Genomic DNA, 115,343 nt, shown 5'->3' on the forward strand with positions numbered 1-115,343 from the left:
TTTTTCCACTACTGAAGTTTCTGCCCATTTCTTAGGGTCTAATTGATTAAAAGCTTCTTGTGCTGTCATTTTAAGTAATTTTTTTTTAAATCATTATTAATTAATGATATTCATTCGGTTTTTATGTTAATTTTTTTTTACCTAATAGCTTTCCATATTCTTTCCATATTTTGGTCTATCATATGTTCTGTAACTTCAACATTATCTTTAAGCTGTACCTGAACCAACGCAATAACTGCATTATAAATAAATCGGATTAACAATACAATATTAATAGGTTTAAATGATCCGTTCTCAAGTCCCTCAGCCATAAGGTCTACAGACTGCTGATAATATGTTCTTCCCAATTCTGTAATTTCTTTTGATATATATGGTGAATAATTAAGAGTATTCACAACAAAAAAATGAGTAGGATTGTTTACATAATAATGATGTACTTTTCTACCTAAGATAAAAAAACGATCCTTGTAAGAGGCTTTCATCTCTGCGTCAGAAAGATCGATCGCTTTACCGAATGATTCTTGAATATGCAAAAATAGCCCTTCAACTAATTCATCCTTACTTTTAAAATGTAAATACATTGTTCCCACGGCAACTCCAGACTCTTTTGAAAGTTGGGCCATTGATGTCTGTTGCAGACCCTGTTCTGAAAATAACCGTAACGTTGTCTTTACAATTTGAGTTTTTTATTGTAACTATTACTCTATTGATATTTAACCTTATAGTTTATTCATATTTTTTACACATGAATTAGATGGAGTTCCTACTTTTGTTAGAACCTTATTCTTATATTCTTTAATTTTAATGCTATGAAAAAATATAGTTTAAAGTTTAAGAACCTTGTTTCATTGCAACAAACAGCCGCCTTCCATTATTCCTACATTGAGTTCATCACCTGTCTTCCAAATTCAGCATAATGCACAAGGTCAATTTATCAAATCACGCAGATAAGCCCCTTCCTGATTTTCGGGGTTGCAGTGAGCATACAATTTTATTTTCCTTCCTTAGGTGAAGCAAACTCTGCATTATATTGATAAAATCATAGAAAGATCTGGTCATTTCTTCAGTAAAAACCAACTTCGATGCCATGAAGGTTGTCGGCATTGGAAACAGTTGTAAGGAATTGGTAATAAATAATATTTTTTTCATTTGTATGTGTGTGTTGTATAATGGAAATTTTCTTAACTATCTTATTGAAAAATGTCAAATAAGGTTTATACAATATTACAGATATATTAATTTCACTAACAACAATTTGTATTAACAAATATGGAATTCATGTATAAAGTTCAATAGATTTATTTTTTTGTTTAAGTGACGTATTTTACAAATGAATAATAGTGATAATCAGGTCATTGGCATTATTTATAAGTGATCAAATTTGGAAATAATTAATTATAAATATCAGAAAACATGCACCCAAGATTATAAACATATATATTTGCATCGAAAATAATGAAAAAAATTTAAGATACTTTTAAGTTTCCACTCACAAAAAATATTAAAATTAAATAAAATTCTAGAACTTTTAATTTTTCTTCCTCAAAGAAATCTTTAAATAATCATCCTCTAAAACTAGAAAAACACAACAATGAAAAAACTATTATTATTTTCATTTTGTCTGATTTTTTTTGCCTGCAAACAGCAAACCTCAGAAGTAAAAAAAAAAGAAATCGACAAGATGATCATCCTGGCCACAAAACTTTCTTCACCAGCCAACCCGGCAATGGATTTGGATAAGGGAATAGCCCTTTATACAGAAGCTGAAAAAAGATCAGAAGCCATAGGATATAAAGAGGGATTGATGTCCAGTTGTAAATATCTGATGAAAAAGCTTATTGATGGCAATGGAGATAATGAAAAATCCCTTACCTACGGAGAAAAAACAGAAAAACTGGCTCAGGAACTTAATGATGATGAGGCTCTTGCAGAGGTTCATGAATTTAGGGGTTCAGCTTACCGGAATTTAGGGCTGAATAGCGAAGCTTATAATGAATTTCAAATAGCGCTTTCCTATTACAAAAAAAATAATCAGCATCTCAGATCATCAAGTACTTATTTAAAGTTAGCAAGCTATGCCGAGGCTACCAAAGCCCCGCAGGATACACTTCTGTCTTATTTCAAGAAGAGTTTATACGAAATAGAACGGCTACCTGATAATGATAAAAATATTCTTAGTATGGATGAAAAATATTATATGCTTTCTTTTATCCATATCCAGATAGGTATGTTTTATACCGGCATTTATAAACCACAGCAGCCTGAATTGGCAGAAAAATACCTTCTGGAAGCTTTACATATTCTGGAAACTAAAAAAATTAAAACATTATCTAGCAAAATAATTCTCCTAAATGCATTAGGAAGCTTTTATGAGTATACACAACAGCCCCAAAAAGCAATCCCCTATTCCACTGAGGTACTGAAGCTGGAAAAGAAAAGTAAGCATGTCAATGAAAGGCTAACTGCCTATATGGTACTGGCCAACTCCTATGATGCCCTTAAGAGTAAAGATTCTACTTTACGATATACTCAGTTATATTCCGACCTTTCCGACAGTATTTCGGTCATCCAAAAAAAAATAACAGATAACACTCTCAAAGATATCAGTACACAAAAGGACATTTCTTACAATAACAGCATTTTCAAAATTCTTACCAGCTCCATACTAGCAATTTTTGTGGTCATTTTTATCGGGGTATTATATCTGAGGCAAAAAAACAGAAAAATCAGGAAGAATTATGAAAAGCTGGTTGAAAAGCTCAATGTAAATACATCAAATACTGAGAACACTACTAAAGTAGAGAAAAAAGCACCTACATTTACGCCTATTTCAGACGAAACTCTGGCTTCTATACTTTCCAAACTGAATAAGTTTGAAAGTTCTGACAAATACTTAAAAAAAAATATAAACCTCAGCTCCCTCGCCCATTCATTGAATACCAATCAGAGATACCTTACCGAAATCATCAAAATCCAAAAAGGGAAATCATTCAGTAATTATATTAACGGATTGAAAATCGAATATATAACTCAAAAACTATATAATGAGCCTCAGTATCTAGAATATAAAATAAGTTATCTTGCAGAAGAATGCGGTTTTGCATCCCATCAGGTATTTATAATGGTATTCAAGAAAGAAACCGGGGTCACTCCTTCCTATTTTATAGAAAATCTAAAAAAGAACAAACAAACTCAATTATAAAATTCAGAAAGACTTCAGACAGAAATATTCATAAAACTTAAATCCTTACTTATAATAAGTTTTGAAGTTAAAATAAAAAGCAGAGCCGAAATTTTCGGCTCTGCTTTTTATCAATGTCTTATATTTTGTGTTTTAGATCTTGTTTGTGTTTATTTTGAATGATAAAATGAAGAACCTTAAGTCATCTGAGCCTATTGATTCATATTAAACATCTTCTTCCACTTCGTTACTGAATTTCTGCTCAGCATAAAGTAATCTGCCAATTCTGTATTATTTAAATTATTTTTAATTTGATAATCTAAAATTTCCCGGATTTCAGATATGTCATAAGAACGATGCTTTTGATTGAAGGTATTTTTTTTCTTGCTTTCTTTTCCAAATAATAGTTCATTTAATTTTATAATATCGAATGTTGATAATTTTTCTTTTCGTAAAATCTTTTCACATGATTTTTTTATGAGGAAATTTTTTGGTGATGATATCAGTGAAAATCATTTTGTAATCAGGACTTGTTTCTTTCATGTTGTATAAATTTTGTTGTATCCTTCAGACGAGTTAGGATCTATTTATAGAGGGATGTTTTAGAAATTCTATATTCGTTATAATCCGTTACTTAGTTTTTTTTCCTGTTTTTACTAATTCTAATATAAAATCAATGACATGTGTACAGATTTTTTATAAAAACAGACAGGAAGCAGTTATTTTGTTTTCGCTTTTAGCATTAATAGATGGGAGTATTAGTAGAGAATAACACACTGAGAATATAATCTGAAAATAATACCCAAGAGTCTCGACTACTTCATAAGAGCATCTGCAAACACAGCTTTTATCTCTTCATCTTGACATTTAAAAAATTTAGATGCCTTCCACCCGTTCTTCCTATTTTTTCTATTGGTCATCCTATGTGAATCTCTTTTCAGGTCTATCATTTAAAATATTTTTCAGTCTTTTAGTGTTTAAAAACAGTATAGGATCTCGTAACAGTTATTCTACAAAAACAGGTATTGATACTTTGGATCTATAACCGGATTTTACCATTATTTCTAAAAGTTCTTTTTTACTTTCTCCAACAATCCTGTTATATTTTTTCCATGGCATAAAGCTTCGGCCAAAGCAGAGTATTTCCTATCAAAACTACCTGGCCGAAGATGGCATCAATTAAAATCTATGGTTTCCAAAATGTTCATACTTTTCCATTATAGGCAGCCAATTGCCTCTTTACAGTATCATAAACCATCATTCCTTCAACAAAATTAGCAGGTAATATTCCTAGAGGATTTCCTAAAGCATCTAATGATGTTCAGGGTATGTTATTAATTTAGGATCAGTAAACTGTATCTCCAAATGAGTGGATTCTATAGGACTATTAGTTTTTTCATTACTTTTAATAATACTGAAACTTAGAGTATCACCTTTATTCAACTGTATTTGGAAAAAATATTTTCCAGTAGATAACAGATTTTGGGATTTAAGTTCAAAAATTTCTTTATCATTGATATTTACAATATACCTGTCTTTTGTTTTGTTATCCTCTGCTACAGATGTAAGGCTGATTTTGTAAACACCTTCTTTTCCTATAACTACCTCATTATCCTTCAGGGAAATTTCTTCTGTATTGATATTGCCCATGCTCATATCTGAAAGTATCATTTTCTTCTTTACCCCTTCACCATCATAACCTACTCCATCAAAAGAATAAATGGGATTTTTATCAACAATTTCGGCTTTTGCTACATTCTGTGCATGAGTAAAATTAAAAAGACTGATTAAAAGAGATAAGGTCATAAGCTTTGGATATAGATTTGTATATTTCATTATTCTATTTTTTTTATTATTTTTCAAAATCTACAGGCTATGGTTTCCAAAACGTCCATACTTTTCCATTATAGACAGCCAATTGCCTCTTTACAGTATCATAAACCATCATTCCTGCATCCGGATTTATAATATTCAGGTGGGGACTTGCTACTCTGGGTAATATCATAGCTTTGTCATCATCAGCCAGCACCAAAATTCCTTTTGTAGTGTCCGTTCCACCAGCTGAAGGGCTTATACAGATTTTGGCACCAGGAAACTCTTCCTTATCATTGCCTTGAATATCCAAACCTGCACTTCCTGTGGTATCCACGGTCAGATCAAACCATATATTGGTGTCTTTTAAATATTTCAATTTAAAATCTGTAGCATCATAAATAATGGTTCCATTTTCAGTAATTCCGGATTTATCGGTAACATATGGAAGAATAATCCCTTTATTTTCGTTCTCTCCAAATTCAAGGGATACTGAAGTATTGGTAACATTACTCTTACTGATGGCAATCTGAGCCTTCAGTCCGGTAAGCAAACATAAGAGTATTGATATATATACTATTTTTTTCATAATTAATATTTTTCATTGTTAAACTTAGGTAATAAGCAGCAGGCGATACACCTGCTGCCTTTTCATTTTATTTTTAGTCAGGACAAGTTTGTGTACTTATACAATGCCATCCGAATGTAACTCCATCATCTTTAGAAGTATACATTTTCAGACATTTATTGGTTATATCATACACCATCATTCCTTCAACAAAATTAGCAGGTAATATTCCTATAGGATTTCCTAAAACATCAAAAGCTAGTCTGTTTGGCACAAAGCCCTTAGTTTTAGCTTCTATTACCAGCCATGCTCCTTTACGTACTGCCGGCCAGTTATCAGCCTGAGCCTGCGCTCTATTTAATGAAGTAATTCCTACTTTACTGATCAAGGCAGGTTTCTCTGGAGTTGCAATAGCTCCAGGTCTATAGCAATAACCAATACATGGTTCTGTACCCCAATCCACATAATAGTCTTCTACCTCTCCATCAGGAGCAGCAAGATAACTTCTCTCATCGACTGATGTTGCCGGATTATCACTAAAGTTACTTGTTGTAAGACGCAAACGAACAAAACTTCTTGTAATAACCATCCCGCATACAATTGTTGAGTTATCTACCCAGGAAAGCGTAATTGTTTGTTGTGATGTAGATGATGTTACAGACTGGGTGACAGCTTCTGCCGATTCAAAAACTCCATTATGGTTCCAGTCGATAAATCCATACAAATAGGCTGTATTTCCTGTATCATTGGTCACTGGTATATCCAAACTATAAGTAGTTCCCATTGTTTTCACTGGTAATGTTCCTGTAAAAGCATCTTCATCATCTATTCCACCATCGCCATCATTATCATCACCCAGTGCATCATTACCACTTCCTGTAATAGTAAATTGAGGACCATCGTCACTATCTGCAGCAAAATTTCCAAGTTTCAGTGGATTGTTTGCCTGACTATATTTAATTTCATGACTTGCTTTATCCCCAAGGTTATAGTTATTATCAAGATCTCCGTAATCAAAAGCCGTGTTACCACATACCGGACCTACAGATGGAGGACCTGTAAAGTTATATTCTACCGGACTGTTTGTACAGCCGCTACAACCATCACTCCCCTCAATGGTATGTCCCACATAACCATATCTATCATTCCTGTCTTTAACAGATATTGAAATATGTCCACCTGTCTCTACATAAATCATCTTACCTGGAACAATCTGTGATCCATTATCCTTTGTTGCGGCTGTTAAAGTATAAGCTGATGTAGGATTAACAACTCCTTTTTTACTTCCGTCATTATCACCACTACTATAAATTCGGTTTTTATCGGTAATTACGCTAAATAATGCTCCGTAAGAGTCATGATTATTAGCAGATATCCAAATTACCTTACCAATAGATTTAGTAACATCTGTCTGGTCACCAATTGCTTCGGGCTCTTCATTCATAATATTAACAGGACGCCATGTCGTTGCATTATTTGTATGCCCCAGTCCCAGCTGACCGACAGCATTATTTCCCATTACAAATGCATTTCCTTCGGAATCTCTCAAATAATAAGCAGCCGAAATGTCATTATTAATATCCTGCTGCTTTACAGGAAGAACAATTCCTGATGGTGCAGTCATTCTGGTTGCAAAATTTTTGTTGGCAGCAGGAAGACCATCTCCTAAAAACACATTGCTACCCCATGTATAAAAGTTATTCCCATCTGTAGCAAGGGCTGCCCCTCCTGCAGTTCTGATATCCTTCATACCTGTAAGCGGCGTATTTGCATCCGTCATTACCTGATGCCATCCAGGTGTCATTATATTACCATCTCCCTGCACAGCATGTCCCACCGTGTTAGAATATACCCAAACTTCTCCCAGTTTTGTTAGTAGCATAAGAGAGCCTATTGCGCTGTTACGTCCTGCATCAAACATTTTTATATTTGCTGCTCCCACTCCTGAGGGTAATGCTACTTGTGTCATGGCTCCATTGAAGTTAGAAAATACCATCCCTGGTGCCCCCCATACATATAACCCCGCAGAAGAAAGCAACATATATTGATGAGCTCCATAAGTGACCCCTCCATAGCTATTCGAATTTTGATAAGAAGCTCCCGTTACCATCAGGGGAACACCAGCAAAGTTAAATCCGTTACTGCCGGATTCTACTTTAATAGGAATTGGCTGATTAACTCCACTACCATTGGCTGAGTTTCCGAACACTACGAAACTTCCGTTTGCAAGCTTAGCAATGGTAGCATGAAATAATGCCTGTATAGGATCTATTAATCCCAAACGATTATCTTCATTGGTACATGGTTCTTCTACAGCCGGCGGAGCTACAGGCAAAACATAGTCTTCCACTTCTCCTGTTAAAGGAACTGAATAAGCTCCTGTGCTGGTACCATCCCCTATAGATCGTTCATCTACACTGGTCGTTGCTGTGTTATCCGAAAGCGCTCCATTCGTAAGACGAACCCTCATATACGTAGTGTTACCCGTTGCTGTATAATTAGCAAGTGGCCATGTTAATTTAGTAATATAATTACCTGAATTAGCAGGTATTGCTACAAAGGTATATTCATCAGATGAGAAACTACCATTACCGTTCATATCTATCCAGGCATGGAGTGTGGCTGATGTGGTAAGTGTATTCTTCAGGTTAATCAAGGTACTATATTCTGCACCTGAATAAAGAGTAGGCAAAGGTAATGCAATACCATCTTCATCCAGCCCGTCTCCATTTGTACCATTATTATCTGCACCAGCAGATACACTATGTACATTTGTTTCAATATCTACTGTATTTCCAATCATCAGGTCAGCTGAACTTAAATGGCGCGCAGGTACAGAAGCCCCGATGAAATTTTCCTCATAATAAACCGGGACATCCCCAAAATCAGCTTGATTTGTCACCTGTATTGTGTGGTCTTCCACTTCACCATTATAGATAACAGGCACCGCTGCATATTCTCCTGTATTGAGACCATCTGCAAGAGCACGTTCATCAACAAGCGAGCCAGATGCACCTGTAGTAAAATCTGTAAGTATTCCTTCGGATAGCCTAAGCCTCATATAAAGCTTGCTTGGGCTTCCTGAAATTGCAGATTGTGCATTTGTCCAATTAAGATTTACAAAACCGTTATTGGTTCCATTAGGCACTGCTATAATTGCAGCTGCTTCTCCAGCTTCAAAGCTTCCACTGTTATTAAAATCAATCCAGCCATATAGGTTTCCAGATACTCCTGTATTATTGGTAACCTGTACACGTACTGAGTAGCCATAGCCTCCATTTCCATATATTGGAGATAGCTCAACCCCATCTTCATCATCTTTTCCTGTATTGTCATCTCCTAGGGCAGTCCCCGCCTGTATTTGTTTATTTACTTCATAATCCGCCGGGTTATTTCCTATATATAATCCACTACTCACAGCTTGCCTTGCAGGAGCCAGGACCCTAGCTCTACCAGTATCATATGTATTGGAAACATCACCATAGTCATATGCAGTGGCAACCGCCAGCCTGTAGTCTTCTATTTCTCCTCCATAAGGAGTACCATATATACCCGTATTAATACCATCTCCCACAGAACGTTCATCCAATGTAACACTGCCATTATCTCCCATTATAGTACTTTCTGATATACGAAGACGCATATATAAGCCATTGGTTCCTGCTGGAATGGTATTGGATACTGCACTGCTCCATGACAACTTTGCAGTCTGCTGTACTGAAGAATTAGGTACTACCACTGAAGCAAGCTCAGAGAGTTCAAAGTAGCCATTATTATTAAAATCAACCCATCCATAAAGCGTTGTAGGAGAGTTTGTATTATTGAATACATTTACAGTGGAATAATATGCTGTTCCCTTATAAACCGGCATAAGTGTTGTAATACCATCTTCATCAGAACCATCCCCATTATTTCCATTGTTATCTGCATTTGGAGCTACAGAACTTGCTGTGGATTCAATATCTACGGTTTCGCCCAATCTTAATACTGAGGAAATAGCCTGTCTAGGGAATATATTGACCCCACTCTGATTTCTGCTGTAACCATCCGGAGCATCTCCGTAATCAAAGATATTGCTTACCACATTAAACCTGTAATCTTCTACTTCACCAGATCCGTTATTCGATCCAAAACTACGGGTATCAATAAGTGCTGCATTTGCATTATTTGTATTATTACTTACAACATCTGAAAGTCTAAATCTCACATAAGTTTTCCCTGCTGCTAGAACTCCTGTGGAAGCAGTGGTATTACTCCATGTTAAGGTGAAATTGCTAATGGTTCCCGGTGTAGCAAAAACATTTGTGGTAGCTACTTCATTACCATTAAATATACCATCTCCATTAAAGTCAATCCAACCGTATAGATACTTTGTACCACTAATTGCAGTACTTACGGGGATACTTATTGTAAACGGGGTTCCACTTGTAACAGTACCAGGCACAGATAATGCATCTTCATCTGCACCATCTCCGTTCGTACCATTATTATCTGCTCCGTTAGCGACAGCAGCATTGATCAATTCATAATCTACTGATGCTCCTAAATAGAGGTCAGGATTAGGACTATTTGTCTGGAATGCCGGATTACCATTTTCATAGGATACCGGAATATCTCCATAATCCCTAACTACAGTCAACTGGTAATCCTCCACCTCACCAAGGGCTACCATTCCATAGGCTCCCGTTTGCAATCCATCCCCAATAGCACGTTCATCAACATTTGTACTGCTTATATTGTCTCCTATTGCCACTCCTCCTTCTGCCTGTATAAGCCTTACCCGCATATATATCTTTTCTGTATTGGCAGCAATAGCTGCAGTTTGTACAGCAGTAAAAGGAACCTGTACCATATAAGCCCCGGGAATAGCCGTATAAGAATATACCTCTCCAGCTTCAAATCTTCTGTTATTATTGAAATCTATCCAGGTAAGCAATGTTGCATCTGCTCCTGTATAATTCTTCACCTCTATAGAATAAATATTTTCCGCTCCAGGTTTCATATATAATGCACTGCTTATCCCATCCTCATCAGTACCATCACCATTTGCATTATTATTATCACTACCCATGGAAACTGAAGAGGGTGCCGTCTCATGATCATAGAAACTTCCTAAATATAAATTTGAAGTACTGAAATTTCTTGCAGGCTTAAAGTTAGCAGGCTTATTTGTACCATCTTTATCCATTTCGTAGCTTTCAGGGGCATCTCCGAAATCATACTGAGAAGCTCCTACTGAAAACCTGTAATCTTCTACTTCACCAAGAGCCGGAGACGCATAAATACCCGTATTTCCTCCATCTCCTATGGATCGTTCATCTACACCTGTAGTAGAAATATTATCTGATCCTGCAGTTTGAGTAAGTCTTATTCTAACATATAAATTCGTTACACCTGCAGAAATCTGACTGGTTTGTGAGCTTCTGAACCAAAAGTTCATCAAATTTTCACCAACACCTACTGCCTGGTAACCATTAGTGGTGGCTGTAGAGGTAGGATATGCCGCTTCATTTGCCTCAAATCTGCCATTATTATTAAAATCTATCCAGGCAATAATATTAGACGCTGTATTGGCACGAACTGAAGTAAAGAAATTATAAGGAGCTCCTCTAACAATTGTAGATACATCAAAACCATCTTCATCGGCTCCATCCCCGTTTGCATTATTGTTATCAGCACCTGCTGATACACTTTGCGCATTCAGTTCATTATCTACAGTTTTGCCTATCAGATATGACGAACTGGCAATCTGTCTTGCCGGGTAAGGAACATTCGAATTATTCAATTCATATCCAGCTGGCGCATCCCCAAAATCAAATAAATCTACAGACAACTGATAGTCTTCCACTTCTCCATAGAGAGCTAAAGGATTATTAGCAGCATCTGCTGTCGTAACAGCTCCGTTACCAATACTTCTTTCGTCTACTTTTGTCGTTGTTGTTGCATCAATTAAATTTAAATGAGACAAACGAAGTCTAAGATATATTTTTGAAGTCCCATTGGCAATGATTGCCGTCTGTGCAGCCGACCAGCTGAGTACCATAGAATTTAATCCTATTCCCGATGCAGAGGTACTGGTCATTTCATTTGCCTGAAAACGACCATCTCCATTTAAATCCAGCCAACCATATAAATAACTGGTTCCGGGTAACGTACTTGGTATATTTACAGGAACATTAAGAGTATAAACAATTCCACGGCTTACACTTCCCTTTTCAGTAATACCATCTTCATCAATCTGCCCGATTGCATTATCTCCCGCCATATTATTCTCACTTGGTGAAACCACAGATCCTGGTACAAATTCTATATCAATAAGCGAACCTATACTATATCCCGGCAGTTGAGTATGAAGTGCAGGTAAAGGTGTGTCAGAATTATTAAGTTCAAAACTAGCAGGTACATCTCCATAGTCAAAATTAACAGTCACTCCTATCTGATAATCCTCCACTTCACCAAAGGCAACAGTAGGTTCATTTGCAGCAACCGTATTTGATGATGCGCCGTTACCTATGCTTCTTTCATCAATAAGTGCTGCGTTAACTCCTGAGTTATAATCAATTAAGGATCGGTCTGAAAGCCTTACCCTTACATAAAGCTTAGCAGCTCCGGGGGCAATGGTCAGGGTTTTTGTTGTGGACCAGGAAAGCTTTTGGATAGTAGCACCAGTAGTCGTAATTGTAGGAACTACATCCGATATCTCTCCTACCTGGAACTTCCCATCATTATTAAAATCAATCCATCCATATAAATATTTTGTAGTAGTTGTAGGATTATTAACCGAAACATCTAAGGTATATCCTATTCCCTTGGTAATAGTCATAAGGCCTGAAAGTCCGTCTTCATCTACTCCATCTCCATTAGTTCCATTATTATCAGCACCTGTAGCAGCACTGCCTGGAGAACTTTCTGTATCCAGAAGAGTTCCCATAGTAAATCCTGAAAGCGGAGCATGCAAAGCCGGTAAAGGATTTCCATCCTTGTCATTCTCAAAGCTAGAAGGTACATCCCCATAATCGAATGTATTGGTTACTTGTATCTGATAGTCTTCCACCTCTCCTCCGGCTATTATACCGTTGTCCGCTGCATTACCTGTGGAAACAGCACCGTTTCCAATGCTTCTCTCATCAATAACAGCACCCCCACTCGCCGCTGTCGTAAAATCCTGCAATATTCTGTCGGAAATCCTAAGCCTCATATAAAGCTTAGTGGCTCCTGCTGCAATGGCAGAGGTCTGTGTCGGAAGCCAGGTAAGAACCTGGGTACTGTTTCCTGTAGCACTGAAAGCAACCGTTGCAAATTCTCCGGCTTCAAATTTTCCATTATTGTTGAAGTCGATCCATCCGTATACATATTTTGTTCCAGAGGGATTGCTAACCGGTACGTTTAAAGTATAAGGTATTCCTTTCCTGATCTGGTTGGATGCAATATTGATGGCATCCTCATCGACACCATCTCCGTTGGCTCCATTGTTATCTGCTCCGAAGGAAACACTGCTAGGAGTAAGCTCAGAATCTGGAAGCACACTTCCTAATAAAAAATTGGGAACAGGGGAATGTGCGGCAGGTGCATACACTCCGTCCTTGGTGAAATCATAAGAGGAAGGAACATCACCATAATCATAAATAGCTGAAGTAACACTTGCCCATCTTGTACCTACTGTGATCCCATCTACTTCAAGGGTGGGTGCATTGGCTGCTGTTCCCTGTACTAGCGTAATATATGAAACTGAGGTCATATCCGTGGCGGTCCCGGTGTGAGAGATATCCGCTGTGGAAGGTTCATTTCCTGATGGGGGATCTACATATAGTTTAACCATATCATTGGCTGCTCCTGCAATCTGTTCGTACTTCAGAACTACCCTGATATTAGTATTAAAAGGTCTTACAGTTGATTCATAAGCTACAGTTCCCGAGGATCTCATCACTCCAAAACTGAACCCTGTACCATTTGACCGGATATATAACCGGGCAATATCATTCAGGGAGATGAAGTAATCTCCTGTAGCCTGTGCAGCAGATACATTCACCACAGCACTGGCATATACCGCCGGTGTTGCCGCATTGATTGTTGTTGCTGTAAAGTTTCGATAAACATCCTCTCCATTTTTTGTCAGTGTTACCTTATTCCCAAAATCATTGGCAATAGTACCTGCCCTCGAGAGGTTTCCGTTAGACACAGCTATGGCAGGTGTTCCTGCTGCAAGCTGTAACCAATTGGCATTTGTAAGCAATGTACCGGAAACATAATTGAAACTCTCTGTCAGCAGATTCTGAGACTTTACAGCAGTCAAACTACTGAAAGCCATCAAAATAATCCATGCCGACCGAGAAGTATATTTTCGGACATCATAATAGGTTGATTTTAATTTCATAGAAAATAAATATTAAATAATTTTTTAGTCTGAATTTCAAATAAAGACCAACAAAGAATCAACTCACTAATAATGAGTGTTTTACAAGTTGAAATTTGATTCTGTTATTTTGAAGTTTAGACCTGCGCTTTTCAATCATTATATAACCCAAATCAGAAATGTCTATAATATTGATTAATAGACTTCCGTCGTTGCGATATGTGTTTTTCAGGCACTTATTCTTTGTAGGCCTGTAGTTGATTTTAGGGACTTTGTGTATGAATGATACCTGTCCGGATGTTGTCGAGAAATTATAGTAGGTATGTTTTCATCTTTTTGTGTTTTGTATTTTTTAATATGTCTAAAAATTTCTAAAAGGTTTCTTAGAATTCTCAGTAGCCGTGATAGGCGAAAACTATGATTATATCAATATATCCAAAACTACATTGAATTCTATAGGAATAATTAGGGGTATTCGAAACAATAATTTTTGGCAAAGGTACATTGAACCCTATCAAAATCATAAATATATACTGAATGATTTCGGAAATAACAAAATACTCATTTTATCACAACTAACTGATTACATTGTAATTATGCTATTAATTTCTTTCACTCCTATTACATCAATTCAGCTTTTATATAATTGTTTTTTTAATACTTGATTCTAAAAAAAACAGTTTAGTAGAATTGATTTACAAATGAAATCAATGGTTGCAAAAAAACATATTTATTCAATGATCGGACTTCAAAAAAGGGAAAAAATGTTGAAAGCCCTTCAAAATATCAATCAACATTTTCCAGATTCTACCCTATTTCCTTTTTCAATTTTATATGATTGGGGTTTTCTTGTGTTAAAATGGCATCGTAAAAAGTATTAAATGGATTAATACAATTTAAGATATTCCGAATTTCTTACTCTATTTAATGTTTTTTCTATTTAAAATTTCCTCATCAATATTGACATTTCAAGAAATATTAATATTAAATTTCAATTTTATGTGAAATAAAACACAATTATAACACAATACGATTGTATATTAGTGTGAAAACAAAACCAATAATCATCACAATATGAATACTGAAAATTTTAGTACCCTTGAACTGCTTCGAAAACAATTCAGGTATCCGTTCCCTATCTTAAAAAACCCTAATGCCGAGCAATTACAACAGCTCACTGAAAATCAGTGGATCGATGGAGAATATCTCTGGCTGTATGAACAGAACCCCGATCTTCGAAAAAAGTACAAAAAAACCAAAACAGCACATATTGCGGCGCAATGGTTTCCAACAGCATCCCCCGAAAGATTCAAACCCATCTGCAGACTGATGCTGTGGACCCTATACAATGATGATCTGTATGAAGAAAGTGAACCTGAAGATATAGGATATGTACACGCCCAATCTATTGCCATACTAAAGGGCGAGATCAATGCTGAGGACTCAGGAATACCTTTAGGCCCTATGTTGGCTTCATTAAGAGCCGAACTGTTGGAGTTTATTCCGCAGGAATCAGTGGCCCGCTTCACCCAAATGATCAGCAGGTATTTTACAGGATTAGAAACCGAATTAAGATACAAGAAAAATAAAGCTTATCCCAGTGTGAGCGAATGCATTGCTTTACGTGAAAATTCTATTTGTTTGTATCCTTTTCTACAGCTTACAGAATTAGAAACAGGAATTGTACTTCCACAAGAGATCCACGAGCATCCCGTGATCATTCGTTTACAAACACTGGCATGCCACCTAGTTACTTTTTTCAATGAAGTACAATCTGTATTGAAAGATGAAGCAACCGACAGTATCTATTACAATATTGTAAAGGTGATTCAGCATGAACGCCAGATGTCCCTAAAGGAGGCCTGTCTTGAGGATTTGCGTCTTCACAACGAAGACCTGAAAGAATTTGTAGAATTACAAACCTCTCTCCCTGATTTTGGAATATGGCAGGATGCAGTGGTCAACTGGGTTCATTATATGAGCATGGTACTTAGTGGATGGAAAAATGTATCTACAAAGCAGGACCGCTACAATGCCATGGAATTTCCAGAAGCAAGCGAGCTAAAGGAAAAGTTGAACCAAGTTCGATAAGACTTTAAGCAAAAATATTTTTTAATCTAAAATACACAATAATGAAACAATTGGACATACCAGTTTTACAATATTCCTGGGCTTATAAAGTTGCACCTTTTGCAGAATCATTCTATAACGAACAGAATGATTGGATTGATACAGACTACCAGTTTATATCTGAAACAACGAGAACTAAATACAAAAGAAATAATCTGGTACAGGCGGCCTCATATATGTTTCCCGCCACCAAAACCATAGAACAGATGCGACCTATTGCAAGATTTATGGTCTGGCTAACCTTATATGAGGATTATTATGAGCTTTGTCCTGTAAAAGAATTAGCTTCTGTCAGAGATGATATTATGAATGTGATGCTGGGCGAAGATCCCAGACCAGGTGATATCGGATTATTGAGACAAGTTGCATTAAGCAGAGATGAGTTCCGTCCTTATGTTAACAACAATTGGTTTCAACGTTGGGCAGATTCTTTCCATGACTATACTACTTATGGAATTATGGAGGAAACTCCCTATAAATTAAAGCAGGAGTTTCCAACATTAAGCCATCTGCTCCTAATGAGTGAATATTCAATCTCTATCTATCCTTATGCTGACCCCGTTGAACCGTCTATGGGCTTTATTGCACCGGATTCTGTTTCAAAACACCCTGTTACTAAGCGGTTGAAGACACTGATGTCCCGTATTATGGTTATCCAGAATAGCTTTGCATCTATAGAGAATAAATTGGCAATGAGACCGGATGTGCTCAATATAATACTTGTCTTAAAAAATCAATATAAAATTTCATTGGAGGAAGCCTGTATGGAAGCTATGCAGATGCATGATGACTATGTAAGGGAATTTGTAGAACTAAAAACTAGCCTCCCTGAATTTGGTGCTATTCAAAAGGATGTAGAAAACTTTGTACATCATATGACATTGATGATCTCAGGGTTGGGAGCCTGGTACCATTCGGGAAAATCACCTCATTACGAAGTTCCGGGAGCATATCCCAGACCGGAATATACTCAGCAGGGATAACTCCAGAAAAACAAATCAACAATACCAGAATAATATACCGGCACTGAATTGAATAAAATTCGAACCTGAGTTGATAGGATACTCAACAAGAATAAATTTTTAATTAAAATAAATATGAAACAATCAGATGTTCCTGTTTTACAATATCCATGGGACTATAAAATTGCTCCTTTTGCAGAATCATTTTATGAGGAGCAGAATGACTGGATTGATAAAGACTACCTGTTTATGTCCGAAGCCACAAGAACCAAATACAAAAAGCATGGCTTGGTACAGGCTGCATCGTATATGTTTCCTGCCACCAAAACAATGGAACAGATGAGACCTATTGCAAGGTTTATGGTTTGGCTAACGCTATATGATGACTATTATGAAGTTTGTCCTGTAAAAGAATTAGCTCCCATCAGAGATCATATTATGGATATAATGCTGGGAGAAAACCCGAGACCTGAAGACATCGGGTTACTGAGACAGGTTGCATTGAGCAGGGATGAGTTCCGTACTTATGTTAATGATAATTGGCTTCAACGTTGGGCAGCGTCTTTCTATGATTACACTACTTATGGAATTATGGAGGAAACTCCTTATAAATTAAAACAGGAATTTCCGACACTAAACAATCTTCTACTCATCCGTGAATATTCAATCTCTATGTATCCTTATGGTGACCCTGTTGAACCATCTATGGGTTTTATTGCGCCGGGCGCTGTTTCAAGACATCCTGTTATCAAAAGGCTGAAGATGCTGATGTGCCGTATCATGGCTATCCAGAATGATTTTGCATCCATAGAAAAAGAATTGGCAGTGGACACTGAAGTACTCAACATCATACTCGTCATGAAATACCAATACAAAATCTCATTGGAAGAAGCCTGTATTGAGGCTATGCGTATGCATGATGATTATATCAGAGAATTTGTAGAGTTACAGGCCAATCTCCCTGAATTTGGCTCTATTCAAAAGGATGTAGAAAATTTTGTACATCATATGACATTGATGATCTCAGGACTGGGTGCCTGGTATCATAAAGGCAGCTCAACCCGCTATAAAGTACCGGGAGAATATCCGAGACCCGAATATGGGCATCAAGTAATATAATCAAACAATAAGTCCAAAACTTAAAACCGAAAACTTGATAATGCAAAACATCATTCACATCCCGAAGCCTGCTTATCCCTGGCCTACAGTATACAGTCCGATCAGTGAAACTTTTTATAAAGAAGAAAACACCTGGTATGACACGGATTATGGTTTCATGAGCCCGGAATCTATAAAAAGATACAAAAAGCAAAGACTTGTTCAGGTAGGGGCTTTTATGTCCCCTACCACTTCCGACAGGGATATTTTTCGCCCCATTGGTAGATTTGCAGTCTATGTAACTACTTTCGATGATTATGTTGAACTTATGCCGCTGGAAGAGTTAAAAGTTTTCAGAGACCGGATTTTTGAAGTAATGACCGGGGAAGATCCCCAACCTGAAGAAAAAGGGATACTCCGCCAGATGGCAGCAGCAAGAAAGGAATTTATGGACAACGGAATGCCACAGTTCTGGATCGACCGGATTGCCACCAATTTTCATCGTTTCATTACGTATGGTATCATGGAAGAAACTCCTTTTAAATTCAACAAAACCGATCCATCACTTGCCCGCTATCTGATGATCCGTGCCTATTCTATAGGTATGGTAACCTATGGTGACCTGATAGAGCCGGCTACCGGCTTTGCACTCCCAGTCGACATTTATAATCATCCGGTTATTCAGCGCTTGGTAATGCTTCTTGCCACTATTATTGCCATTCAGAATGATTACGCGTCGATAAGAAAGGAAATGACTATAGAATCGGAAAGATTCAATATCATATTTATCTTACAAAATGAGCAGAACGTATCATTTGAAGAAGCTTGCATTGAGGGGCTGAGAATACATGATGAATTTGTAAAGGAAATGGAATCTTTATCTATATGCCTACCCGATTTCAGCCCTTATCAGAAAGAAGTGGAAAATTATGTCTATCACATGAAACTTATGGTAACTGGTTGCAATGCCTGGTACTATGAAGGAGGGACACAAAGGTACTTCCCGGATGGCTTTGCAGTAACCCCTGACGGGCAAAACCCAATACTTTTGGATTTTGAGGTAAAACATATCTCCAGGGAGTAGAAATGCTATAAAATGTCTTGGGACAAATAATGACAACTAAGTTTTTAATAATGTAATATAATAACTATGAAAGGAGAATTGATACTTCCACAATGCCGTTATCCGTGGCCAACTATTCCCAGCCCAATTGCCAATGCTTTTGATGATGAAGAAAAAGCATGGTACGATAATGACTATATCTTTATTTCTGAAGAGGGAATAAAAAGATGTAAACCTCAGTTTCTATCGAGGGTCGCTACTTATATGAACCCAACATGCGACAGCATGGACCGCATGCGTCCCTGTGCCAGATTAATGATCTATATTACAATATTTGATGATTTTTTTGGAATGACCCCTGCAAATGAATTGAAAATAATGGCAGACCGTGTATATGAAGTGATGATGGGTCAAGATCCACACGAAGATGAAATTGGCATTTTGCGCCAAATGGCGGCGGCAAGAAAGGAATGGCTGGCTAATGGCATGCCACAGTACTGGATAGACCGTGTCTCCATTAACTTTTATGAATTTATCATGTATGGTATGATGGAAGAAATCCCCTTCAAACAAGCTGAAAATAGAACCTATCCCTTACTTGCCCACTATCTTAGTTTCCGAAAATACTCTATAGGAATGTGGCCTTACGGAGATCTGATAGATCCTTCAGTTAATTATGCATTACCTGTTCATATTTACAATCATCCTATTATACAGCGTTGCAGAGAACTATTATCTCTGATTATTGTGATCCAGAATGACTTTGCTTCTCTGAAAAAAGAAATTGAAATAGATCATGAATGTTTAAATATTATTTTTATTCTAAGACATCAATACAAAATTTCTTATCAGGAAGCCTGTACAGAGGCTATGAAACTACATGACGCATATGCTCAGGAGCTTGATGATTTGCATCAATCTCTTCCAGACTTTGGCTCTTTTCAAGAAGAAGCATATAATCATGTTTATCATATTAAATTGCAAATAAGTGGCTGCGCTGACTGGTATTATAATTCAGGTACAAGCAGATACGAGCATAAGGCATTTATTGTACCTCAATATGGTAGAGAAGGTGATGATATTATTATTCCACACAGTATTTTTATAAAGGAATAGCAAAAAAAGTGATTCTCTTATACAATCTGTTACAATGATAAACTATCTTCTTTCCAACAAAAATTCACTTTACGAAAGAAGGACTATATGTGGATAGAAAACGGGAGAAGATCTCATATAGTAAGAGAAAAAAGAATAGATAATTGTTTTGACATTTTAATAAAATTTATCCATCAAACTTATGAAAACTGAGAAAACACACTATCTGCAATAATTAAATTTTTAATAATATAATACAATAGCCATGAGAGAAGAATTAATTGTTCCTAAATGCCATTACCCCTGGCCTACAGTGAATAGCCCTATTGCCAATGCTTTTGATGATGAAGAAAAAGACTGGTATGATAATGATTATACTTTTATTTCCGAAGAAGGGATAAGAAGATGTAAACCTCAGTTTCTATCGAGAGTTGCCACCTACATGAATCCTACCTGTGACAGCATAGAATGTATGCGTCCCTGTGCCAGAATGATGATCTATATCACCCTTTTTGATGACTATTTCGGGATGACTCCTGCAAAAGAACTGGAAGTCATTGCAGATCGGGTGTATGAAGTAATGATGGGTGAAGATCCACGCGAAGATGAAATCGGCATTTTGCGCCAAATGGCAGCGGCAAGAAAGGAATGGCTGGCTAATGGCATGCCACAGTTCTGGATAGAGCGTATTTCCATCAATTTTTATGAATTCATCATGTATGGTATAGCAGAAGAGATACCTTTTAAGCAAGCTGAAAACAGAACATATCCTTTGCTTGCCCACTATCTTAGTTTCCGAAGATATTCAATCGGGATGATGCCCTATGGTGATCTGACAGATCCGGCCATTAATTACGCATTACCCGTTCATGTTTATAATCATCCCATTATACAGCGTTGCAGAGAACTTCTATGCCTGCTTATTGCAGTTCAGAATGACTTTGCTTCTCTGAAAAAAGAAATTGAAATAGATCATGAATGTCTTAATATTATTTTCGTTCTAAGAAATCAATATAAACTTTCTTACCAGGAAGCCTGTACAGAAGCAATGAGAATACATAATGCCCATGCCCAGGAACTAGACCACTTGCATAATAATCTTCCTGATTTTGGTGAATTTCAAGAAGCAGCATACGATCATGTTTATCATATTAAACTGCATGTTAGTGGCTGTGCTAACTGGTATTATAATTCCGGAACCAGCCGATATGAACATAAAGCATTTATTATTCCACAATATGGTAAAGAGGATGATGATGCAATTATTCCACACAACATTTTTGTAAAGGAATAATAAGACACTTCAATTGGTTATACAGTACAGGATTCAGGAAACTGCAGGATCTATTGTAAGTAACAAGGATCTGTAGGCTTTATTCAACATAAATGATTATACACAATGATAACCCGTTTGACAAATTTATTTTAAAAAAAACTATTCATCAAACCTATGAAAACAGAGAGAAAATTAACAATTAATCCAAAGGATTTTTTCCCTCCAGGATACTATCCCTGGGCCGATGGTTTTTCGTCCCCTACAGAGCTTATGAAAAAAGCTGCTGATGACTGGTATAATCATGCCTACAGTTTTTTGTCTACGGAAGCAAAGGAAAAATACAAAGAACAATTTCTTCATGTAGCCGCTTCAAGAATGACTTCTGAAGCCGCTTCAATTCCGGACGAACATATCATACCTTGTAACCGGTGGATGATCTGGATGACGGTCTTTGATGACGTCTACGGTCTTTGTTCTCTAGAAAAGCTGGAAAAAATAAGCATCCAAATAAATTCGATATTTCAGGGAAGAACTCCTGAAGCTCACGAAGACGGACTGTTTCATGAGGCTGCTATAATGCGGAATGAATTCATGTCTTTTCTTCCTGAAGAATGGATGCTTCAATTTATAGAGAATATGAATACTTACGTGAAGTATGGCCTTATAGAGGAATGCCAGTATTCAAGACTCGGAAAAATACCTCCTCCTTATTTGTTTTAATTTCATTCGCACGATATCTATCTAGTACGAAGTGTGTATCATTCACAGACTAGCTTTATTTAGAAAAGTTTGAGAATCAAACAGCTTAACGCTTTGTGTAAAAGCAAAACTGAAGAAATATTCTAGTACACTATATAATTATACCATATACTTACACATTATTTTTATTCTTGCAAGAGATTAAGAAAGATACAAATAAAAAGGTGCCATCAGTGATCAATAGTACCTTTTTTATTTTCTGCCTTGTAACAAATATCCATTTTGTTACCGATATATATTATACTTTGCTATATTTTTATTGTTACCCTATAGTGAGCATATTATACCCCACTTCCCGAAATATCAACCTGCCCTATTGCTTCATCATATATCATATAATAGAATGATGGAATATTTTTCATATTTATTAATATTTTTTATTGAGTTTTAAAGCTTTCGGCAATCCATCCAGATAGCCCAGAACACCATTGGCATCAGCTTACAGCGATGAAAGGTTGATCCTTAACGGTTGATTTTGTACTGTCAGGTTTTGTAAAAATAGCGTTAACCATTTGATGCTTCGGAAGCTCCCGTACTCTTTCGATCCCATTGACATCAAGAATTTCAGTAGGAACACCCGTGTTGATTCCTACCTGACCAAAAGCCATTGTAGATAGGAACTAAACTAATCTTTTTCATGATTTTAACTATAAATTAATAAATATTTTTTCATCATTGGCCCTCCCTTATTGGGGATCTCTATTTTTTATTATGCATACAGACAACTTTATATTATTTTAAAATGACTTACAATATTAACAACAAACTTTTGCAGACAAAAAAAATACTTCTTACTTATACTCATTATCATACTCGAATATACTCAAAGCACATAACCTAATTATCCCTAAATTAAATCATCATTCAGATTCATTTAAAATTAATATACCCATACATTTTTAAATATCTAACCCCATATCAAAATGAATATCAGTAAGAGAAAGGCAAAGCTCAAAGGGACAAATAATCATATGTACAGGTATATGACTTGAGACAAAGAAAATGATAATGGTCAATAAAAAATACAAAAGATCCCTGCATGACTTTACCTGCAGATAGAATCCCTTGCCTTGATTATATAATTGATGGATAATATCTGTACATTCTGTCCAAATTCCAGCAGTAAAAACAGTAATTTTTTATTTAAAAGAATAATAAAAATGTAAAGAAATTCAATCTATATAAGTTTTATTTAAATCACTTGACACAATTTTATAAATGAAGTCATTTAAACTTTTTATTTTTATAGAATTTTTTCGGAGCAATTACCATAAAGGCTAAATAATTGAAAGATTTCCAGCTAGGCATCGTAGTATCTCTATCTGCAAGGTGCTACATTAGGAAAATCGATAGTAGGTTCCGCCCAACTCCAAGTATGAATATCTGTTATTTAGTGATTGAAAGAAATTGTTTTTAAAGGAACCTTCCTTAGATTGTTTTTCTTTAAACAATTCATATCACTAATTATGGTAGAAACTGCAGTCACCTGTTGGCTAACATCCATTCTCTCCATGAAATCAATCTGTTTTAAGATATCTTTTCCAAATCAGAAGTATAAAGTAAATTTGACTACTGTATTACTAAAGCAGAGATAAGCGAAGCATTAGTTTTAATATTAGCATTTATAGAAAAATAGTTTTTTTGATCATTAGGATACAAGAAATATTATCATTATCGGGTAGTTAATATTTTCTTTGACAAACCTATACACATAAAAGATTTACTGTCATTTATTAAAAAATAAGTGTTATATATTCAGAAAAAAAACACCATTAAAAAAAAGACAACCTACACCTATACATACTTCAATATACTTACAGAAATACATAGTAAAGTATATCATTTTTACAACAATACAACAATACAAAAATTCAACACTTATACATTACACAAAGTAAAATATCAACATATTTCAAAAAACCAAATCAATATTATGACATTAATAAGATATAATTATTATATGCACCACTCCTACACCGTGCTGTCTTATGATTCAAAAATTCTAGAGTAAGCACCAAAGAAATATTACTTTTTTTTCAGAAATTATAACACAATACTCATATCATTATAACAGTAAATTTATAATTTCGCAGAGATCTTACAACAGGTAGTCAACTTTAGATAATGAATAAATTAAAATTTAATTCCAAATAACAATCCCTCTTAAAAACACAAACAAATGACAAAATTTAGCGAACTTATTTTCCAATACTTCCCGATAGATACATCAAGAGATATAGTAATCTTTTCTAGATAAAAAAATCAAAATCAGATTAATCATTTACATACTCTGACTTTAAAATTAAGGTCAGAAGTGATAATATATACTCTATGAATATATCAAGGAATATCATTAAAAATTTATTGTTATATAATAATGAAAACCAGATTCTCTATGGTCTTAACAGCCTATCAGGAAAAGAAATAGCCGAAAAAATAATAACCGTTGCCACCAGCCTAAAATCTACAGGAAAATTTGATTGTGGAGATAGGGTGATTCTGATTATGAATGATTCACCTGAATTTATTTATTCATTCATATCTTTAATATCCATCGGATGCATTCCCGTTCCTCTTAACCCTTTAATTCAGAATTCGGAATTAGAATATATCTTACTGGACTCTAAGGCAACAGGTGCTATTATAGATAATCACCAATATCTTAGGCTTTATCATACTATACATAGCTCATGCCACATTATAAATGATTGCATCATAGTAAATAATCCTTCAGTAAAAGAATATGGCTCAATAAATTATTTGCAGAAATTTTTATCTCCTCAAAATTTCCCTGCCGTTTCTTTGGAATTGGAATTTGAATATGCAGAAAATAATCCGGTTGCTTTCTGGCAATATACTTCCGGAACTACCGGTAATCCAAAGGCAGTACAGCACAGACACCATACTATGCTTACAAATACAGAGCTATTTGCACAAAAGACATTGGAAATTGCTAAAGAAGACATCATACTATCCGTTTCCAAAATGTTTTTCGGTTACGGATTAGGAAACAGTCTGTTTTTTCCGTTGCTCACAGGAGCTTCTGTGGTAATTGATGAAAAATGGTTCACAGTTGATCATCTGAAAAAAAACATAAGACTTTACAAACCCACTATTTTATTTGGGACCCCAAAAGTATATTCGGAAATTCTTCATCAGCATGAGAACTTTTCAAAAAATGAATTCAATAGCATAAGATTATTTATATCCGCAGGTTCTTCCCTTCCGGAATCTATCATCAGAGAATGGAAAGCAGTATTTGATAAAACGATTATTAACGGAATCGGCTCTACAGAAATAGGACATATTTTCATGTGCAACCACCAATTAAGAGAACAAAGTAAAAATTCATCACTAGGTCTTCCCGTTCCCGGCTACCATATAAAAATAAGCAGGATCGACACGCCCGATGAAACAATAGAAAGCTATGGAGAGATAGGTGAACTGTGCATTTATCCTCCAAAAAGCACACTCAGTTCATATTGGGAAAAAGAAGAAATCAATAAAATAAAATATAAAGAAGGTTGGTATTTTTCAGGTGATCTGTGTTCTCAAAATAAAGATGGCTCCTACATCTATCACGGTAGAAAAGACGATCTGTTTAAGGTAAATGGACGCTGGGTAAATCCTATTGAAATAGAAAATTATGTGTTACAGAACTTCAGGCAGGTAGATGAATGTGCCATCAGCTATTATCTGGATGATGATGGTCTTGCCAAGCCAGTATTATATCTGGTAGAAAAAAACAGAACAGCCAATGATGTCCTTTCTGAAGAAATTCAAAAAAAACTGTCAGAAGACTTCCCCTCCTATAAACGTCCTTCCAGAATTTATTTCATAAAAGAATTAACAAGAAATAGCAATGGAAAAGTAATCAGAAAAAGACTGGAAAACAATTTAACATAACACAAATTATTAATATTAAAATATGCAGATAATAGATGCAATAAGCGAAGTTCCCGGAATGAATATCATTGGTATTCGTGGTAAAATGCAGAACGGCTTTCAATGCCAGATTTATGAAACCGAAAAAGAAAAATCCTTGTCCACCTGGGCTTCAGAATTAAGCAGGCAGCTATTGGATAAAAATGCTGCTTCGCAAGATGAGCTGGGCATAATTATCAATGCTTCTATTTCGCTATATGATACTACTGCTCTGAGAAATACTTCAGCTCCCGGCGTAGGACATGAAGTACAAAAGCATTTGAATGCAAAAAATGCATTCGTTTTCGAAATGTTTCATAATGACTTGGGAAATATGATTAAAATCGCATCTGATTTTTTATCAAACTCTGAGCATAAGTATGCATTGATCATTCAATCAAATAAATTCTCGGATTTCCTTAAGGATGATAAAAACGGATTCTGTATTCCTGACGGTGTAAATGCATTGCTCCTTAAATCAAGCAGTAACAAAATAGAATTGGAAAATATCCATATTCTTTCCTCAGAAATATCAAAAGCAGGTTTAAGCTTCAACGCAGGAAATGAAGAAGCCCTGAAAAAAGAGAATATTTTCAGACTGAACTGGAATTACAGTTCATCCTTTGTAAAAGCCATCAACTCTGAATTGAAAAATATATTCTTAAAACTAAAAGAACAACAGACCCCGGTGATCACAGAAAAATGGTTTTCAGAACACCTCTCATCCCATGAAACTGAAAATACACTAGCCATGAATACTATTCCGTGGTATTTACAAGAAAACAAACAACTTAAAGAACACCCCCTCACCATAGTATCATACAATCCGTTTCTTGCCCAATATTCGGTTCTAAAAATTACAAATGATGAAATATAACTCCTCCATAAAAAGTATAGCCATAGGACTTCCAGAGACATATTACACCAATGATATGCCTCCGTTTTCCGAAATTCCCAATCTTCCAAAAAACTGGTGGAGAAACTGGGGAATGGAAGGAAGATATATGGTAAACAAAGAAAAAGGAGAATCCTGCTCTCAACTTGCCAGAAAAGCATCTTTGGGAGCCATAGAAAAAGCAGGTCTTTCCACACAGGACATAGATCTTATCATAGGAACCACATGCACCATTACAGGTTGGTCTGATAAAGAAGAAGACAGAATTTTCCCGGGGATTTCAGAATATTTAAAAACAGAGCTGAACTGTAAACACTCAGCGATGACTATGGAAGTCAACCAGGCATGCATATCTTTCCTGGTAGCCCTGCAAATAGCTTCTGATTACATAAAAACAGGAATGTACAAAAACGTTCTGATTTGTTCCGCAGAAACATTTACGCAAATTGCAGACTTCTCCTTACCCTCTTCTACCCTTTTTGGAGATGGTGCGGCAGCAATAGTCATAGGAAGATCAGAAAAAGAAGGAAAATTGGTTTCTTCCCACTATAAAAGCATTCCCACCTATAATGACATTGCAACATTACAATGGAAAACCCCGACAAATAAGCCCGGGAAAGAATTTATCCGTCCTTACTTTACATTAGGAGAAGATGCCCCCACTCAAATGCAGACATTTGTACCTCAAAATGTTCCTGAAGTTGTCTTTAAGGCTTTAGAAAAGGCAGACGCATCCCTTGAGGATATACATCATTTTGTCTTTCATCAGCCATCAAAAATGCTTATCAGAATGTGGGCAATGGGAATAGGAATAAAGAAAGAAAAATATACAACCACCGTAGAAAAATACAGTTGCCTGAGCTCTGCCTCAATCCCCATGACCCTCTACTTTGCATTAAAAAACGGAAAAATAAAGCCCAATAATACAATTGTACTTGCCGGCGCAGGAATCGGATGGGGTTTTGGAGCACAGGTATGGAATACAGAAAATATTAACTATTAAAAATTACAATAGAATGGAAAACCAAGGATTATTCAACAAAGTGTATGCTATTTTAGCAGATATTGCAGAATGCAATATTAATATTATTAAACCTGATACAGACCTGTTAAATGAAATAGGAGTTACTTCTCTTATGGGGTTGGAAGTTTTGGTTGAGCTGGAAAGAGAATTCGACATCAGCTTAGATGAAGGAATCCTGATCAAAATGAAGACGCCGAAAGATATCGTAGACGTTCTGGAAGAAGAATTAGCCGTTTAAGAATACAAAACACAGTCTTTGGGTTTTACCAGCGTGTTGGGCCCAAAGATTTTAATAGATTTTGACTTTTCACCAATATTAATAAAGCCTATTAATGTTGGTTCATAACAGACATCCGTAATTAAAAATACTCACTTTAAAAAAAGTGAAGGTTATTTCTTTTGGAAAAAATAAAACAAAATAATCTAATAATGATTGAAAATTTAGAAGTCGATGAATTAGTAATAGGAGCAGGACTTTGTGGCCTTATGTACGGTATTTCTGCGGTTACCGAAGGAAGCTCGGTTGCCATCAGCGAAGCACATCATAAAGTAGGAGGTTATGCTACAAATTTTTATCGGAACAAAAGAAAATTTGTTTTTGACTGCAGCCAACATAAAGTAAGCGGACTCAAAGAAAATATTGGAAACCTATGGAATACCCTTAAAAGACTCGAACTACAGTCATTACTGGACGAATTCGAATTGCATGAAGAAATTGGAACAGTAGTGTATAAAAACCAATTCATCAAACTTCCCTCTGAGCCAGAAGACATAAAAAAAACACTCATTACCCATTTCCCGGACGAATCGGCAGGAATAGAAAAACTATTTCAGGATATAGAATCTCACGGATATCAGCATTATATGTTTTTTAGAAAACTGATGAATGAATATACCATCAACAGAGATATTTTGAGAGAAAGCAGGGGCTTATCAAAAATTACAGCCCGTGATTACTTTCAATCCATTTTTAAAGGACAGGACATTGTAGAAGTACTCAGCCCCATTGCTATTTATTCAGGTTCCATTTCCAATGAAGTCAATGCCTTTTATTTTCTCCATTGCCTTTATGCCATGTTCTATGGCGGTCCTGCATTTATGAAAGGAACCGGACAGCGTATCTCGGATCTGCTGTTAAAAGAATTTGTAGACCGCGGCGGAATTCTTCTGAAGAAAAACCAGGTGCATGAGATGGAAGATATGGGCGACCATATGCTGGTAACCACCCGAAAAAATATAGTAAAGACCAAAAGAGTCATCGCGACCTGCCCTCCCGAAGATGTAGTAAGAATGCTGAAAAAAGATGAAAAGTCTCATGAATTTAAAGAAATTCTCGAAAACTTCACCGTTGGATGGGGACATTTTTGTGTATTTGCTGTACTTTCTGTTCCACCCGATGAATTGGGAATTAACTCACCAGAATACCTTTTGGTGTCCGACACGGGTGATGACTTTACAGAAGAAGATTTTGAGAACGACCGGTATTATGACCTTTTTACCCTGAGTGTCAGCAACTATCACCGGGTAGACCCGGAAGGCGGCTATATTCTCCAGTTTATAGTTCTGGATCATGGAGACCGCTGGTTCCACCTGTCCGAAGAAGAATATAATCAGAGAAAAGATAAAATTCAGGAAAAACTGATCAAAAGAGTTCTTAAAACCTTTCCTCAGATAGAAGACAAGCTGATCTATACAGAATCTTCAACTCCGAAGACCAATTACAAATTTACATTGGCTACCAAAGGTTCGGCTTTCGCCTACAAAATGCTTCCAAAAACTAATTTAGGACTATTGAGCAACTTCCCAAATGACAAAGTAAAACTGGTAAGCACATGGTCCGGAGGTCCCGGCTATGAAACCGCAATGTGTTTCGGATTTACGCAAGGAAAACTATTAAATATGAAAAAAACACAAAATATATGAGCAATCTAAAGAAAAAAACACTAAGCCCGAAGTTTACCCTCTTATTAGAAAAACTGAATAAAGCTTCTGAAAAAAAACAGATGAGCCTCCTTTTGGATCATCCTTGGGATGAACCTGTAGAAAGTGCTTGGCTGAAAAAAAGAGAAAATATTGCGATCTACGGAACACCTTATTATGACCTTGCTACAGAAGAAGAAAGAAGACTTTTATCCGTCTATGAAACAGGTTCTTGGTGGTATACTTTCATCGTATTCGAAAACCTCGTGTCAGAATACTATATGAAAATCGTCAATCATGGCTCACTTAAAAAATTTCCCGAAGTCGTAAAATACATACACCATTTCTGCAAAGAAGAAATAGTGCATGCAATGGTCTTCAAAAAGGCAATGGCCCATTTTCAGATTACCCCCTTCCCCAGCCCTTTAAACCTTAGAGAAATATACAGCCACAATGCCGCAATGTCCGAATTTCCCCTAAAGGCTATCTACCTTACCATTCTTATTGAATGGCTGGCAGAAAACAATGCAATGGAAGACTGCAACAGCAAGGAAATTTCCCCCTTATCAAGAGCAGTAGCCGTAGAACATCATAAAGAAGAAGCAAGACATATAGAATGGGGCAAAAATATGATCCGTGAGTTTATAGATATGGTTCCTGAATTTTTGAAAGAAGCACAGGAAAGTACAGCTCCAATGCTCAGAAGCATGCTTGATATGTCGGTCTGCAGTATTGTGGTGTATTCCCGTGTCGGCTTTCAGAATCCAGCATTCAGAGATTATAAAAAACTGATTCCTGCCGTGTTGGAAAGTGAAAACCGTCAGAAAATCAATTCCAGAATTATGGCTCCCTTGATGAGATACTTCCTGGAACTTGGAATCTGCGATCCTAATGATGATGAAAACATGAAAGTATGGAGAGACAACAGATTTGAAAAAGATGTGGAAGATGCTGTAGAATATTTCAGAAAAAAATCTGCCGTAACAGAGGATATAGATAATGTAATGAACAAAAACTACGACTAATGAATACTGTCATATCCGGATTTGGTCATGCTCTTCCCTCTGTAACCATAGACAACAAAACAATTGTTGAATGGATGAATACCACGGAAGAATTCATAGAAACCCGTACAGGCGTGCTCACCAGACAACATATTTCTGAAAATGAAAGCACAGGCGTATTAATGGTAGAAGCCTGCAAAAAAGCAATTGAAAAAGCCAATCTCTTACCAGAAGATATCGATATGCTGATTGTAAATACATTGAGTCCTGATTACCATGATCCATCTCAGGCCTGCTTGATTCAGCCACTGCTTTCTCTGAAAAATACAATTCCCGTATTTGATATCCGGGCACAGTGCAGCGGGCTTATTTATGGAATGGACATCGCAAAGCAATTTATAGCAACCGGAACTCATCAGAACATATTAGTCTGCTGCGGAGAGGCTTTATCAAAAAGAATGGACTATTCTGATGACGGTAGAAACCTCTCCATATTACTTGGTGACGGCGCCGGAGCTGTTGTGCTAAGTGCTTCAGAGGATCAGAACAAAGGAATCCTGAATGCTGCAATACACGCTGATGGAAATTATTTTGAACTGCTTTGGACAGAAAGTCCGGGTACATCAGGCAAAACCTTCAGCGGAGATGAAAGCAAATGTTCCTATTTCCGGATGAACGGCAAAGCCATGTTTAAACATGCAGTAGAGAAATTCACAGAAGTAACGGTACAGACATTGAAAAAGCACAATCTTTCCATGGAAGATATAGATGTTATTATTCCCCATCAGCCCAATATGAGAATTTTGGATGCAGTGATAAATAATCTGGGAATTCCAAGAAATAAGGTACAGATCAATGTACATAAATATGGAAATATTGCTTCCGGTTCTTTGCCCATCACACTGAGTGAATATATGGAGAATACTCCTCCGGAAGAAAGAGAAGGAAAGCTGGGACTTATAGTGGGATATGGCTCCGGAGCAACATGGGGAAGTGTTTTATATAAATTCTAATCCATAATACCATGTGGATCAATAAAACAGGAAATATAAACAACTCTTTAGCCATCTTGGGAACAATCTCCAACCCGGTTTATCTGGTAAAAGAAGATCAGGAATACATACTGGTAGAAGGAGGATTAACCCGGGATGCCAAAACTCTGCTGGCACAATTGAAAGAACATGTTTCTGATCTGTCATTAGTCAGACACTGGTTTATTACACACTCCCATTATGACCATTGCGGAGCTATAGAATCTCTTTATCCTTATCTGAAGCATGTAAAACTATATGCCTCGGAACATGCGGTGAAAAACTTCCGTAATGAAAAATATGTAAAAAGGATTCGTCAGCTGAATGCCCTGATCTCAGATAAAGAGATTAAAAAATTTCCGGCGGACTTACAACAGATTCCTTTCATCATTCTGAAAGATAAAGAACAAATAGAAACGGAATCTGGAATCTGGGAAGTAATCTATACTCCGGGCCATAGTCCATGTTCTGTGAGTATTCATTATAAAGAAAAAGACATTTTGTTTGTATCGGATTCTTTAGGGGAAATTATCAATACAAAAAAATGGTTTCCGTTGGCTTTTGATCATGTAAGACAATTTATAGACAGCATCAATAGATTGGGAGATTTGTGTGCCGAGACCGTTGCTTTAGGACACAATGGTATCCTTACAAGTGTGGAGGCCCTATCTGCCCCAGCCTGCAGCCTTCTTGGGTGTAACAAATTGATAGAGTTTGTGGCCCTACGTAAAGATTATTTATCAGAAGAAGAATTGGTGGATCACGTCTGCAAAAAATATAAAGTAATGGATCATTCCTTCATTCCGGATAAAGTATACAGAAAAAGTATAGAACTATTAATCTCTCATTTAAAAACAGAATCATTCGTATGAATCAAAATCCAAAATATACAGAATATGACGCTTGCATTGTAGGAGCAGGAATTGCCGGTATTTTCCTGGCCTGGCTGCTTGGTTTACAAGGCAAAAAAATCCTGATTTTAGAAAAAAACGCTAAAGTCAATATGAATGGTGCCGATATTTTGAAGCCTTCCGGAATCAATGTCCTTGAAAAACACGGACTGCTACAGGAACTTATGAATAAGGAATGCAGAGTGAGAGATCAGCTCAGTGTTTTTCATAATGGCATTCAGGTCGATCACATCAATTATAAGGCAGAAAACGAAAGAGGATATTTCATGGTTTGTCCATACAGCGTTTTACTGGAAACGATTTATGATAAAATTCAGGCCATCAAAACCATAGAACTTTTGGTCAATCAATCCGTTTCAAAAATTAATGAAGTGGAAAACGGGGTCTATGTAACCCTTAATTCAGGAGAAGAGATTTTCAGCAATATCCTTATCGGAGCGGACGGAACCAAATCCATTGTAAGAGAATATGCGAAAATAAAAGCCCATTTCGACTATTACGATCATGTGATGTATTTCAACAAATACCCTATTACATCAAGTGTAGAAGAGCTCAACCGATTGTATGTAGACAAAAACGGAGGGCTCGCCTATTTCTACCCGATCAACAATACAGAAGCCCGATGTGTTTTAGGGTTTAATATGGAAGAAGGGAAAAACCTGAAAGAAACCGGAAACAAAGAAACTTTGATCAACCGACTGAAAACATTTGTTACCCAAAGTGATGACATGTTAAACCAGATCAATTCACTGGACAATTTCCTCACTTTTCCCTTGTGCAGAATGCATTCTGAACAATACTTTAAAGGAAGGATACTCCTTTTGGGAAATGCGGCACATTCCATCCATCCCATTACGGGACAGGGAATGAACCTGGCTATTGAAGATACAGGAGAACTGTTCATCTGGCTTTCAAAATATTTTGACGGTGAAATTTCTTTGGAAGAAGCACTGGCAGGCTATCAGGAGCAGCGTTTTGAACTTAACCGTAAAGTTCTTGCTTATGGTCATCGTCTGGCAGGCAGTTTCGGAAGCGCAGAAGACTTTATGAACAGCCTTAATTCCAAAATACAGACCAGCAGCAGAGACCTTTCCATACTCAATAAGATTTAAAAATAATTATGCAAATAGATTTATCAGATAAACATTTTTTAGTAACAGGAGGCGGAAGAGGAATCGGAAGAGCCATTGTTCAGCAGCTGCTTTCATCGGGAGCATCTGTATCATTTACCTATAATCATGGGAAAGAAATAGCAGAAGCTTTTTTGGACAAACTTTCAGCTGAGTTTCCGGGTAAGGCTATGCTTTATCAGGCTGACATAAAAGATGAAGAACAATCAAATTCTTTAATCGCCGAAATTGAAAAATCTGCATTAGGTCCGCTATACGGATTAGTAAACAATGCAGGAATCACAATGGACGCCCCTTTTTTCAGCATGACCACCGATATGTGGACCAGCGTACTGGAAACCAACCTGAATGGGACCTATTACCTAACAAAAGCAGTGATAAGATCTTTCATCCGAAAGAAAAATTCAAAAATCATCAACATATCATCTGTTTCAGGAGTAAGAGGAGCAGTGGGACAGGCCAATTACGGAGCAACTAAAGCAGCCGTTATCTCTTTAACCAAAACACTGGCTCTGGAATTTGCAAAATTCAACTTACAGGTAAATGCTGTTGCCCCGGGATTTATTGATACCGAAATGGTAGCCAAAATGAATGAACAGGACAAAAAGAAAATAGATCAGATGATCCCCATGAAAAGGATGGGAAAAACGGAAGAAGTTGCTGAGCTGGTAACCTTTCTGTGCTCGGACAAAAGCAGCTATATCACCGGGCAGACATTCATCATCGATGGAGGATTAACTTTATAAAAAACACAAAACATATGAAAAGAATCGTAATTACAGGGATGGGTGTAGTAAGCCCTTTAGCCTGTGAAAAAGGAGCCTTTTGGGAAAAAATCCTGAATGGAGAATCAGGAGTCGGAGACCTTACAAAACTGGACCCCTCCAACTATAAAGGAGTTACCCGCGCTGCTGAAGTAGACTTGGAAAAAGATTATAAGAATACTGAATTACTGGAGCATTTTAAGCCTTATGGTAAAGCCGTTACTTATGCCGCCGCCGCGATAGATATGGGTCTGAAAGATGCCAGTTTTGAAAAATTCACTAAAAAAAATAATTACGGAGTTATTCTGGGTACTACAAACGGCAACCAGGATATTGTAGAAAGAATTGTAGATCAGTGGAATCTGGAAATGAAACATGAAGACCTTTCCTCTGAAGCTGCAAAAACACTTACTTATTTCAGACCGGTTGAACTAAGTGCCAGTATAGCAAAATATTACAATCTCGGCGGAACCAATATGGTAATTCCTACAGCCTGTGCAGCAGGAAATTATGCTATTGGCACCGCATACTCTATGATTCGCGAAGGCAGATCTTCCTTGATTATTGCAGGAGGAGCTGACCCTTTTACACGGTCCTGCTACACCGTTTTTTACAGATTGGGAGCCATGTCAAAAGACAACTGCAAACCTTTTGATCAGAACAGGAATGGAATGATTGTAGGAGAAGGAGCAGCTGTTTTAGTATTGGAAGAACTGGAACATGCATTAGCAAGAGGAGCTAAAATATATGGCGAAATCAAAGGATACGGCTTAGCCTGTGATGCCTATGATCCTACAGCCCCTGATCCGGAAGGTTCCGGTGCTACCCTGTCTATGAACAATGCAATAAAATCAAGCAATATTGATAAAGAGAGCATCACTTATGTGAGCGCCCACGGAACAGGAACAAAAGCCAATGATTCCCATGAGGTAAATGCGATGCGCAATGTTTTCAGAGAAGAAATAGATTCTTTATACGTTAATGGAATCAAATCCATGTTAGGACACTGCATGGGAGCAGCCAGTGCATTGGAAGCAGTAACTGCTACTCTTTCCCTACATCATCAAAAAGTTCCCAGAAATCGCAATACAGAAAAAATTGATGAAGCCTTCAATACTCATTTTCATATCCAGCCATCCTCAGAAATCGAAAATAAAGTAGATCATGTTCTTAGTAATTCTTTCGCTTTTGGCGGAAATATATGCAGCGTAATATTCAGTAAATATGATAGCAAATAACACTTCAAATCACGATATAGTAATTTCCGTAATAGGCTTCAATAGTCCATACGGAACGGAGATTGACAATTATTTCTTCCGAAAAGAATCGGAAACGAAAGCTTTAATCATTGAAGATCATGATCCCCAGAAGTTTCTAAAACCAAAAGGACAGAGATTTCTTAACAAAGCAACCCTGCTGTACTGTAATGCTGCATTTCATGCCATACATAACAGGGGTTTAAGTTCGAAAATCAATGAAACTCCTGAAAGAATCGGGCTTTACGACGGCACTGAACTTTCCAACCTTGAAGACTGTTTTATCTTTGATTTAACTGCAAAAAATCAAGGTCCGGACCGTGTAAGCCCCATGAAAGCTCCAAGCACCATTGCCAATGCAGCTGCCAGCCAGATGGCCATTCAGGCAGGAATAAAAGGTCCCAATTTCAGTGTATGTGCAGGGATGGCAGGAAGTCTTCAGGCTCTGGATATTGCTTCCCTCCATCTAAAACAGGGAATCACAGATTACGGAGTCATTGCCTCTACAGAAGTCCGAAATGAATATCAGGAGTCTATCCGCAGGGGAAATGAAGGCCTGCACAGACCAGCCTCCACCGAACTGGGAATTGCCATGGTTTTAGAACGCAGAGAAACTTTATCTGAAGCAGGCAGAAAACCTTTAGTCGCAATAAAAAAAATACATTCTGAGACCCATACTGAGAATCTGCCAATAGAAGCATTTCTGTATCAGAATATTTCAGATATGGCAGCCCTGTTCAGTTTTGATACCATTATTTTTTCCGGAGGCACTTCGGTGATTGATGAAACTATTTTTGAAGAAGTGTTAAGAAAAAATGGGCTGAACACATCTGTCATTTATCCTGAAACTCTTTTTGGAGATAATGACAACGCCGGAGGAATGCTGGGAATAGCCTATGCTGTTTCGGTATTCGAAGGAAAAGGCATTCACAAAACAGATCAGGAAAACATTCTGGTTCTTTCAGCAGACAAGGCAGGAGCCGTAATCCTCACCATAATAGAAAAAGCAAAATAAATGGAAGCATTGTTAGAATCCTATCAGATCACTCAAATTTTAAAATACAGACATCCGTTTCTTCTGATAGATAAAGTGACGGGCTATATTCCCGGAAAAGAACTTACCGCTGTAAAAGCGGTCTCTATGGGTGAGCCCTATTTCGCAGGTCATTTCCCCGATTTCCCCATTATGCCGGGAGTCCTTATTACGGAAGCATTAGCACAGGCTTCATCACTCATGCTGGCTTTAGATGATCTGGAATGGGAGAAAGGGAAACCTTTTCCTCCGACAGAAAGACCCATAATAGGAGTTTTAGGTAATGTGCAGATAAATTTCCTGAAGTCGGTATTACCGGGATGCCTGTTGCAGCTGGAGGTAAGTATAGACTGGAGAAAAGGACCTGCCTGCTCTATTCATGTAAAAGCATCGGCAGAAGGTTCTGTCTGTGCAAAAGGGAAAGTAACCGTAATGTCTATAGATAAAAGTAAATTATCTGTTTAGATGGAAGGCAAAACCCTATTGTTCTGTATTCCATATGCGGGCGGCTCATCTTCCTCTATGTCTAATGTATCCAATGTACTGAATACGGAAGATGTAGAGGTACACCATGTAGAACTGCCGGGAAGGGGAATGAGAAGTACGGAACCCTTTCATTCAACATTAGAAGAAACTATAGAAGATATTTCGGATAAAATCAGAAGCAGGCTGCTAAGTAAAGACCAGCCTTTTATATTGTGGGGACATAGTATGGGAGCTGTTTTGGCCCTTCTTGTCTTATTTAATCTACAGGAAGATTATACGCCGAAAGGATTGATCGTTTCAGGGATGCGGGCTCCTCTGTTTCAGCCTGCAGAACTGCCGATGCCGAGAGAAAAGCGGAATGCCCTGCTCCTTGATATTCTTCCAACGAAATATGAAAGAAGCAAAAATGCCCCGATTTTTCAGAGAGTACAGCAGAAACGGATAGAGATTATGGAAAAAGATACAGCGCTTTTGGAAGAAAATCCTGTTGAAGACTGGCCGTCCATTATCATCGAAACTCCTTTGGCAGTAATCATGGCAGAAAATGATGAGCTGTATAATAATAAAGACTGCTATAAAGATTGGAACCTTCATACGTCCAATATTACAAGCTATTTTCCTGTAGAGGGAGGACATTTTTTTATGTTCCAGTATCCTAAGCAGACCTCTGCCCTGTTAAGTAAAATAATAAATGATTTAATACACTAAATCCATGAAAGAAACTAAGATCTCTTCTTTCCATATAAGTTCAGATTACCCCGAAAACTTTGATATGAAGAGTTTTTATAACTCCCTGAGGCAGAAAGCCACAAGTTCTATTTGGTTTGAAGTTTCTGAAGCCGTAAACAATGACAACAACAGGCTGGTTTTTATTGCGGCAGAATCTATTGCCTCATTACAGTCAAATAATGTGAATGAGCTTCAATACAGATCAGGTGAAAAGACAGAAACAATAGAAACTGACGAGCATAATTTTTGGGATAAAACAACTGAATGGCAAAAAAAACACACCCCTGAAAATATTTCTCATCCGTATAACGGTCTTTTAGGTTTCAGCAGCTATGATTCTATACAGCTTATAGAAAATATTTCTCTGAAAAAATACGCTGAGGAAAGAGAAAACAGCCAGTTACCACTCTTTAAATTTTCTCTGTACCGATATATTTATGTTTTCAATATCACCCTCTCACAGGTTATCTGCATCAATAACTATTATGATGGAGAAAGCGATGAGATCACGGAAATGAAAGAACAGCTGAAAGACACCTTAAATACCGGATTAAAAGGATTTTCAGTATCCAACACAGAAGAAAAAGACTGTACGGAGGAAGAATTTTTAGAAAAAGTGAATAAAGCAAAACATCACTGCCAGATAGGAAATGTATTCCAGCTGGTAGTTTCCCGAAGATTTTCCAGAAACTATGCAGGCGATCCGTGGACATTTTTTGTGGAGCTGAAAAACAACAGTGCCCAGTATTATTTCTTTCTGGAAGAAGAAAACTATACGATAGCAGGGGCATCACCGGAGACCCATTTCAGTTCGTCACATGATTTGGCAATAATAAAACCCATCGCAGGAACCTACAAAAAAACAATGCATGAAGAAAAAGATGCATTGCTGGAAAAAGAGCTGCTAGCAGACCCTAAAGAAAATGCGGAACACAATATGCTGATTGATTTGGCAAGGAACGATCTCAGCAGATATGCAAATGATGTACAGATCAGTAAACTGAAGACCATAGAACATTATAATAATGTTATCCATATGGTAAGCCAGGTGCAGGGAAAACTAAATACAGAGCTTAATACGATCCGCCTGGTCAAAGAGTTTCTACCCGCAGGAACATTAAGCGGAGCGCCTAAATACAAGGCGGTACAGCTTATTGATGATATAGAAAGCAGCGGTCGTTCATACTATGGAGGATTACTTGGTTGGATAGGATTTAATAATGATATCAATACCTGTATTCTTATAAGAAGTGCCTTATTCGAAAACGGAGTGATGACTTACCGCGCCGGAGCCGGCGTTGTCATATCGTCCGACCCTCAAAAAGAGCTGGAAGAAGTAAACAATAAGATCACCTTAATTCTGAACACGTTAAAAGAATTTACATCATATACCTTATGAAAAAAATACTGCTTGTAGACAATTATGATTCATTTACCTACAACCTCAAACAGCTCATTTCCGAATGTGGTGACTATAAGATTGATGTTTACAGGAATGATGCCTTCCAGCTGGAACTAGCACAGGATTATGATGCTGTTATCCTCTCTCCCGGTCCCGGAATACCGCAGGATGCTGGGCTATGCATTCCTTTGATTGAGACTTATAAGCATTCAAAAAAAATATTGGGTATCTGTTTAGGGCATCAGGCCATAGGAGTCGCTTTTGGAGCTCACCTTATCAATACTTCTCAAGTTTATCACGGAGTCAGTTCCATAATTTCACTTAACAAAAATGAAAAAATCTATATAGAATTGCCTGATCATATAGAAGTCGCAAGATATCACAGCTGGGTGGTGGAAAACCGTAATCTGCCTCAAAACCTGGTCATAACATCTACTGATGATCAGGACACAATCATGTCTCTGAGACATGAAAAATATGATATTACTGGACTGCAATATCATCCTGAGAGTTTTCTTACACCAAAGGGAAAAAATATTATGCAAAACTGGCTTAAATCTTAAAAATCAAGGAAAATATTATATGAATATAACCGGATATATTTTACTGATTATTATTCTGTCAATATCGTTTCTGCACATCTATTGGGCATTGGGAGGAACATGGGGTAAGGATTTGGCAGTTCCCACAACAGAAAACGAAATTCCGCTTTTTGAACCAGGTGCTTTCGTTTGTCTTATTACAGGCTTTTGTTTTTTGCTGCCAGCATCTGCAATTGTCTTTCCCAGTAGATTTTCGCTGCCTATTTTATGGATAAACACTTTCCTGTTTTTTATAAGAGCAGTAGGAGATTTTAGATACATTGGTTTTTTTAAGAAAATAAAAAATACTCCATTTTCCCAAAGAGATACGCTTATCTACACTCCATTATGCGTACTTATAAGCTTTTTGACATTATTACTGATTAACACATTTTAAATACTTTTATATGAGAAACAATAAATTATTCCTTATGCCCTTCATAATGCTGGGCATAGTGTCATGTCAAAACGATGCTCTCTATGAACCCATTTCCGAAGCAGATCCTAAAGTTTCAGCTTTATCCGGCTACAAAAGGTCCAGTGCTTTAACAGCTACGTTTGGTGATAACATTGATCTGAATAATCTGGCAAACTATTCGGATCAGGAGATTCCTTCGTATATAATTCAAGACAATGCTCCCTTTATAAATCCGATAACGGATGCAGGAGCTACCTTGGGAAGGGTTTTATTTTATGATAAGAATCTTTCCTCGAACAATACCGTGTCATGTGCCAGTTGCCATAAGCAGGAGCTGGCATTCGGAGACAACAGTATTGCAAGCCAAGGGGTGAACGGACAGACAGGAAGGCATTCAATGAGATTGGTCAATACAAGATTTTCTTTTGAATCCCGTTTTTTCTGGGATGAAAGAGCTTCCTCTTTAGAAACCCAGACCACAATGCCGGTTAAAGATCATATAGAAATGGGATTTAGCGGCAGTAATGGTGACCTTTCAGTGAATGATCTCATTACCAGACTTAAAGGTCTGCCTTACTATCAGGAATTATTTACCAAAGCATATGGGAGTTCTGATATTACTGAACGTAAAATGCAGAACGCGTTGGCTCAGTTTATAAGAAGTATTACCTCCTTTGATTCTAAATATGATCAGGGCAGAGCGAATTCTTTTTCAGATTTTTCTTCATTCTCGAATTTTACAGCAGAAGAAAACTTAGGCAAAAAGCTCTTCCTTGAGACCCCTGTGCTGAGTTTACTGGTCGGGGGTGATCGTATAGCTGGTGGGCTTGGATGCGCCGGATGCCATGGAGCTCCTGAATTCAGTATAGCTCCTATTTCCAGTAATAACGGAGTCATCAATATGATCAACAGTAACGGGATTGATATTAACGTTACCAAATCTCCTTCGTTACGGGATCTTGTAAACAGCAATGGGGCATCCAACGGACCGATGATGCATTCGGGGCTTATTACCACTTTAGAGGGCGTTGTAGATCATTATAATAAAGTGCCAAAAAGCAGCAAGAATCCTAAGCTGGATATACGTTTGGCACTGGCTGATAACCTAAGAGTCACGGAAAAAGAAAAAAAAGCACTTATAGCGTTTCTTAAAACCCTTTCCGGAAAAAATATATATACGGATAAAAAATGGTCAAATCCTTTTATTAATCAATAGTACATTTCAAATTTACGGTTAATGAAAACAAAGCCGTCTCACAACTGAGGCGGTTTTCTTGTTAAAAAGTAAATAATTTTTATATATTTTGATCTGTTTTTTTATATTTATCTAGTAATCAATTATATGTATGACTTTTAAGCATTATAATCAAAATCAGCTGGTTTTATTTCCGCATACTTTTGACGATCTGATTCCTATGGATCATCATCTTGTGCGGATTGTAAATGACGCTTTAGACAAGATCAACATCAGCACTTTATTAGATGCATACCGCAAAGAAGGTAATCAACCAGAAAGTGAAAGGAAGTAAAATCGCTGATAAGAAAGAGGGAGCTAAAGCTAAAGCCAAGCTGGAACAGTCACAAGTATCTTTTGGAATGTACTTTTCCAAGTAAGTGTTGTATTGCAAATTGCCATGTAATTGCCAGATTTTGTCCTTTCACCTGCACAGACTTATCAAAAGCAGTAGCTATGAAATATTTTCAACAGATAAATAGGGGTAGAAGCAGCTATTTTTATAATATATGGAAGCGTCTTGTTTTCAGTAATCGATAAAGCTGATGGCACGGTTAATTTATGTTTATTTTTGTGTCAAAATATTATATGAGTGAAAACATTTCCAAAAGAAAAAATTTTAAAAGATGACAAGTTAATATTTGCAAAGTGGAAGACGAATATCGTTTCCACCAAACAACTTATACTGATGCAGGAAAACGCATTTGTTATTGTTACAAAAGGCAAAAAGATTCTATTCTATGATGAAAAAATACTGGAGGTAAACAATAATCAGATTTTACTCCTAAAAAAGGGTGTATATACAATGACCGAATATCTTGCAGAAGATGGTTTCTTTGAAGCAATTGTCATCTATTTTAATAAGGCGTTGATCAAGCAGGCAAATTTACTGGAGTTGAACAGTATCCACCAAGCCCACCGGCTACTCCCAGACATGCTAATACTTGATAAAAGCAGGATTATGGACAGTTTTGTAACCCAATATTTTAGTTATATCAAAGAAAACGAAAATACCCGTGCCCTTCTTGAATTGAAAGTAGTGGAACTTATTTACCTCATTATAAAAAGGCATCCAAATTCTAAGGATTTTTTTAATTCTATCGGACAGCAAAGCAGTGATTTGTTGGATTTGATGGAGAAAGTCTATAAGGAAAATTATACCATCGACCAGCTTGCCCGGTTGTCAAATCGCAGTTTATCTGTTTTTAAGCGTGAGTTTAACAGTATTTTCGGTTCTTCCCCTGCCAGATGGATACGGACCCGTAGATTATCGGATGCCCGTGTATTGTTGCCCCACACAGATAAAAGTATTTCTGAAATCGCATTTGCATGTGGTTTTAACACACTTTCACAATTTGATAAGTCCTTTAGAAAACACTTTCACAAAACCCCTTCATCTATGCGAACCGAGACGACGGGCCAAATCGACAAAACATAGAGCCTTTACGGCAATAGTTTTTCTTTGCTTCCCAATAACTTTGCTGGACAATAAATTATACCGCTTCAACTTCCTCAAACCGTAATATGTTTCAAGAAATGGAGTATAACAAATTAGTCTTATGTACAAGTATAGAACGGAAAAAGTAAATTACCTGAGTGAGCAAGTGAAAATCACCGCATTGCAGTACATTCCAGAAAAAGACGGAAAATGTCCTGCAATTATAATGGCACATGGCTTTGGGCTTACCAAAGAAGCGTACATTGACAAGTTTGCAGAGAAATTTGCAGAAAAAGGTTTTGTCGTCATTCTTTTTGATTACCAGAATTTGGGCGAAAGTGATGGCTATCCACGACAGGAGATCAATCCATTTTCTCAGATTGATGATTACAAAAACAGCATTACATATGCCTGCACACTAGATAAAGTTGATAAGAATAAAATAGGGATCTGGGGAACAAGCTTCTCCGGTGGGCACGTCATAGTGACTGGGGCAACAGATAAACGAGTCAAGTGTATCGTATCACAGGTCCCAACGATTAGTGGCTTCCGTTCAGCACAGAGAAGAATGTCCATCGAAAATGAACCAGCTTATTGGGATATTGTTGCACAAGATAGGCTTAATCGTCTTCGGGGTGAAGAACCTATGATGAGAAAACTTGTAGGCGAAAAGAACGAAAATCCACTTTATCCGACAAGTGATGCCTTAGAGTATTATATGGGAGCGTTTCCATTGTCTTCAACTTTCCGCAACGAAGTAACGCTTCGGGCTACTGAATATAGTCGCATGTATGAACCAAGTATTTACCTGTCTCGCATCAGCTCTCCTATCCTTTTTATCGTTGCGCTACGTGATATTGTCACACCTACAGACCTTTGCTTAGATGCCTATGAGAAAGCCTTACAGCCCAAAGAATTGGTCACCATTCCCGACGGACACTTTTCCCCTTATATCCAGCACTTTGATATCGCTTCAAAATCGGCAGTCGATTGGTTCCTAAAATTCCTTTAGGATTTTTAGGTCAGTAATATACTTCTATAGAATATGGGGCTGTTAAATGTTCTGAGTGTCATCATAACTGATCCGCCACCTAAAAGCGGGATCAATGGATTTATAGTTGAAAATCTTTTCATGGTATAAAATTATCGCTAAGTAACAATGCATAAAGATTCCTTTAATGTGGTTGATTCATGACCCAATTGTCCTTCCAACAATAAAAAAAATTAATAAACAGTGGTTTAAAATCAACTCTCAGCTTTATTGTCAATTTTTTTATTAAGTACATTTAAAATTCGATCAATATCTGCAAGAAACTGGTTCAAAGATAATACTGTCAAGTTCACATTACAGGATTTTTATAAAATTTTATAAATGTATCTTAGATCGTATTTATTTTGTTGGGCGTCACCTGAGGTAAGGCTTTTCACTACAATCTTTTGCAATAATTAAGAAGTCAAATAACAGAATTTTGAAAATACTTAAAATTCTAAATTAAAATCCTTTGTCAAATCTCTTTAATAGAGTAACTTTACTTTAGTTATTATCAGTTTGTTTGAGAATGGTGGTCAAATGCCCCCTGTAATTGTTAGTCACTTGTATATCAAGCAGGTTCATTTTCTGCATCGGAAAGTAAAAAATATAAACAATACATACTCAAACAAACAAAATTCCTGATTATAAAGTACTTACATGGTATTCATATTATAAGCAATTTTATCACTTTTGACTACTTTTAAAATTATTTGTCCCTCTATTGTCCCCTAGACCCAATATTTTTTGCAAATTTAAAAATTGGGGAAATTACTTCGCTTAAGGTATCTTATTGCACCTTAATGCTACTTAATGTATCTTATTGCATCCAAAATCATGTTTTTGACTTCTCCATAGAAAATCCATAATATGTATCTTAAATCTTTGAAAATGGATAAGTTCAACACCGTTTTCTCTTCTCAAAATTCTTGACAATTTCAAGTGCTTTTTGATTGATTTCAGCCACAGATTTTTTTCTTCCTTCAGAAATCCATGCGAGTAGTTCCGATTTAGAAAAATGAAGTCGATTACCTTTTTTGAAACATGGGATTTCACGTAGGGATACTTTAGAATATAGGGTAGGTAAGGATAGCTTAAGAATTTCACACGCTTCTTTAGCTCCTATGAAATCATTTTGTGATGATTCCGGAATTGGAAGTGTAAGTAAGCATGTCTCTATATTTTGCAATCTTAACTCAATATTTCCTAAAACATTAAGTACTTCTTCAAATGAATATGTTTTCATGTTTTTTATTACAAAAATAAATGGGTGTACTTAGCTAGTACCCCATCATGTTATTTGAAACCTAAATTTTCCTTTTGATTTAGCTCATCTTTTAAGGAGCTGAATCAAGTAGGATGTTTTGTCCGATATTAAATGTATTTAGCTTGATTTTTTCTGAAGCTTCTTTTTTAAGACTGTCGACAATCTTTGCATAGATTTCTGTTGTTTTAATGCTCTTATGACCAAGTAATTTTGATACCGTATAGATAGAGGTTCCAGCAGCTAATTGTAGCGTAGCAAAGGTATGTCTGAATCCGTGAAAGGTGAAATGCTTTTCAATTTTTGCACTGATAAGCCATTTCTTCAATTCTTTTACAGTGTGATCATACTTCAGGCCATTAAAGACTTTCTCGTCGGGATGACAGGGACTTCCGAGTAATTGAATCGTTTGATCTGAAACTGGAAAATACTCTGCTTTTTCAGTTTTCTCCTGATTATAAAGAATATAATAGTTACCAGGACTTCCGTGAATTTCTTTCCAGAGCAGTGTGGATACATCGGAGTAACGAAACCCTGTCATAGCTGAGAATAATCCCGCTTTCTTTACAATTGGATTATCACAAGGAGCATCTGCCATTCTTTCCAATTCTTCCATGAATAAAAATGGACGATGTGTCTCTTGCGGTGCTATGCTCTCAACGATATCACCTAAGTTAATTGGTAGAAATCGTTTTTTAAAAGCTGATTTAAGTGTTAGTATGAATCTGCCAAAATAAGCTACAGCTGTATTTTTTCCGATTTTCCGATTTGCCCTTCCAATGCCTGGAGAAGAAAGTAAATAATCAGCAAATTCCTCCGCTACTGTTTCACTTAGTTCAGTAAATGGAAGCTGTTCACCAAAACAAGCTTTAAAGTATCTGACAGACATAATCCAGTTATAGCAACCTTTTCTTTTAGCAGCTTCTTCTTCAAAAAAATCGATAAAATTAGACTTCATTTTTGCATCAGAAACAAAATCAAATCGCCTGTTTTGCAAGTCAATCTGTCGCTGAGCTCTTACATATTCAGCAAGTGCCATCGTTTCCTGATTATAGCTTTTCTCTACCTCGGTTTTTGGACGTTTGTATATATGTAGTTCTAAATAATGTTTCCTCTTCATTTTACCTGTATCAGGATTATAAATGGGAGGATATATATCTAAGTATAAAGATTGTTTACCATTTGAGATATTCTTCTTTCTTAATTTTACTTGTGACATGTTGTAAATTTTAACAGTTAATATGAGCATTCATGTCACCTCATTTTTTAGGGGTGTTCTGAATAGCCAAAACTTTCTTTTAAATGCCTATAGTGAAGCTATTATTTTAGCCGCAATATTGATGTGATTGAATTTTGTTCAGGATCGGTTGAATTAAGCTTTTGGGAACATATACGAATTTCCCCTTCTGAAATTTTGGAATTTCATGACGCCGAATTAAACTTTGTAAACTAGTTTCCGATAAGTTGTATTCCGACTGGATCTGGCCGATCGTAAAGCAGTCCTTTAAAGGCGTTTCTTCAATCGATTTATGAATTGTAACTTCTTGTATAGGAGTCTTTATTGTATGGGAAGTTTCAAAAAGAGCATCTATATCCTTCTTTAAGATCCTGGTTTTTCGTTGTGAAAGATTAATGGCAGGAAGCCTTTTAGACTTGACCATAAAATAAATTGTTCGACAGTCGCATTTTAAGAGTACTGCGGCTTCTTTGACTGTTAAATAGTCTAAAGTTTTTAAAGCAAAGTATGAATTGGGGTCCGGTTTAGATTTTATTGATTCTTTTTGTATCGTGAGCTGTTTCTCACTTGATTTGATTTTTTCCTCTCTAACTTTTACTTTGTAAGCTTTTTTAGCACAGTTATCCCCACAATATTTAGTAACCGTGGTTCTAGCAATAAATTCTTGCCCGCAGTGTTGGCAGATTTTTTTGATTTTGATATTTGAACTCATAATATTTATTTTAGAGGAGTTCAAACTTCGCTTTAGATGCAATAAGGTACAATAAGATACATTAAGCGAAGTAATCTCTCCTTCGTTTCAAAAAATAAAATATTATCAGTTTGAGGGACAAATGGGGGACAACAAATAAAAAAACAAACCAAAATAACAATAACTAACACAAAACAAAAAATTTTGTAATTGATTAATTATCAGATATTTGGTTTGTTTGAGTTTGTTTTACCTATCGTATTTATTTCCCGATGCAAAACTTAGAAAAAATATTTCCCAATACCTCATCATTCGTTACTTCACCGGAAATCTCCCCAAGATGCTCCAAAGCATTTCTCAGTTCATAGGCCAGCAGTTCCGTAGAGATCTGGAAAGAAATGGCTTCTTTGACTTTATGGGTAGCCTCCAGGGATTTTCGAAGAGCTTCAAAGTGTCTTTGATTAGTGATGACTACATTATTTTCCTGGGACTTCAATTGTTCAACATAGGAAGACAATTCGTTTTTAAGATCCTGGATATTTTGGTTTTCTACAGCTGATATTCTGATAAAATCAAAATCCTGGGCAATTTCATTTCTGAAAATATCTTCTATAGCGTCATATTTCGGAGGCAGTACTTCGTCTATTTTTGTGGCGCAAATGATTAGTTTCAGATCGTCTCTCTGCAGGGATTTTATCATTTCAATATCTTCAGAATAATCTTCTGTAGCAGCATCTGCAAGGTATACCAGAATATTTGCATTCCCTACTTTTTCCTTTGCTTTCTTTACACCAATGGCTTCGATCTCGTCAACAGTTTCACGAAGTCCGGCAGTATCAATCAAGCGGAATGCATGACCTTTGATGTGCAGTACTTCTTCAATGGTATCTCTTGTGGTTCCGGCAATATTACTAACGATCGCTCTTTCTTCCTTCAGTAAAGCATTTAACAGCGTAGATTTTCCGGCATTCGGTTTTCCGATGATGGCAACTGCTGTTCCATTTTTAATGGCATTTCCATATTGGAAACTTTCAATCAGAGAATCTAATTTTAATTCGATCTTATCCAACAATCCGTTAAGGGCTGATCTGTCTGCAAACTCTACATCTTCTTCAGCAAAATCAAGTTCAAGCTCAATTAGAGATACAAAATTGAGAAGATCTGTTCTTAATATTGATATTTCATTAGTAATTCCTCCTTTCAGCTGGTTAATGGCTACTTTTCGGGAAGCTTCATTTTCAGAAGCAATTACATCGGCAATCGCTTCCGCCTGAGAAAGATCTATTCTTCCGTTGATAAAGGCACGAAGGGTAAACTCTCCCGCTTTGGCCATTCTTGCCCCGTTTTTAGTCAGAGTTTCCAAAATACGTTTTCCGATATGCGGTGAGCCGTGAAAAGCTATTTCCACAGAATTTTCTGTAGTAAAACTTTTCGGAGCCAGGAAAATAGAAAGCATCACTTCATCAATAGCTTCCTCATCATCCATAAAATATCCGTAATGGATAGTATGAGACTTTTGCTTTTCCAGTTTTTTGCCCGGAAAACTCTTCTGGACAACTGCTAAAGCATCATTCCCTGAAACTCTGATAATCCCTAAAGCTCCTACTCCATTGGCTGTAGCCAGTGCGCAAATCGTATCGTTATTCATAGGGCAAATTTACGATTTTTCAGGCTAATTTCTGATGGGGTATTTTATACAGATTGTCTATGACTTTAATTGGAACTTTTGGAGTTTTAAAGACATTGTGAGGAACGGAGCGACAACTTACTGTCTTCTACCCAATTCTTTCACTTTCTGAAGCCACACGTCACGCTGTACCTTGGTAGAATTTCTTATGATCCCAATATAAGTTACCTCCACAGGTTTTACGCCACAGAATTCCAGGGTTGATTTTTTCAGCTGATTGACACTTGCTCTTCCATAAAAAAGCCGGTAATACCATCCCGGCTGATCCAGTGTTGTAATGATATGGGCAGCTTTCCCTTTCAGCAGCTTATCCCACCAAACTGAATTATCTCTGTACCGGTAAGCAAACCCTGGAAGAAAAAGCCGGTCAATGAACCCTTTCATCAAAGCTGGTAAACCGCCCCACCAAACCGGATGAATCCAGACCAGATGATCTGCCCATTGTATGATTTCCCAGGCTTTTAAAAGATCCGGTTCCAGCTCCATTCTTTTCTGGTAGCCAAAATGCAGAATAGGGTCAAATTGCAGTTTGGCTATTATAATTTCTTTAATTTCAGCTCCTGATTGTTCAGCTCCTTTTTTGTAAGCATCTGCAATTCCAAAATTGAAGGAACTTTCATTGGGATGTCCGTTGATGATGGCTATTTTTTTCATCTTGATGTTTTTATATTAATGGATTCATAGGCTTTAAGCTTCTCCAGAAGTGATGATGGCTGATGCAGCTGATGACTGAAGTAGATATTATTTTCATGAAGGCCCTTCATAAGCTCTTCCGTATGAAATACCGCAGAAAGCGCCGTTAATTCAGCCTGACCTTTTGTACTTTGCAGGCTTAATTTTTCATTCCCTGATTTGGTTTTTATAATGATCTCAAATACGCTCTGATCGCCGTTTCCACTTGATCCGAAAATCATTCTCCGCTCTTTCAATGACAAGATATTGAAAATCTTTACCTTTTGGAATGCACCTAGAAGCCAGGTGATAAATTTTGAGTTATAAGTCATCTTAGCACTGACGTTTGGTATTTTTTCTATCTGGTTGAGAATATACAAATCCGGTACATCAAAGTTATATGCCTCCCTTTTTCCTATTCCAAATGAAAAGTCAAAATCTTCGGAATCTAAAAAATGTTTTACAGGGACCTGACTGTTATTTTCATACCTGATAAAAGGTTTGGCTACATTTTCAGCCATAAAGTGTGCAGAGCTTTCTCCTGCAAGATCTTTAACAGAATAGTATACAAAAAGTTTCACTTCCTGAATGTCTTTTATATCACCTGAAAGTGTTTTTACCAATCCGTTGACAATACCTCCCATCCATCCGGAGCTGAAAACGATCCGGCTCTGTACAGTTCTGTTTTTAGCAAGAACGTATGCTTTTACAAGGTCGGGGGTAGGTTTGGTGATATCCAGGTAATCTATTTTGTTTTCGATGGCAAAACGAAGAATATTATCCTCTTTATCATTTACAGAAAGAATGACCATATCAATTTTCTTTTCCAGAATAACCTGGAAAGTCCCGGGATCCGTAACATCAATTTTAAGATGGTTGCCTGTTCCTCCTTTTCTGCCACCAATGAAAATATTGATCTGTGGGTTTCTAGACTTTAAAATCCGGATAATTGTTTTACCTACAAGGCCGTTTCCTCCAACGACCAGAATATTGTGCTCCATAATATTTTTTTACAAAATTATAGAGCTGTGATGCCGTGGCGTAGGACAAATGTCTAAAAATTATATGACCGTTTCTTTTCTGATCCTGCTGAGATGTCTCTGTGTAATTCCTAAATAAGATGCCAGATACTGGAGGGGAATTTTCTGAACATAATCAGGCTGATTGCCTAGCAGCATTTCATATCGTTGTGCTGCACTGTCTCTTTGGAGCTGAAAAAATCTTTTCTCCAGCTCAAGATATTCCTGCTCTGCTATCATCTTTAAAAATTTTGTCCAGTTAAGGTCATCTTTTACCATGTCATCTATTGCCTCTTTTTTTAAGACCAACAAATCGGCATCGGTAATAGCCTGCATGTTTTCTCTGCTCGGACAATCTGAAATAAATGAGGAATAACTCGCCATCAGCTGATTGGGGAATCTGAAACAGTAGGTCATATCCTTTCCGTTATCCGAAATATAATAGGAACGGAAAATTCCTGATACAATAAATGCTATTTCTCTGCATTTGTCGCCTTCCTGCACAAAAAAATCATTTTTATACACTTTTCTGGTTTCAAAAAGCTGCAGGAAATCTCTGATCTCATTGTCTGAGAATATATTAAAGCTCCGGAAATAGTCTTCTATCATATTTTCAAATTATAACCTTGAATCCTGCCAAGTCTTCTACTGCATGTTTTCAGCGAAATTAAACAAAATACTAGGTCATTGCAAACATTTAAAATTTCATGATGCTATTTTACCATTAGATTCTTTAAGAGTTTAAATAACGTTAAGGGAAGCCTATTTTTAAGCTATAATTACTGAATAGATAAATACTGACGGTAAAAAAATAAAACCATTTCAGAACGAAATGGTTTTACCTGCTTTGAATTTACTAAGTTATATATGAAGATATGAATGATGTTCTTTTGTTGAAACAAAGATAGATCGTCCCGTATAATCTTCTGTCAGGGGAATCCCTAAAATTATATCCGTAAAAATACGGTTGTATATAAAAAAAGCCCTGCAGATTTCTCTACAGGGCTCCAAAATTTATCTAACAATTATTAATGTTCAAAGTATGGAGTTCAATGTTTAGGTTCAAAATTGACCATTAGCCATTGACTATTCCCCCATTCATATTCCCCTATTAAAGTGCACTCACCAGCTCAAGGAACCATGTTTTAATATCTCCTTCAAGGTGAGGACCTATCTTTTCTTCACATGTTTTGTGGTAGTTGTTCAACCATGCAATTTCTCCTTCTGAAAGGATTTCTTTTACAATAGTATTTTTAAAGAACGGGCAGAACGTAAGGGTTTCAAATTCATAAAAAGTTCCGTGAATTGTTTTTTCTGCTTCTTTTACAGCGATCAGGTTTTCGTGTCGGATTCCGTATTCTCCTTCAAGATAATATCCGGGCTCATTGGAACATACCATTCCCGGAAGAAGATCCTGCGGGTTCATATCTTTTCTGATGCTCTGAGGGCCTTCATGAACGTTCATGAAACTTCCCACTCCATGGCCTGTTCCGTGATTAAAATCTTTCCCTTCCATCCAAAGCGGAAGCCTTGCAATAGCATCCAGGTGAACACCCTTTGTTCCTTTCGGGAATTTTACCATCGATAGACGGATCAGCCCCTGAAGGACTAATGTGGAATTTCTTTTGAATTCATCAGAAACCGCTCCTAAAGCCAGGGTTCTTGTAATATCAGTCGTTCCTTCCAGATACTGCCCTCCTGAATCTACCAGGATGCTTGCATCATTGGTAACCTCTTTACTTCCTTCACTTTTTGCGGAATAGTGCATGATAGCACCATTATCTTTGTACCCTACAATGCTGCCGAAACTTTCCCCTACGAAGTTTTCTCCTTCCGCACGGAAGCCTCTCAGTTTTTCACCGATAGAATATTCGTTCATATCTTCCTTTCCTGCATTATGGGTCAGCCAGTAAAGGAACTTCACCATAGCAACCCCGTCTCTTATCATTACCGTTCTGAATCCTTCCAGTTCAGTTTCATTTTTCTGAGCTTTCATCAGATTTCCCGGAACCGGAGCTTTCATAAACTGGTTATCCCCTTTTAAGGTTTCAAAAATCATCTGGTTGCTGTTTGGAGAAACCAGTACTTTCTCGTCCTTGAAAATTTTCAGGTAGTTGTAAAACTCTTCGTAAGGCATCATTTTCACAAAGGCATCATCCATTTGTTTTCTTGCCTCCACTTCCAGTTTTTCAAGATCTGTAAAGAGCACTGCATCATTTTTGGTAATGACAATATATCCTAAAAATACAGGATTGCTTTGTACATCGCTTCCTCTTAAATTTAGTGTCCAAGCTACATCATCAAGGCTGGAAATAATATGAACAGTAGCTTCCTCGTCTTCCATTTTCTGACGTATAGCTCCCAGTTTATCTGTAACAGATTTTCCGGCTCTTTCTACAGGATGTACGAAAATAGGATTTTTTGAGGGTGTGCCTCTGTCTTTCCAGATCTCTTTTAAAAGTGGAAGATTTGTTAAGGTTATATTTTTTGACTGTAATTTTTGCGAAAGCAGTTCCCAATTGGCATTTGAAGTGGCAACCGCATTAACGGCTACTTTTCCGCCGGCAGGAATCTGGGAAATAATCCAGTCTATATAATTGGGGGTTCCTTCCATTCCGTCTTTGAAAAGATCAATTCCTGAACCTTCCAGCTCTAGGGCAGCCTGGGTAAAGTATCTTCCGTCTGTCCAAAGCCCTGCTTTGTCTTTTGTAATTACCACAAATCCTGCAGAGCCTAAAAATCCTGAAAGCCAAGCTCTTTCCTGCCATTCTTCGGGTAAATATTCACTCATATGCGGATCTGCAGAATATACTATAAATGCATCAACATTATTTTTTTGCATTTCTTCACGAAGTGCAGCCACTTTTTCCTTTGAAGTCATTCTTTTCTTTTTTAAACACCGAAAGTTACGAAAAAATTGAAGTTTAGAAATGAATTCTGTTCTGTATTTTCGTTAATAATCTGTTATTCTTTCTTTCCAAATTCGTTCAATCCACAAAGGTTCTATTTGGCATTCTTTATTGTTTCATAATTTTTTTTGCATCTTATCATTTATCACAATATTTATACTTACATACCACAAAAACAACATTATTATTAAACATATAAAGTTTTGGAGAGATTATTGCTACTATTTATGATATGAGAGAGCAGAATTATAAAAATCACAGGAAATTTTATCCTCCCCACCATTTTATTTATCTCCCGCTACTGATTGTACTGGAATTTTTTGGAATTTATAAAATCTGGGGTGATCCTGAAAATAAGCTGATATGGATATTATTTTCAATTGTGATATTTCTGCTTTTTTACCTGGCTTTTATGATGAGACAGCATTATGCGCTGGGGCTTCAGAACCGTATGGTATTGCTTGAATTTCAACAAAGATATTTTGAAATTTTCGGACAGAGGTCTGATGAAGTTGCTGATAAACTGAGATTTGATCAGATCGCTGCCTTAAGATTTACCTACGATACTGAGTTCAAAGAGCTTTTGTACAAGGCACTTCACGAAAATATTTCTGGAGATGAGATCAAGCGTTCTATCAAAAGCTGGAGAGCCGACCGCCAGAGAATCTGATTTAACATCAAAATATTATATCATGAGAAAGTTAACTTTATACAGTATGATCATATTCACATTGCTAACGTTAACAAGCTGTGAAGCAATAGAAACAATTTTTAAGGCTGGAATGTGGTGGGGAATTATCCTGGTCGTTGCAGTGGTAGTAATCCTTTTTCTGATCTTTTCGAGGGGTAAGAACTCTTAACCATTTTTTATGGAGACGAATACGGATCTGGAAATTATTTCCCACTTAAAGCCTTCAAAAATTGTTAAAATCATGAAGGATCCCGAGGCCTCCGCAAAGGCGGTACATCTTGTATATACCTCCGATGCGGAAACTGCTGGGATCACCCGGAAAAAAACCGGAAAAAAATATTCTTATTACAAAAACGGTGAGAAGCTTAAAGATAAAGAAGAAATCTCCAGGATTAATAAGCTGGTAATTCCTCCTGCCTGGGAAAACGTCTGGATCTGTGCATTGGATAATGGTCATCTTCAGGCTACAGGTTTTGATGTAAAAAAAAGAAAGCAATACCGCTATCATCCCTTGTGGAGCGCTTTAAGAAATCATACGAAATTTTACAGAATGCTTCAGTTCGGGTATGCTTTACCGAATATCCGGCTTCATGTGGAACAGGATCTTGCTTTAAGAAATTTCGAAAAGAGAAAAATCCTGGCATTAATTGTGAGCCTGATGCAGCATACAAATATCCGTATCGGTAACAATGCCTATGAAAAACTATATGGTTCCTTTGGCTTAACTACCCTGAAAGGCAAACATGTGAAAATTAATGGTCAGAAGATTTCCTTTTCGTTTAAGGGAAAGAAAGGCATCATGCATAATATTGATCTCAAAAGCCGAAGACTATCAAGACTTGTCCAGAAATGTAAGGATATACCAGGAAAGGAACTTTTCCAGTATTTTGATGATGAAGGAAGCCGCCATTCGATAGATTCGGGGATGGTTAATGAGTATATTAAGGAAATAAGCGGGGAAGATTTTACAGCCAAAGATTTCAGAACATGGTCCGGAACAGTAAGTGCTTTGATTGCTTTTAAAGAGATAGGTTACGCTGAAAATAACAGCCAATATAAAAAGAAAGTGAAAGAAGCTTTAGATATTGTTGCTAAACATTTGGGAAATACCAGTACCGTTTGCAGAAAATACTATGTACATCCGTTAGTGATCAATCTTTATGAGAATAACACGATCAAAAAATATCTTGACGAACTGGAACAGATCGAAAAAAACGACGGAAAAGCAGGTCTTACTCAGGAAGAAAAACTTGTCCTGAAAATTCTGGAAAATGAAAGGATGTAGCCAAACATCAAGAATTTAAAAAATCAACAAGAAAACTAAAAATCTACTCATTTCGGATCATCAAAAAACAATATTTCTTAAATTTAATACAGTGTTAAATTTCATTTTATAAAGATGGGCCGTTTTTTTTCTTTGCGTTAATTATTGTAAATTTGTATACCAACATATTTATCAATTTAAAATAATACAACATAATATGTCAAAAGCAATTTCGCAAGTACCATTTGCAGTAAACGAGCCGGTAAATTCTTATGTACCGGGATCTCCAGAAGTTAAAAGCCTTATCGCCACTTACAAAAAGATGTGGGCTGAGAAGACAGAAATTCCAATGATCATCAACGGAAAAGAAGTAAAGACTGATGAAAAAATTCAGCTTCAGTCTCCTCAGGATCATGCTCACGATTTTGGTTTTTACTACAAGGGTACGATGCAGCATGTAGATGACGCTATCAACGCGGCACTGGCAGCTAAAAAAGAATGGAACGAACTGGGCTGGGAACAGCGTGCAGCTATTTTCCTGAAGGCAGCTGACCTTTTGGCCGGACCTTACAGAGATGTGATCAATGCAGCAACCATGATCGGGCAGTCTAAGAACGTACACCAGGCTGAAATAGATTCTGCTTGTGAATTTATCGATTTCTTAAGATTCAATGTAGAATTCATGACCGAAATGTATTCTGAGCAGCCGGTTTCCGACAGCGGAATCTGGAACCGTGTAGAATACAGACCACTGGAAGGGTTTTGTTTTGCAGTAACTCCGTTCAACTTTACTGCGATTTCCGGAAACTTACCGACCTGTATGGCAATGCTTGGAAACGTTGTTGTTTGGAAGCCTTCTGACAAGCAGGTTTATTCTGCTAAAGTAATCATGGATGTATTAATTGAAGCAGGCCTTCCTGCAGGGGTTATCAACATGGTTTTCACAGACGGAAAAGAAACAGCTGAGAAAGTATTGGCACATCCTGATTTTGCAGGTCTTCACTTTACAGGTTCTACGAAGGTATTCCAGGGCATGTGGAAAATGATCGGTGATAATATCCATAATTACAGAACATATCCAAGAATTGTTGGAGAAACGGGCGGAAAAGATTTTGTGATCGCTCACCCTTCTTCCAATGTTGAGGCTGTGGCTACTGCTTTGGTAAGAGGTTCTTTCGAATATCAGGGGCAGAAGTGTTCTGCAGCTTCAAGAGCTTATATTCCTAAATCTCTTTGGGCTGATGTGAAAAAAGTAATGGAAATTCAGATGAATTCTATCAAAATAGGTTCTCCTGAAGATCCGTCGAACTTCGTTAATGCGGTAATCGACAAAAATTCTTTCGAAAAATGCAGAGGCTATATCGACAGAGCAAAAGCTTCAGGTGAAGCGGAAGTAGCAATAGGCGGTAAATATGATGATTCTAAAGGATGGTTTGTACACCCAACTGTTATTGAAACGACAAACCCACATTATGAAAGTATGGTTGAAGAAATCTTCGGACCTATATTGTCTGTTTATGTATATGAAGATCAGGACTGGAAAGAAACTTTGAAACTGGTAGATTCCACTTCTCCTTATTCATTGACAGGTTCTGTTTTCTCACAAGACCGTTACGCAATCAATGAAGCTTTCAAAGCGTTGGAAAATGCATCAGGAAACTTCTACATCAACGATAAGCCGACAGGTGCAGTAGTAGGTCAGCAGCCTTTCGGAGGAGGAAGAGCTTCGGGTACCAACGATAAAGCAGGTTCTAAAATGAACTTATTAAGATGGACTTCCGTAAGAAGTATCAAAGAAACTTTCGTTTCTCCAAAAGACTACAAATACCCATACCTGGGATAAAAGCTAAATTGTGAGTTAGATGATGAGCAATCAGTAATGAGCAAAGAATAATCTGGAGCCCCGAAAATAAATTCGGGGCTTTTTTATTTTTTTATTAATGATAAAACATCATTTATAATTCAAAACTTTATTCTAACCACCTATAATCTTTTACTATTATCTTTTTTCTAACAAATTTTAACAAAGTTTATCTATGTTTTAATATTTTGAGCGACCGGTTAGGAATAATTATTGAACTTTTACAGGTAACACCAAAATAAAATATTATGAGAAAGTTTCTGATAGCAGCCATCGGTTTAGGAATAGTAGCTGTGAGCTGCGGAACCAAAGAGTCTTCCATGTCATCCGGTAATACTGATTCAACGGCGGTAGATACCACCCGAACAGTAACACCTCGTACAACGGATACAACCGCCATAAAGACGGTTACTCCCGCTGACACGATGAAGATGAAAGTAGACTCTATGGCAACCACACCTCCAACTAAATAGATAAAACAAGTTTAATCTAAAATGGAAAATCCGCAGATGAAAGCTCTGCGGATTTTTTTATCACAATTAAAATGAAATAATATTTTTTTATATTTGATCATATTAAACATCAAAATCAAACTATTATGAAAAAATTATGGATAGGAGCTATTTTAGGGGTTTTATTTCTAGGTAGCTGCGCTCAGAACAAAGAGAAAAGAGAAGAATTCAAAGATGGCCGCAATAAAGATTCACTGAGAAATAAAATGGGAGATTCAGCAGTTGCCAATTCTGAGCCGGCTCCGGTTGCTCAGGATACCGCCAAAACAAAAACGGACAGCCTAAAAGCAAAATAAAAAAACAAATCCGCAGCAATGCTGCGGATTTGTACTTAAAAAAACTTGACTGAAAAAAACCGGGCAATCAACCCCGATTGTATCATAAATATTTTATCCATCAGATCAGATTACTTTCCGATCAATAAAAATATTGGCTATCTGACAGACATATTGGTTACTAAATAATTATTCCCAAGAAAGCCTTGGGGAAAATTAAATTCCCCCTTCAGCTTTGGATCCGTTGTTTTCACGACGATTCCAGACCGCAACCGGCACAGCTGTATTGATTCCTGTTTTTTCAAAGACATCGTAAAAAATGTCAATACAACCATTGAAGTTACCATCCGTTTTACTAGCTTAAAAGTTTTCATGGTTAGTATAAAATCATCAGGATATTTTATACTTCTAGTAATTTTAGGGTTTAAATTTGAGCGCTGTTCTGCTTTACTGGAACGAAGATTAAAAATGAGTGACAAACCGCAGTATGCCTATTCCATAAAGCTGGCGCAAAGATATAGATGTGAAGACCTTACGTAAAACAATAGGTTAGCTATTTTCATGAAAATGAAAAGACAGAATACATAAAAACAGTTATTTTTTAATTGTTTTCAGGAAAATGGGTATTTTTATCTGATTGATTTTCATCCAGATATTTAATATATGCCGAGGGAGAAAAATCCGTTACCGCCTTAAATACCGAAGCGAATTTACTGTGTGAAGAAAAACCGCATTCCTCCGCAAGAATACTTATTTTATACTGCCTGTATTTATCATCATTGATAAGCTTGTCTACAATATAATTAATCCTCAGCCGGTTGATGTATGTTTTCACATCTGCACATTTATGTAGGTTGATCACATACGACAGGTATTTTGTATTGGTATTTAGTTCAGCAGCCAAAAATGATAAGGACATATTTTTGTTGTTGTACAACTCTCCTTTTTCAAATTCCTCAAGAAGCTCCAGAAGTTTTGATTCTGTTTCGGAGGTCATCAGGGACTCGTTTCTTCGCTTGCTGCTTTGCCCAGCGCTGTCGTCTACTTCTTCCACAGAAATATTTGAAAAGTCAGAATTTTCTCTTTTTAAAGGTAGAGGCTCGCTGCGTGAGCTGATCATCTGTAGCTGGGTCCTTATAATATTTCTGAATTTTGCACGCTGTTTTTTCTGTTTGGTTCTGAAGAAAACAACGATACTCACCAAAGCAGCAAACAGTACAATAATTGCTGCATTTTTAACAATACTGATCCTGGCACTTTTTTTATTGGGTTTAACCAGGATTTCGGGGCTTTTAAGTGCAAATTCACGGTTTCTCGCGGTAAGGCTGTCATAGGCTCTTACATATTTTACAGCATAAAGGGAAGCTTTAACGCTATCACCTGTTCCTTCATAATAATCATTGATATTGGAATATACGGCTTTCTTAAGTTTGAGGCTCCGTGAGCTGTCCGCTATATTTTCTGCTTTTTTCAGATACAGTTCGGCGTCCTTCCAGTTTTTCTGCTTTAGGCGGATGCCGCCCAGTCCATTATATACCAAGCCCAGAACACAGCATTTATTTTTAAGCATCGATTCTGCTTTCCGGTAATTGTTCTCGGAAGTCACATAATCTTTAAGCTTAAAATATATATCACCAAGAAGCTGGTAAGAAGCTGCTACAGCCCGTTCATTATCCTGAATATTATCTTTTCCAAAAGAGTGTAATGATTGTTCAATATATTTTACGGCATCAGGATAACTTCCCTGTTCGATTTCATAATAGGCCATTTCCTGATTCAGCAGCCCAAGTATTTCTCCTCTTTTTTGGATATCAGTGATACTCTTTGCTGCTTGCATGCCCTGTATCGTATATTTTCTCGATCTTTCAAACAGACCAACCAGCCTGTACTCTTTAGCCAAAAATTCATTGACACGGCAAAGCCATTCTGCATCATCAATCTGGCCCAACAGAGAGTGAGCATTTTCACCGTAACATATGGACTTTTTGAATTCACCTGCTAAATGATACAGTTCGGCAGAAAGTAAAAGGCCTTTTACTTTATCCAGCGGTTTATGCGCTGTCATATATAATGAATCTGCTGTTTTTAAAGCTTCGGGGAGATTTTTTTGTGTAATCTGAACGGATGTTCTTTCACAGATCTGGTCAAAATTGTATTTTTTCTGTGCCCAGAGAGGAACAGCCGTAATGAACAAAAACAAAAGTTTCAGCAGACCTCTAGACATAAAAAAATAAATTATTATGTTGGCTTTATAATAATTCATCATTCTCATGGGTGTCTTTTTGTTTTTTACAAAGCTACTGATATTTTATATTTTATTAAAACATTCTTCTATTATTTAATTTTTTTAACTAAAAAGCTTAATACTATTTATTTTAATAACATTTCACCAATAATTTTCACCTTAAATAGACTTATTACATATCAAAATAAAATATTCGTAACTATTTTCTTCCTGTGCCGACTTATTGCTGACATAATTATTACATTTGTAATCAATAAAAAGTTTTATGAAAAAATTAGCACTATTTTCTTCTTTATTTATAGGAGCTTTGGCATTGGCCCAGGGAATTAAATTTGAAGACAGTAATTTTGCGGCTATATTGGCAAAAGCAAAAAAAGAGAATAAACTGGTATTTGTAGACGCTTATGCATCATGGTGCGGACCCTGCAAACTGATGGTAAAAAATATTTTCCCGCTTCAGACAGTTGGAGATTTTTATAATTCCCACTTCGTGAATGCAAAAATAGATATGGAGAAAGGCGAAGGAATAGGTCTTGCCAAAAAATATAATGTAAAGGCATTTCCAACTTATCTTTTCATTAATGGTGACGGAGAAGAAGTACACAGAACATTAGGCTATGTAGAGGAAAAAGACTTTATCCAGTTTGCGAAAGATGCTGAAGACCCGAATAAAAGACTTACCGCATTGAAGCAAAAGTTTGAAAATGGAGAAAAAGATCCTGAATTTTTAAAGAATCTTGCAGGGCTTACCATCTATAATGATTCTGAATTTGCTGGAAAAGTGCTGGATCGTTATTTCCAGCAGAAAACAACATTTGATCAGGAAGATGTACAAATGCTTCTTTCAGGAACACAAAGCACGGAAAGTCCGTTATATAAGATATTCCAGGCAAAAAAATCCGAGATTATCAAGATTTTCCCGGAAGAAAAGTATGCAAAATTCGATAAAAACATTAAGCTTAATACTGTTCTTAAAAAGTCTTACAATGCCGATACAAAATCCTGGAACGACAGTTATTTCTTAACTGAGTCTCAAAAATTTATGACGAAAGACGAGGCTGAAAAAATATTAAAAAGAGCAAAAGCCAGCAGAGCTTTAAAGAATAAAGATATTCCAACTTATGAGAAATTAATGCTGGAACTGTATAAAGACTCTTCTGCAGCAAGTTCTGAAGAATTAAACTCTTTAGCATGGAATTTTTTCGAAAACGTAAGTAACAAAGCTTCTCTGGAAAAAGCGGTAACCTGGGCTCAGGAATCTGTAAAGAAAGACGAAAACTATGCAAATACAGATACTTTAGCTAATCTTTACAACAAGATCGGAGATAAGAAAAATGCCAAGATCTGGGCTGAGAAGTCTGTTCAGCTCGCTAAAGCTAAAGGCGAGGATTCTACAGACACTGAGAAGCTACTGAAGAGTCTTTAATCTACAAGTAAAATAATAAAAAAACTCCGCCGAGCTTTGCTCGGCGGAGTTTTTTTTATTTAAGTGAAAGTTTTCTTAGTTATTATATACCAAAACCTGCATTTTAGTAAGCATTGCTTCTGTATCTCCGTCATATCCAGAATAAGCAGAAGGGACAAAGTTCACTGTTGCACTTCCAAACCATGCAGTGTATTGTACTTTAAAAGTATAGGTTCCGGCAGTTAAAGCAACAGATTTAAGGAAAGTTACCGGAACAGGCATGCTGGCTAAAGCACCAGTACCCCCGGGAAAATTCCCGGCTTTAGAAGCAAAAGCCGAAGATATCTTAACGTTGTTTTGCAACAAAGAAAATACTCCTTGGGAAGAGTTACTATCAACCATGGTGGCAAATCCCAAAACAGTAAACAAAAAGGTCTGCGTCATACCTGCAGGTACCGTCAGTGTTATGGTCGCTCCGGGAACATCTGCTGTAGAACCCTGTGCAATAGTTGCAGCCGTTGTACCCTGTACATAATGTGCACCAGCTATAGTTCCGCTTGATGTATTAAGAGTCTTCCAGGTAGGTGCCGCTCCGGCTCCGCTTGATGTGAGGATCTGTCCTGTAGTCCCTGCACTTCCTGCCGTGTTTGTAGTTCCGCCCACATTCAATTCGTTTGTAACTTGTAATGTTCCGTTAACATGCAGCTTTTTCTGTGGAGTTTGAGTTCCTATCCCTACATCACCGGCACCGGTCACCGTCATTCTGCTGGTATTATTAGTATGAATATTTACAGGATTTGCCGAGATAGCATTTATGTTCATGCTTGTGCTGGTTCCGGATGCTGTAACCTGTGCGGCTCCGTTATTATCTACAAACATATTTAAAACAGCTGAACCGCCGTTTGCCTGGAATGCTCCTCTTGAAGAACCCGTTGCCGATACAATTCCCTGGGTTCCTGAAGTCCCGATTCCTACATTATTGGCTCCGTTGATGAAGGAAAGCGAATTTCCTGCCGTTGTTACAGTTCTGCTTCCTGCAAGGGTACCATTAGAGGTATAAATATTAACAGGGGTATTCAGCTTGGCCCAGGCCGTACCATCGTAATAATAATATCCTATAGCATCAATATTTGCAGCGGTTCCAGCTTGCGTTCCCGTTGCAATACTGTTCACATAAATTAACGTGGAAACAGGAGTTCCCGTCATGCTTTGTGCTCTCTGCCTATCAACTCTTGGAACCAGTAATCCATCCACGTCCGTAGTGGTACCGGTAGCATTTTTTGCTGTTATATCAAAGGTTGAAGCGGGAGTTGGAGTGTTTATCCCTACTTGCGCGTAAGAGAAGAAGGGGAATAAAAAAACCCCAGGTAATAAATACTTTTTCATTTGTTTTTGTTTATTAGTTTATAACAAAGTTAACAAACAATAAGCTTATAACAAATTATTTTTTCATAATTTTCAACAAAAACAAATAAACACTGTCAAATACAAGGAAAAATTAAAGATTAGTTGATTTATTCACATAATATCAAATTATCAATATTCAAACAGAACACTTCCCCAAGTAAATCCACTCCCGAATGCTGAAAGAAGTACAAGATCTCCTCTTTTAATTTTTCCTTCCTCAATTGCTTCGCTTAACGCAATAGGAATAGAAGCTGCCGTTGTATTTCCGTATTTCTGAATATTATTATGGATCTTCTCATCCGGAAGTCCGAATTTCTGCTGTACAAACTGGGCAATCCTAAGATTCGCCTGGTGAGGAATAAACATATCAAGATCTTCAATGGTTTTTCCTGCTTTATCCAGAGCCTCCTGCATGGTTTCAGGGAATCGTGTCACCGCATGTTTGAATACAAAATTACCGTTCATGATAGGATAAACTTCCTTATCAGTCACATTTTCAGGCTCTTTTCTCATTCTATCGCTCCATCCGAATTTGGAACCCGGGAACTGCGTGCACAATTCATCAGCATATTTCCCTTCAGAATGCATATTTACCGCTAAAATATCTCCTGCATTTTCATCTTCCGTTGCCGAAAGCACGATAGCTCCTGCCCCATCTCCAAAGATAACAGAAACACCTCTACCTTCATCTGAAAAATCAAGTCCGAAAGAATGGATCTCTGCCCCTACAACAAGTATGTTTTTATAAGTCCCTGATTTGATAAATGCATTGGCAACACTTACTGCATACACGAATCCGGAACATTGGTTTCTTACATCCAAAGCACCGATGGTATCACAACCCAGCATATCCTGAAGCAAAACACCGCAACCCGGGAAATAATAATCCGGGGAAAGCGTTGCAAAAACAATATAATCTATATCCTGAGCAGTGAGACCTGCTTTTTCAAGTGCTTTTTGAGAGGCTTTGAAACCTAAATAGGCAGTGGTTTCGTGAGAATCATTTCTGTTTTGCCTGTGTCTTCTTTCTTTGATCCCCGTTCTTTCCGTAATCCATTCATCATTGGTGGTCATCAACTTTGCTAAATCATCATTCGTAACAACATTATCTGGAACATAAAATCCAATCCCTTTTATTGTACTTTTAATCATATAGTTTTTTTAATTTTGGCAAAGATAAAATTATTTAACACATAGTTTTTCAAAATATTAGTATTTTTATTATATGCCAATCGACACGATATATAGAGACTCCCAATGTGAATGGGTAGATGTAGAGGCTCCCACTGCGGAAGACCTGAAATTTCTTCACGAAAGATATGAAATCAACAATCTTCTTCTGGAAGATACGATGGATCCCAATCACCTTCCGAAATATGAAGAGGATGGCAATATAAGGTTCTACCTCCTCCGTGAAAGCACAGAGCTGGAACGCAAAAACCTGAATACCATAAGTGATATCAGCACAAAAATCGGGATATTTCTGGTGGATAACACCATCATCACCATCCACAGGATGAAAACCAAAAGCATTTCGGAGACGAAGAAACAGCTTTCCGGTATGCAGACAGAAGTTTCTGCTTCAAAAATAGCTTTAATGATCGCGATTCTGATCATGAAAAGCTTCGATGACGAATCTGTGAGCCTTCTGGAAACGATGGACAATATCGAAAATGAAATTTTCCTTAAAAATACCAACCATACCAACCAGATCAGAAGATTGTATAAGCTGAAAAGGAAATCGGGACTCAATTCAAGGGTATTGACTATTTCCACGGATGCTGTGGATAAATTCAAATTATTAAACCTTCAGGATTCAGAGATCGTAGATTTAAAAGACAAGCACAAGGATGTAGTGGCAGATTTTGACCATCTGAATATCCAGATCACCAACCTTATTTCGATGTTTCTGGCGTTGTCTGACCAGAAGGCCAACCAGGTGATGAAAGTTTTGGCTATTTATTCAGTGTATTTTTTGCCGATCACTTTTATTGCAGGTCTTTACGGTATGAATTTCGACAATATGCCTGAGCTGCGTCATAAATACGGATATTTTATAACTGTAGGCGTTATGGCACTGGTTGTGATCTGTACATTTATTTATGCCAGGCGTAAGCAGTGGTAAGATAAAGGAAAAAACACTTGAATTGCATTAAAGATTTGTTATTAACTTTAAACCGTATTTAAAAATGTGCCTTTTTGGTTAACGCAAAGACGCTAAGTTTTCATGATCTTAAACTGCTTTTAAGACGCAAAGATTTTATCTTAGGTAGGTTTTGATGCAGCTCATTTATACTCTAAAATCTTGATGTCTTTGCGTTAATCAAAAAACACCAAATACAAACACCGGCCACCATGAAAACTGAAATTCTAAATAAAATCCTCGAGGAAAATGTTCTCTCCCGAGAATCTAAAGAAAAGCTTTCTGCCCTGCATGAAAATATTTCGACTAAGGAGTTTTCTGACCTTTTAGATGCTCAGGGGAACCAATATGTAGAGTTTGTTCAGGAAGGAGGAGGTGTCTGGGGAAGTGCGTTGGTTGGCTATCTTTATGGTCTGGAGATTTTCGGGGTCCGTTTTCTGAAAATAGCAGGAACCAGTGCCGGTGCAATCAATACTATGCTTATTGCTGCCTGTAAAACCAAAGAAGATGCTAAAAGTGATGTGATTAAGGATATTCTCTTCAGCTGGAATTTTTCAGATTTCATGGATGGAAAAACCTATGTTAAAACAACTATCCATGCTATTCTGAACAATAAGGACTTTTTTAAGATCAATGCGATTATTGCAGCAGTCATTATGATCATTCTTGTTATTATTCCTTTTGCAGCACAGCCTGAAACCACGCTAAATGCCAAACTTCTTTTCCTGATCCCGTTGATTCCGGTAATTATTGCTTTTTTCTGTATTAAAAAGTTTTACAATGACTTCCGGAAGCAGAACAGCGGATTCAATCCGGGAAATACGTTTTTAAATACAATGGAAAATGTTCTGGATGGTTTCGGAATTAAAACAGTGGCTAACCTTAATGAAAAATTTATCCGGAAAGAACAGGACCTCAACCTTAATTACCGTTACGGAAATGGCCAGGAATATTATACAACTGCTCTGAAAAGCATAGAAGCCATTAAAGACAAAAATCTTGAGCATATTGACCAGACGCGTTATAGGATATTCTACGAAAGCGCCGTCAACAATGAATATTATAAGAACAATCCTTTCTACCAGCTCCGCTCGGAATATGTTGTGATCGCTACTGATATTAATGCCAAAATAAAAGTAGAACTTCCCACAATGGCCAACTTATACTGGTCGGAAGAGGAACTGAAACATATAAGCCCAGCTGAATTTGTGCGGGCTTCCATGTCTGTCCCTTTCTTTTTCGAACCTTTTCAGAAAAGAATCAATAAGGACGATGATTCTGTGAAATATGCCTGGAAATTCTGGATGAGTACAAGACCGGAAGACATCTACCCTGCCGGATTATTTATTGATGGAGGAAGTATTTCTAATTTTCCCATTGACATTTTCCACGCCGGCGATGTATTTTATCCCAGAATGCCACTTTTTGGGGTACAGCTTACGAGTGATTCCGCAATTCTTTCAGAGAAAGGAAAAACAAGTGAGGAAATTCTTAAAACTCCTTTTTCTTATGCAGGAAATATCATCAGTACTTTAAAAGGTTTTAATGATAAATCATTTTTGACCAAACATAGCTTTTACCGTCTTTACAGCATTCAATCCGTTAATTGCGGTACAAGCAGCTGGCTGAATTTCTTTATGAAAAGAGAGGAAAAAGAAGATCTTTTCAACAGAGGTTTTCAGGCAGCCCTTGACTTCCTCAATCAGTTTGACTGGGAAAAATATAAGTATGAAAGGATGATGCTTTCGATGAAGGAGAAAAAGATATTGAAGGAAGAGGATACGAAAACGGTGGGGTAAGGATTTTTGCGTATTCCAAGATCAAGATTACAAAACTTTAATCACAAATTATCCAAAAACTCCAGATATATCGGCACACTCCTTTCCACCCATTCCTCTGAAGGATCATTTTCTATTCCGTAATAAACAAATGGTTCTTTATATTCAGCTCTGACATAATCAAAAGTGAGTTCATACGGCCGGAAAAGCTCATTCATGGTGTATTTATATTTTCCGGATGCGCTGTAACCTTTTTCGCCAATTCCAGCCGTAACCGCCAGGGTTATTTTCTTTCCTCCTAATTTATACCCGCTCTTATTTCCGTAGGCCCAGCCGTAAAGAAGAACCTCATCAAACCATTTTTTCAAAAGAGGCGGACTACTGAACCAGTAAAAAGGAAACTGGAAGACAATCCTGTCATAAGATTCTATCAGCTGCTTTTCTTTTTCAACATCTATCTTTTCATCAGGATAAGCTTCGTACAGAGAGTGAACGGTATATTTTTCAGGATGTTTTTCCAGCTCCCTGATCCATCTTTTATTGATCACCGATTTTTCTATATCAGTATGAATGACTATGATTAATGTTTTCATTTTTGTTTAAATTTCTTCAGCAAAAATAATATACGTAACTTACATTTTCAATAGTAGTGCCCAATTGTGCGGTACTATAAAAAATGTAAGTAATGACTAAAATAAAGGAAACATCCACCAATTTTGCCAATAAAAAAGCCCTTGCTGATGAATGTCCCGAGATCTATGCCTCCAATACCATCGGCGGACAGTGGGCACTCGCAATATGCTGTTATCTCATCAACGGGAAACTAAGGTTTGGAGAGCTTAGAAAAAAGCTGAACAATATCACGGAACGTATGCTTACGCTGCAGCTCCGCAGGCTGGAGGAGGACCGTATCATCACCAGGACTGTTTATGCTGAGGTTCCGCCCCGGGTGGAATATGAGCTGACCGAGATCGGATATAAGCTGAAACCTATCATCCTGGAATTTGAAAAATGGGGAAAAGAACATAAGGAAATTATGCTTGATAAGTATTCTGCTTCTGAACCTGAAAAGGTATAAACAGTAACGAATTTAAATTTTGGCTGAAGCCTATTGACTTTATTTACCCATTAAACGGGCTAAAGCCCGTTCCTGTTGAGAAACAAATTTACCATTTCAAAATGTTAATGATGAGCTTTATGAATACCAGCTGGATATTGACTTCTACAATTTTATATGAAAGGTGAAGAAAAGAATTTTCTCATTTATTTCAGTATGCAGGGATAATAATTCTTAACTTTAATCAGTCTTAGATCACTAAAAACTAAACTATGAAAAACTTCACTTTTTTAATCAGCTTATCAGCTGTATTTCTTTTTGTAATTTCAGTAAAAGGACAGAAAATCTCTGATGCCCAAACCATAGAGGTCAACGGAATGAGTGTCACATTTAATATTCTAAACAAAGAGAGTGTTGAAGCAGGCGGGAAGCCGCATGACCGCTATAAGGTTTCGGCATCTGTAAAAAACACTTCAGATAAAGCGTACAATATCCGTTTGACTGCTTACCCACAGATTGTTACCAATACCGGTCTTGTAGAGCTAGACTGTATCAACGCAACCGGTGCGAAACTAACTTCTAAAAAGATCGAGCTTAAAATGAAAGCCCAGATGATCAATGTGACTTATTCAGCATATGACAAATCTGGAAAATATACGACCAATATCCTTCCTGTAATAGGAAGTTACTATTTCGATCAGGGAGATACCATCAGCGACAATGCTATTTTCATTGTTCCGCAAGGTGAAAAACCAGATGTTTCAGTAAGAAGTCTGAGATAATCCTCATAGAATCCCGGAACTCTCAAACTCCTTTAAATTTTACTCTTTCCAAAGCGGATTCTGTTTCAACACATGATGATAAACAGGGCAGCTCTCGGCATGAGCACCTTTCAGATATCCTGTACTCATTAAAAATTCATTGACAATCTCTCCGCCAGTGAACTTGAATGTCTTTTTGAACAGCTTCATCCATTCCTGAAGGGTTTTCGGATGATGATGCTCCAGCCACTTTTCAAATGACCCGAACTCTTTCTGCAATTCTATAATGGTCTTTGCATTTTCAATGGCAGCATTTATTTTGAGCCGGTTTCTTATGATTCCGGCATCATTCATAAGCCTTTCGCGGTCGTCTTCCGTATAGGCTGCAATAGCATGAATATCAAAATTGTGATAGGCTTTTCTAAAGCTCTCTTCTTTTTTTAAGACCGTTTCCCAGCTTAGTCCTGCCTGGTTGATTTCCAGAATCAGTCTTCCGAAAAGTTCATTATCATCATGGATAGGAAATCCGTAATAATTATCGTGATAGTTTTTATGCAGTTCTTTTCTGCTTTCGGGCTGCATTCCTTCGATTGCTAAACAATAACTCATTTAAATAAATTTTCTGTTTTGGTTATGAACAATTCAGGCGATAAAGATAAGACAGGTTTGTGACAACTGTTAGTCAGCAGCATTTTAATTTTTAAATATTATGACATATATTTTCGCAAAACATTATAAATTAGAAACTTCAAAAAATATACATGAAATCTCTCCTATCTCTTCTTTTTTCCCTGCTTTTGGTTTCCTTTAATGCCCAGAAAATCTACTCCAAATCTTACGGCAGCCCGAAAGATATCCCTGTCATTTTTATACATGGCGGACCGGGTGGAAATGCCACTTTATTTGAAGGAACTACAGCCCAGAAGCTTGCGGATAAAGGATTTTATGTTATTGTATACGACAGACGCGGAGAAGGCAGATCCAAAGACGGCAATGCTTCTATGACTTTTAAAGAAAGTTTTCAGGACCTTAACGGAATCTATGAAGCCTATGGTATCAAAAAAGCAAATATTCTCGCCCACAGTTTTGGAGGAATTATTGGAACATTATTTACGGGACAGTTTCCTGAAAAAGTAAATTCATTGACCCTGGCCGGAGCTTTATTTTCTCAGCAGGAAACCTACAATCATATTTTAAAACGGGCTAAAGAAAGGTTTAAAGATGATTCTTCAAAACTGAAAGAGATCTATGAGATTGAAAGTTTAAGTAAAAACTCTGCAGATTACAGAAAAAGATGTTACAATATAGCAAGTGACATGAATTTCTTCACCATGCCTTCGCCTACTTCTGAGAGTCAGCAATTAAGGAAAGAATATGAATCGGGTGAGTTTTACACTGCCAATTTCAGAAATCCTGAATCGCCTTTGAAATTTTATAAAAACGAAGTCCAGAATAATCTCAACAATACGGCCATTCTGAAAAAAATAAAACAGCAGGGAGTCCCAATTTTCGCTATTTATGGAAAAGATGATGGTATATTTTCAGAGAAACAGCTCAACGATATGAAAACAATCGTAGGAAAAAAACATTTTAAGGTCGTTGACAACTGCTCACACTATTTATTTGTGGATCAACAGGATGAATTTCTGCAATTCATAAGCTTACATCTAAAATAAAGTGTAGTTTTGTAAAAATGCCCATATCAGGAACCCATATGAAAAACCACAAAGCATTCATCATGATGCTTATACTCGCATTTTCATTATCACCGTGTTCCGTAAAAAGAGATGTTCTCGGGATTTTTGATATCCAGCACACCAGCGGTTTAAATAAAATAAAAACAACAACAGGCTCAGTATCTGTATGTGACCTTTCTTCCGATACTTCATCTGTCAGAACCATCCTTTCAAAAGCTGATACAAAACATAAAAACAAAGGTTTTCTTTTCAATTTAAATACAGTTCTCAGTTTTGGAGAGAAAAAGATTACTTTCAACAAATATTCCGGACACTCTACCGGAAACAGTCCGCCAAAATATATTCTATTTAAAAGGCTGAAATTAGATCTGGCTTAGATTTTAACCAGATCATTTTTTAATAAACAGTCTTTTTAAATACAATACAATTTCAATGAAACATATTTCAGACAGCCGGTCTTATGACCTGGCCGGACTATACACATTATCACTCCGTCTGGTAATCGGATGGACTTACTTTTCAGCCTTCTGGCGCAGACTTATTCTGGAAAACAAACTTATTCCGGACGAAGCCGGATATATCGGGGAAAAATTCAATCATTTCCTGCCCAATGCATTAGGAATAAAACCTCTTATAGAATATCTGGTTACGCATCCGGATGTCTTACATACTTCCATGGTTACGTTTACCATTGTTGAAGCAGTTGTAGGACTCTTTATTATTTTGGGATTATTTACAAGATTAATGAGCATCGGCATTTTTGGCCTTGCAATGGGAATTCTGCTGGGCTCCGGCTGGATCGGTACAACCTGTCTGGACGAATGGCAGATCGGTGTTTTGGGAATTGCCGGAGGATTTGTTTTGTTCCTTACCGGAAGCGGTCCATTTTCCCTCGATCATTATTTCATTAAGAATGATAAGAATTTCACCCGCAAAAAATGGTTTTTATGGCTGGGATCGGGTATCCTTCCCTTCTCAAAGCCAAAGACAATTGTATTTGCAGGTTCTCTCTTCATTTTTGGACTTACGCTCTATACCAACCAATATTTTCATGGTGGAGTCTGGGGAACACTGCACAATAAATCTGTAAAACCCAAGATTGAGATTTCAAATATTTCTTTAGTCAATACAGATCTAACATTTGAAGTTTACAGAACGGAAGGTGCGGATGTTTACGGCTCTTTTCTGATCGGAATTCATATTCTGGATAAAAACGGGAATATGATAAAAGCTTTAAACCACGCAGAACTCTCAAAATTTTCAAAAGAAAATATCAGGAATCATTATGTAGCTAAAGTAAAACCGGGAAAGCACAGCCTGGTTATTCCCCTTGGTTCAAAGGCCGATCTTACATTGAACCTCAATGGTATTTTAATGGGAAAAGAAAAAATTCACACGATAAAACTGATTGACATTAGTGGTATTGAATGGACTGCAAGAGTTCATAATCTTTAAACTATAAGAATAGTAAGTCAGATGTTTTGACTTCGCTTAGCATGACATTTCTACTACTAACTGTTTTTAACAATTTTTTTTAACGTTGTTATCTGAACAAAGTCGAAACATCTTTAGCAGGAACATTCTTATAATCTTCCCACAAAAAAACCTCCGGAAATTTCCGGAGGTTTTGTATTGAATTCAATTTAGTGCATGGCTTCACTTAAATCTATTTTTTCTTTGCTTTTCCTTTCCTTAATGAAAAGGATAAACGGTATGCATACAAGGAAGATAACTCCTAAATAAAGGAAAACATCCATATACGAAAGCACCGTGGCCTGTTTGGTTACCGACATATCCAGCATTTTATAAGCTGCGTTCATCGCCGCGTCGGGAGTCATTCCTTTTGCAACAAAACTGGCTTTTAATGTGTTCAGGCGTTGCTGTACATCAAAACTGTTTTCATCCAGATGGGAGATCAGGTTGAGTCGGTACTTTTGGCCTGCATTGGCAATAAACGTGGTGATTGCTGCAATCCCAAATGAACCTCCAAGCTGTCTCATCATTCCTGTAAATGCTGCACCCTGACCAATTTCCTGTCCTTTCAGCGTACTCAACGACAGTGAAGTGATCGGAATAAACAGAAGTCCCAAACCAGCTCCCCTTACGATCAGCATCCAGAAAAAGGCATCTTTACTGGTATCCGGTGTAAGGATCTTATACCCCCAGAAACTATAGATAAAGAAGATGAACAGTCCCAAAGAGACCAAAATCTGCTGTTTTGCCCCTTTTGAAAGGAGTCTTCCGATAATCGGCATCATGAAGGCTGTCGTCAGTGCTGCAGGAATCATCAAAGCTCCCGACTGTAAGGCCGTCCATCCCAAAATACTCTGTGTATAAAGTGGAACGATGAATGTGGAACCATACAATCCAAACCCTAAAACGAATGACATGACCGTTCCGATTCTTAAATTCCCGTTTTTCAGTACCCTGAGCTCCACGATGGGGTACTTGAAGGTAAGTTCACGCCATAGGAAAAGGATGAACCCCAGAATGGCCGATATGGTAAATGTTACGATCATTCCGCTTTCAAACCAGTCTTCTTCATGTCCTCTTTCCAGAATAAACTGTAAAGATCCCACGGTAACCGCCAACAAAGCAATTCCTATCCAGTCTACATCCGAAACCTTTCGTTTTTCGGCATATTTAGGGCTTTTCACAAACTGTAAGGTCATCAACGTTGCTGCAATCCCAATCGGAATATTGATATAGAAAATATACGGCCAGCTGAAATTATCTACGATATATCCTCCCAATGGTGGACCTAATGTTGGACCGATAATTACTCCCAAACCGTAAATGGCCTGTGCCATACTTCTTTTCTCAATAGGATACGATTCTGTAATGATCGTCTGTGAAGTCACCAGGAGTGCTCCCCCACCTATTCCCTGCATCAGCCTGAAAAATACTAATTCCCAGATATTGGTGGCATTTCCGCATAAAAACGAAAATATGGTGAATATAATGATAGAGGCTGCAAAGTAATTTCTACGTCCGAACTGCTGCGACAGCCAGCTCGTCATCGGTACCACAATTACGTTACCGATTGCATAAGCTGTAATCACCCAGCCTACTTCAGAAAGTGTGGCTCCAAGATTCCCCTTCATCTCATTCAGGGCAACATTCACAATCGTGGAGTCCACAATTTCAAGCAGAGCACAAAGAATTGCTGTAATCGTGATGATCACTCTCCGGGCTCCATATTCTACTAATGATTCTTGCATAGTTTTTTACGATGTAAAAAGGTGAATTGTCAATGATTAATCAACTTCGTGGTCAATTTCAACTTCATATTATCCTCATTTATTGACTTGCATCAGCAAAATTGACAATTCACTTATTTCACAGTTTTAATATTATTTAAGCGACACTTCTGCTTTCACATTCATCCCTGTTCTCAGTCTTTTTGCAATATTCTTATCAAGATTTACAAAATCGATCTTTACAGGAAGTCTCTGAACCACTTTTACGAAGTTACCGCTGGCATTATCCGGAGGCAGGATTGAAAAAGTAGCTCCTGTTGCCGGAGAGAATGAACTTACAACCCCATCAAACTCCCGGTCAGGAAAAGCATCAATCTCAATTTTTACTTTCTGTCCTTCTACCATTTTATCTACCTGTGTTTCCTTAAAGTTGGCCACCACCCATTTCTGGTCATTTTTAACCAAGGCAAAAAGCTGTGATCCGGCTTGCAGATATTGGCCTGCCTGAGTGGAAACCTTTCCTACATACCCGTCTTCAGGAGCAAGGATCACGGTGTATGATAAGTTTAATTTAGCATTTTCAACATCTACTTCTCTCTGTTTTGCTACTGATCCGGCAACACTGATCTGCTGGGAACTTGCTGCAGTCTGGGAAGATGCAATGGTAGTCTGTTGTGCAATCTGATTTCTCTGATCCACCAAAACCTGAAGCTGTCTGTCCGCCGACTGTTTGGCCGCTAAAGCCTGTTCATACTGCTGTTCTGTAATAGAATGGTCTTTTACAAGGTTGGCATATCTTTTCAGATCCTGTGATGTTTTCCAAACGTTTACTTTTGCTGCTTCTATCTGTGCATTGGCTGTTGTTACTGCTGCCTGGGAAGAGCTTATATTTTTTGAGGTAGCTGTAGTGGTAGCCTCTGCATTTGAAATATTGCTTCTGGCCGTTAACAGAGCGGCCTGAGCCTGTTCAAGAGCCATTTTCTGATCTCTATTATCAAGAATAACCAAAGTATCTCCTTTTTTTACAAACTCGTTGTCTTTTACTTTTACCTCTGCTACATATCCGGAAATTTTAGAAATTACTGGTGCCATATTGGATGTGATCTGGGCATCATCAGTTTCTTCGTGATACTGTCCGTATGTAAAAGCTTTGTACCCATAGATCCCTCCACCAATTACTACAGCGGCTAAGATGATAGGAAAAACGAAACTTTTTTTCTTTTTAGGTTCAAGTTCAACGGTTGGTTTATTATTATTTTCCATTTTGGTTTCAGTCTGATTATTTAATTGTTAAAGTTCCTGTTGTCTGTAATAGTTTTCTGTACGCTAAAGCGGCATCTGCTTTTGCATTAATCACGCCTACGTTAGCTGATATCTGGGCAGCATCTGCATCCAGAAGTTCTGTCATGGTTGCAAGACCGTTGTCGTATTTGTTTTTGGTAATCCTGTAGTTTTCATTGGCCTGTTCAGCAGCCTTTTCATATACTGCGATTCTTTTTTTAGAATAATCTGTATTCTGATATTCTCTGTTGACGTCAAGCTTAATGTTATCATTTAGTAATTCATCATTGGCTGCCAACTGCTTTTCTCTTGCCTGAGACTGTCTCAGTGAAGAATTTTCTTTCCAGATATTGGATAAATTATAAGAAATCCCAACTCCAACGTTTACAGCATTGTATATGGTAAGGAATTTTGGAATATCTGCCGCCACATACCCTCCGGTAAATGCAATGGAAGGAAGATTTTCAGCTTTTGCGGATTTTGTCCCCAGTTCTGCTGCTTTTCTTTGCTGAGCCAAAGCCTGTAAGTCTTTCCGGTTTTCTCTGGCTTCATTTACGTAATAATCAACTGTTTTTACTTCAGAACCTTCATCGATATAATTCGGGTCAACTTCAATTTCTGTAGTTTCCGGTATCCCCAGTAGCAGATCCATATTGATATTGGCAATATTGTAGTTGTTTTTAGCTTCTAATAGCTGCAACTCAATATTTGAGGTCTGAAGATTTGCTTTTAAACGGTCATTTCTAGCGATAACTCCATTGTTTTCAAGCTTAAGAAAAGTTTCATCCCTTTTTTGAGAAGCCGTAAGGTTTTCTTCTAAAACTTTGATGGATTGATTCGCTTTAAATAAATTATTATAAGCCTGGGCAACATTATAAGCAATTGCTATTTTATCATTTTCCGTGCTTAATTTTGATGCTTCCACCAAGTACTTGGCAGACTGGATACCATATTTGATTCGTCCACCACTGTAAACCGGAACACTGAGGTTAACAGATCCGTAAGCAACCTGATGTACTTCCGGACCACCGGCTCCCGCTCCCGAGACACCGGAAAGTTTCAGATCAACAGTGGGTTTAGTGGGAAGGTACATATAGCTGCCTGAAATTTTCAGTTCCGGAAGCTGTCTGTTTTTGGCTTCCAAAAGATCTGCTGTAGCTTCTTCGATCTTGGCGGCATCGATCCTAAGGTTTTTACTGTTCTGGATTCCCAGCTGCACAGCTTCATCAAGCGTGAGCTGCTTTTTCTCCTGGGCATTTATGGCTGTAACTCCCATAAAAAGGGATAATACCAACACCGAGTTATTTATTCTCTTCATAACCTAAAAGGTCTTTTAGTAAATATTTTATATGTTTATTAAGTTCTGTATAGTACTTTTCATCAAAAACTTCATCCTCTTCCATATCGTTCAGGAATTCTTTGTACATCTCTTTGGCATTGGATGCATAGAACAAGGTTCCGCTTACTGTGGCATGAAGTAGATAGATGGGAGGATTTTTAGTGAAAATTCCTTTTTTCAGTCCGCTTTCAAGGATCTGCGAATACATGGAGATAAAGCCCATCTTGGTCTGCTTCAGAAATTCCACGATCTGTGGGTTTTCCGTGTGAAGCTGCTCACGCTGCATAATTCTGTAAAAACATTTGTGATGTCTTACCCTTCCGGAAAACTGGTCTACAATCTTCTCTATTTTCTGCCATTCATTGATATCTGTTCTTTCGAGAATATCTTTGGCAAAGAACTGACCTTCATTCATTCTGTATTCCACTAATTTCTCGTACAATTTTTCCTTGGATCCGAAATAGTAAGAGATCATAGAGATGTTTACATTCGCCGCCTTGGAAATCTCCCTGGTGGAAGTTCCTTCGAAGCCTTTTTCAGCAAAAAGCTTTTCGGCGGCAAATAATATATTTTCTTCTTTTGAAACCATAGCAATTCTATTTTTCAGGGCGCAAATTTACATAAGATTTTAAACAAATCAAACGATTGATTGATTTTTTAATTTATATTTAATATTTGCCAATATAAACAGCTGAGTATTAATTATATTAAAACAAGAATACTCTAAAGAAAACGTAAGCACCGTTTGAATTTTATATCATATAAAAAGTCCCGACGGGTCCGGACTTTAAAATATCATTAAAATTTTCAGTGTGTATTTTGACTGACCTATGAGTTTTTGTGAATATAACGTGATAGTTTAATCCCAAGGTCTGTCCAAACAATTTTAGGATTTCCGTTTCGGGTTAGATGCAGATCCGCAGTACTGATTTCTTCCAGAATACTTTCAATATTGGCGCCACTGATGAATTTTGAAAATCCGGTCCAATTGAAGCCGTGTGCATCAATCTTTTTGTATACCAGATTTTCAGACTGGTAGTTCTGAAGCAGGGCAAGCCTAAAGATCTCAGAGCAGTAGTTCAGGAAGTTTTTCTGCTTTTCCCTGTTCCAGCCTGCAATCTCTCTGGCCCAAAGGATAATGCTTTTAAGGAATTGAGGCTTCTTTTTTACCATGAATGCGTCTCTTACCCATTGTATAAAAAGTTTTTCAAACTCATCACTTTTATGTCCGGAATTTAAAATTTTCAGGGCTTCATTAAGATCCCCCTGCGCTTCATGTACAATCTCTCTTACTTTTTCTTCTGAAATCTGAAAATTCTTTTTTAAATAGTTTTCGAGATCTTCATCACTGATTCTTGGAACTTCTACAATCTGCGTTCTTGAAAGAATAGTCGGAAGAATATCATTGGCCGTTTCAGCAATAAGAAGAATAATTGTTTTTGCTGGTGGCTCTTCCAAAAATTTCAGGAATTTATTCGCTGCAGCAATATTCATTTTATCGGCTCTCCAAACAATCAGGATTTTAGTTCCGCCTTCAAAGCTCTTTAAAGCAAACTTCTGATTCTGATCATCAATTTCATCTGCAGAGATAAAAAGCTGCTTATTTTCAGACTCAAGAAAGGCTGTCCAATCATCATAGCTTGCATAGGGAGAAGCCATGATCATTTCCCTGAAATCTTCAAATTTATTCTTGCTTAAAGAATTTTTATTATCAGTAAAAACAGGGAAACTAAAATGCAGATCCAGATGGTTCAAATGTTCCACTTTCGAAGCAGCATGCTCATTTTCCCGACTAAAGATTTCTTTGGCATAGGCCAAAACCATAGGAAATGTACCATAGCCTTCCTTTCCTAAAAAAAGCTGGGCGTGGCTCACTCTATTTTCAGCAATGCTTTCACGAAGAAGTTTTTTCAGATTTTCCTGTCCGGCGATGTTCTCCCAATTCATGTTCCAAAGATAAAAATCTTATTTCAATGGAGGACATTAAGCCTGCATAAAATATTATAAAACGTTTATCCTTTAATTATACTGGAAACTTCAGTCAAAGTCTTTCCATTCTTCAGGTAAATAATATACATGTTTTTAAGCGGAAAAGACTTATTTCCTTTATAAATTGTCTTTTATGCATAACAGAATTGCTATTTTATTATTAAAAATTTGCATTTTCCGTGTAATGATAGGCCCTTAACAAACTTTAACCACATATAATTTTTACAATTCATTAATATTTAAGATATTTGCGCATTGTTTTAAAAATAAAGAATGAAAAAAATCTTTGCCGTATCATTCATATCAGTTGGATACTTCCTAAATGCACAGAGTATAAGTAACTCTCCGTATGCAACATATGGAATTGGAGATGTAAAATATGATAATACGATTGAAACTGCCTCTATGGGTGGTATATCTACTGCTTATATCAGTGATTTCACGAGCAGCTTCAATTTCGCAAACCCTGCGAACAACTCTAATTTCGAGCTCACAAGTATCAGACTGGAGGCTACCAACGAAAACAATTACTTCAAAACAAATTATAATGATACGAAGTCTACCAAACATTCTACGTATCTTTCTAATATTGCATTGGCATTTCCTTTGTCCCCAAAGGTAAAGATGGGGCTATCTTATCAGCCTTACAGCTCCAAGAGCTATGATATTGTAAATACCGCTCCAACCTACGAAACTATAAATGGCGTTCAAACAGTAAACGGCTATTATACCAACCGTTTTAAAGGAAGCGGAACCTTGAATACAGCACAGGCTGCGGTTTCATATAAAATCGACCAAAACTTTGCGGTAGGTTTGAGAGCTAACCTTTATTTTGGAAATCTTTATGATCTGAACGAGCTTAAATCTTATGATAAAGATGGAGTTTCCAATGCTGAATACATTAATGGTTATGAAACCAAAAACAGCATCAAAAATTTCAACTTCACGCTTGGTGGTAGCTACCAAAGTGTCAATACCCGTACAGACAAAAAGTTAACCATCGGGGCTACGGCTACGTTTGGTAATACCAGTAATATGACTACTGATTACATCAACAGTACTTATGTATATACTGATGCAGCACAAACTGTTAAAGCTTTAGAAACCATTGTAGATCAGAAAAGCACAAGCTCTAAGAACCTTCTTCCGTTACAAGCATCTTTAGGGGTGGGTTATGGAAGCGAAAACCACTGGTTCTTTTCGGGGCAGCTTGACTATAAAAAAGGAGAAGATATTTCTTATTTCGGAAAAACTTTTGACTTCCAGGACAGTTACAGAATTTCTGCCGGAGGATGGTATCTGCCAAATTATAATAACTTCAGAAACTATTTCTCAAGAGTAACCTACAGATATGGAGCTTTCTATGAAAGAGGAAATCTTAAAGTAAACGGCACCAGCATCAATAAGTTCGGGATTTCTGCAGGAGTATTGCTTCCATTCAAAACAAGCAGTATTACAAGGATGAGCGGTCTTGAACTGGGCGTTGAGCTTGGAAAAAGAGGAACTCTTGATAACAACCTGATCAATCAGAATTTCATCAACTTAAGAGTCGGCTTCAACTTTGCTGACAGATGGTTCAGAAAGACTCTGTACAACTAAAATGAATTTTTCAAAAAAAATATCATATAAAAATATAGCATGCCTTTTTAGTTGTGCTATATTTTTTATACTGACATCTTGTGAGGAAGATCTTACCAAAGCCAATGGAAACAAAAGCAAGAACTTTCCGTCAGAGATCATTAATAATGCCAATATCATACAACGGGATTCTGGATTCATATCCTTAAAAGCCAAAGCTCCGATTATTGAAAAATATCAATTGATAGACAGCCCTTATATAGTGGCTAAAAGAGGTATTAACATTGAATTTTTTGACAAAAAAAAACCTAAAGTACCTGGTAAGATTACTGCTAAATATGCCCGTATCTTTGAATACAAAAGATTTTACGAGGCGAAAGGCGATGTAAGGATTACCACCAATGAAGGGCAGCGATTCGCAATGCAGAGTATTTACTGGGATCAGAAAAAGAACAGAATTTACACCAAAGATACGGTATATGTTACCATGGAAGATGGCTCTACCCTGGTGGGCGCCAATGGTATGACCGCTAAAGATGATTTCTCCGAATATACTTTCTTTAATAACTCAGGAGATTTCAGTACGAAAAGGCTCGAAGAAAAAAAAACACCGCAATAATATGAAAGTTCAGGCTATTGGGCTCATGTCCGGGACCAGTTTGGATGGTCTGGATATCTGTTTTGCAGCTTTTGAAAAAAAGGAGAACTGGAATTTTAAAATCTTAAAAGCTGAAACCCTGTCCTACTCTCAAAATTGGGAAGAAAGGCTTAGAAGCTCGATTCATTTATCTTCGGAAGAATTACTGGAACTTCATTCGGAATACGGTTTTTATCTCGGTCAGAAGGTCAAAGAATTTATTGACCGTCATCATCTTGAAAACATTGACCTGATTGCCTCTCATGGCCATACGGTTTTTCATCAGCCTAAAAAGAAATTTACTCTTCAGATCGGAGATGGCAGAGCCATCAAAATAGAAACAGGACTTCCCGTTATCTACGATTTCAGAAGCCAGGATGTATTGATGGGGGGAAACGGAGCTCCTTTGGTTCCTATTGGGGACGAACTGCTTTTTTCTGACTATGATGCATGCCTGAACCTGGGAGGGTTTTCCAATATCTCCTTAAAGCAGGATAACAAAAGAATAGCATTTGATATTGCTCCTGTCAATATTGTCCTGAACAGGCTTGCTAATAAATTTAATAAAAATTTTGACGAAAATGGAGATTTAGCCCGAAAAGGCAGCGTTGACCAAGATCTCCTAGACAAACTTAACTCCCTGGATTTTTATAATCAGCCACATCCTAAATCTTTAGGAATCGAATGGTGCAATGAGACTATCTTTCCCCTTTTGGAAGGCATTACAACAGAAGATGCCATGGCTACTTTCACTGAGCATGTAGCGCTGCAAATCTCAAATGTTATTAACCTAAACCGTTTAGAGAATGTCCTATGTACTGGCGGGGGCAGCTTTAATACCTGCCTTATTGAAAAGATCAGAGAAAAAACAGAATTTAAGGTCATCATTCCGGAAAGACAGATTATTGATCATAAAGAAGCACTTATTTTTGCCTTCATGGGAGTTTTAAGGATGAAGAATGAGATCAATGTCCTTTCTTCTGCAACCGGTAGTACTGGAGATCACAGTTCAGGAGTATGGGCATAAAAAAACCTCCATTGCTGAAGGTTTTTCTATTATTTGTAAGCTTCGATCTTATCTGTTAGTGTATTGATAAAGTTCTGAAGTGGTTTTTCTACCATCATTTTGATAAAAGGATTAAATTTCCCCTCAAAAAGCATCTGAACTTCAGTTTGATTTTCATTGATAGAGTTTAAAGCTGCGGTTAAGGTAAAATCTAGGCTTGAACTTGCAGACTTCAAAACTGCCTTTTGTTCGTTCACTTCATCTATTTTCAAAGCAATTTCAGGCATTCCCTGAAGACCGAATTTGAACCCGTTATCTCTGGTTTCAAACTTCTGAAGACCGTCCGGCATAAAATCTTTATAGTTTTCAGGCGATTTCAATATTTCAGACAAGTCTTTAGATGATTTATTGACAATAATCTTTCGTCCTTCTAAATTCATTTTTTATTTTTGTATTTAAATTCTTAATTCTTACAAATATATGTATAAAGTTTTTGTGAACGAAAAAAAATTATTAGTGTCTAAGCATCCCGAGCCTCTTGAAAAAGAACTTAGGTACGAAAGTTTCACAACTTTAGAGATTGCATTGGATCTTTTGGAAAATACTTCTGTGAAAGAACTTAATGTTTTCGGTGAGAATATTGAAGAAATCTGGGGCGAATTCCAGAAGCTTTTCAGAATCATAGAAGCTGCCGGAGGCCTTGTCAACAATCCTGATGGAAAGCTGCTTTTTATTAAAAGATTAGGCAAATGGGATCTTCCCAAGGGCAAAATGGAAAAAGGTGAATCCCGTGAAGAGTCTGCAATAAGGGAGATTGAAGAGGAAACCGGGTTAAAAGATGTGGAACTGGTAAAATTCATCAATACCACCTACCATATCTATATCGAAAGAAACGGTGAAAAAATCCTTAAATGCACCCATTGGTTTGAAATGAACTTCAATGGTGAAGACACTTCAAAACCGCAGATAGAAGAAGGAATTACAGAAGTTGCCTGGAAAAACACCACTCAAATCGAAAATGAAGTTTTCCCAAGCACATTCAAAAACATTGAACTGATCGTAAAGGAATTCTGGAATTCAAAGCTTAAATAAATTCGATAGACTTTTCAAGTGCAATTCCCCTTGAACCTTTTAACAGGATATTTTCTGCATGAATTTTATTCTGCTTGAGGTATTCTATTAATTCTGCCGTACTTTCAAAAGATAATGATGACGAGTTGACGGCTTTAAAATATTTCCCTACTGTAATGATTTGGTCAAAAGCTAATTCCCGGGCAAGATTTAAGATATTCTGATGCTCTTTTAGACTCTCCTCTCCCAATTCAAGCATATCACCGATAATGATTGTTTTACTCCCCTCAAAGGTCACAAAATTGTGCAGTGAGGCAGTCATAGAGCTGGGATTAGCATTGTAGGTATCCAGCACTAATGTTGCGTTTTCTTTTTTCGCAACCTGCGAACGCATATTGGTCGGAGTGTAGTTTTCAACAGCATGCTTTATTTTTTCAAAGCTTATTCCGAAATGGAGTCCAAGACTGGCTGCTGCACATAAATTGGTAAAGTTGTATTCTCCGGTGAGTTTAGAAACAGCTTTTATACCCTGATAGTCTAATCCTACAAAATGTTCTTCGGAAAACAATCCGAACTGGTAATCGGAAGTTTCTTTTCCAAAGGTAATTTTAGGCGCATAGTTTTCCGTTTTTTCTGACTGTATCGGATCATTTTCATTGACAATAATAGTTTGATGATGTGCTTTCAAGTAATCATACAGTTCAGATTTTCCTTTGATCACGCCTTCAAATCCACCGAATCCTTCCAGATGAGCTTTTCCAAAGTTGGTAATGTATCCAAAATTCGGTTGTGAAATGGTACATAAAAGCTCAATCTCTTTCTGATGATTAGCTCCCATTTCTATCACTGCCATTTCATGCTCGGGTTTAATGGAAAGAATGGTTAATGGAACCCCAATATGATTATTTAAGTTTCCGGAAGTATATTGTATATTGAATTTCTCAGAAAGGACTGCATGGATAATTTCTTTGGTTGTTGTCTTACCATTACTCCCTGTAAGCCCGATAACAGGGATTTTAAGCTGATTTCTGTGGTGAACAGCAAGCTGCTGAAGAAATTCTAATGTAGAAGGAACATAGAAGATATTTCTATCTTTATTTTCAAATTCCTGTTTCTCCACAATTACCGCCAAAGTTCCGTCATCAGCAGCTTTTTCTGCCAGGGTTGCAGCGTTGAAATTTTCACCGGAAAAGGCGAAGAAAATATCATTCTTACCGGCTTTTCTGCTGTCGATTGTCACTTTATTTGACTGTAAAAATAAAGGATAAAACTGTTCTATATTCATACTCCAAAAATAAAAAAACCTTCCGGAAATCCGGAAGGTTTTTTATAAGTATTTTTTGATAATATTATCTTCTAGTTCTGCCTTTATCACTAGCTCTAGCATCTTGTGCAACACGGAATCCAATCCATCCGTAAGCTTTCCCTTCATTTTTATATCTTCTTTGTCCCGGATCCAGCCAATATGCTGTATCCTGCCAAGAACCTCCTTTCACAACTCTTACGTCATTGGATACTGCAGATGTTCTGTCTCTGGTATCTTTCTGAAGTTTTACTCTTCCACCTGCATCTACAACAAACCTTCTCTGAGGAGCATTGTACATATCAAATGAAGAAGCTGAATCTGAAGCTCTGTAATATTCTAAAGAAGACTGTCTGTCACCGTCTCTGTAGTTTCTGTGATCTGCAATGGTTTCTCTTTCAAACTGTCCCGGAAGACCTCTGTATACTAATCTACCATCTGATAGGGTATCATACTTGATAGTACCCTCGTCAATCATTTTGTAAGTTCCGTCTCCGTTTCTTACAATAGCCTGAGGCATATTTCCTCTATAATAGTTAAAATCGCTGAAATCTTCATCAATGATTGGTCTGTACACGTCAGCGGTCCATTCAGAAACGTTTCCGTACATACCATAGATTCCAAGATCATTAGAAGGATATTGTCTTACGTCTGCTGTTTGTGCAGCTCCGTCATTTTTCCATCCTGCAATACCGGAATAGTCACCTCTTCCCATTTTGAAGTTTTCAAGGAACATTCCTTTATCTCTTCCTTTGGTACCTCTTAATCTTTCAATTTCAGGTTTTTTACCTAGGTATTGGTTATATTCTCTGTTTTTAGCCATACCAAGAGCAGCATATTCCCATTCAACTTCGGTAGGAAGTCTGAACTTCTGAACCATTGAAGCATTTGGAGCTCTGTTTGCAGAAAGAAGTCTCTGGTTGGTTGTTTTCATACCAGATTTCTGCTGCATTCTTTTCTCGTTGATATATCCCTGCATTTCCGGATCATTCGCTTTGAATTTATCCATGTTAAATGCAGTTCCGCCTTGGTTATTGGATTCGTTGATATACAAATCTTTAGCAATAACTCCGGCTTGCATTAAAGCTTTTTCATTCGCTCTGTCTGTAAGCCATTCACAGTATCTGTTCGCCTGAGTCCAGGAAACACCTACTACCGGGTAGTAATCGAATTCTGGAGAACGAAGATAAGTTTCATTATAATCGTTTCTAGCTAGTTTGTTGTCCCATAAAAGAGTATCTGGCAAAGCGCCATTATAGATCTCCTTGAAGCTAGGGTCACTTGGTGGAAATACGTACTTCAACCATGTAAGGTATTCGCGGTATTCGTAGTTAGTAATTTCTGTTTCTCCGATGAAGAATGAACTTACCTGCATTCTGCGCGGTGTGTTATTCCAATCATGCATAACATCATCTTTCACTAATCCCATTGTAAAAGTTCCACCTTCTACATATACCATTCCTGGCCACCCCTTCTGTTTTTGTTGCTTTCCTGCAAAAAACCAACCTTGTTTTTCGTTTGGTTTCCAACCCGTCTTGCTGACAAATTTTTTAGTACCGCCTCCTTTGCTGGTCCCGGATCCGCCACAGCTGGTTAATGCAAGTGTAGAACTTAATGCTATTAATGAAAACAACTTTAGTTTTTTCATAGTCGATATAAATATTTTCAAAGTACAAAGAAAAAATAAATTATTCAATAAATCAAGTAAACATTTGATTTTTTTGAAAAACGTTAACAAATTAATTTTATTGTATCACAATTTAATTCTAAAATTTTCATTTTATTTGTAATTCAGAAATTTCAATAATAAACATGAAACAAAAAATCACCTTTTTATTACTATTCTCTTTTGTATCAACACTTTGGGCCCAGAGAAAAGCCATAGAATGGGAAGGCTCTAAAATCCAAGATTTTGGTGACACAAAATTAAATCTTCCAAATTTCAAAAATGAAGGTTTTTCGTTCAGCCAAAATAATGTTTTTATCATAACCAAACAAAAAATAGGAGAAAAGCAGCTGAAAGTTTCAGATCTGGCCTGGGAAAGTATTTCCACTAAGGATTTATATGATCTTGACAAGGGCAGACTGCCGGATTATGAAATCGCAGATGTTACTTATTATACTTTAGAAGGAGAAAGATATGCGAGCATCAGCGTGTCTTTGTTTAAGAATGTAAAGGGACGTATCCAGAGACTTTCTTCATTTAATATTTCTGAAACAGCAGCTCCCAACAATTTCAAATCTGGAAATGCAAACAAAGTGGGAAGCACTGCAAACCCTCTTTCGAGTGGTGGCTTTTATAAGATTAAAGTAGACAGGTCCGGAATATTTAAAATTACAGCACAATTTTTAAAAGATAATGGCATCAATCCTGCTTCTGTAAATCCGAAAAATTTCAGAATTTACGGAAACGGCGGTGTAATGCTTCCAGAATACAACCTGGACACCAAATACAGTGCGCTTCAGGAAAATGCTATTCAGGTAGTGGGCGAAGAAGATGGTGTATGGAATGATGGGGATTACGCTTTGTTTTATGCTCAGGGGCCAAACGGATACAATCTTTATGATGCATCCAATGGAAATGGGTTCAAGAGAGTGGACAATAGAATAGACAGAAGCAATAATGTTAAAAATATATATGAAGATTTCTCTTATTATTTTATCAACTTTGACAAGGGTGCAGGGAAAAGAGTTCAGCCAGTTGACGTTAATCTTCCGGCAGGTAATTTAATAACAAGGTATGATAATTACCAGGTAATTAATAATGACCAGAAGAATCTCTTAAAAGTAGGACGAATCTGGGTAGAAGAAGCTCCATTTACTACGGATAAAGCAGTTACTTTTACTACCAATTCACCCATACAGGCAGGTGATGTTATACGATACAAGACCCAGGTGGTAGGCTATAGATCCCAGCAGAATACAGTTGAATTTAAAATCAATAACCAAAACCCGATCGTTAAGGCAGTTCCGGCTAATACCAATAATTATGTATTCGATTTTTACCAGCTAAGCTATGACGGAACGATATCCAATCTGAACGGAAATCAGATTACCCTTAATTATGCCCCAAATATTTCTGTAAATCCTAACGGAGCTTTCCATTTTGACTATGCGGAAGTACAGTATAAAGAAAACCTCACCTTCAACGGATCTCAGATGAACTTCAGGGATTTCTCAATTGCCAGCGGAACCAATACCAATTACGGCTTTGGTATTTCCAATGCTACAAACCTTGAGCAGGTATGGGATGTAACTGATATTACGAATGCCAACAGAAGAGTAAATAAGGCGGGTGCGGGCAGTTTTAACTTCGGTTATTTGACCTCTGACCCAAATTTCAATAATGAATTTGTGGCTTTCCGTGCTGATGCTGCTTATAACCCTCAGTTTGTGGAAAGAATTGCCAACCAGAATCTTTCCGGACTGCAGAATGTGGATTACCTGATCATTACGGTTCCTGAAATGATGGGACAGGCACAGAGACTCGCCAGCTACCACCAGACCAAGAACAATTATACGGTAGAGATCGTAGATGCTGCTAAGATTTATAATGAATTCGGAAGCGGAAGCAGAGATCTTACTGCAATAAGGGATTTTGTGACAAAACTTAATAACAGCGGAAGACTTAAGTATGTATTCATTTTGGGAGACACTTCATATGACTATAAAAACAGGGTCTCCGGCAATTCCAATATCGTTTCCGCCTATCATGGTGAAAATTCAGCAGACTTTATCGGTTCTTTTGTAACCGATGACTATATTGTAATGACACAGCCGCAAACAGCATCTTCTATTGAAAATAACCTGCCCGACATTCCTGTAGGTAGAATTCCTGCAGCCAATGTAACTGAAGCAGGAAATATGGTCAGTAAAACCCTTGCCTATTACAATGCTCTTCCCGGGCAGTCTTCTCCTTTCGGAGAATGGCGTATGAAGCTTGATTTTGTAGTAGATGATGATAAAGATGGCGGAAGTCCATTCCATGAAGTAATGAATAATACGTTATCCAGTATTTTTGAAGTCCCTGGTCAACAGGATTTGAAAGAATATAACGTAAGAAAATTATATCTGGATGCTTTTCCGGCTCAAAGTACTGCAGCCGGACAAAGATTTCCTCAGGTAACTCAGGCCATTTCAAATGATATCGGGAACAGTCTTTATCTGTTCTATTTCGGGCATGGAGGTATCAATGGATGGGCACAGGAAAGAGTACTTACGAGTACGGAAATTCAGAATTCCAATAATTTCTCCAATGTATACAGCAGATTCCCGTTTGTTTCTACTATTACCTGTGAATTTACATTATGGGATGAGCCGGCTACTTCTTCTGCAGGGGAACAGTTCATTAAACTTAAACAGGGAGGTGCTGCCGCCATGATCACATCGAGCCGTGCCATTGGGGTAGATTACGGACGTAACTTTACAGATCTTTACACAAAGAATATTTTCAAACTGATCGGCGACGATTTTGAAACTTTAGGATACGCTCATTTAAATGCTAAAAAACAAAAAGGAGCCAATATTGACCATCTGAAAGTAAATTTACTTGGAGATCCGGCTATGAAACTGAGCAGACCTCAAAGACAGCTTGTAATAGACAATATAGAATCTCCGGTCCCTGGATTGATCAGAGGCTTGGATTTCATTAAAGTGAAAGGTCATATCAACAATCCTAACGGAACGGTTAACACCACTTTCAACGGAAGGGTTTCTATTAATATTTTTGATAAAAGGCTGAACAAAAAAACCTTAAATAACGATGGAGCATTATCTCCTGTCATGGATTACACAGAAGAAGGAAGTGCTATCGTTAAGGCTTCAGGTACCGCAGTAAACGGAGTATTCACTGTAGAATTCTATGTACCGAAGGATATCAACTATGCCGTAGGACAGGGAAGAATACTGGGCTATGCAGACAATAAAGCAATGGATGTATTCAATAACCAGGCAGTACAGGTGGGAGATATCAACCCGAACGGGATCAATGATAACGAACCTCCAAAAGTAAAACTGTACATGAATAATACAAATTTTGCAGACGGAGGAATCACCAACCAGAATCCTATGCTTCTGGCTTGTGTTACAGATGATACTGGGATCAACTCCACAGGATCCGGTGTAGGTCATGATATTACGGTTTATCTTGACGGGCAGATCATCAACACCGTTGTTCTGAATGATTTCTTTGCTTCAGGCGAAGGAAACGGGTGCCTTAGCCCAAGTCTTGCCGATTATCAGAAAGGAAATGTAACCTATCCTTTCAGAAACCTTGCAATAGGACAGCATCAATTAACATTTAAAGTTTGGGACATAAACAATAATTCGACAACTGCTACGTTAAACTTTGAAGTTAAGGATGAAACCGATCAGCATCTGATCATTAACAGGCCGCTAAACTGGCCGAATCCGTTTACCAATAAAACATACATCCAGTTTGAACACAACTGCGATGATATTTTAGATGTAAATGTTCAAATTTATACGATAACAGGAAAATTAGTGAGAACATTATCTCAGCCTGTCGTTGCAGAACCGTTCCTACAGGGCTTTAGAACGCCTCGCCAGGCAATAGAATGGGACGGAAGAGACGATTTTGGGTCAACTGTTGCAAAAGGTACGTATATTTTTAAGATATTTGCAAAAAGTCAAAATCAAGAAAAATGCAAAGGAAGTGCTACAGCTGTAGAAAAAATGGTACTTTTGAAATAAATTAAATAATACATAGATAATAATTGTTATAAAAAACTGATAATATATAAAAGACAACATATGAATTTAACTACTAAACTGCTTTTGGGATTTGGTTTAAGTGCTGGTTTTTTAGGCTATTCGCAAGATTTAAGTAAAATAAATCCAGTATTGACCGGAGCTCCTTTTCTAAGAATTGCGCCAGATGCAAGAGCTGGAGGTATGGGAGACCAAGGGGTGGTAACTTCACCGGATGCATTTTCACAATTCTGGAATGCGGCAAAATATCCTTTTAGCAGAACAAGTTCTTCCATAGGTCTTAACTATACGCCTTATATGGGAAAACTTACCAATGATGTATTTTTACTATATGGTGCATTCCATAAATTTTTAGGACAGGAAGAAAGATCTACTATTTCTGCAAGTATCTATTATTTCAACATGGGAGAGGTAGACCTTACTCAGCTGGTAGGTTCAGAAGTAACTTCTATGGGTACATCAAAACCTAATGAATTTTCCATTGACGTTGCTTACGGGCTGAAACTTTCTGATTCTTACTCTATGGCCGTTACAGGTAGATTCATCCGTTCAGATTTAGCCGGAGGTTTCAATACAGATACTACCCTTAAGGCTGCTAACTCTTTTGCAGTAGATGTTTCAGGATACTATACTTCTCCAAGATTTTCAAGTTTCGGAGGATATGACGGTAAAGTGAATGCAGGTTTCGCTATTCAGAATTTAGGTCCGAAATTAGACTATACAGGAAATGAAGAATCCAGATCTTACCTGCCTACTATGGCAAGATTGGGGCTTGGATATGATATGTATTTGGATGATATGAACAAAATCGGCATTAGCGTAGAAGGGTCTAAGATCTTGGTTCCGGGATCAGAATATGTAGGAATAGATCCTAACACAAGACAGCCAAGATATGAAGTTCCTAACGTAGGAGTAATGGCAGGAATCGGAAAATCTTTCAAAAATAAAAACTCTATCATGATGAGTGGTGCTTTGGAATATTCTTATGACAATGCATTTGCAGTAAGAACAGGTTACTTCCACGAAAGCGAGGAGCAGGGAGCAAGACAGTTCGCTACAGCAGGTATCGGATTGAAATACCGTTCCTTCGGACTTGATATTTCTTATCTGATCAATATGTCGAAAATCAATACTGCTTTAGATAACACCCTTCGTTTCGGTCTTACCTGGAACATTGGTGATGAAACATCTAATGTAGATTATTAAAATATTTATACCTTGAATCAAAAGCCTCATTTATATGGGGCTTTTTTTGTGTCAATTATGAATTAGCTTCGCTGTAAGTTTGCTTCACAGTGAATTTTTTCTCTTTCCCTAAATTCACTGGTCATGTACTTTTTTAACGACAAATAATATAACTTTAATATAAACTTATCCCAACAGTAATTTCAAGTTCACAATTCATTTGTGAAGCAAGGCTTACCATTCACTCTTGTACAATTCTTCATGCTCAATTGGTCCAAAGCTCAACCACCAAATTGACAATTGACAAATTATTAAAGAAATATAATATATAAGTTTGCAAAAGTCTCATTTTTATAAGGCTTTTCTTGTTTCCAATAATTAATTTTGTAGTATGAACTATTCAGCAGAACTCAAAAAATTCGTTACCAGCCAATATGTATATTCTGCAATCAGAATTACGCTGGCAACTGTTCTGCCCTGTTTAGCCCTCGCCCACTTCGGAATCCTGAAAGAATACTTTTTATTTCCTCTCGGAACCAGCTTTGTAGCACTTTGTGACCAGCCGGGACCTTTTATCAGAAGGAGAAATGCCCTTACGTTTGCTATTTTCTGCTTTGTCTTTGTGGCGCTTGTCGCCAGCCTGGTCATGAATTTTAAAATTCTGGTTATTCTGGAGATCATTGTATTCGGAATGTTTTTTTCCCTTATCGGAGTCTACGGACAGAGGCTTGCCGCTGTGGGTTCACTATCCCTCGTGGTTCTTGCAATCTTTATTGACGGACATCTTACAGGAGGCAATATTTTTAAAAGCCTGCTGATCTTCGCATCCGGCTGTATCTGGTTTTTGCTGATCTTCCTTGTGGTCACAACCATCCAGCCTTATAAACTGGCAGGACAGATGATCGGGGAAAATTATCTGCAGCTCGCAGAATTTTTAAAGATCAAGGCTAATTATTACCAGAAAAATCCGGATTTTGATAAACTGACCACTCAGGTCATTGCCAAGCAGATCGAGATCAAAAATCTTCAGGAAGAAACCAGGGAAACTGTTTTCAAGACGAGAACTATCGTTAATGAATCAACAACAACCAGCCGGTTACTGATGCTGATGTTTTTGAACTCCATGGACCTTCATGAAAAGCTCATGACTTCTGAAAGCGATTATCAGAAACTGCAGCAGAGCTTTGAAGACAGCATGATCCTGGTCAACATCCATGACTACCTCAACCTGCTTGCCGAGGAAATTACCAATATCGGAATCTCACTACAGATCGGAACAAGGGCAAAATCCATCTTCGATCTGGAACATGAGCTGAAAAATCTTAACGTTCATTATTTTGAGTTACGCAATAAGCAGCTGACTCCTGATAATCTGGAAAATTTTATGATCCTTCGCCAGATCCTGATGCGCATTAACGAGATTACAAAAGAGATCAATGAGATTTATAAAGTATTTTCCCAGGATGTAAAACTAGCCAAAAGTCTTTCCACAGGGTTAGATTTAAAAAAATTCATGCCTAATGAAGAGAAACTTAACTTCAAAGTTTTAAGGAATAATATTTCGCTTTCATCCTCTCATTTCAGACATGCGATAAGAATTACCACTGCCCTGCTTGTTGGCTATATTTTCTCTATGTTCGATTTTCTGGGTCTGGGCCATACCTACTGGATCCTGATCACGATTACAGCGATATTGAAGCCCGCCTACTCCATTACAAAAAAGAGAAATCTTCTCCGACTATACGGAACCATTGCAGGAGCAGTTATTGCCTATATGATTCTACATTTTGTGCACTTCAATGGTCTTTTATTTACCATTCTGCTTTTGAGCATGATCATGTGTTTCAGCTTTCTGAAAGGCCGTTATTTCTGGGCTGTCCTGTTTATGACGATCTATGTATTTCTGAGCTTTAACTTTTTAAATCCGGGAAATGTAAACGTGATCTTTAAAGACAGAATTCTGGATACCATTATAGCTGGAGTTATTGCTTTTGCTGTATCATATATTGTTCTTCCTGTATGGGAACATACCCAGAATCTTGATCTGATGAAAAAATCTGCAGCAGATAATCTGATCTATTTTGAAAGTGTCATTTCCAAATTCTTACAGGGAAATTTTGATATTGAGGATTATAAAGTAAAGCGAAAAAATGCCATTATTTCGCTGGCCAACCTTTCCGACAACTTCCAGAGAATGATCTCTGAACCGAAAAATCAGCAGAAAAAACTGGAAGTCGTTCATCAGTTTGTAGCAACATCACACCTGATCACAGCCTATACTGCTTCTCTCTCCCAATACTCTAAAAACAATGAAAAATATCCTGAAATAGATGCTGAAAGCTGGAGTAGAAAGATTGAAGCCGAAATGCAGCAGACATCAGTTTTATTACATGGAAACGAGATCAATGAAGCTTTAAAAATGGAAAGCCGCCTGGAACCGGAAGATTCTTCCATTGAAGATATGCTTTCGAAAAGAAAAACGGAGATCGAGGAAAATGATCTGGTTGACAGAAGAGATCCTGATAAAATTTCACATTTAACAGAGCTTAAAAACATCCACGATATCCTGGAACTGATCTATGATGTTGCTAAGGAACAAAGAAAAGTAATTGAAAAATACAGAAGCGAAGCTGATTCTACTCCTCCACAATCGTAAAGCAGTAGTCATCAAAAAATTCCACTCTCGCCTTGAACTCGTCTGAAAACTGTTCATCATAAACCCTGCAGCTAATTTTATAAAGGTGCTTGAGCTCAAATGGCTTTACTTCGTAATTCTTCTTCAGAGACCAGTATTTTGAATGATGGATCTTATACATGCTTTCCTTCACACTCCATATAATAGTATAGAAAGCCGGGGCATTATCTTCAGGTATGAATCCCCTTTCATGCTCGTAGGTGAATTTATCGATAACCCTTAAGATTTTTGGATTGAACTTTTCAATATCAATACCTATTTTATTTTTAGAAATCGCTATGGCTGCGAAAGGAAATGAATGGGTGATGGAAATTTCCGCATCTTTAGGCGACAGAAAGGGTTCCCTTTCTTTATATAATATTTTGGAGTCAGGTTTTAAACCTTTCAGAAGTTTACGGACCATCAGTACCTCCTGGAGTTTTTTCGGATGGTAGTCCTTTACTTTTTCTGCATTTTCAGGTTCCAGAAGCTCATTGATATCAAGTTCTTCGCTTTCATCATATTTCCATACAAGAATCGTGGCATTGTCATCTGAAAAATCTCGGTAAAGGGGCATCGTTTTTTTATTCGATAAAAGTAGTGAAAAGATGTGGAAGTTGAAAGAGAATGCATGATGGGGCAAAACGAAAGAAGATGGAAGTTAAACTTCCATCTTCTTTCTATCCTTATCTTATATTTATTTCGACTGATGGTTTACATCATTTCTATGCTCAATAATTTCAAGATTCTCATCTACAAAATAAGCACTTCCAAACCCGTTCACATAAGATCCTTTTACAGGCTGTAGGGCAATAAGAATAAAATCCTTCATTTCAGCAATGACGTCCACTACTTTTCCGTGATTTTCTTTAAGCTTAGCGACAACCGTGTTCCAGGTTTCAGAATCTCTCTCTATCTGGGAAGTTGCTGCCTCGATGGTGAGACGTTCACGGGCGTAAATCTGTTTGGTTGCAGATTCGTCTTCGATAAACATTACTGAAGTTTTTCTGCCGTCCGCAAGATTTTTGGTGTGTCTTGCCATAAAAGACACCAGAATATATAATGTATTGCCTACCTGTACAAAAGGTGCATAACTGGAATTAGGAGTTCCTTCCGCGTCTACTGTAGCCAAAATCAAACTTTTGGCACGTTCTATCAGTTCCTTTACTTTTGGAGCAACCGGCTTTGCCTTTCTATTGGCATCTTCCTGAGTATTTGTATGATTCATAGTATAAAATTTATCTGAACAAAAGTAGTTATTTATATTAAGACTAAATAATATTAAATCATGTATAATCTCATAAAATCTAACCCTGCCTGCCGTTTTTTTATCTTAATTATTAATTGTAATTTTGCATTTTATTATCAACTGAATTTAAACTTATTCATTACATATGAGTACTACAACACAATACATCCCTTACAAAGTAAAGGACATATCCCTAGCAGAATGGGGAAGAAAAGAAATTACCCTTGCCGAAGCAGAAATGCCAGGTTTGATGTCTATCCGTGAAGAATACGGACCATCTCAACCTTTAAAAGGCGCAAGAATTGCCGGATGCCTTCACATGACCATCCAAACAGCTGTGCTTATTGAGACATTGGTGGCTTTAGGAGCTGAAGTTACCTGGTCTTCTTGTAATATTTTCTCTACTCAGGATCACGCTGCCGCTGCTATTGCTGCTGCAGGAATTCCGGTTTATGCCTGGAAAGGTCTGAATGAAGAGGAATTTGACTGGTGTATTGAGCAGACTTTATTCTTCGGTGAAGACAGAAAACCACTGAATATGATCTTGGATGACGGTGGAGATTTAACGAACATGGTTTTCGATAAATACCCTGAATTCACAAAAGATATCAAAGGGCTTTCTGAAGAAACCACTACAGGTGTACACAGGTTGTATGAAAGAATGAAGAACGGAACTTTAGTAATGCCTGCTATCAACGTAAACGATTCTGTAACTAAATCTAAGTTCGACAACAAATATGGATGTAAAGAATCTGCAGTAGATGCTGTAAGAAGAGCTACAGACGTTATGCTTGCTGGAAAAAGAGTGGTCGTTTGCGGATACGGAGACGTAGGTAAAGGTACTGCTGCATCTTTCAGAGGAGCCGGTTCTATTGTTACCGTTACTGAAATTGACCCAATCTGTGCACTTCAGGCTGCCATGGACGGTTACGAAGTAAAAAGACTGGATACGGTTGTAGACAACGCTGATATCATCATCACCACTACAGGTAACTTCAACATTGTAAGAGGAGAGCATTTCCTTAAAATGAAAGATAAAGCGATCGTTTGTAACATCGGTCACTTCGACAATGAAATCGATATGGCTTGGTTAAACAAAAACTACGGTCATACAAAATCTGAAGTTAAACCTCAAGTAGACATCTACACATTAGAAGGCGGTAAAGAAGTTATCATCCTTGCTGAAGGTAGATTGGTAAATCTGGGTTGTGCAACAGGACATCCTAGTTTTGTAATGTCTAACTCTTTCTCTAACCAGACTTTGGCTCAGATTGAATTGTGGAACAATTCTGCTGCTTACAAAAATGAAGTTTATATGCTTCCAAAGCATTTAGATGAAAAAGTAGCAGCTTTACACCTTAAAAAATTAAGCGTTGAACTGGAAACTCTTTCTCCGGAACAGGCTGAATATATTGGTGTAGATGTAAAAGGGCCATTCAAGCCTGAGTATTACAGATATTAAGATGTATTTCAATCTATATACAATCCCATTATTTAATATAGTGGGATTTTTTTTGCAGCTATTTCCCGCTATCCACTCTTACTCCTCGCACAAAGCTAAGGCCAAGCAAGCTGTGGGGTAACCGCTACTATCGGGCTAATGAATTCCCAGTCGCTCAGTTATCCGTATTTTACCCATATTTTGGCACCATGAACTGTTAAGTTTAGAAAAAATGAATATATTTAGTCCCTTAAACAAAAACAGTTAATTAATGAAAAAACAAAGAGTATCAAATGCGTTCGTAGCCGCGTCTTGGGTAGCATTAGGAGCAGGAATGATAGGCTTCATCGTAGGGCTTGCCAGAGCAGAAATGCTTCTGAATGAAAAAGGGTATTACTTTACCATCCTTCTTTATGGCCTGTTTGCCGTAGTTTCTCTGCAAAAAGCTGTCCGTGACCGATTGGAAAATATCCCGGTAACAGATATTTATTATGGGATCTGCTGGTTTGCAACGCTGTCCTCCATTGTCTTATTGGCGATAGGACTTTGGAATGCCACTATACTTCCGAGTGAAAAAGGATTTTATGCATTTGCATTTCTCCTCGCTCTTTTTGGCGCTATTTCCGTTCAGAAAAATACACGGGACAATATGGCCCAGGAATAAATAAAAAAAACGCTCCAGTATTCGGAGCGTTTTTGTTTTATAATATTTTAGTTTATGAAAAAGAAGTCATTCACCTTACTTTCCATTATAAGAAAGACAGCAAATCCAATCATTATTCACAATTGACTATTTACAATTATATTACTTATCATATTGATTCGGGTGCTGAGCTTTAATATCATCAACTGTTCCCAGGACTTTATCTTTCAAAGAATCCTGATATTTCTGAAGATTTTCAGCGATCGCTTCATCTGCACTCCCGAGGATCTTTACAGCCAAAATCCCTGCATTCAAAGCTCCGTTTAAAGCTACCGTCGCCACAGGAATTCCACCCGGCATTTGAAGGATAGACAGTACAGAATCCCAACCATCAATAGAATTGCTTGACAAGATCGGAACACCAATCACCGGTAATGTGGTACAGCTGGCTACCATTCCCGGAAGGTGCGCTGCTCCTCCTGCTCCTGCAATGATCACTTTAAGGCCTCTTTCCTTAGCCGTTTTCGCATAGTCAAACATTCTCTCTGGTGTCCTGTGTGCCGAAACTACGGTCAGTTCGTATGGAATATCCAGGCTTTTCAAAAAATTTGCAGCCTGTTCCATGATCGGCAGATCGCTCTGGCTGCCCATTATAATTCCTACCATCTTCAATTTTTATTAGATTGTCAAAGATAAAAAATTAAAACCTGCCATTACAATATCTTATCCCATAAAAAATAAGCGGCACACGTATTTTGGCCTAAATTTTCCATCTGTATCACTATAAATCATAGCATCTGTATCCATGAGATAAGTCTTATTTAAGATATATTTGCTTTTATACCTATAGATTTGAAAGACTATAAGCTTACTTTTGCAGTATTAACTGTTGCCATTGTATGGGGAACTACCTTTTTGTCGATCCGGGTAGCAGTGGAAACTATTCCTGCATGGTTTGTAGCCGGGATCCGCCAGTTTCTGGCCGCCATTATTATGCTTCTCATTCTCCTGTACAGGAAAGAATTTAAATGGATTGGCTGGAAGGACCTGAAATACCAGCTCATTTTTTCGTCATTAATGCTGATTATTGCGAACGGAATGACAACGGTAGCCGAAGAAGAGGTTACCAGCAGCCTGACATCCCTGATCAGTGCCTGCTCACCTATTCTTGTTTTCATGGGAAGCCTGGCATTAGGGCTCCAGAAGTTCCATCCAAGAGCTTTTATCGGTGTCATCATGTGTTTCAGTGGGATTGTTTTCATATTTTGGGATGGCATTCATGACCTTAAAAACCCGGATTATGCCTTAGGCATTCTGTTTCTGTTTATTGCTATTGCAGGATGGGCTTCAGGAACAATCTTTACGAAAAAAATGAATATCCAGAGTGGCAATATTTTTCTGAATCTGTTTTACCAGTTTCTGTTTGCCGGGATTGTACAGATTATCTTTGCATTTCTGCTTTCAGACCATTATAATTTTGAAAACTGGAGCATAAAAAGTATCTCTGCGATGCTTTATCTGGCTGTTTTTGGTTCTGTAGCAGCATTTTTTGCCTTTCATTATGCATTAACAAAGGTGTCACCGGTGCAGATATCGATACTTGCCTATATCAACACCCTCATCTCCATATTTTTAAGCTGGCTGATTCTCAATGAGGACATCAGTGTTAAATTCATCATAGCGGCCGTACTGATTATACTGGGAGTATTTATCATTAATTATAATCCGCAAATGTTCAAAAAACAGAAAATAGAGCAATAACAAAATGCCGATATTCCAAATTAGTTGAGAAATAAAAAAATTCAGCATTACCGAAAACATAAAAATAAACCCATCGATATCTTTAAAAAATCAATTGTGTGGAACTCATATACAGAATTTTAAGACATCCTGAAATTCTGCTGATTTCTATTGAATATTGATTTCAGCAGTGTAATTTTTTTTCGCATTTAAATTGATATGAACCGGTAAATTTTATATTTTCCTTATTTTTCCCTATATTGTTTACACCAACACTGACAATATGCTTAAAAACACATTTTTTATTCTTCTTGCCTGCTCATTTCTCCTGATCAGCTGTGATTATAAGGAAAAAGAAAAAAATATTACAGAAAGAGAAAAACAGCTGTTCGAAAAAGAAAAAATATTCGCTCAAAAGGAATCTGAGTATCAATCACTTTTAAAAATGAGGGACAGTATTTTTGCAAAAAAAGATTCCGTTAAGATCGCTTTATGGCCGGAAAAGATTTCGGGCCCGTGGACAGGAAAAGTCATCTGTACAGAATCTAACTGTAGTGATTATGTGGTGGGTGACCAACGTACAGATACCTGGGAATTCGACAGTGATTCTATCCATCTGTCCGCAAAAATTATCAATAACAATAACCTGGTAAGGGTTTATTCCGGCAAATTTGAGAATAATGAAATCAGGCTTAATTTCAGGACAGATTCCACTTCTCAAAAAAAAGTAGAAATGAATGTCCTGCTTAATGATATTTCCGATACCAAGCTTAAAGGAACAAGAACCATTATTGCCGACAACGGCTGTACAGCCAAATTTTCCGTCGAATTGGTGCGCTCCACAAAATAAACACCTATGATTTTACTGAGTATACACAATCTGAGTTTTCCTATAGAAGATCCGGTCCTAAAATTCCTGTTGGTACTGATTATTATCCTTGCCGCTCCCCTGCTACTGAACAAAATCAAAGTTCCGCATCTGCTGGGCCTTATCATTGCCGGGGCAGTAATAGGACCAAATGGTTTTAATGTGCTGGCAAGGGACAGCAGCATTGTTGTAACGGGAACTACAGGTCTTCTTTATATCATGTTTCTTGCCGGATTAGAGATCGACATGGGCGATTTTAAAAAAAATAAGTGGAAAAGCCTTACTTTCGGAATTTACACATTTACTGTCCCGTTCGTTCTGGGATATCTTGGCGGTTACTATCTGCTGCATTTCTCTATACTGACCTCTATTCTTTTTGCCAGTCTTTTTTCCTCGCATACACTGATTGCCTATCCGTTAGTCAGTAAACTGGGAATTGCCAAAAATAAAGCGGTGAACATTACTGTTGGAGGAACTATGATTACCGATATTCTGGCGCTTTTGGTACTTGCCGTGATCGTAGGAATGTCACAGGGTGATGTAGGTACGGAATTTTGGCTTAAACTATCTGTTTCCTTTATTGTTTTTGCCTTGATTGTCCTGATTGTATTTCCGATCATAGGACGTTGGTTCTTCAAAAAGGTAGATGATAAGATTTCACAGTATATTTTTGTCCTTGTCATGATCTATCTGGCAGCGATGCTTGCTGAGCTTGCCGGAGTAGAAGCCATTATTGGGGCATTTTTTGCCGGACTTGCCCTAAACAGGCTCATTCCGCATACCTCATCTTTAATGAACAGAGTAGAATTTGTAGGAAATGCCATCTTCATTCCGTTCTTCCTGATCAGTGTAGGAATGCTGATCGACTTTAAAGTTTTCTTTAAAAGCTGGGAAACACTGGAAGTAGCGGGAATTATGCTTGTTGCATCCATTGGAGGGAAGTATATTTCAGCCGTAATGACACAGAAGACGTTCAGGCTGTCCAAAGAGGAAGGAAAGCTTATTTTCGGACTGAGTTCTGCTTCTGCAGCAGCAACATTAGCCTCTGTAATGGTAGGATACAATATTATTCTTTCTGAAACGGAGACCGGTGAGCCAGTAAGATTGCTGAATGAGCACGTATTGAATGGAAGTATTCTTCTGATCCTTATTTCCTGTACGATCTCTTCATTTATTTCAATGGCAAGCGCCCAAAAAATTGCAGAAAATGACAATGAAGATACGGTTTCCGGTAACAGTCATGAAGAGGAAAATATCCTTCTGGCTATTAACCACGAAGAAACTGTAGAAAGAATGGTGAATCTGGGTATTTTGATAAAGGCCCATTCCAATACAGAAAATCTGTTTGCTTTAAATGTTATTAATGAAGATAAAAATGAATCTTCAGTGAAAAATGCTGAAAAACTACTTCATCAGGCCACTGATGCCGCAGCAGCAGCTGACGTTAAAATTCAGGCTCTTAAAAGATATGACAATGATGTGATCAATGGGGTTAAAAATGTCATTAAGGAACAGAATATTACAGATCTTATCATCGGGCTGGAAGACGAGAAAGGTTTTTCCCCTTCTTTTGTTTACAATCTTTACAGCGGATATCTTCAGAATGATGATGTTAATGTATTGGTGTATCATGCAGCACAGCCACTCTCCACGATAAAAAAATATGCTGTGATGATCCCGGAAAATGCCCATAAGGAAGCAGGATTTTTCCATGCGCTTCTAAGGGTATGGAATATTGCAAGAAATTCCGGTGCCAGTGTAGTTTTTTATGCTCCGGAAAATATTCTGGATATTCTTCAGAAGATCGTTAAAAAAGCCAATATAGAAGCTGAATTTATCATTATGAGCACGTGGCAGGACGGTGAAAAAACAGCTGCAAAGCTAAAAGAAGATGAAGCACTGATTGTCCTGATGGCTAAACGCGGAATGAAGTCCTATATTCCCCGAATGAGGCTTATTCCGGAACTATTGAACAAATATTTAAATGATAATAATTATCTATTGATCTTCCCATTTTCAGAGTTTAATGAAAACAGCCCGGAAATACGGTCTGTAGGCAATCATGGTGATTTTGTGGAGATCGGCAATGTGATCCAGAAGATTTTTAAATGATAGGAATTAATTAAAAAATTACTGACGGCAAATAAAACAGTTTTACTTGCTCATGTTTTAATTTTCAAGGATAGTTCATGAAAATACGATGTGAGTATGAGGGAAAATGGAGATACAAAGAAGTATTGCTGGAAGATAATTCGAAAAAAAGATTTTTGAAAGGTAAATAAAAGTGATATTAAATAAAAAGCCGGAAGAAAAATCTTCCGGCTGTAGTTATCAAAGAGATATCTTTATTACATTACATACCAACGTCCACAAGCATTATGACACCCAAAATTATTTTCCGGGTCAAAGCCTGGAGATTGAAGACACGCTGACTGACTTGTATAATAGGGCTGTCCTGAACCCCACCATTGTGCACACTCCGGAGTAATTCCTCCTTTTACAGATTTTAAAGATTCTCTTGAAATTTTTTTTAAGTTTTTCATAGTAAATAATATTTGATGTTTATCCTACTTCTTTACTTTAGGATTCTTGTTATGAAAATACATGTTTTATTTTAATTTCAATATATTTTTTTATAAAAATCACATAAAAAAGTAAAATAATTTTATAACTAGACACAATTCACAGTCTAATGTAATATTCGGAAATATAACAAAGCATTGTAAATTATTAATGGTTGGGAATAAATGGGAAGGCTTTTAATATTCGATGAAGCGGATGGATTGGAATACATAAAAAGAGCTGCAATGATCTTACAGCTCTTTTATCTTTTATCTTTTATCTTAGGTTTTATTCAGCAATAACCCTTACCATGCTTTTCACCTTCACCAGCTTTTCCATCAGCTCTTCTCTGGAATCAGCAAGCACATTGATGTGTCCCATTTTTCTTCCAGGTTTGGTTTCGGTTTTTCCGTAGAGATGAATGTAGGTTTTCGGTAATTTGAGAACATCATCCATTCCTTCGTAGATCACTTTTCCGGCATGTCCTTCTGCTCCGACAAGGTTCAGCATTCCACTGTAGGTGAAAGCATCTGTGTCCGCCAGTGGCAGATTTTTAACAACGCGGTACATCTGCTCAAACTGGGAATTAGTATTTCCTTCCTGGCTTTGGTGACCTGAATTATGCAGCCTTGGAGCGGTTTCATTCACCCATACTTTTCCATTTTTATCCAGGAATAGTTCAATAGCAAAAAGTCCCGGCGAATTTACTGCATTCAGAAATTTCTCAGTAATAGAATCGATCTGCTTCTGGATATCATCGCTTAAAAATACAGGACAGATGTTGAAATCCAACAAATTTAATTTAGGATCTGCGACCATTTCGGTCACGGGGAAAGTTTTGGTTTCGCCATTTTCATTTCTTGCAACAATTACAGAAAGTTCTTTGTCGATGTCTACCAGTTTTTCAATCACAGAATCCTGTACCCAAAAATTTTTCATGTCTTCTGCTGTGCGGATTACCTGAACTCCTTTTCCATCATATCCTCCCGTATTCATTTTCTGCACAAATGGTAACATCATTTTAATTTCGTCAGAACTTCCGTCCATCACTTCAAATTCCGGACTTGGAATATCGTATTTTTTGTAGAATTCTTTCTGGAGGATTTTCTGCTGAATGGTTTTAATAATGGCAGCACTAGGAACTACTTTTACACCCTGCTTTTCAAGCTCGGCCAAAGCAGTGGCATTTACGTGCTCTATTTCGATGGTTACCAAGTCTTTATCTTTCCCGAAGTTCAGTACCGTATCATAATCATTGAAATTCCCCTGGGTAAAATGGGAGATACTGCTGCACGGTGCATCGGAAGCAGGGTCCAGTGTATAAAATTGGTCGTCGTATTTCAGGGCGCTTTGTATCAGCATTCTTCCGAGCTGTCCGCCTCCTAAAATTCCTATTTTCATTCTTACTTTTATTTTTCTATTAGATTTTTAATGGAAACCTTTTATTGAATTTTATCAATCTTTAAATATCCAAGCCCTATTGTATTTTCCTGATTCTCCACATCAGATTTCGTCAGGATAATGGAGTATTTTTCTTTCATTTTTTCCGGCAGAATATCATTGACATTGAAGATATCATCAATATCAACACCGTGCTTATCATCAATATGACTTACAGCTCCTTCAAAGCCCATCGTTGCATAAAATTCTGTTGCCTTTGCTCTTTTGATAATTTCTCCCATTGATTTTCCTACCATCAGGTGCTGTTCGTGAAATTCTTCAAAAAAACCTTTCTTGTATCCCCCTAAATTAAGGAAATACAACTGGTCTTCAGATGGCTGATCTGTTTTCTCAACGATCTTCACCTCGTATCCGTCTGCAAATTTCACTTCCTGATAACAGTCCACATGGATCTTTCCTTCTGCTTCTTTCCAGAAATCTTTCATATCGGGAACGAGATCTTTAAGATTTTCTGCGATCCCGAAAAAAACGTCATGCTGCTCGATATTCCTGCCTTTGGGCGTTGCACCGAGAATGATATAAAATAATTTCATTTCAGTTTTCATAGCTGCAAAAATACGTCAAATTTATCTTTTTTAAACGTTTGGCAGAGTACTACAATAGTTTTATATTTGTAGCATGTCAGAAATCATCATTCTGTTTCTCGGCGCAGTTTCCGCCGGTCTTTTGGGTTCACTTACAGGTTTGGGAGGAGGAGTTATCATTATTCCTTTATTGACGCTGGGTTTCGGTGTCCCGATGCATTATGCCATTGGTGCTTCTTTAATTTCTGTGATCGGTACATCTTCGGGTGCTGCGGTAGCTTTTGTTAAAGAAGGTTTTACGAATATGCGAATAGGCATGTTTCTGGAAATCGGTACCACTGCCGGAGCTATTATCGGAGCATTGGTTTCCGGAATGCTTAATCCAAATACCATCGGAATTATTTTCGCCAGTATCCTTTTATTGACAGTTATTATCAACCTTAAGGGAAAACCTGATCACCAGGAACCTTTGATAAAAGGAAGCCTTGAAGAAAAGCTGAAACTGTACGGAACATTTCCGGATAAAGGGGTTTTAAAGAGCTATTCTGCAAGAAATACGGTTTCGGGGTTCTTAATGATGTTGTTTGCCGGTGCCATGTCCGGGCTTTTAGGAATCGGTTCCGGCGCACTGAAGGTTCTGGCAATGGACAATATGATGAAGCTGCCGTTTAAGGTTTCCACGACCACGAGTAACTTTATGATCGGTGTAACGGCTGTGGCCAGTGCTCTGATTTACTTTCAAAGAGGCGAGATCATTCCTGTCATTGTGGCTCCGGTACTTATTGGTGTTGTAGTAGGAAGTTTTATAGGTTCAAAAACCCTGATGGTATCCAAAACGAAGAAACTAAAAGTATTTTTTGCGATTGTGATCACTATTTTATCAGTATATATGATGTATAACGGTATCAATAAAAGTTTCAGATAATGAGAAAGAATTTTACAGATGTGGACCTGAACCGTTCAGTAGGAAATCTTCTGAGACTTGGCGTTATTTTATCAGTCGCAACATCATTAATCGGTTTTATCAAACTTTTTATGGAAGGCTTTAAAATGCCTAAAAAATATACTTCCCTGGACATGGGTTCGTCATCTGAAAAGGTATGGACAATGTTTTGGAATTCTTTATGCAAAGGAGAAGGTATGGCCATTATCCAGCTGGGAATACTGCTGCTGATCTTTACGCCTCTGGTTAGGATTATTTTTGCACTGATAGGCTATTTAAAAGAAAAAGACTACGTGTATGTAGTCATTTCTTCAATAGTACTGGCTATTATGGCCATTAGTTTCTTTACCGGTTACGCTCACTAATTAATTTTACATTTCATAAAATTCCAGCGGCAGCTGGTCCGGATCCTGGGTAAAGAAAAATTCTTTTCCGGTGTATTCATCTATACGGATGTCTTCACAGGTAAGACCTTTGGCTATGAGCTCATTCCTTTTGATTCCGATATTTTCTACAGAGAACGCCAGATGCCTTAAACCACAGGATTCGGGGCGGGAAGGTCTTGGCGGCGGATCAGGAAATGAGAAGAGTTCAATAACGTAATGATCTCCGATCGCGAGATCAAGTTTATACGACTGCCTTTCTTCACGGTAAACTTCACGGATAATAGTAAGGTCTAAAACTTCAGTATAGAATTTCTTTGAAACTTCGTAGTCTGAGCATATAATGGCAATGTGATGGATCTTCATTTTACATGTTTTAATTCTTCTGTTCATATCCTCCATAAATTTCCGGAAATGAAAATCAGATTCGGTTTCTTCTTATTTTATTTCTCTGCAGTTTTCTTTTCTTCTGGTATCGATGATGTACTGAATTTTCCAGTCATTTTGCTGCTTAATCAATTGAAAGCTGTTCGCCCCGCAGTGTGAGAATTTACCTTTAAAGAAAAAAGAATAAGGGGTAAAAACGCTGGCAAGCCCACCATCTGTATGTACAGCATCAATGGCAATTCTTTCATCAAGGTCATCTTTTGAAAATTTGGAAACAGAGGCGATAAATTCCTGTACGTTTTCGTTTTTCACTGTTCCGTCTTTAGCAATGCTCTGGAGAATGGCTCCTTCTGCAAAAGCAGATTTCATCAGCTCTGGATCTGCATTTTTCATCCCTGAAAATAAATTACGGATCGGTTTTTCTATTTCCTGATTCTGCTGCCCGAAACAGAATGCACAGAAAACCAAAGTGAATGCAACAAATTTATTCATATGGGGGTTAATTAATCTGACACCATAAAAGTAGGAAAAATTATAATAAACCATTAAATTAACACAGCCTAAAAGTGAATTGATTTGAATTGTATAAAAAATAAACTATTTTTATCCGTTGATTAAATTTTATGTGGGGTATTTATTTGTCGTTAATCGGATTGCTTGTGCTTTTGACACTCTTGCCTAAAATTCAGAATTCCCATTGGATATTCAGGGTTCCGGAATTTGGCAAGATCCAGATCACATATATCGTTGTTATTACTTTTATTGTAGGTCTCCTGATTGATCATCCTCAGCACTTCTGGTATGGACAGGGTCTTTTACTCTTACTGTTTGTTCATCATGGTGTCACGCTTGTAAAATATACTCCGCTTTATCCTGTAAAAAAGCACAGGCAACAACATGAATCTTCTCAAAGGCTGCATTTTATTTCCGCCAATGTCTATCAGTTCAATAAGGAATATAGCCGATTTATCAGCCTTATTAAAAAGTACAAGCCCGAAGTCTTTATGACTATGGAAAGCAATGGAGATTGGGAACAGGCTATGAAGGTGCTTGAAAAAGATTATCCGTTCCAGCATAAAGTAACTCTTGAAAATACCTACGGAATGCATTTCTACTCTAAAATTGAGATCAAAAGTGCACAGACTCATTATTTTGTGGCTGATGATATTCCGAGTATTGAAGTACATCTAAAAACCGAAGATGGTTTTTCATTTGTATTTTTCGGAGTGCACCCGCCTCCGCCAAGTCCTACTGAAGAGGAAACATCAAAAGAAAGAGACGGTGATCTTTTAAGTGCAGCAAAACGGGTAAAGGATATTCATGAGCCGGTGATTGTTGTGGGAGACTTTAATAATGTAGCATGGTCAAAATCATCCATATTATTTAGAAAAACGAGCCATTTGATTGACCCCAGAATCGGGCGTTCCTTTGTGTCTACCTTTCACGCCAGATACCGCCTGTTGAGATTCCCTATCGATCTGATGTTCCACAGTGAGGATATTTTTATCAAAGAGCTTAAAACCCTGGAAAATTTCGGTTCAGACCACCTTCCGGTGTATTGTGAATTTTTCATAGACCATCATAATGATGAACAGGAAGAGCAGATTCAGGAAGCTACTCAGGAAGAGAAAGCGGAGGCAGAAGAAATGATACAGGAAGGAAAGGAAGAAGACGGCAACCGCGATGAAGTAGTAACGGAAGGATAAATACTTTTGACAAAACCGATAATTCATCTATGAAAAAAGAGACCATCATGTGACAGTCTCTTTCTTGTTTATATTGTATTCTAAAATATTAGAATAATTCTTTTCTGATAATGTTCTGGCTTCTTTCAGGACCTACAGAAACCAAATATACATTGATTCCCAAATACTCCTCAATAAACTCGATGTATTTCTGAGCGTTATCCGGAAGTTCGTCATAGCTTCTTACTTTTGTAAGATCTTCGTTCCATCCCGGTAAATCATGATAAATTGGCTCGTAGTTGTATAATTTCTCAGTTGAAGAAGTGAAATAATCGATAATTTTCCCGTCCTCAGTTTTATAATGGGTTACAATCTTTAAGTTTTCAATTCCTGTAAGAACGTCTAGCTTTGTGATAACAAGGTTATTGATTCCGTTGATCATACAAGCATGTTTTAAAGAAACAAGGTCTAACCAGCCTGTTCTTCTCGGTCTGCCGGTTGTAGCTCCAAATTCACCACCAATCTGTCTGATACTTTCTCCTAATTCGTTATCCAGTTCGGAGGGGAAAGGCCCGTTTCCTACTCTTGTACAATAGGCTTTGGCAACACCGATAAGGTTTTGAAGTGAAGTCGGTGGAACACCAGCTCCTGTACAAACACCTCCTGTAGACGGAGAAGATGAAGTTACGTACGGATATGTTCCAAAGTCGATATCCAGCATCAATGCCTGAGCTCCTTCGAATAAAACATTTTTACCGTCTCTGATCGCTTCATTCAGCTCAACTTCTGTGTCTACGATTCTGTCCTGAAGCTGTTTTCCGATGGCTAAAAATTCGTTATAAATTTCTTCTACATCAAGTGTCGGCTTTCCGTAATATTTTTCAAAAAGAGAGTTTTTAACTTTTAAGTTTTTCTCAATTTTGTCTCTTAAGATTTCAGGATTTAAAAGGTCTACCATTCTGATCCCAATTCTTGCGATCTTATCTTCGTAACATGGCCCGATTCCTTTTTTTGTAGTCCCGATCTGAGTTCCTCCATGTTCCTCTTCACGGTACGTATCCAAAAGAATGTGGTAAGGCATGATCACATGCGCTCTTCTGCTGATAAAAATGTGGTCAGTTCTCAAGCCTTTGCTTTCGATCTGGCCAACCTCTTTAATGAAAGATTTTGGGTTTACCACTACTCCATTAGCAATGATACACTTCCCTTTGCACTGCAGTACACCAGAAGGAAGAAGGTGAAGTACAAATTTTTCTTCGCCTACATAAACCGTGTGACCAGCGTTGTCTCCTCCTTGGAAACGAACAACATAATCCGATTTAGCCGATAAAACATCCGTGATTTTTCCTTTACCTTCATCTCCATACTGAAGACCTACAACTACGTAAGTTGACATATTTTACTTTTATTTTAGATTCATGCAAAATTACTTTTTAAAAATAGGGTGGGCAAATTATGAGAGAAATTTATTTTATGGGTGGGGTGGAAATCATGTGATTGTGTTTAAAATTTTGCCATTAAAATATATTATATTTGAAAATAAATTATGAAAAAAACTAATGACAATAAAAGAAGCTATTTTAAAAAGTCTTGAAGATTTAATAATTCCTGTTTATAATGTGGAAGTGCTCAATCACATGGTAGAAAGAAAATATTATGAATTTTTAAAAGGAAAAACTCCCGCCTCTACAATTTCTGCACAACTTGGAGATTATATAAGAAGTGGAGATTCCAGAGTTAAAAGAATTAAAAAATCTAATGGAATCTATTATTATTACTTAACTAAAAACGAACAACAAATTGAAGTTGAAATTTTAAATGATGAATATACTACTCCACCTACTGTTATAAACGAAGAGATCAAAATAAAAGCAAAAGTTTACGAAGAAAGAGATTTACATAAACTTTTAAGTAGTTTCTTAAAAAATACCGAAACATTTTCAAAAACTATTTTTCACGAGCAATCTAATGGAAAAGATAGTAATCAAATATGGACCCATCCAGATATGGTTGGAATAAAATTTCTTAATCTTCAAACAAAAGCTAGTCAAAATTTTCTTAAATCAATAAATCGTGTAGATACTTTTAAATTAAGCTCTTATGAATTAAAGAGGGAAATTAATAGTGATAGTGAACTTAAAAAAGCTTACTTTCAAGCAGTTTCAAATTCCAGCTGGGCTAACTACGGATTTTTGGTAGCTTTTGAGTTTAGCGATAATTTACATGAAGAAATGTCTAGACTAAATCAGTCTTTTGGTATTGGTATTATTGAATTAAATGCAAATCCTTATCAAAGTAAAATATTATTTCCAGCTATCTACCGCGATTTAGATTTTAAAACAATTGACAAACTTTGTAAAATAAACAGAGAGTTTGAAAATTTCATAGAACAAACAGAAAAATTATTAACAGCAAGTGAAAAATATATTACTGGCGCAGAAAAAGAATTGAATGAGTTTTGTGATAAATATTTTTCAAATGACTCTGAAATTGAGAAATATTGTAAAGATAAAAACATCCCTTTTGAAAAATAAATCAACCTTCTCAAATTAAGGTTTAGATTAAGAAAAGCAAATTCTTAAAGAATATTTACCCAAAGCAACAAGATTAGATGAATAGATTTAAAATCATCAGAAAAGTGTTTGATGATCTTAAATGAGGTTTATTAATTCCGTACATTTGATTGTCTACTGAAATAATAAAGGCAGCCCGATATGGTATCACAAGAATCATCCTACCTTCTTCCAACCCCAACCAGCAAAACAAAACTCTTCCATACCCTCTTCACGCCTGATGCAGTTCCCGTAAAAGCTACTCTACTCATCATTCACGGCATGCAGGAACACAGCGGAAGATATGCTGAAATCGCTGCTTATTTTGCAGACCGGGGACTTGCCGTACTCACCTATGATCATCTGGGACACGGAAAATCGGTGAAAGATAAAAAAGACATCGGGTTTTTCCAGCTGGACCAACCCGATGAAAAACTTATTTCAGATGCTGAAGCAATGAGTAAATATCTTCACCAACAATATTCTGATGTACCTCATTTTGTTCTTGGGCATTCCATGGGATCATTTGTTACACGATGTCTTCTTCAGAGAGCCGGCAGCCAGTTTACCGGAGCTGTTATTACAGGAACAGGAGGTCCCCTGGCCGGCATCAGTCTGATAAAAGGCTATCTTTCGTTAGCAAATAAAATAGCACCACATCATCCGGCTTATCTCAATACTCTTTTCAACATTGTCAATAACAAGCATTTCAAGAAAGATCCTGATTTCAGTGACACAAGCTGGCTCAGCCTGAATCCGGCCAACAGAAAAGCTTTTGCCGAAGATGAGCTTTGCGGAGTTCCTTTTACCAATAATGCTTTTTATGCCTTGTTCAGTATTTACAAAAAAGCTACCACAAGAAACTGGGCAAACACAATTTCAAAATCTTTCCCTTTTTTGTTTATCAGTGGACAGAATGACCCGATAGGAGATTTCAGTAAGGGCGTGCTGCAAACTGTCACTCATTTACAACAAGATGGATTTAAAGATGTAAGTACGAAAATTTATCCCGAAATGCGCCACGAAATATTAAATGAGGAAATCAGAGAAGATATCTTCAATGAAATATACCAGTGGATTCTAAAGCATTTGTAAATATAATCCTCCAAAATACAAACAAAAACATCTGCTCAATCAGCAAAATCTGCGCGAGCATAAGGTCATCAGGTCTTAATACTTCTATTTAATCCAAAGTAATCTCTCTATCCACCCCAATTTCTTCCAGAAACAGCCGATCATGCGAAATCACCAACAATGTTCCCTTATAATCTTTAATAGATGCGGTTAAAATTTCTACGTTCTGCAGATCCAAATTATTCGTAGGTTCATCAAGAATAATCATATCAGGAGCTTTACTGCTTATAGAAAGTGCACAGAGAAGCAGCCTCAAGCGCTCTCCTCCGCTCAGCACTCCGCATTTCTTATCCCAGGTTTCTTTTCCAAACAGAAATCGGGACAACAGAGTTTTCACTTCAGACTCCTGCATCGCACCGTCATTAAACTGCTGCACAAAATCATAGACACTTGTTTCCTGCCCGATCAGAGAATATTCCTGGTCCACGTAAATTGTATTAAAACCTGACCTCGAAATATTCCCAAGAGTTGGTTGTAAACCTCCCAGCAGTAGTTTTATCAAAGTCGTTTTCCCCGATCCGTTTGAGCCTTTGATAGAAATTCTGTCGCCACTCCTGATCTCAAGACTGAGATTATCTTTCCAGAGATTTTCATTTCCGTATTTGAAATTAATATTCTCCGCACTGATCAGAATTTTCCCGGAATGCAGACCGGAATCGTTGAAATTTACTTTCATCTGATCAGAATTTTTCAGTGAAGAACGGAGATCGCGAAGATCGCCGGAAATACCGCTGATTTTTTCAGCATGAACACCTTTTAATCTGGAAGTATTTTTTTCAGCACTATTCCGTAGTGTATTCATCATAATTCTCGCTACACCGGATTTTTCCTGTTTCTGTTTTCCTTTTGCATCCAGCTTCTGTTTACGTTCTATAGTTTCCCGCTCCTTTTCTTTTGCCCTTTTCAAAGCCCTTTCTTTAGCATGAATATCATTATAAAGTGCCTCCTGCTCTATTTTTTTCTGTTCAGTATAAAAATCATAATTTCCGCCATAGGAAGAAATCCCCTGATTGCTTAATTCAAAGATGGTATCGACCAAATTCAGCAATGACCGGTCATGGCTCACAATCACAACCGTTGAATTTGTTTTTTCAATAAAATCATACAACAGATTTCGTCCTTCCAGATCAAGATGATTCGTAGGCTCATCCAGGATAATAATGTCCGGCTGACTGATCTGAATACCAGCCAAAAAAACTTTTGTTTTCTGTCCACCGCTTAAGTTTTCCAGTTTTTGATGTAATTCCAGATCTTCAAGTTTCCAGTAACTTAATGCATTCCGGCAGCGTTCTTCAATGTCCCAATCATCATTTAAAATTTCAAAATATTCTTCATCCACCTGTCCACTGATGATCTTTTGAAGAGCATTCAGTTTTTTGTCAATTTTAAGACATTCTGCGACAGTCAGATGATCAAAATTTCCGAACATCTGCGGAACAAAGTATAAATCGCCCTTAACGGTTACACTTCCTTCTAAAGGTTGAATTTCTTGGCCAATGATCTTCAGGAGCGTAGATTTCCCAATACCGTTGCTTCCTGCTAATGCCGATATGGTATGAGGCTGTATGGTTAAATTGATTGAATTAAAAAGGAGATCCCCTTCCGGAAACCCGTAAGATATATTCTGCAGTAAAATCATTATTTCTTTCTTAGTAATAGTTAAACATCAGCAGCATTTGGCTACTGTTTGATAAAGTCGGAAAGAAACTGAATCCTACATGTATAATCGGGGGTTTGAAATACAAAGATAGCAAATTATTAATTATTCATTTTTTTCAGGTTAAAAACATAAAATCTTCATATAAAAAACAAAGGTAAAAGCACAAAAAAGGTAATATTTCTACAATAGGCAAATTCATTAGATCAGAATTTCCTTTGCCCAAAGGCCCCATAAACCTAAGATTTTCATGAATAGCGTAATATAATTGAGGTTTTAAAAGGTGAATTATTTCAAGATATTCTTTTTAAATGATATGTTTATTAAATCCGGAATAAAAGTAGAAAAGATTTTAACCAAAAAACCGTAACTTTGCCGACTACTAAAATTTTTTATGGAAAGCATTAAAGTTCACGACAAAACTTTCGTTCCTTATCTGAAGGACGCCGAAATTCAGGAAATTGTAAAAGAAACAGCGTTAAGGATTTATGAAGATTACAAAGACGAGGTTCCTGTTTTCATCGGAGTTCTGAACGGGGTGATCATGTTCTTCTCAGATCTTTTAAAATACTATCCGGGCGAATGCGAAATTGCTTTCATCCAAATGAGTTCGTATGCAGGAACAGAATCTACGGGGATTGTTTACCAGAAAATGGAGCTGACTAAGGACGTGAAAGACCGTCACATTATTCTTGTAGAAGATATTGTGGATACAGGAAACACGGTTGAGAGTCTATTCAAATATTTTACGGAAACACAGCGCCCGAAATCTGTAAAGCTGGCTTCATTCTTACTAAAGCCTGATGTTTACAAAAAAGATTTCAAGCTGGATTATATCGGAAAAGAGATCCCCAATAAATTTGTTCTTGGTTATGGTCTTGATTATGATGAACTAGGAAGAAACCTTTCGAATCTGTATCAACTGGAAGAGGGACAGATCAACCATTAATTATTGCTGCTAGCTTTTGGCTACTAGCCATTAGCTTTAAATATTAAAATCGAAATAAAGTAAATATTAACTAAAAAAGCTAAAGGCTGAAAGCTATTGCTGAAGGCTGCAAGCGAATCAACATTATGATAAACATTGTTCTGTTCGGCCCTCCAGGAAGTGGAAAAGGAACACAAGCTCAAAACCTGATCGAAAAATTCAATTTAAAACAGATTTCAACAGGCGACCTTTTCAGATACAACATGAAAAATGATACGGAGCTTGGAAAACTGGCTAAGTCTTTTATCGATAAAGGAGAACTGGTTCCGGATCAGGTAACAACGGATATGCTGATCGACGAGCTCAGAAAACCAACGGATACCAACGGATTTATCTTTGACGGCTACCCAAGAACTACTGCCCAGACGGAAGCATTAGAAAAAATTGTAGCAGAAGAACTGAACGACAAGATCGACATCTGCCTTTCATTAGTAGTAGAAGACAGAATTTTAGTGGAAAGACTTCTGAAAAGAGGTGAAACCAGCGGAAGATCTGATGACAGCAATGTAGAGATCATTGAAAACAGAATTAAAGAATATTATACTAAAACAGCGGAAGTTGCCGAACTTTACAAGCAACAGGGAAAATATGTTGAAGTAAACGGCGTAGGAGAAATTGACGAAATTTCCCAAAAGCTTTTCGCTGAAGTCGAAAAAATTAAATAATCGGGATATGGTGTACGGGATTGGAAAAATTCGAATCCCGTAAGCCGCAACCCGCAACACAAACTATATGTCTAACTTTGTAGATTACGTAAAGATCCATTGTAAAAGCGGACACGGAGGTGCTGGTTCTGCCCACCTTCGCCGTGAAAAATATATTCCTAAAGGTGGTCCGGATGGAGGCGACGGAGGCCGTGGCGGACACGTCATTATGAGAGGGAATGCCCAGGAATGGACTTTACTTCCACTGCGATACACCCGTCACATAAAAGCTGATCGCGGTGAAAACGGAGCAAAAAATCAGCTAACCGGTGCTGACGGTGATGATATTTATATCGATGTTCCGATTGGGACTATCGCTAAAAATGAAGAGGGAGAAATTATCGGCG

Annotated in this window: 100 protein-coding genes (1 of these 100 running past the window's edge); 63 read left to right on the plus strand and 37 right to left on the minus strand. The window is 37.3% G+C overall.

What is annotated here, in order from left to right; translation table 11 throughout:
• Nucleotides 1-137: 137 nt before the first annotated feature.
• Both J2T03_RS15210 and J2T03_RS15215 read right to left on the minus strand, forming a co-directional pair.
• Nucleotides 138-677 carry a TetR/AcrR family transcriptional regulator gene (locus J2T03_RS15210; RefSeq protein ID WP_307221101.1) on the minus strand — a complete coding sequence of 180 codons (540 nt, stop codon included), beginning with the start codon at nucleotides 675-677 and terminating at the stop codon, nucleotides 138-140.
• 262 nt (nucleotides 678-939) lie between these two features.
• The gene (locus tag J2T03_RS15215; protein WP_306846715.1) at nucleotides 940-1,149 is read right to left on the minus strand and encodes a hypothetical protein; all 210 of its coding nucleotides are present in this window, start codon (nucleotides 1,147-1,149) and stop codon (nucleotides 940-942) included.
• A 442-nt stretch (nucleotides 1,150-1,591) separates the two neighbouring features.
• Between J2T03_RS15215 and J2T03_RS15220 the strand changes: the two genes are divergently transcribed.
• A complete protein-coding gene (locus J2T03_RS15220; protein WP_306846717.1) occupies nucleotides 1,592-3,202 on the plus strand; it encodes a helix-turn-helix domain-containing protein in 1,611 nt (536 codons plus the stop codon).
• A gap of 1,290 nt (nucleotides 3,203-4,492) precedes the next feature.
• On the opposite strand, the gene J2T03_RS15225 is transcribed toward J2T03_RS15220, so the two are convergent.
• The 3 genes from J2T03_RS15225 to J2T03_RS15235 form a co-directional block, all read right to left on the minus strand.
• Nucleotides 4,493-5,017 carry a hypothetical protein gene (locus J2T03_RS15225; protein WP_306846719.1) on the minus strand — a complete coding sequence of 175 codons (525 nt, stop codon included), beginning with the start codon at nucleotides 5,015-5,017 and terminating at the stop codon, nucleotides 4,493-4,495.
• 37 nt (nucleotides 5,018-5,054) lie between these two features.
• The gene (locus J2T03_RS15230) at nucleotides 5,055-5,582 is read right to left on the minus strand and encodes a hypothetical protein (protein WP_306846722.1); all 528 of its coding nucleotides are present in this window, start codon (nucleotides 5,580-5,582) and stop codon (nucleotides 5,055-5,057) included.
• 73 nt (nucleotides 5,583-5,655) lie between these two features.
• On the minus strand, nucleotides 5,656-13,935 hold the full coding sequence (locus J2T03_RS15235; protein WP_307212344.1) for a GEVED domain-containing protein: 8,280 nt from the start codon (nucleotides 13,933-13,935) through the stop codon (nucleotides 5,656-5,658).
• A 1,053-nt stretch (nucleotides 13,936-14,988) separates the two neighbouring features.
• Here J2T03_RS15235 and J2T03_RS15240 point away from each other — a divergent pair.
• From J2T03_RS15240 to J2T03_RS15270, 7 genes are all read left to right on the plus strand, one after another.
• Nucleotides 14,989-16,005: a terpene synthase family protein gene (locus tag J2T03_RS15240; RefSeq protein ID WP_307212346.1), complete on the plus strand. Its 1,017-nt coding sequence runs from the start codon at nucleotides 14,989-14,991 to the stop codon at nucleotides 16,003-16,005.
• Between the two features lie 41 nt (nucleotides 16,006-16,046).
• The gene (locus tag J2T03_RS15245) at nucleotides 16,047-17,027 is read left to right on the plus strand and encodes a terpene synthase family protein (protein ID WP_306843931.1); all 981 of its coding nucleotides are present in this window, start codon (nucleotides 16,047-16,049) and stop codon (nucleotides 17,025-17,027) included.
• 114 nt (nucleotides 17,028-17,141) lie between these two features.
• Nucleotides 17,142-18,125 carry a terpene synthase family protein gene (locus tag J2T03_RS15250; RefSeq protein ID WP_306843929.1) on the plus strand — a complete coding sequence of 328 codons (984 nt, stop codon included), beginning with the start codon at nucleotides 17,142-17,144 and terminating at the stop codon, nucleotides 18,123-18,125.
• A gap of 40 nt (nucleotides 18,126-18,165) precedes the next feature.
• Nucleotides 18,166-19,188, plus strand: coding sequence for a terpene synthase family protein (locus J2T03_RS15255; protein ID WP_306843927.1), 1,023 nt, complete (start codon nucleotides 18,166-18,168; stop codon nucleotides 19,186-19,188).
• Between the two features lie 78 nt (nucleotides 19,189-19,266).
• Nucleotides 19,267-20,283: a terpene synthase family protein gene (locus tag J2T03_RS15260; protein WP_306843926.1), complete on the plus strand. Its 1,017-nt coding sequence runs from the start codon at nucleotides 19,267-19,269 to the stop codon at nucleotides 20,281-20,283.
• A gap of 244 nt (nucleotides 20,284-20,527) precedes the next feature.
• On the plus strand, nucleotides 20,528-21,556 hold the full coding sequence (locus tag J2T03_RS15265) for a terpene synthase family protein (RefSeq protein ID WP_306843925.1): 1,029 nt from the start codon (nucleotides 20,528-20,530) through the stop codon (nucleotides 21,554-21,556).
• A gap of 156 nt (nucleotides 21,557-21,712) precedes the next feature.
• Nucleotides 21,713-22,258: a terpene synthase family protein gene (locus J2T03_RS15270; protein ID WP_306843923.1), complete on the plus strand. Its 546-nt coding sequence runs from the start codon at nucleotides 21,713-21,715 to the stop codon at nucleotides 22,256-22,258.
• Nucleotides 22,259-22,731: 473 nt separating this feature from the next.
• Here the strand turns inward: J2T03_RS15270 and J2T03_RS15275 are convergent, their stop codons facing one another.
• Nucleotides 22,732-22,905 (minus strand): hypothetical protein, encoded by a 174-nt coding sequence (locus J2T03_RS15275; RefSeq protein WP_307212349.1) that lies wholly within the window; start codon nucleotides 22,903-22,905, stop codon nucleotides 22,732-22,734.
• Nucleotides 22,906-24,628: 1,723 nt separating this feature from the next.
• Between J2T03_RS15275 and J2T03_RS15280 the strand changes: the two genes are divergently transcribed.
• The 21 genes from J2T03_RS15280 (at nucleotide 24,629) to J2T03_RS15380 (ending at nucleotide 44,489) form a co-directional block, all read left to right on the plus strand.
• Nucleotides 24,629-26,203: an AMP-binding protein gene (locus J2T03_RS15280; protein ID WP_307212351.1), complete on the plus strand. Its 1,575-nt coding sequence runs from the start codon at nucleotides 24,629-24,631 to the stop codon at nucleotides 26,201-26,203.
• 22 nt (nucleotides 26,204-26,225) lie between these two features.
• A complete protein-coding gene (locus J2T03_RS15285; protein ID WP_306843917.1) occupies nucleotides 26,226-27,098 on the plus strand; it encodes a hypothetical protein in 873 nt (290 codons plus the stop codon).
• Complete coding sequence (locus J2T03_RS15290) at nucleotides 27,085-28,119, plus strand: 3-oxoacyl-ACP synthase III family protein (RefSeq protein WP_307212352.1); 1,035 nt, start codon at nucleotides 27,085-27,087, stop codon at nucleotides 28,117-28,119. Before J2T03_RS15285 ends, J2T03_RS15290 begins: the two co-directional genes overlap by 14 nt.
• Before the next feature lie 13 nt (nucleotides 28,120-28,132).
• Nucleotides 28,133-28,378 carry an acyl carrier protein gene (locus J2T03_RS15295; RefSeq protein ID WP_306843914.1) on the plus strand — a complete coding sequence of 82 codons (246 nt, stop codon included), beginning with the start codon at nucleotides 28,133-28,135 and terminating at the stop codon, nucleotides 28,376-28,378.
• 191 nt (nucleotides 28,379-28,569) lie between these two features.
• On the plus strand, nucleotides 28,570-30,063 hold the full coding sequence (locus tag J2T03_RS15300; protein WP_306843912.1) for a phytoene desaturase family protein: 1,494 nt from the start codon (nucleotides 28,570-28,572) through the stop codon (nucleotides 30,061-30,063).
• A complete protein-coding gene (locus tag J2T03_RS15305) occupies nucleotides 30,060-31,085 on the plus strand; it encodes a diiron oxygenase (protein WP_306843910.1) in 1,026 nt (341 codons plus the stop codon). Before J2T03_RS15300 ends, J2T03_RS15305 begins: the two co-directional genes overlap by 4 nt.
• On the plus strand, nucleotides 31,085-32,077 hold the full coding sequence (locus J2T03_RS15310) for a 3-oxoacyl-ACP synthase III family protein (RefSeq protein ID WP_307212354.1): 993 nt from the start codon (nucleotides 31,085-31,087) through the stop codon (nucleotides 32,075-32,077). The genes J2T03_RS15305 and J2T03_RS15310 overlap by 1 nt, the downstream gene beginning before the upstream one ends.
• An 11-nt stretch (nucleotides 32,078-32,088) precedes the next feature.
• Nucleotides 32,089-32,967, plus strand: a complete 879-nt coding sequence (locus J2T03_RS15315) for an MBL fold metallo-hydrolase (RefSeq protein WP_307212357.1) — start codon at nucleotides 32,089-32,091, stop codon at nucleotides 32,965-32,967.
• On the plus strand, nucleotides 32,964-34,118 hold the full coding sequence (locus J2T03_RS15320; RefSeq protein WP_307212359.1) for an FAD-dependent monooxygenase: 1,155 nt from the start codon (nucleotides 32,964-32,966) through the stop codon (nucleotides 34,116-34,118). The genes J2T03_RS15315 and J2T03_RS15320 overlap by 4 nt, the downstream gene beginning before the upstream one ends.
• Before the next feature lie 8 nt (nucleotides 34,119-34,126).
• Nucleotides 34,127-34,882 carry a 3-oxoacyl-ACP reductase FabG gene (fabG, locus tag J2T03_RS15325; RefSeq protein ID WP_306843903.1) on the plus strand — a complete coding sequence of 252 codons (756 nt, stop codon included), beginning with the start codon at nucleotides 34,127-34,129 and terminating at the stop codon, nucleotides 34,880-34,882.
• Between the two features lie 14 nt (nucleotides 34,883-34,896).
• Nucleotides 34,897-36,138, plus strand: a complete 1,242-nt coding sequence (locus tag J2T03_RS15330; RefSeq protein ID WP_306843900.1) for a beta-ketoacyl-[acyl-carrier-protein] synthase family protein — start codon at nucleotides 34,897-34,899, stop codon at nucleotides 36,136-36,138.
• Nucleotides 36,125-37,171: a beta-ketoacyl synthase N-terminal-like domain-containing protein gene (locus J2T03_RS15335; RefSeq protein WP_307212362.1), complete on the plus strand. Its 1,047-nt coding sequence runs from the start codon at nucleotides 36,125-36,127 to the stop codon at nucleotides 37,169-37,171. Before J2T03_RS15330 ends, J2T03_RS15335 begins: the two co-directional genes overlap by 14 nt.
• A complete protein-coding gene (locus J2T03_RS15340; protein ID WP_306843895.1) occupies nucleotides 37,172-37,654 on the plus strand; it encodes a 3-hydroxyacyl-ACP dehydratase FabZ family protein in 483 nt (160 codons plus the stop codon).
• Nucleotides 37,655-38,383, plus strand: coding sequence for a thioesterase II family protein (locus tag J2T03_RS15345; RefSeq protein WP_306843893.1), 729 nt, complete (start codon nucleotides 37,655-37,657; stop codon nucleotides 38,381-38,383). It abuts the gene before it with no gap.
• A gap of 4 nt (nucleotides 38,384-38,387) precedes the next feature.
• Nucleotides 38,388-39,803 (plus strand): anthranilate synthase component I family protein, encoded by a 1,416-nt coding sequence (locus J2T03_RS15350; protein ID WP_306843892.1) that lies wholly within the window; start codon nucleotides 38,388-38,390, stop codon nucleotides 39,801-39,803.
• Nucleotides 39,800-40,369: an anthranilate synthase component II gene (locus J2T03_RS15355; RefSeq protein ID WP_306843891.1), complete on the plus strand. Its 570-nt coding sequence runs from the start codon at nucleotides 39,800-39,802 to the stop codon at nucleotides 40,367-40,369. The genes J2T03_RS15350 and J2T03_RS15355 overlap by 4 nt, the downstream gene beginning before the upstream one ends.
• A gap of 19 nt (nucleotides 40,370-40,388) precedes the next feature.
• On the plus strand, nucleotides 40,389-40,784 hold the full coding sequence (locus J2T03_RS20500) for a DUF3995 domain-containing protein (RefSeq protein WP_373426921.1): 396 nt from the start codon (nucleotides 40,389-40,391) through the stop codon (nucleotides 40,782-40,784).
• Nucleotides 40,785-40,794: 10 nt separating this feature from the next.
• Nucleotides 40,795-42,021, plus strand: a complete 1,227-nt coding sequence (locus J2T03_RS15365; RefSeq protein WP_306843888.1) for a cytochrome-c peroxidase — start codon at nucleotides 40,795-40,797, stop codon at nucleotides 42,019-42,021.
• Nucleotides 42,022-42,287: 266 nt separating this feature from the next.
• Nucleotides 42,288-42,419 (plus strand): hypothetical protein, encoded by a 132-nt coding sequence (locus J2T03_RS15370; protein ID WP_306843886.1) that lies wholly within the window; start codon nucleotides 42,288-42,290, stop codon nucleotides 42,417-42,419.
• 212 nt (nucleotides 42,420-42,631) lie between these two features.
• Nucleotides 42,632-43,477, plus strand: coding sequence for a helix-turn-helix domain-containing protein (locus J2T03_RS15375; protein ID WP_307212365.1), 846 nt, complete (start codon nucleotides 42,632-42,634; stop codon nucleotides 43,475-43,477).
• A 121-nt stretch (nucleotides 43,478-43,598) separates the two neighbouring features.
• Nucleotides 43,599-44,489 (plus strand): alpha/beta hydrolase, encoded by an 891-nt coding sequence (locus J2T03_RS15380; protein WP_307212367.1) that lies wholly within the window; start codon nucleotides 43,599-43,601, stop codon nucleotides 44,487-44,489.
• Between the two features lie 919 nt (nucleotides 44,490-45,408).
• Here J2T03_RS15380 and J2T03_RS15385 read toward each other — a convergent pair.
• From J2T03_RS15385 to J2T03_RS15420, 8 genes are all read right to left on the minus strand, one after another.
• Entirely contained in the window at nucleotides 45,409-45,753 is a 345-nt protein-coding gene (locus tag J2T03_RS15385; protein ID WP_306843880.1) for a helix-turn-helix domain-containing protein, read from the minus strand.
• Nucleotides 45,754-45,844: 91 nt separating this feature from the next.
• Entirely contained in the window at nucleotides 45,845-46,990 is a 1,146-nt protein-coding gene (locus tag J2T03_RS15390) for a site-specific integrase (RefSeq protein ID WP_306843879.1), read from the minus strand.
• Nucleotides 46,991-47,096: 106 nt separating this feature from the next.
• Nucleotides 47,097-47,720 (minus strand): helix-turn-helix domain-containing protein, encoded by a 624-nt coding sequence (locus tag J2T03_RS15395; protein WP_306843878.1) that lies wholly within the window; start codon nucleotides 47,718-47,720, stop codon nucleotides 47,097-47,099.
• Between the two features lie 241 nt (nucleotides 47,721-47,961).
• Complete coding sequence (gene mnmE, locus J2T03_RS15400; RefSeq protein ID WP_306843876.1) at nucleotides 47,962-49,347, minus strand: tRNA uridine-5-carboxymethylaminomethyl(34) synthesis GTPase MnmE; 1,386 nt, start codon at nucleotides 49,345-49,347, stop codon at nucleotides 47,962-47,964.
• Between the two features lie 117 nt (nucleotides 49,348-49,464).
• Nucleotides 49,465-50,040: an NAD(P)H-dependent oxidoreductase gene (locus tag J2T03_RS15405; protein WP_306843875.1), complete on the minus strand. Its 576-nt coding sequence runs from the start codon at nucleotides 50,038-50,040 to the stop codon at nucleotides 49,465-49,467.
• Entirely contained in the window at nucleotides 50,037-51,059 is a 1,023-nt protein-coding gene (locus J2T03_RS15410) for a saccharopine dehydrogenase (protein ID WP_307212369.1), read from the minus strand. Before J2T03_RS15410 ends, J2T03_RS15405 begins: the two co-directional genes overlap by 4 nt.
• Nucleotides 51,060-51,119: 60 nt before the next feature.
• Nucleotides 51,120-51,686: a Crp/Fnr family transcriptional regulator gene (locus tag J2T03_RS15415; RefSeq protein WP_307212371.1), complete on the minus strand. Its 567-nt coding sequence runs from the start codon at nucleotides 51,684-51,686 to the stop codon at nucleotides 51,120-51,122.
• 502 nt (nucleotides 51,687-52,188) lie between these two features.
• Nucleotides 52,189-53,958, minus strand: a complete 1,770-nt coding sequence (locus J2T03_RS15420) for an aminopeptidase P family protein (protein WP_307212374.1) — start codon at nucleotides 53,956-53,958, stop codon at nucleotides 52,189-52,191.
• A gap of 260 nt (nucleotides 53,959-54,218) precedes the next feature.
• On the opposite strand from J2T03_RS15420, the gene J2T03_RS15425 reads away from it, so the two are divergent.
• From J2T03_RS15425 to J2T03_RS15450, 6 genes are all read left to right on the plus strand, one after another.
• Nucleotides 54,219-54,656 (plus strand): DUF6526 family protein, encoded by a 438-nt coding sequence (locus J2T03_RS15425; protein WP_307212377.1) that lies wholly within the window; start codon nucleotides 54,219-54,221, stop codon nucleotides 54,654-54,656.
• A 22-nt stretch (nucleotides 54,657-54,678) separates the two neighbouring features.
• A complete protein-coding gene (locus J2T03_RS15430) occupies nucleotides 54,679-54,846 on the plus strand; it encodes a phosphatidate cytidylyltransferase (RefSeq protein ID WP_306843868.1) in 168 nt (55 codons plus the stop codon).
• 9 nt (nucleotides 54,847-54,855) lie between these two features.
• Nucleotides 54,856-55,962, plus strand: a complete 1,107-nt coding sequence (locus J2T03_RS15435; RefSeq protein WP_307212380.1) for a DNA topoisomerase IB — start codon at nucleotides 54,856-54,858, stop codon at nucleotides 55,960-55,962.
• A gap of 196 nt (nucleotides 55,963-56,158) precedes the next feature.
• Nucleotides 56,159-57,784 carry an L-glutamate gamma-semialdehyde dehydrogenase gene (gene pruA, locus J2T03_RS15440; RefSeq protein WP_307212382.1) on the plus strand — a complete coding sequence of 542 codons (1,626 nt, stop codon included), beginning with the start codon at nucleotides 56,159-56,161 and terminating at the stop codon, nucleotides 57,782-57,784.
• A gap of 266 nt (nucleotides 57,785-58,050) precedes the next feature.
• Nucleotides 58,051-58,275, plus strand: coding sequence for a cytochrome C551 (locus J2T03_RS15445; RefSeq protein ID WP_307212385.1), 225 nt, complete (start codon nucleotides 58,051-58,053; stop codon nucleotides 58,273-58,275).
• 125 nt (nucleotides 58,276-58,400) lie between these two features.
• Entirely contained in the window at nucleotides 58,401-58,610 is a 210-nt protein-coding gene (locus tag J2T03_RS15450) for a hypothetical protein (protein WP_306843862.1), read from the plus strand.
• Nucleotides 58,611-59,190: 580 nt separating this feature from the next.
• On the opposite strand, the gene J2T03_RS15455 is transcribed toward J2T03_RS15450, so the two are convergent.
• On the minus strand, nucleotides 59,191-60,813 hold the full coding sequence (locus tag J2T03_RS15455) for a helix-turn-helix domain-containing protein (protein ID WP_307212387.1): 1,623 nt from the start codon (nucleotides 60,811-60,813) through the stop codon (nucleotides 59,191-59,193).
• Between the two features lie 286 nt (nucleotides 60,814-61,099).
• Between J2T03_RS15455 and J2T03_RS15460 the strand changes: the two genes are divergently transcribed.
• Nucleotides 61,100-62,260 (plus strand): thioredoxin family protein, encoded by a 1,161-nt coding sequence (locus J2T03_RS15460; protein ID WP_306843858.1) that lies wholly within the window; start codon nucleotides 61,100-61,102, stop codon nucleotides 62,258-62,260.
• A 75-nt stretch (nucleotides 62,261-62,335) separates the two neighbouring features.
• Here J2T03_RS15460 and J2T03_RS15465 read toward each other — a convergent pair whose 3' ends face one another.
• On the minus strand, nucleotides 62,336-63,625 hold the full coding sequence (locus tag J2T03_RS15465) for a hypothetical protein (RefSeq protein WP_307212390.1): 1,290 nt from the start codon (nucleotides 63,623-63,625) through the stop codon (nucleotides 62,336-62,338).
• A 150-nt stretch (nucleotides 63,626-63,775) separates the two neighbouring features.
• Nucleotides 63,776-64,798, minus strand: a complete 1,023-nt coding sequence (locus J2T03_RS15470) for a 3-oxoacyl-ACP synthase III family protein (RefSeq protein ID WP_306843854.1) — start codon at nucleotides 64,796-64,798, stop codon at nucleotides 63,776-63,778.
• Between the two features lie 73 nt (nucleotides 64,799-64,871).
• On the opposite strand from J2T03_RS15470, the gene J2T03_RS15475 reads away from it, so the two are divergent.
• Both J2T03_RS15475 and J2T03_RS15480 read left to right on the plus strand, forming a co-directional pair.
• Entirely contained in the window at nucleotides 64,872-65,771 is a 900-nt protein-coding gene (locus tag J2T03_RS15475; protein ID WP_306843853.1) for a magnesium transporter CorA family protein, read from the plus strand.
• 230 nt (nucleotides 65,772-66,001) lie between these two features.
• Entirely contained in the window at nucleotides 66,002-67,588 is a 1,587-nt protein-coding gene (locus J2T03_RS15480) for a patatin-like phospholipase family protein (RefSeq protein ID WP_307212392.1), read from the plus strand.
• Nucleotides 67,589-67,629: 41 nt separating this feature from the next.
• Here the strand turns inward: J2T03_RS15480 and J2T03_RS15485 are convergent, their stop codons facing one another.
• Nucleotides 67,630-68,160, minus strand: coding sequence for an NAD(P)H-dependent oxidoreductase (locus tag J2T03_RS15485; protein ID WP_307212394.1), 531 nt, complete (start codon nucleotides 68,158-68,160; stop codon nucleotides 67,630-67,632).
• Nucleotides 68,161-68,252: 92 nt separating this feature from the next.
• Between J2T03_RS15485 and J2T03_RS15490 the strand changes: the two genes are divergently transcribed.
• Nucleotides 68,253-68,645, plus strand: coding sequence for a winged helix-turn-helix transcriptional regulator (locus J2T03_RS15490; protein ID WP_306843848.1), 393 nt, complete (start codon nucleotides 68,253-68,255; stop codon nucleotides 68,643-68,645).
• 251 nt (nucleotides 68,646-68,896) lie between these two features.
• Complete coding sequence (locus J2T03_RS15495; protein ID WP_307212396.1) at nucleotides 68,897-69,406, plus strand: hypothetical protein; 510 nt, start codon at nucleotides 68,897-68,899, stop codon at nucleotides 69,404-69,406.
• Between the two features lie 39 nt (nucleotides 69,407-69,445).
• On the opposite strand, the gene J2T03_RS15500 is transcribed toward J2T03_RS15495, so the two are convergent.
• Entirely contained in the window at nucleotides 69,446-69,994 is a 549-nt protein-coding gene (locus J2T03_RS15500; RefSeq protein ID WP_306843846.1) for a DNA-3-methyladenine glycosylase I, read from the minus strand.
• 152 nt (nucleotides 69,995-70,146) lie between these two features.
• Between J2T03_RS15500 and J2T03_RS15505 the strand changes: the two genes are divergently transcribed.
• Genes J2T03_RS15505 through J2T03_RS15515 form a run of 3 tightly spaced genes read left to right on the plus strand, consistent with a single transcriptional unit; the run spans nucleotide 70,147 to nucleotide 72,537 of the window.
• A complete protein-coding gene (locus tag J2T03_RS15505; RefSeq protein ID WP_307212397.1) occupies nucleotides 70,147-71,061 on the plus strand; it encodes an alpha/beta hydrolase in 915 nt (304 codons plus the stop codon).
• A 17-nt stretch (nucleotides 71,062-71,078) separates the two neighbouring features.
• Nucleotides 71,079-71,459 carry a hypothetical protein gene (locus tag J2T03_RS15510; RefSeq protein WP_307212399.1) on the plus strand — a complete coding sequence of 127 codons (381 nt, stop codon included), beginning with the start codon at nucleotides 71,079-71,081 and terminating at the stop codon, nucleotides 71,457-71,459.
• Between the two features lie 55 nt (nucleotides 71,460-71,514).
• Nucleotides 71,515-72,537, plus strand: coding sequence for a TQO small subunit DoxD (locus J2T03_RS15515; RefSeq protein WP_307212402.1), 1,023 nt, complete (start codon nucleotides 71,515-71,517; stop codon nucleotides 72,535-72,537).
• Nucleotides 72,538-72,725: 188 nt separating this feature from the next.
• On the opposite strand, the gene J2T03_RS15520 is transcribed toward J2T03_RS15515, so the two are convergent.
• From J2T03_RS15520 to J2T03_RS15540, 5 genes are all read right to left on the minus strand, one after another.
• Nucleotides 72,726-74,303, minus strand: a complete 1,578-nt coding sequence (locus tag J2T03_RS15520) for a DHA2 family efflux MFS transporter permease subunit (protein WP_306843839.1) — start codon at nucleotides 74,301-74,303, stop codon at nucleotides 72,726-72,728.
• 132 nt (nucleotides 74,304-74,435) lie between these two features.
• The gene (locus J2T03_RS15525; protein ID WP_307212404.1) at nucleotides 74,436-75,545 is read right to left on the minus strand and encodes an HlyD family secretion protein; all 1,110 of its coding nucleotides are present in this window, start codon (nucleotides 75,543-75,545) and stop codon (nucleotides 74,436-74,438) included.
• 16 nt (nucleotides 75,546-75,561) lie between these two features.
• Complete coding sequence (locus J2T03_RS15530) at nucleotides 75,562-76,881, minus strand: TolC family protein (RefSeq protein WP_306843835.1); 1,320 nt, start codon at nucleotides 76,879-76,881, stop codon at nucleotides 75,562-75,564.
• The gene (locus J2T03_RS15535) at nucleotides 76,865-77,491 is read right to left on the minus strand and encodes a TetR/AcrR family transcriptional regulator (protein ID WP_307212407.1); all 627 of its coding nucleotides are present in this window, start codon (nucleotides 77,489-77,491) and stop codon (nucleotides 76,865-76,867) included. Before J2T03_RS15535 ends, J2T03_RS15530 begins: the two co-directional genes overlap by 17 nt.
• Nucleotides 77,492-77,730: 239 nt before the next feature.
• Nucleotides 77,731-78,849: a DNA polymerase III subunit gene (locus J2T03_RS15540; protein ID WP_307212409.1), complete on the minus strand. Its 1,119-nt coding sequence runs from the start codon at nucleotides 78,847-78,849 to the stop codon at nucleotides 77,731-77,733.
• Nucleotides 78,850-79,164: 315 nt separating this feature from the next.
• On the opposite strand from J2T03_RS15540, the gene J2T03_RS15545 reads away from it, so the two are divergent.
• From J2T03_RS15545 to J2T03_RS15555, 3 genes are read left to right on the plus strand one after another with little or no spacing between them, the layout of a single operon-like run.
• Nucleotides 79,165-80,490, plus strand: coding sequence for a hypothetical protein (locus tag J2T03_RS15545; protein WP_307212413.1), 1,326 nt, complete (start codon nucleotides 79,165-79,167; stop codon nucleotides 80,488-80,490).
• Nucleotide 80,491: 1 nt separating this feature from the next.
• Nucleotides 80,492-81,088, plus strand: coding sequence for an LPS export ABC transporter periplasmic protein LptC (gene lptC / locus J2T03_RS15550; protein WP_306843828.1), 597 nt, complete (start codon nucleotides 80,492-80,494; stop codon nucleotides 81,086-81,088).
• Between the two features lies 1 nt (nucleotide 81,089).
• A complete protein-coding gene (locus tag J2T03_RS15555) occupies nucleotides 81,090-82,133 on the plus strand; it encodes an anhydro-N-acetylmuramic acid kinase (protein WP_307212416.1) in 1,044 nt (347 codons plus the stop codon).
• 29 nt (nucleotides 82,134-82,162) lie between these two features.
• Here the strand turns inward: J2T03_RS15555 and J2T03_RS15560 are convergent, their stop codons facing one another.
• Nucleotides 82,163-82,552 (minus strand): SRPBCC family protein, encoded by a 390-nt coding sequence (locus tag J2T03_RS15560; RefSeq protein ID WP_306843825.1) that lies wholly within the window; start codon nucleotides 82,550-82,552, stop codon nucleotides 82,163-82,165.
• Between the two features lie 40 nt (nucleotides 82,553-82,592).
• Between J2T03_RS15560 and J2T03_RS15565 the strand changes: the two genes are divergently transcribed.
• Nucleotides 82,593-83,204: an NUDIX hydrolase gene (locus tag J2T03_RS15565; RefSeq protein WP_307212418.1), complete on the plus strand. Its 612-nt coding sequence runs from the start codon at nucleotides 82,593-82,595 to the stop codon at nucleotides 83,202-83,204.
• Here J2T03_RS15565 and J2T03_RS15570 read toward each other — a convergent pair.
• Together J2T03_RS15570 and gldJ are read right to left on the minus strand one after the other, a co-directional pair.
• Entirely contained in the window at nucleotides 83,197-84,468 is a 1,272-nt protein-coding gene (locus J2T03_RS15570) for a UDP-N-acetylmuramoyl-tripeptide--D-alanyl-D-alanine ligase (protein ID WP_307212420.1), read from the minus strand. The two genes, J2T03_RS15565 and J2T03_RS15570, sit on opposite strands and share 8 nt — an antisense overlap.
• 64 nt (nucleotides 84,469-84,532) lie before the next feature.
• The gene (gene gldJ, locus J2T03_RS15575; protein ID WP_306843820.1) at nucleotides 84,533-86,134 is read right to left on the minus strand and encodes a gliding motility lipoprotein GldJ; all 1,602 of its coding nucleotides are present in this window, start codon (nucleotides 86,132-86,134) and stop codon (nucleotides 84,533-84,535) included.
• A gap of 164 nt (nucleotides 86,135-86,298) precedes the next feature.
• On the opposite strand from gldJ, the gene porU reads away from it, so the two are divergent.
• The 3 genes from porU (at nucleotide 86,299) to J2T03_RS15590 (ending at nucleotide 94,057) form a co-directional block, all read left to right on the plus strand.
• Entirely contained in the window at nucleotides 86,299-90,198 is a 3,900-nt protein-coding gene (porU, locus tag J2T03_RS15580; RefSeq protein WP_307212422.1) for a type IX secretion system sortase PorU, read from the plus strand.
• 60 nt (nucleotides 90,199-90,258) lie between these two features.
• Nucleotides 90,259-91,422, plus strand: coding sequence for a type IX secretion system outer membrane channel protein PorV (porV, locus tag J2T03_RS15585; protein ID WP_111960656.1), 1,164 nt, complete (start codon nucleotides 90,259-90,261; stop codon nucleotides 91,420-91,422).
• Nucleotides 91,423-91,792: 370 nt separating this feature from the next.
• The gene (locus J2T03_RS15590) at nucleotides 91,793-94,057 is read left to right on the plus strand and encodes an FUSC family protein (RefSeq protein ID WP_307212424.1); all 2,265 of its coding nucleotides are present in this window, start codon (nucleotides 91,793-91,795) and stop codon (nucleotides 94,055-94,057) included.
• Here the strand turns inward: J2T03_RS15590 and J2T03_RS15595 are convergent.
• Both J2T03_RS15595 and J2T03_RS15600 read right to left on the minus strand, forming a co-directional pair.
• Entirely contained in the window at nucleotides 94,038-94,652 is a 615-nt protein-coding gene (locus J2T03_RS15595; protein WP_306843812.1) for a 4'-phosphopantetheinyl transferase family protein, read from the minus strand. The two genes, J2T03_RS15590 and J2T03_RS15595, sit on opposite strands and share 20 nt — an antisense overlap.
• A gap of 120 nt (nucleotides 94,653-94,772) precedes the next feature.
• Entirely contained in the window at nucleotides 94,773-95,303 is a 531-nt protein-coding gene (locus J2T03_RS15600) for a pyridoxamine 5'-phosphate oxidase family protein (RefSeq protein WP_306843811.1), read from the minus strand.
• A gap of 166 nt (nucleotides 95,304-95,469) precedes the next feature.
• On the opposite strand from J2T03_RS15600, the gene ahcY reads away from it, so the two are divergent.
• Nucleotides 95,470-96,786 carry an adenosylhomocysteinase gene (gene ahcY / locus J2T03_RS15605; RefSeq protein ID WP_306843810.1) on the plus strand — a complete coding sequence of 439 codons (1,317 nt, stop codon included), beginning with the start codon at nucleotides 95,470-95,472 and terminating at the stop codon, nucleotides 96,784-96,786.
• 250 nt (nucleotides 96,787-97,036) lie between these two features.
• On the plus strand, nucleotides 97,037-97,429 hold the full coding sequence (gene yiaA / locus J2T03_RS15610) for an inner membrane protein YiaA (RefSeq protein ID WP_034728978.1): 393 nt from the start codon (nucleotides 97,037-97,039) through the stop codon (nucleotides 97,427-97,429).
• Between the two features lie 141 nt (nucleotides 97,430-97,570).
• Here the strand turns inward: yiaA and purE are convergent, their stop codons facing one another.
• A complete protein-coding gene (gene purE / locus J2T03_RS15615) occupies nucleotides 97,571-98,074 on the minus strand; it encodes a 5-(carboxyamino)imidazole ribonucleotide mutase (RefSeq protein ID WP_184158460.1) in 504 nt (167 codons plus the stop codon).
• A 186-nt stretch (nucleotides 98,075-98,260) separates the two neighbouring features.
• On the opposite strand from purE, the gene J2T03_RS15620 reads away from it, so the two are divergent.
• The 3 genes from J2T03_RS15620 (at nucleotide 98,261) to J2T03_RS15630 (ending at nucleotide 102,128) form a co-directional block, all read left to right on the plus strand.
• Nucleotides 98,261-99,169 (plus strand): DMT family transporter, encoded by a 909-nt coding sequence (locus J2T03_RS15620; RefSeq protein ID WP_306843806.1) that lies wholly within the window; start codon nucleotides 98,261-98,263, stop codon nucleotides 99,167-99,169.
• Between the two features lie 262 nt (nucleotides 99,170-99,431).
• On the plus strand, nucleotides 99,432-99,998 hold the full coding sequence (locus J2T03_RS15625) for a hypothetical protein (RefSeq protein WP_307212427.1): 567 nt from the start codon (nucleotides 99,432-99,434) through the stop codon (nucleotides 99,996-99,998).
• A 6-nt stretch (nucleotides 99,999-100,004) separates the two neighbouring features.
• The gene (locus tag J2T03_RS15630; RefSeq protein ID WP_307212430.1) at nucleotides 100,005-102,128 is read left to right on the plus strand and encodes a cation:proton antiporter; all 2,124 of its coding nucleotides are present in this window, start codon (nucleotides 100,005-100,007) and stop codon (nucleotides 102,126-102,128) included.
• Between the two features lie 236 nt (nucleotides 102,129-102,364).
• Here the strand turns inward: J2T03_RS15630 and J2T03_RS15635 are convergent, their stop codons facing one another.
• From J2T03_RS15635 to J2T03_RS15645, 3 genes are all read right to left on the minus strand, one after another.
• The gene (locus J2T03_RS15635) at nucleotides 102,365-102,559 is read right to left on the minus strand and encodes a bacteriocin-like protein (protein ID WP_306843801.1); all 195 of its coding nucleotides are present in this window, start codon (nucleotides 102,557-102,559) and stop codon (nucleotides 102,365-102,367) included.
• A 307-nt stretch (nucleotides 102,560-102,866) separates the two neighbouring features.
• Nucleotides 102,867-103,979 carry a 5-(carboxyamino)imidazole ribonucleotide synthase gene (locus tag J2T03_RS15640; protein WP_307212432.1) on the minus strand — a complete coding sequence of 371 codons (1,113 nt, stop codon included), beginning with the start codon at nucleotides 103,977-103,979 and terminating at the stop codon, nucleotides 102,867-102,869.
• A 41-nt stretch (nucleotides 103,980-104,020) separates the two neighbouring features.
• Nucleotides 104,021-104,572 (minus strand): DUF1543 domain-containing protein, encoded by a 552-nt coding sequence (locus J2T03_RS15645; RefSeq protein WP_307212435.1) that lies wholly within the window; start codon nucleotides 104,570-104,572, stop codon nucleotides 104,021-104,023.
• An 85-nt stretch (nucleotides 104,573-104,657) separates the two neighbouring features.
• On the opposite strand from J2T03_RS15645, the gene J2T03_RS15650 reads away from it, so the two are divergent.
• The gene (locus J2T03_RS15650; RefSeq protein ID WP_306843796.1) at nucleotides 104,658-105,488 is read left to right on the plus strand and encodes a sulfite exporter TauE/SafE family protein; all 831 of its coding nucleotides are present in this window, start codon (nucleotides 104,658-104,660) and stop codon (nucleotides 105,486-105,488) included.
• Nucleotides 105,488-105,871 (plus strand): DUF1634 domain-containing protein, encoded by a 384-nt coding sequence (locus tag J2T03_RS15655; protein ID WP_306843794.1) that lies wholly within the window; start codon nucleotides 105,488-105,490, stop codon nucleotides 105,869-105,871. Before J2T03_RS15650 ends, J2T03_RS15655 begins: the two co-directional genes overlap by 1 nt.
• A 6-nt stretch (nucleotides 105,872-105,877) precedes the next feature.
• Here J2T03_RS15655 and gloA2 read toward each other — a convergent pair whose 3' ends face one another.
• Nucleotides 105,878-106,255, minus strand: a complete 378-nt coding sequence (gloA2, locus tag J2T03_RS15660) for an SMU1112c/YaeR family gloxylase I-like metalloprotein (protein ID WP_307212437.1) — start codon at nucleotides 106,253-106,255, stop codon at nucleotides 105,878-105,880.
• 72 nt (nucleotides 106,256-106,327) lie between these two features.
• Complete coding sequence (locus J2T03_RS15665; protein ID WP_307212440.1) at nucleotides 106,328-106,768, minus strand: nuclear transport factor 2 family protein; 441 nt, start codon at nucleotides 106,766-106,768, stop codon at nucleotides 106,328-106,330.
• 167 nt (nucleotides 106,769-106,935) lie between these two features.
• Here J2T03_RS15665 and J2T03_RS15670 point away from each other — a divergent pair, with 167 nt between their 5' ends.
• Complete coding sequence (locus J2T03_RS15670) at nucleotides 106,936-107,982, plus strand: endonuclease/exonuclease/phosphatase family protein (RefSeq protein WP_306843791.1); 1,047 nt, start codon at nucleotides 106,936-106,938, stop codon at nucleotides 107,980-107,982.
• 88 nt (nucleotides 107,983-108,070) lie between these two features.
• Here J2T03_RS15670 and J2T03_RS15675 read toward each other — a convergent pair whose 3' ends face one another.
• A complete protein-coding gene (locus J2T03_RS15675; protein ID WP_306843790.1) occupies nucleotides 108,071-109,357 on the minus strand; it encodes an adenylosuccinate synthase in 1,287 nt (428 codons plus the stop codon).
• Nucleotides 109,358-109,520: 163 nt separating this feature from the next.
• Here J2T03_RS15675 and J2T03_RS15680 point away from each other — a divergent pair, with 163 nt between their 5' ends.
• Together J2T03_RS15680 and J2T03_RS15685 are read left to right on the plus strand one after the other, a co-directional pair.
• On the plus strand, nucleotides 109,521-110,495 hold the full coding sequence (locus J2T03_RS15680; RefSeq protein ID WP_307212443.1) for a hypothetical protein: 975 nt from the start codon (nucleotides 109,521-109,523) through the stop codon (nucleotides 110,493-110,495).
• 180 nt (nucleotides 110,496-110,675) lie between these two features.
• A complete protein-coding gene (locus tag J2T03_RS15685; RefSeq protein ID WP_307212445.1) occupies nucleotides 110,676-111,608 on the plus strand; it encodes an alpha/beta fold hydrolase in 933 nt (310 codons plus the stop codon).
• Nucleotides 111,609-111,696: 88 nt separating this feature from the next.
• Here the strand turns inward: J2T03_RS15685 and J2T03_RS15690 are convergent, their stop codons facing one another.
• The gene (locus J2T03_RS15690; RefSeq protein WP_307212447.1) at nucleotides 111,697-113,286 is read right to left on the minus strand and encodes an ABC-F family ATP-binding cassette domain-containing protein; all 1,590 of its coding nucleotides are present in this window, start codon (nucleotides 113,284-113,286) and stop codon (nucleotides 111,697-111,699) included.
• A 412-nt stretch (nucleotides 113,287-113,698) separates the two neighbouring features.
• Between J2T03_RS15690 and J2T03_RS15695 the strand changes: the two genes are divergently transcribed.
• From J2T03_RS15695 to obgE, 3 genes are all read left to right on the plus strand, one after another.
• Nucleotides 113,699-114,253, plus strand: a complete 555-nt coding sequence (locus J2T03_RS15695) for a phosphoribosyltransferase (RefSeq protein WP_223558909.1) — start codon at nucleotides 113,699-113,701, stop codon at nucleotides 114,251-114,253.
• A 125-nt stretch (nucleotides 114,254-114,378) separates the two neighbouring features.
• Nucleotides 114,379-114,957 carry an adenylate kinase gene (locus J2T03_RS15700; RefSeq protein WP_307212449.1) on the plus strand — a complete coding sequence of 193 codons (579 nt, stop codon included), beginning with the start codon at nucleotides 114,379-114,381 and terminating at the stop codon, nucleotides 114,955-114,957.
• 67 nt (nucleotides 114,958-115,024) lie between these two features.
• On the plus strand, nucleotides 115,025-115,343 hold the beginning of the coding sequence (obgE, locus tag J2T03_RS15705; protein ID WP_307212451.1) for a GTPase ObgE. The gene runs 665 nt beyond the window's last position; 319 of the gene's 984 nt are visible here — the first part of the coding sequence; its start codon is at nucleotides 115,025-115,027; its stop codon lies off the right edge, out of view.

This window comes from Chryseobacterium lathyri, assembly GCF_030812195.1.
GTDB classification, from domain to species: Bacteria; Bacteroidota; Bacteroidia; order Flavobacteriales; family Weeksellaceae; genus Chryseobacterium; species Chryseobacterium lathyri_A.

Excerpts from the sequence above, each read along its gene's own strand:
- J2T03_RS15215 (WP_306846715.1), bottom strand. The coding sequence starts at position 1,149 with ATGAAAAAAATATTATTTATTACCAATTCCTTACAACTGTTTCCAATG.
- J2T03_RS15220 (WP_306846717.1), top strand. The coding sequence starts at position 1,592 with ATGAAAAAACTATTATTATTTTCATTTTGTCTGATTTTTTTTGCCTGC.
- J2T03_RS15225 (WP_306846719.1), bottom strand. The coding sequence starts at position 5,017 with ATGAAATATACAAATCTATATCCAAAGCTTATGACCTTATCTCTTTTA.
- J2T03_RS15230 (WP_306846722.1), bottom strand. The coding sequence starts at position 5,582 with ATGAAAAAAATAGTATATATATCAATACTCTTATGTTTGCTTACCGGA.
- J2T03_RS15235 (WP_307212344.1), bottom strand. The coding sequence starts at position 13,935 with ATGAAATTAAAATCAACCTATTATGATGTCCGAAAATATACTTCTCGG.
- J2T03_RS15240 (WP_307212346.1), top strand. The coding sequence starts at position 14,989 with ATGAATACTGAAAATTTTAGTACCCTTGAACTGCTTCGAAAACAATTC.
- J2T03_RS15245 (WP_306843931.1), top strand. The coding sequence starts at position 16,047 with ATGAAACAATTGGACATACCAGTTTTACAATATTCCTGGGCTTATAAA.
- J2T03_RS15250 (WP_306843929.1), top strand. The coding sequence starts at position 17,142 with ATGAAACAATCAGATGTTCCTGTTTTACAATATCCATGGGACTATAAA.
- J2T03_RS15255 (WP_306843927.1), top strand. The coding sequence starts at position 18,166 with ATGCAAAACATCATTCACATCCCGAAGCCTGCTTATCCCTGGCCTACA.
- J2T03_RS15265 (WP_306843925.1), top strand. The coding sequence starts at position 20,528 with ATGAGAGAAGAATTAATTGTTCCTAAATGCCATTACCCCTGGCCTACA.
- J2T03_RS15270 (WP_306843923.1), top strand. The coding sequence starts at position 21,713 with ATGAAAACAGAGAGAAAATTAACAATTAATCCAAAGGATTTTTTCCCT.
- J2T03_RS15275 (WP_307212349.1), bottom strand. The coding sequence starts at position 22,905 with ATGGCTTTTGGTCAGGTAGGAATCAACACGGGTGTTCCTACTGAAATT.
- J2T03_RS15280 (WP_307212351.1), top strand. The coding sequence starts at position 24,629 with ATGAATATATCAAGGAATATCATTAAAAATTTATTGTTATATAATAAT.
- J2T03_RS15285 (WP_306843917.1), top strand. The coding sequence starts at position 26,226 with ATGCAGATAATAGATGCAATAAGCGAAGTTCCCGGAATGAATATCATT.
- J2T03_RS15290 (WP_307212352.1), top strand. The coding sequence starts at position 27,085 with ATGATGAAATATAACTCCTCCATAAAAAGTATAGCCATAGGACTTCCA.
- J2T03_RS15295 (WP_306843914.1), top strand. The coding sequence starts at position 28,133 with ATGGAAAACCAAGGATTATTCAACAAAGTGTATGCTATTTTAGCAGAT.
- J2T03_RS15300 (WP_306843912.1), top strand. The coding sequence starts at position 28,570 with ATGATTGAAAATTTAGAAGTCGATGAATTAGTAATAGGAGCAGGACTT.
- J2T03_RS15305 (WP_306843910.1), top strand. The coding sequence starts at position 30,060 with ATGAGCAATCTAAAGAAAAAAACACTAAGCCCGAAGTTTACCCTCTTA.
- J2T03_RS15310 (WP_307212354.1), top strand. The coding sequence starts at position 31,085 with ATGAATACTGTCATATCCGGATTTGGTCATGCTCTTCCCTCTGTAACC.
- J2T03_RS15315 (WP_307212357.1), top strand. The coding sequence starts at position 32,089 with ATGTGGATCAATAAAACAGGAAATATAAACAACTCTTTAGCCATCTTG.
- J2T03_RS15320 (WP_307212359.1), top strand. The coding sequence starts at position 32,964 with ATGAATCAAAATCCAAAATATACAGAATATGACGCTTGCATTGTAGGA.
- fabG (WP_306843903.1), top strand. The coding sequence starts at position 34,127 with ATGCAAATAGATTTATCAGATAAACATTTTTTAGTAACAGGAGGCGGA.
- J2T03_RS15330 (WP_306843900.1), top strand. The coding sequence starts at position 34,897 with ATGAAAAGAATCGTAATTACAGGGATGGGTGTAGTAAGCCCTTTAGCC.
- J2T03_RS15335 (WP_307212362.1), top strand. The coding sequence starts at position 36,125 with ATGATAGCAAATAACACTTCAAATCACGATATAGTAATTTCCGTAATA.
- J2T03_RS15340 (WP_306843895.1), top strand. The coding sequence starts at position 37,172 with ATGGAAGCATTGTTAGAATCCTATCAGATCACTCAAATTTTAAAATAC.
- J2T03_RS15345 (WP_306843893.1), top strand. The coding sequence starts at position 37,655 with ATGGAAGGCAAAACCCTATTGTTCTGTATTCCATATGCGGGCGGCTCA.
- J2T03_RS15350 (WP_306843892.1), top strand. The coding sequence starts at position 38,388 with ATGAAAGAAACTAAGATCTCTTCTTTCCATATAAGTTCAGATTACCCC.
- J2T03_RS15355 (WP_306843891.1), top strand. The coding sequence starts at position 39,800 with ATGAAAAAAATACTGCTTGTAGACAATTATGATTCATTTACCTACAAC.
- J2T03_RS20500 (WP_373426921.1), top strand. The coding sequence starts at position 40,389 with ATGAATATAACCGGATATATTTTACTGATTATTATTCTGTCAATATCG.
- J2T03_RS15365 (WP_306843888.1), top strand. The coding sequence starts at position 40,795 with ATGAGAAACAATAAATTATTCCTTATGCCCTTCATAATGCTGGGCATA.
- J2T03_RS15370 (WP_306843886.1), top strand. The coding sequence starts at position 42,288 with ATGCATACCGCAAAGAAGGTAATCAACCAGAAAGTGAAAGGAAGTAAA.
- J2T03_RS15380 (WP_307212367.1), top strand. The coding sequence starts at position 43,599 with ATGTACAAGTATAGAACGGAAAAAGTAAATTACCTGAGTGAGCAAGTG.
- J2T03_RS15385 (WP_306843880.1), bottom strand. The coding sequence starts at position 45,753 with ATGAAAACATATTCATTTGAAGAAGTACTTAATGTTTTAGGAAATATT.
- J2T03_RS15390 (WP_306843879.1), bottom strand. The coding sequence starts at position 46,990 with ATGTCACAAGTAAAATTAAGAAAGAAGAATATCTCAAATGGTAAACAA.
- J2T03_RS15395 (WP_306843878.1), bottom strand. The coding sequence starts at position 47,720 with ATGAGTTCAAATATCAAAATCAAAAAAATCTGCCAACACTGCGGGCAA.
- mnmE (WP_306843876.1), bottom strand. The coding sequence starts at position 49,347 with ATGAATAACGATACGATTTGCGCACTGGCTACAGCCAATGGAGTAGGA.
- J2T03_RS15405 (WP_306843875.1), bottom strand. The coding sequence starts at position 50,040 with ATGAAAAAAATAGCCATCATCAACGGACATCCCAATGAAAGTTCCTTC.
- J2T03_RS15410 (WP_307212369.1), bottom strand. The coding sequence starts at position 51,059 with ATGGAGCACAATATTCTGGTCGTTGGAGGAAACGGCCTTGTAGGTAAA.
- J2T03_RS15415 (WP_307212371.1), bottom strand. The coding sequence starts at position 51,686 with ATGATAGAAGACTATTTCCGGAGCTTTAATATATTCTCAGACAATGAG.
- J2T03_RS15420 (WP_307212374.1), bottom strand. The coding sequence starts at position 53,958 with ATGACTTCAAAGGAAAAAGTGGCTGCACTTCGTGAAGAAATGCAAAAA.
- J2T03_RS15425 (WP_307212377.1), top strand. The coding sequence starts at position 54,219 with ATGAGAGAGCAGAATTATAAAAATCACAGGAAATTTTATCCTCCCCAC.
- J2T03_RS15430 (WP_306843868.1), top strand. The coding sequence starts at position 54,679 with ATGAGAAAGTTAACTTTATACAGTATGATCATATTCACATTGCTAACG.
- J2T03_RS15435 (WP_307212380.1), top strand. The coding sequence starts at position 54,856 with ATGGAGACGAATACGGATCTGGAAATTATTTCCCACTTAAAGCCTTCA.
- pruA (WP_307212382.1), top strand. The coding sequence starts at position 56,159 with ATGTCAAAAGCAATTTCGCAAGTACCATTTGCAGTAAACGAGCCGGTA.
- J2T03_RS15445 (WP_307212385.1), top strand. The coding sequence starts at position 58,051 with ATGAGAAAGTTTCTGATAGCAGCCATCGGTTTAGGAATAGTAGCTGTG.
- J2T03_RS15450 (WP_306843862.1), top strand. The coding sequence starts at position 58,401 with ATGAAAAAATTATGGATAGGAGCTATTTTAGGGGTTTTATTTCTAGGT.
- J2T03_RS15455 (WP_307212387.1), bottom strand. The coding sequence starts at position 60,813 with ATGTCTAGAGGTCTGCTGAAACTTTTGTTTTTGTTCATTACGGCTGTT.
- J2T03_RS15460 (WP_306843858.1), top strand. The coding sequence starts at position 61,100 with ATGAAAAAATTAGCACTATTTTCTTCTTTATTTATAGGAGCTTTGGCA.
- J2T03_RS15465 (WP_307212390.1), bottom strand. The coding sequence starts at position 63,625 with ATGAAAAAGTATTTATTACCTGGGGTTTTTTTATTCCCCTTCTTCTCT.
- J2T03_RS15470 (WP_306843854.1), bottom strand. The coding sequence starts at position 64,798 with ATGATTAAAAGTACAATAAAAGGGATTGGATTTTATGTTCCAGATAAT.
- J2T03_RS15475 (WP_306843853.1), top strand. The coding sequence starts at position 64,872 with ATGCCAATCGACACGATATATAGAGACTCCCAATGTGAATGGGTAGAT.
- J2T03_RS15480 (WP_307212392.1), top strand. The coding sequence starts at position 66,002 with ATGAAAACTGAAATTCTAAATAAAATCCTCGAGGAAAATGTTCTCTCC.
- J2T03_RS15485 (WP_307212394.1), bottom strand. The coding sequence starts at position 68,160 with ATGAAAACATTAATCATAGTCATTCATACTGATATAGAAAAATCGGTG.
- J2T03_RS15490 (WP_306843848.1), top strand. The coding sequence starts at position 68,253 with ATGACTAAAATAAAGGAAACATCCACCAATTTTGCCAATAAAAAAGCC.
- J2T03_RS15495 (WP_307212396.1), top strand. The coding sequence starts at position 68,897 with ATGAAAAACTTCACTTTTTTAATCAGCTTATCAGCTGTATTTCTTTTT.
- J2T03_RS15500 (WP_306843846.1), bottom strand. The coding sequence starts at position 69,994 with ATGAGTTATTGTTTAGCAATCGAAGGAATGCAGCCCGAAAGCAGAAAA.
- J2T03_RS15505 (WP_307212397.1), top strand. The coding sequence starts at position 70,147 with ATGAAATCTCTCCTATCTCTTCTTTTTTCCCTGCTTTTGGTTTCCTTT.
- J2T03_RS15510 (WP_307212399.1), top strand. The coding sequence starts at position 71,079 with ATGCCCATATCAGGAACCCATATGAAAAACCACAAAGCATTCATCATG.
- J2T03_RS15515 (WP_307212402.1), top strand. The coding sequence starts at position 71,515 with ATGAAACATATTTCAGACAGCCGGTCTTATGACCTGGCCGGACTATAC.
- J2T03_RS15520 (WP_306843839.1), bottom strand. The coding sequence starts at position 74,303 with ATGCAAGAATCATTAGTAGAATATGGAGCCCGGAGAGTGATCATCACG.
- J2T03_RS15525 (WP_307212404.1), bottom strand. The coding sequence starts at position 75,545 with ATGGAAAATAATAATAAACCAACCGTTGAACTTGAACCTAAAAAGAAA.
- J2T03_RS15530 (WP_306843835.1), bottom strand. The coding sequence starts at position 76,881 with ATGAAGAGAATAAATAACTCGGTGTTGGTATTATCCCTTTTTATGGGA.
- J2T03_RS15535 (WP_307212407.1), bottom strand. The coding sequence starts at position 77,491 with ATGGTTTCAAAAGAAGAAAATATATTATTTGCCGCCGAAAAGCTTTTT.
- J2T03_RS15540 (WP_307212409.1), bottom strand. The coding sequence starts at position 78,849 with ATGAATTGGGAGAACATCGCCGGACAGGAAAATCTGAAAAAACTTCTT.
- J2T03_RS15545 (WP_307212413.1), top strand. The coding sequence starts at position 79,165 with ATGAAAAAAATCTTTGCCGTATCATTCATATCAGTTGGATACTTCCTA.
- lptC (WP_306843828.1), top strand. The coding sequence starts at position 80,492 with ATGAATTTTTCAAAAAAAATATCATATAAAAATATAGCATGCCTTTTT.
- J2T03_RS15555 (WP_307212416.1), top strand. The coding sequence starts at position 81,090 with ATGAAAGTTCAGGCTATTGGGCTCATGTCCGGGACCAGTTTGGATGGT.
- J2T03_RS15560 (WP_306843825.1), bottom strand. The coding sequence starts at position 82,552 with ATGAATTTAGAAGGACGAAAGATTATTGTCAATAAATCATCTAAAGAC.
- J2T03_RS15565 (WP_307212418.1), top strand. The coding sequence starts at position 82,593 with ATGTATAAAGTTTTTGTGAACGAAAAAAAATTATTAGTGTCTAAGCAT.
- J2T03_RS15570 (WP_307212420.1), bottom strand. The coding sequence starts at position 84,468 with ATGAATATAGAACAGTTTTATCCTTTATTTTTACAGTCAAATAAAGTG.
- gldJ (WP_306843820.1), bottom strand. The coding sequence starts at position 86,134 with ATGAAAAAACTAAAGTTGTTTTCATTAATAGCATTAAGTTCTACACTT.
- porU (WP_307212422.1), top strand. The coding sequence starts at position 86,299 with ATGAAACAAAAAATCACCTTTTTATTACTATTCTCTTTTGTATCAACA.
- porV (WP_111960656.1), top strand. The coding sequence starts at position 90,259 with ATGAATTTAACTACTAAACTGCTTTTGGGATTTGGTTTAAGTGCTGGT.
- J2T03_RS15590 (WP_307212424.1), top strand. The coding sequence starts at position 91,793 with ATGAACTATTCAGCAGAACTCAAAAAATTCGTTACCAGCCAATATGTA.
- J2T03_RS15595 (WP_306843812.1), bottom strand. The coding sequence starts at position 94,652 with ATGCCCCTTTACCGAGATTTTTCAGATGACAATGCCACGATTCTTGTA.
- J2T03_RS15600 (WP_306843811.1), bottom strand. The coding sequence starts at position 95,303 with ATGAATCATACAAATACTCAGGAAGATGCCAATAGAAAGGCAAAGCCG.
- ahcY (WP_306843810.1), top strand. The coding sequence starts at position 95,470 with ATGAGTACTACAACACAATACATCCCTTACAAAGTAAAGGACATATCC.
- yiaA (WP_034728978.1), top strand. The coding sequence starts at position 97,037 with ATGAAAAAACAAAGAGTATCAAATGCGTTCGTAGCCGCGTCTTGGGTA.
- purE (WP_184158460.1), bottom strand. The coding sequence starts at position 98,074 with ATGGTAGGAATTATAATGGGCAGCCAGAGCGATCTGCCGATCATGGAA.
- J2T03_RS15625 (WP_307212427.1), top strand. The coding sequence starts at position 99,432 with ATGCTTAAAAACACATTTTTTATTCTTCTTGCCTGCTCATTTCTCCTG.
- J2T03_RS15630 (WP_307212430.1), top strand. The coding sequence starts at position 100,005 with ATGATTTTACTGAGTATACACAATCTGAGTTTTCCTATAGAAGATCCG.
- J2T03_RS15635 (WP_306843801.1), bottom strand. The coding sequence starts at position 102,559 with ATGAAAAACTTAAAAAAAATTTCAAGAGAATCTTTAAAATCTGTAAAA.
- J2T03_RS15640 (WP_307212432.1), bottom strand. The coding sequence starts at position 103,979 with ATGAAAATAGGAATTTTAGGAGGCGGACAGCTCGGAAGAATGCTGATA.
- J2T03_RS15645 (WP_307212435.1), bottom strand. The coding sequence starts at position 104,572 with ATGAAATTATTTTATATCATTCTCGGTGCAACGCCCAAAGGCAGGAAT.
- J2T03_RS15650 (WP_306843796.1), top strand. The coding sequence starts at position 104,658 with ATGTCAGAAATCATCATTCTGTTTCTCGGCGCAGTTTCCGCCGGTCTT.
- J2T03_RS15655 (WP_306843794.1), top strand. The coding sequence starts at position 105,488 with ATGAGAAAGAATTTTACAGATGTGGACCTGAACCGTTCAGTAGGAAAT.
- gloA2 (WP_307212437.1), bottom strand. The coding sequence starts at position 106,255 with ATGAAGATCCATCACATTGCCATTATATGCTCAGACTACGAAGTTTCA.
- J2T03_RS15665 (WP_307212440.1), bottom strand. The coding sequence starts at position 106,768 with ATGAATAAATTTGTTGCATTCACTTTGGTTTTCTGTGCATTCTGTTTC.
- J2T03_RS15675 (WP_306843790.1), bottom strand. The coding sequence starts at position 109,357 with ATGTCAACTTACGTAGTTGTAGGTCTTCAGTATGGAGATGAAGGTAAA.
- J2T03_RS15680 (WP_307212443.1), top strand. The coding sequence starts at position 109,521 with ATGACAATAAAAGAAGCTATTTTAAAAAGTCTTGAAGATTTAATAATT.
- J2T03_RS15685 (WP_307212445.1), top strand. The coding sequence starts at position 110,676 with ATGGTATCACAAGAATCATCCTACCTTCTTCCAACCCCAACCAGCAAA.
- J2T03_RS15690 (WP_307212447.1), bottom strand. The coding sequence starts at position 113,286 with ATGATTTTACTGCAGAATATATCTTACGGGTTTCCGGAAGGGGATCTC.
- J2T03_RS15695 (WP_223558909.1), top strand. The coding sequence starts at position 113,699 with ATGGAAAGCATTAAAGTTCACGACAAAACTTTCGTTCCTTATCTGAAG.
- J2T03_RS15700 (WP_307212449.1), top strand. The coding sequence starts at position 114,379 with ATGATAAACATTGTTCTGTTCGGCCCTCCAGGAAGTGGAAAAGGAACA.